The sequence below is a fragment of the Cupriavidus sp. 01L45 genome (genome assembly GCF_056399885.1).
The window spans coordinates 55352-142660 of record NZ_JBFTSG010000013.1 but is presented as its reverse complement, the minus strand read 5'-3'; the positions used below and the strand labels follow the sequence as shown (position 1 = coordinate 142660).

Below are 87309 nucleotides of genomic sequence, written 5' to 3'. Positions count from 1 at the left end.
CCTTCTTTGCCTACTTTCTTGGCAAGACAAGAAAGTAGGTCGCCGCCCCGCAGGGGTGGTGAAACCGCCTTTGACTTTGAGCCTTTGACTTTAAGCCTTTGACGTTGAAGTTAAGCCCTTGAAGCCAAGCAACAGAATCTCCCCACCCCACAAACAAGAAAAGCCCACGTTTTCACGTGGGCCTCCATTCTATGCCACCTGCCGGCCGTGCAGCGGCCAGCAGAGCACTCCCAGCACTCAGGAAACCTGCTGAATACCAGCCAGCAGCCAGCCACCGCTACCCGTCACCGGCTTCGCCAGGTTCCAGACTTCAGCGAAAGGCTGTGCCGGATCGCCGGCCTTTTCACGGATCATGCCGGAGAAGCGCACGCTGGCCAGATGCTGGGCCGGGCTGTCCTCGATGCCGAGCAGCTCGGCTTCCAGCGTGACCACGTCGGTCTTGTTGACCTCGGCGCCCCGCTCGGACAAGTCCATCTTGATCTCGGCAAACATTTCCGGCGTGGTGAACTCACGGATGTCCTCGAGATTGCCGGCATCCCAGGCAGCCTGCAGGCGCACGTAGTAAACCTTGGCGTTACGCAGGAAGGCTTCAGTGTCGAAGTCGGCCGGCACGCCCCAAGGTTGGGCCACGGCTGCAGCAGCGGCGGCACCGGCCATCACCGGCGCGGCGGACTGCAGCGGCGAGGCGGCGCCAGATCCGGACATCACGGGATTCGGTGCGCCGGCAGGCACTTGCTGGCGCAGCACCGGCTCGTTGCTTCCGCCCATGCCACCCGGGCCGTTACCAGCACCCGCTCCGGCATAGGCCGGTTGCTGCGGACGGCTCGCGCCGCCGCGGAACTTGCGGATCAGCCAGATCGCAACGAACGCCACCAGGGCGATCAGGATCAGGTTGGACAAGAAGCCCATGGCGGCACCGCCCAGGCCGAAGTGCGACAACAGCCAGCCAATGCCCAGGCCGGCGGCGATGCCGCCGAGCATGCCTCCCCAGTTGCGCTTGGGTGCGGCAGCGGCTGCCGCGCCAGCGCCAGCAGCGGCACCGGCCGGCGCGGCTTGCTGGGCCGGTTGCTGCTGCGCGGGCGTCTGGTTCGGCGATTGCTGTGCCGGCGCCTGCTGGCGTTGCGTCACGCTGGACGATTGCTTGCCAACGCTGCGAGACCCGCCAAGGCGTTTGGCGTTGGCGTCCAGCGCCACGCCGAGGGCAAGCGTGCCAATCAGCACACCCGCCATGAATCTTGCGCGAAATAGCGACATATCAGTGCTTCCCCTGTTAAGTTCGCTCATTTTTCCGTGAGCCTATATCAGTCTAGTACTTTCGCCCGACGTGGAGTGCTACCACTCCTGCCGTCAGGTTGAAGTATTCGACATTGTCCAGGCCCGCATGTTCCATAAGACGTACAAGTGAAACCTGGTCTGGATGCATTCTGATGGATTCCGCCAGATAGCGATAGCTATCGGAATCCTGTACCACGCGCTGCCCCAGCCACGGCAGGAACTTCAGCGAATAGAGATCGTAGGCCTTTTCCAGCGGCTTCCACACCTTGGAGAACTCCAGCACCATGACCTTGCCGCCCGGCTTGATCACGCGGCGCATCTCGGCCAGCGCCACGTCCTTGTGGGTCATGTTGCGCAACCCGAAGGATACGGTGACCACATCGAAGTAATTGTCGGGGAAGGGAATCCGCTCCGCGTCACACAGGCAGGTGGGGATGACGATGCCCTTGTTCAATAGGCGATCGCGGCCCACCCGCAGCATGGATTCGTTGATATCGGTCAGCCAGACCTCGCCGGCAGGTCCGGCCTGGCGCGCGAAGGCCTTGGCCAGGTCGCCGGTGCCGCCGGCGATGTCGAGCACCTTGAAACCGGGCCGCACGCCGGCCTGGGCGATGGTGAACATCTTCCACAGCCGGTGCATGCCGCCGGACATCAGGTCGTTCATGACATCGTACTTGTTGGCCACCGAATGGAAGACTTCGGCCACCTTGCCGGCCTTCTCTTCTTCCTTGACCTTCTCGAACCCGAAGTGGGTTTCGCTCATGACTCGCTCCAGAATTCAGTAATGGCCCGCGGGGCGCTCAGTGATGGCCGCAGGCATGGCCGCCGCCGGCCACCATCGGGGTGTCGCGGTCGACCCCGGCCGCTTCCAGGCGCTGCAGGTAGGCCTGCCAGATGGCATCCTGCTCTGCGCCGAGGCGGTAAAGCAGCTCCCAGGAATAGATGCCGGTATCGTGACCGTCGGAAAAACGGATCAGGATGGCGTAGTTGCCAACCGGCTCGACCGCGGCGATGGTGACATCGCGCTTGCCGGTCTGCAGCACTTCCTGACCCGGGCCGTGGCCCTGCACTTCGGCCGAGGGCGAGTTCACCCTCAGGTACTCGAAGGGCAGCCGGAAGCTGGCACCGTTGTCGAAGCCCACCTCCAGCACGCGCGACTGGGTGTGCACGGTGAGGGCGGTGGGGTGGGGAGTGTCTTTTTCGAGGCCTGCCATGATGGGTGGCGCGCGGCTTTCGGCGCGCCGCAAATCGCGGCCACACCCGCCTTCACGCTTCGTGTACGACCCGATAGCTTACCGCAGCCGCCTCGCCTTGCCCATCTTGCTCCGTCTTCCAGTGCGCGCCGTCCGCGGCAACGTAGCGCAGGCGGCGATCATGAAAGGCGGCTACCGTGCTGCGGTGGGCGATGCTGATGATCGCCGCGCCGGGCAGCGATTCCACCATCAGACGGTACATCGCGCTCTCGGTCTCCTCGTCGAGCGCGCTGGTGGCTTCGTCGAGGAAGAGGTAGTCGGGCTTTTGCAGCAGCGCCCGCGCGAAGGCGAGCCGCTGCTGTTCGCCCGGCGACAAACGCAGCGACCAGTTGTCGAACACATCAAGCTGCTCGGTCAGGGCGCCGAGCTGGGCCTGGCGCAGCACCTCCTGCAGAGCCTCGCGGCTGTGGGCGGTGCCGGCGTCGGGATAAGCCAGCGCATCGGCCAGCGACCCGATCGGCAGGTAGCTGCGTTGCGGCAGGAACAGCAAGCTGGCCGCGCGCGGCATGGCTACCGTGCCGCTGCCATATGGCCAGATGCCGGCCAGCGCGCGGAACAACACGCTCTTGCCGCAGCCGGAGGGACCGCTGACCAGCCAGCGCTCGCCGGCGCCGATCTCCAGCGAGAACGGCGCCACCAGCGGCCGCTGGTGGATTTCGCCGCCATTGCCCGTGCGCACCGGCAGCGCCAGCGCTAGGGTGTCGATGCGGATGCCGTCGGCATCCGCCTGGTCCACCTCGATATCGCGCACGCCGGTGTGTTCCTGGTCCTGCCGCTCGGCCACCCGGATGGCGTCGCGGAAATCGATCAGCCGGTTGGCCGCGGCCTTCCAGCCGACCAGCGTCGCGTAGTTATCGACGAACCAGGACAGGGCGCCCTGCACCTGGCCGAATGCCGAACTCACCTGCATCAACCCGCCGAGCGTCATCTTGCCGGCGAAGTAGCGCGGAGCGGCCACGATCAGCGGGAAGATGATGGCGAACTGGGCATAACCGGAATTGACGAAGGTCAGGCGCCGCGTATAACGCATCAACTGGTTCCAGTTGGCGCGAATGCGGTCGAAGCGCGAGCGCAGGCCGGCCTGTTCGGTCGGTTCCCCCCGGTACAGCGCCACGGGCTCGCTGTTCTCGCGCAGGCGCACCAGCGTGAAGCGGAAATCCGCCTCGTACCGCTCCTGCTGGTAGCTCAGCCCGATCAGCGGCCGGCCCACGAGGTGGGCGATCAGCGACCCGATCACCGCGTAGCCGATGGCGAACCACACCATATAGCCGGGAATGATGATCTCGTTGCCGCCGAGCATGAAGCTGATCGGCCCTGACACCGCCCACAGGATGCCAACGAAGGACAGCAGCGTTACCACCGAATTGAGCAGCCCGAGCGAGAGCGTCAGGGCACCATCGGTAAACGAGCGCAGGTCGTCGGCCAGCCGCTGGTCAGGGTTGTCAGTGGTATGGGTCTGCTCGATGCGGTAGTACGCCTGATGACTGAGCCAGTGGTCCATGAAGCGCCCCGTCATCCACGTACGCCAGCGCATTTGCAGCATCATGGTGTAGTACTGGCGCGAGATGGCCGCCACGATGAAGAAGCCGGCAATCCACGAAAAGCGGATCAGCAGCGCCTTGAAGGAGGCGTAGTCGTGCTGCTCCAGCGCGTTGTAGAACACGCGGGTCCAGTCATTGAGCAGCACATTGATATAGACGATGCCGAGATTGAGCGCGACGACGAAGGCCAGTAGCCCCAGCCCGGCCTTGCGGTCCTCGGATATCCAGTAAGGCTTGATCAGGTCCCAGGTCTCGCCCATCCGCAGGCGGCTCTGGACTTTGAGGGCACGGGCCGGCACGGCCGGGCCTGGAACGGTAACGGAAGTCGGTGTGGACATGGCACCTTTCGCGCGGGCGGGCCATGGCTGATCCACCGGCCCCGCTCTTGTGTGAATGAAGACAACGGGTGTTAGAAGACGGCGCTGCCCGGCTGGTTCCGGAAACTCCAAAAAACCGGCAGCAATCAGCGCCTCGGGTCAGCGTACTTCGTCCAGTTTCGCCAGGGCCGCACGCAATGCCGGCAGGCGCTGCGCAAGGCCGGCCAGGCGCGCGGCATCGGGCTCGCGCTGCGGGGCCGCCCAGACGGCTTCGGGGAAATGCGTGTCCCAGCGATAGCGTGGAATGATATGCCAGTGCAGGTGCGGCACCATATTACCGAAAGCGGCAAGGTTGACCTTGTCGGGCGACATGGTCTCGCGCACCGCGCGCTCCACGCGCGCCACCAGGCGCATCAGCCAGGCCTGGTCGTCCTCGGGCAGGTCGGTCTGCTCGGCCACGTGGCCGTTCCAGACCACCCGGCAAAAGCCTGGAAAGCGCTCGTGCTCGACCAGGATGACGCGGGCGCGCTCGCCGCGCCAGGCCAGTTCGCCGCCGTCGGTCTCGCACAGGGGGCAGTCGGGGATGAGATTCATGCGATCACTCCCGGAACGCCGGGGACATCAGTCCGCTGCCCTGGGTTGGGGGAGAGGGCGGGAGCCTGCACGGAGTGAGAGCCTGCGGGCCGGCGCCCGTCCGCCCTCTCCCCCGGCTGCTCTCCCGCAAGCGGGAGAGGGGCGCAAACCAGAGGCTTGCCGAAGCGCATCGTGCTCACCGCCCTCGCCCCTTCCATCACACCAGCACCCGCTCGATGCCGCCCGAATTGGCCTTGGCCACGTAGTCCGGCATCCAGTTCTCGCCCAGCAGGTGCCTGGCCATTTCCACCACGATGTAGTCCGCCGTTACCGTGGCGTCTTCGTTGTAGCGCGACAAACCCTGCAGGCAGGACGGGCAACTGGTCAGGATCTTGACGTCGCCGACGAAGCCGTCGGTGCGCAGCTTGTCCGCGCCCTTGGTCATTTCCTCTTCCTTGCGGAAGCGGATCTGGGTGGAAACGTCCGGACGCGACACCGCCAGGGTGCCAGACTCGCCGCAGCAACGTTCGTTCTTCTCGATCTTGCCGCCGCCCTCGTTGCCGCCCATCAGCTCGTTGACGAGCTTGGTCGGGTCCATGGTCTTGATCGGGGTGTGGCAGGGGTCGTGGTACATGTAGCGCGTACCGGTCACGCCCTCCAGCTTGACGCCCTTCTCCAGCAGGTATTCGTGGATGTCGATGATGCGGCAGCCCGGGAAGATCTTGTCGAATTCATACCCGGCAAGCTGGTCGTAGCAGGTGCCGCAGCTCACCACCACGGTCTTGATGTCGAGGTAATTCAGCGTGTTGGCGACCCGGTGGAACAGCACCCGGTTGTCGGTGACCATCTTCTCGGCCTTGTCGTACTGGCCGTTGCCGCGCTGCGGATAGCCGCAGCACAGGTAGCCCGGCGGCAACACGGTCTGCACGCCGACATGCCACAGCATGGCCTGCGTGGCGAGGCCGACCTGCGAGAACAGCCGCTCCGAGCCGCAACCCGGGAAGTAGAACACCGCCTCGGTCTCGGGCGAGGTCCGCTTCGGGTCGCGGATGATCGGCACGATCTCGTTGTCTTCGATATCCAGCAACGCACGCGCGGTCTTCTTGGGCAGGTTGCCCGGCATCTTCTTGTTGATGAAGTGGATCACCTGCTCTTGCACCGGCGCGCGGCCCACCGTGGCGGGCGGGTGCGCGGCCTGCTTCCTGGCGAACTTCTTGAGTATGTCGTTGCCCAGGCGCTGCGCCTTGAAGCCCCAGTCAATCATGACCTTGCGGGTCATGTTGATGGTCTGCGGATTGGTGGCGTTGAGGAAGAACATCGACGCGGCGGTGCCGGGATTGAACTTCTTCTGCCCCATCTTGCGCAGCAGGTTGCGCATGTTCATCGACACGTCGCCGAAGTCGATCTTGACCGGGCACGGCGTCACGCACTTGTGGCAGACCGTGCAGTGGTCGGCCACGTCGGAGAACTCGTCCCAGTGCTTGATCGAGATGCCGCGGCGGGTCTGCTCCTCGTACAGGAAGGCTTCCACCAGCAGCGAAGTCGCCAGGATCTTGTTGCGCGGGCTGTACAACAGGTTGGCGCGCGGCACGTGGGTGGCGCACACCGGCTTGCACTTGCCGCAGCGCAGGCAGTCCTTGACGCTGTCGGCGATGGCGCCGATATCGCTCTGCTGCATGATGATGGACTCATGTCCCATCAGCCCGAACGACGGCGTATAGGCATTGCGCAGGTCGGCGCCCGGCAACAGCTTGCCCTTGTTGAAGCGGCCCTGCGGGTCCACGCGCTGCTTGTACTCGCGGAACTCGCCGATCTCGTCTTCGGTCAGGAACTCCAGCTTGGTGATGCCGATGCCGTGCTCGCCGGAGATCACGCCGTCGAGCGAGCGCGCCAGCGCCATGATGCGGGCCACCGCGCGGTGGGCATCCTGCAGCATGTCGTAGTCGTCGGAATTGACCGGGATGTTGGTGTGCACGTTGCCGTCGCCGGCGTGCATGTGCAGCGCCACGAAAACCCGGCCGCGCAGCACCTGCTTGTGGATCTTCTGCGCTTCGTCGAGGATGGGCTTGAACTCGCCGCCGTTGAAGATATTGCGCAGCTCGGCGCGCACCTCGCTCTTCCAGGACACGCGGATGGTGCGGTCTTGCAGCAAGTGGAACACGGTGGCGTCCGGCTGCTGCGCCAGGTGTGCCTCGAAGGCCTGGGCGAGCAGGCCCAGCCCGTGGCCGATCAGCGCGGCGCGCGCGGTGGCCAGCGGCGTGTCGAGATGGTTCTGCAGATAGGTCCAGCGCGAGCGGATCTCGCGCAGCAGCTGCAAGGCGTGCTGCACGCGGTCTTCCAGCAGTTCGGCGCTGGGGATCTCGTTGGCGTCGTCGCTGCGGCCCAGCGGCAGGTTGCCGCGCGCGAAGAAAGCTTCCAGCGCGTCGGTCAGCTGGAGCTTGTTCTTGATCGACAGCTCGATATTGATGCGCTCGATGCCATCGGTGTACTCGCCCATGCGCGGCAGCGGGATCACCACGTCTTCATTGATCTTGAAGGCGTTGGTGTGCTTGGCGATGGCGGCGGTACGGGAGCGGTCCAGCCAGAATTTCTTGCGTGCCTCCGGGCTGACCGCGACGAAGCCTTCGCCGCTCTTGCCGTTGGCCATGCGGATGACTTCCGAGGTGGCGCGGGCCACCGCGTCCTGGTCGTCGCCGACGATATCGCCGATCAGCACCATCTTGGGGAAGGCGTTGCGCTTGCTCTTGGTGGCATAGCCCACCGCGCGCAGGTAGCGCTCGTCCAGATGCTCCAGGCCGGCCAGGATGGCGCCGCCGGGGGTGCGCGTCTCGGCGTCGAGGTAGTCCTTGATCTCGACGATGCTCGGAATGGCGTCGCGTGCCTGGCCGAAGAACTCCAGGCAGACCGTGCGCACATGCGCCGGCATGCGGTGCAGGATCCAGCGGGCGCTGGTGATGATGCCGTCGCAGCCTTCCTTCTGGATACCGGGCAGGCCGGCCAGGAACTTGTCGGTCACGTCCTTGCCCAGGCCTTCCTTGCGGAACTTGCGCCCTTCGATGACCAGCGTTTCCGTGCGCAACGGCTTCTCGCCGGGCGCACGGTTGCCATCCGACCATTTCAACTCGAATGTGGCGACCGGCACGTCATGGATCTTGCCCAGGTTGTGGTCCTGGCGCGTGACTTCCAGCCAGTTGCCTTCCGGGTCCACCATGCGCCACCAGGCCAGGTTGTCCAGCGCGGTGCCCCACAGCACGGCCTTCTTGCCGCCGGCGTTCATGGCCACGTTGCCGCCGATGCAGGAGGCGTCGATCGAGGTCGGGTCGACCGCGAACACCAGCCCCGCCTTGTCGGCGGCATCCGCCACGCGGCGCGTCACCACGCCGGCGCCGGAGAAGATGGTCGCGACCTTGTGCGATACGCCAGGCAGGTCGGTCTGCTCCACCGGCCCGAGCTGCTCGAGCTTTTCCGTATTGATGACCGCGCTCATCGGCGTCAGCGGCACGGCACCGCCGGTATAGCCGGTGCCGCCTCCGCGCGGGATGATGGTCAGGCCCAGCTCAAAACAGCCCTTGACCATGCCGGCGATCTCTTCTTCGGTGTCCGGCGTGAGGACCACGAAGGGATATTCCACCCGCCAGTCAGTCGCGTCGGTCACATGCGAGACGCGCGACAAGCCGTCGAACTTGATGTTGTCCTTCTGCGTGATGCGGCCCAGCACGCGCAGGGTGCGCTTGCGCAGGTCGTAGGCGTCGGCGAACTCCTGCTTGAAGTCCTCGATCGCCTGCTTGGCAAAGCTGACCAGCTGCTCGACGCGGTGGGAGCGGTCCTCGGCCGCCGGTTCGGCATGCTCGGCACGGTCGGCGGCGCGGCGCTTTTCCACCTCGGACAGCCGATGGTGCAGTGCGGTCACCAGCATCTGGCGGCGCTTGGGATTCTCCAGCAGGTCGTCCTGCAGGTAGGGATTGCGGCGCACCACCCAGATATCGCCCAGCACTTCGTACAGCATGCGGGCGGACCGGCCGGTGCGGCGCTCTGCGCGCAACTCGTGCAGGATGCGCCAGGCTTCTTCGCCTAGCAGCCGGATGACAATCTCGCGATCCGAGAATGACGTGTAGTTATAAGGGATCTCACGCAGGCGCGGGGGCGCATCCTGCGAGGCGAGTTTGGCATCGAGCACGAGTGGGGCGTTCATGGGGAGGGACCGCTTCCTGTAGCGCACGGGGACGGTGCGCCGGATCGTCTTTAAAGGGCAATTGTACTTCAAGGCCTGCTTTCGCCGCACCGCAACATGGCAGAACCTTGCTTGGGCAAGGGTTGCATCACATCGCCGGACCTGCCTGCAAGCCGCGCTAGAACAGGCTTTTGAGGCCGGCGGCGATGCCATGCCAGAAACTGTTGGGGATCCATAGCAGGGCCATGGTCATGGCAAGGTAGCGCAGAAATTTGCCAATCGCCATGTAAACCAGGCTTGGCCAGAACGGCAGCCGGAGCCAGCCCGCCAAAGTGCACAAAGGATCACCAATCCCGGGTAACCACGATGCGAGCAGGGTTGGCGGACCGAGCCTGCGCATCCAGCGGAAATAGCGCGCGTCCAGGGCCGGCTTGCGCGGCTTGCGCGGGTGCTTCCGGTGCTCGGCGTGCTCTTCCTCATGCTGGCGCTGCTGGCGCCGCTTGCGGTAGCGCACCAGCGCCAGCTTGGCCGCGTAGCCCAGCCACCAGTCAATGGCTCCGCCCGCGGTATTGCCCAGCGTCGCCACGACGATGGCGGGCCAGAACATATGCGGATTGAGCTTGATATAGCCGAACACCGCGGGCTCGGAGCCCAGGGGCAGCAAGGTGGCGGACACCAGGCTGACCAGGAAGATGGCCGGCAGCCCGACTTTGGGCAGGGCGGCGGTTTCGAACAACCAGTCGATGAAGCCTTCCATATAGAGAGAATTGGTGCCGGTGCAGGTTGGCGGTCGGGCGGCGGGCCATTCTAGCAGCGCGCCGCCAGCGTCCTGGCGGCGCGAGGTGCCGGCGGGGCAACCCGCATGGCACGCGCCGGCGATTTGTGATTAACTGTTAGAGCCTGCTGCGCCCAATCGTTCGCGGCCCGGCCGTCTTGGCCCTACCGGTTTCACCCGCAGCACATGCAGCACCTGCAGCAATTCGCAGTGCCCGCAGCACCGCAGTACCAACATCACGAAATAGCCGTCACCAGCAAACGGCAGTAACGCGTCGTGGCCAGTCCCGCGCATTTTCGGGATTCACGGATTGGTCATGCACGTGTCCACCCACATGGAGACAAGCATGGCGATTCCTATCCGCCTGACCGTCAACGGCCGCGCCGTGGATGCCCAGGTAGAACCCAACACCCTTCTCGTCCAGTTCCTGCGCGAACAACTCCGCCTCACCGGCACCCATGTCGGCTGCGACACCGCCCAGTGCGGGTCTTGCACCGTCCATATGGACGGCCGCGCGGTCAAGTCGTGCAATATGCTGGCGCTACAGGCGGATGGTGCGAGGATCACCACCATTGAAGGTCTGGCCCCCGAAGGCCAGCTCCATCCCATGCAGGAGGCCTTTCGCAATTGCCACGGGCTGCAATGCGGCTTCTGCACGCCCGGCATGGTCATGAGCGCCACCGCGCTGGTCCAGGCCGAGCCGAATGCCGACGCCGCCGCCATCCGCGAGCAGCTCGAGGGCAACCTGTGCCGCTGTACCGGCTACCACAACATCGTGCGCGCGGTGCAGGAAGGCCAGGCCGCGATGCATGGCGTCAGCGCCGAATAAGGGGACCGCCATGAACGCACCTGACGACCAGCACCTGATCGGCGCCTCGGTCAAGCGCAAGGAAGACTACCGCTTCCTCACCGGCAACGGCCAGTACACCGACGACATCGTGCTGCCGCAGCAAAGCTACGGCTACTTCCTGCGCTCGCCGCACGCCCACGCGCGCATCGCTTCCATCGACAAGACCGAGGCACTGGCCTCGCCCGGCGTGATCGCCATCTTCACCGGTGACGACGTCGCCGCCGACAAGGTCGGCGGCCTGCCTTGCGGCTGGCTGATCCACAGCATCGACGGCAGCCCGATGAAGGAGCCGCCGCACCCGGTGCTGGCGCAGGGCAAGGCACGCCACGTGGGCGACCAGGTCGCGCTGGTGGTAGCCGAGACGCTGCAGCAGGCCAAGGACGCCGCCGAGAGGATCGACGTGGCATACGAGGAACTGCCCGCCGTGGTGAACACCGCGCAGGCAGCCTCGGCCAGCACGCTGGTGCACGACGACGTGCCGGAGAACACCAGCTATGTCTGGGGCCACGGCGACCGCGCCGCCACCGACGCCGCCTTTGCCAAGGCCGCCCACGTGACCACGCTCGAGATCGTCAACAACCGCCTGATCCCCAACGCGATCGAGCCGCGCGCCGTCAATGCCAGCTACACCCGGCAGGACGACAGCTACACCGTCTACGTCTCGAACCAGAACCCGCACGTGGAGCGCCTGCTGATGGGCGCCTTCGTGCTGGGCCTGCCGGAATCTCGGCTGCGCATCATTGCGCCGGACGTGGGTGGCGGCTTCGGCTCCAAGATCTTCCTGTACGCGGAGGACGTGGCGCTGACCTGGGCCTCGAAGAAGGTCAAGCGCCCGATCAAGTGGACCGCCGAGCGCTCCGAATCCTTCCTGACCGATGCCCACGGGCGCGACCACGTCACCAAGGCCGAGCTGGCGCTCGATGCCGATGGCAGGTTCCTGGCAATGCGGGTGCACACCACCGCCAACATGGGTGCCTACCTGTCGACCTTCGCCTCCAGCGTGCCGACCATCCTGTACGCCACGCTGCTGGCCGGGCAGTACACCACCCCGGCGATCTACGCCGAGGTGCGCGCGGTGTTCACCAACACCTCGCCGGTGGATGCCTACCGCGGCGCGGGCCGCCCGGAAGCCACTTATGTGGTGGAAAGGCTGGTGGAAACCGCGGCGCGCGAACTGAAGATGGACCCGGCCGAACTGCGCCGCAAGAACTTCATCCACGACTTCCCCTACGCCACCCCCGTCGGCCTGACCTACGACACCGGCGACTACGAGCCGTGCCTCGCGCGCGCGCAGGAACTGGCCGACGTCAAGGGCTTCCCCGCGCGGCGCGACGAAGCGAAGCAGCGCGGCAAGCTGCGTGGCCTGGGCTACTCGTGCTACATCGAGGCGTGCGGTCTGGCGCCGTCGAATATCGCCGGCGCCCTGGGCGCGCGCGCGGGCCTGTTCGAGGTTGGCGAGGTCCGCGTGCACCCCACCGGCACCGTGACCGTCTTCACCGGCTCGCACAGCCACGGCCAGGGACATGAGACCACCTTCGCGCAGATCGTGGCCGAGCGCCTCGGCATTGCGCTCGAAGCGGTGGAAATCGTGCATGGCGATACCGGCCGGGTGCCCTTCGGCATGGGCACCTATGGTTCGCGCTCGCTGTCGGTGGGCGGCTCGGCCATCATGAAGGCGCTCGAAAAGATCGAGGCCAAGGCCAAGAAGATCGCGGCCCACCTGCTGGAAGCCTCGGACGCGGACATCGAGTTCAAGAACGGCGTGTTCAGCGTGGCCGGCACTGACCGCAGCAAGACCTTCGGCGAGGTTGCGCTGACCGCCTACGTGCCGCACAACTATCCGCTCGACAAGCTCGAACCCGGCCTGAACGAAAACGCCTTCTACGACCCGACCAACTTCACTTACCCGTCCGGCGCCTACATCTGCGAAGTGGAGGTGGACCCCGATACGGGCGAAAGCAAGGTGATCAAGTTCACCGCGGTGGACGATTTCGGCAACATCATCAACCCGATGATCGTCGAAGGCCAGGTGCATGGCGGCATCGGCCAGGGCCTCGGCCAGGCCATGCTGGAGCAGTGCATCTACGACGACGACAGCGGCCAGTTGCTGACCGGCTCCTACATGGACTACGCCATGCCGCGCGCCGGCGACCTGCCCGACTTCACGGTGGAGACCGCCAAGGGCACACCCTGCACGCACAACCCGCTGGGCGTGAAGGGCTGCGGCGAGGCAGGGGCGATCGGCTCGCCGCCGGCATTCATCAATGCGCTGGTGGACGCGCTCTCGCCGCTGGGCGTGAGCGACATCCAGATGCCCGCCACACCGCACCGCGTATGGCAGGCGATTCGCCACGCGCAGACCGCCAACTGACATCGGAGGCACACCATGTACGCATTCAATTACGAACGCGCCGCCGATGCCACGTCGGCGGTGGCCAGGCTCAAGGCGGACAGCGACGCCAAGTTCCTCGGCGGCGGCCAGAGTCTGCTGGCCGCGATGAAGCTGCGGCTGGCAGCGCCGTCGGCGCTGATCGATGTGGCGCGCATCCCCGGCATGGCGGATATCCGTGTCGAGAACGACGAGCTGGTGATCGGCGCGGCGGCACGCCACGCCGACGTGGCGGCCAATGCCGACGTGCTCAAGCGCATCCCGGCGCTGGCCGCGCTCGCCAACGGCATCGGCGACCGGCAGGTACGCGCGATGGGCACGCTGGGCGGCTCGCTCGCCAACAACGATCCGGCCGCCTGCTACCCGGCGGCCGTACTCGGCCTCAACGCCACCGTGGTGACGGACCGCCGCAATATCGCCGCCGACAATTTTTTCAAGAGCCTCTACGAAACCGCGCTGGAAGCCGATGAACTGATTACCGCCGTACGCTTCCCCACGCCGGATAAGGCCGCCTACATCAAGTTTCGCAACCCGGCGTCGCGTTTCGCGCTGGTGGGTGTGATGGTGGCGCAGTTCGGCAAGGTCGTGCGGGTAGCGATAACGGGCGCGGCGGATAGCGTCTTCCGCAGCGCGCCGCTGGAACAGGCGCTGACGGCCAGCTTCACACCGGCGGCGGCACGCGCGGTGGTGGTCGATGCAGGCCAGCTGAATGCCGACCTGCATGCCTCGGCCGAGTACCGCGCGCACCTGATCCCGGTGCTGGCGGCACGAGCGGTGGAGCAAGCGCTCAAGGGATAGGGCCGAGCCATCCAGCCCGAACCCGCTTCCCCGGCCACCGGCTTGCCACCCTCTCCCGCTTGCGAGAGAGGGGCCGGGAAGAGGGAGGGCGCAAACAGGAAGGCGTCCATCCTGCGCCGACCCTCTGTGCACATAGCATCATCCGGCTATTTTCATGCTTCCCCAGTCCATCGATCAAACCGCCGCCCTGCTGGAGGCGCAGCAGTATTTCGCAGACCGCGAGACCGCCACCGTGCTCTACCTGGCGCTGCGCATGCAGCGGCCGCTTTTTCTGGAGGGCGAGCCCGGCGTGGGCAAGACCGCGCTGGCGCGGGCCATCGCCGACGCGCTCGGCACGCGCCTGCTGCGGCTGCAATGCTACGAGGGGCTCGATGCTTCCAGTGCGCTGTACGAATGGGACTACCCGCGCCAGATCATGGCGCTGCGCCTGGCGGAAGCCCGCGGCGAGCGGCCCGACGCGCAATCGCTTTACCACGACGATTTCCTCCTCAAGCGGCCCTTGCTGGAATCGCTGCTGCCCGATCCCGCCGCGCCGGGCATCCCGCGCGTGCTGCTGATCGACGAGATCGACCGCGCCGACGAGCCCTTCGAGGCCTTCCTGCTGGAGGTACTGTCGGAATACCAGGTGTCGATTCCCGAAATCGGCGTGGTGCGGGCCGAACAGCCACCGCTGATCATCGTCACCTCCAACCGCACGCGCGAGGTGCATGACGCGCTCAAGCGCCGCTGCCTGTACCAGTGGATGGGCTATCCGCAACGCGAGCGCGAACTGCAGATCGTGGCCGCGCGCGCCTCTGAAGCGGCTGCCGCGCTGCAGCACCAGGCCATCGATTTCATTCACCGGCTGCGCGGCATCGACCTGTTCAAGTCGCCTGGCATTGCCGAGGCGATCGACTGGTGCCGCGCCCTGGCCGCGCTCGGCGTCAGCGAGCTCGATCCGCAATCGGTGCGCGACACGCTGGGCGTGCTGCTCAAGTACCAGGACGACCTTGCCCGCGTGGACGGCCCGACCGTGGCGGAATTGCTGGCCAGCCGGGCGCCGGGAGGCTGAGGCATGCCCAGGCTGCATCCGGATGCCCCCCTTGCCGCCGCGCAACCCGCCGGCACGCTGCCCATGCTCGCGCGCAATGTCACGCACTTCGTGCGCCTGCTGCGCGATGCCGGCTTCGGGCTCTCGCCCGCGCAGGCCGTGGACGCGCTGCTGGCGCTGCAATACGTGGACATCGGCCGGCGCGACGAGGTGCGCGCGGCGATGGCGGCCCTGATGGTGAGCGGGCCCGACCAGCGCCCGCTGTTCGACGCCGCCTTCGACCTGTTCTGGCGCGACCCCGACTGGGAGGGCAAGCTGCGCGCCCTGCTGCTGCCGCGCGTCGACGCCGGCGCTCCGCCGCCCCCGCGCAACAACCGGCTGGCCGATGCGCTCGCCGCCCAGCGCCCGCCCGAATCCGGCCGGCGCTCCGAGGACAGCGCCGAACGCTTTACCGCCCCGCTCACCTTCTCGGCCCAGGAGCGCCTGGCCCAGCGCGATTTTGAAACCCTGAGCGCGGAAGAATGGCGTGCGCTGCAGCACATGATCCGCGCCCGCCACGCGCGCCTGGCCACCGAACGCACGCGCCGCCTGCGCGCCGCCGCCAGCGGGCCGCGCGCCGACCTGCGCGCGAGCGCTAGGCTGGCGGTGCGCCAGCAAGGCGAATGGCTACGCTGGAAATTCCGCCGCCATGCCGAGCGGCGCCCGCCGCTGGTGCTGCTGCTCGACATCTCCGGCTCGATGAGCCAGTACTCGCGCGCGGTGCTGTATTTCTGCCATGCGCTGATGCAATCGCGCGAGCGGCTGTCCGTATTCCTGTTCGGCACCCGGCTGACCAACATCACCCGCTCGCTGCGCGAGCGCGACCCCGACGAGGCGGTCGGCGCCATCACCGGACAGGTGCGCGACTGGGCCGGCGGCACCCGCATCGGCGCCGCGCTGGCCACCTTCAACCGCCAGTGGGCCCGCCGCACGCTGTCCGGCCGCGCCACCGTGCTGCTGGTCACCGACGGGCTGGACCACGAAGACATCGATTTGCTGGGCACGGAAATGACTCGCCTGCGCCGCTTCGCGCATCGCATCGTCTGGCTCAACCCACTGCTGCGCTATGCCGGCTTCGCGCCGCAGGCGCGTGGCGTACAAGCCATCCTGCCGCACGTGGATGCGCTGCGCTCGGCGCACAACCTGGACAGCCTGTTCGCGCTGGAATCGCTGCTGGCCGCGCGCGAACCGCTGGCCATGCCCGTTTTCCCTGCGGCGCCGATGCCCAGAGACATTAGAAACATGAAAGACACCAAGGAGACGCCCCCGCCATGGAAATGACACAGACGCGGCAACTGCCGGTAGTGCAGCAAAACGCCTGGGAAGCCCTGAACGACACGGGGCTGCTCAAGCAATGCATCCCCGGATGTGAGAGCATCGAGCCTGACGGCGACAACGCCTACCTGGTGGCGCTAACCGCCGCGGTGGGCCCGGTCAAGGCGCGCTTCAAGGGGCGCATGGCCTTGCAGGACATCCAGGCGCCCGACAGCTACACCATCCAGTTCGACGGCCAAGGTGGCGTCGCGGGCTTCGGCAAGGGCACCGCGCACGTCACGCTGGCCCCCGAGGGCGAGCAGACGGTGCTGACCTATACGGTCAACGCCCAGGTTGGCGGCAAACTCGCGCAGATCGGCTCGCGGCTGGTCGATGCCGCCGCGCGCAAGATGGCCGATACCTTCTTCGACCGCTTCACGGCGGCGCTGGGCGGGCCCGGCGAGCAAGGTGACGAAGCGGGCACGGGCGAGGATGTCGCCAAGGATGGAGCGGCGGCCGGCGATGGCAGCACGCCCGATGAACAAACCGGTGAAACGAAGCGGAAAAGATCATGGACAGCGTGGATCTCGAAGTCCTGAAAAGCAGCGTACGCTGGCTGGCCGAAGGCCACCGCACGCTATTGGTAACGGTAGTCAGAACCTGGGGCTCCTCGCCCCGGCCGGAAGGCGCCATGCTGGCCGTGCGCGACGACGGCCTGGTGGTGGGATCGGTCTCGGGCGGCTGCATCGAGGACGACATCATCGACCGGGTACGGCGCGAAGGCATTGCCAGCGGGCGCCCCGAAGCCGTCAAGTACGGCATCAGCGCCGAGGAAGCGCACCGCTTCGGCCTGCCTTGCGGCGGCACCATCGAACTGGTGACCGAGCCGCTCAGCGCCGACAGCCATCTGGACGAACTGCTGGAAGCCGTGGAACGCGGCAGGCTGGTGGCGCGCACGCTCGACATGGCAAGCGGCCGCGCCACGCTCGGCCCGGCGCAAGCCACGGACGGCCTGGCCTTCGACGGCAACACCCTGCTCACCATCCACGGGCCGCGCTACCGCATGCTGGTCATCGGCGCCGGGCAGTTATCGAAATACCTGTGCCAGATCGCCGTCGGCCTGGGCTTCCAGGTCACCGTGTGCGATCCGCGCGAGGAATACACCGAGACCTGGGACATCCCCGGCGTCACTATGGTGCGCACCATGCCGGATGACACCGTGACCGAGATGCAGCTCGACGAGCGCAGCGCGGTGATCGCCGTCACGCACGATCCCAAGCTCGACGACCTGGCCCTGATGGAAGCGCTGCGCACGCGCGCCTTCTACGTTGGCGCGCTCGGTTCGCGCCGCAACAACCAGGCGCGCCGCGAACGGCTCAAGGAATTCGACCTCGACGACATGCAGCTGGCGCGGCTGCACGGGCCGGTGGGCATCTACATCGGCAGCCGCACGCCACCGGAGATCGCGATCTCGATCCTGGCCGAAGTCGTGGCCGCCAAGAACCACGTCTCGCTGCCCGACATCCTGCAGGTGGAAGGCGCCAAGGCCGCCCGCGAAATGGCGGCCAGCGAAGGCAGCACCTGCAGCCCCGCCCCGTGACCGGCGCGCTGAACGGCCCCGCCAATGGCCCCCTCAACGGCGCCATCAACGCCGCCGAGCTGCCCACCGGCATCCTGCTGGCCGCCGGCTACGGGCGCCGCTTCGATGCCGCCGGGCAGCGCAACAAGCTGCTCGCCACGCTGCCCGACGGGCACACGGTGGCCGGCCGCAGCGCGCGGACCCTCGCCGGCGTCCTGCCCGGCGCGCTCGCCGTGATCCGCCCGGGCAACGCCGCGCTGGCGGCCGAATTGCGGCGGGCAGGCTGCCGCGTGCTGGAGACCGCCGCCGCGGAGGCCGGCATGGGGGCCGCGCTGGCCGCAGCGGTGGCCGCCACGCCGGACGCCCGTGGCTGGGTGGTGGCGCTGGCCGACATGCCGTGGCTGCCGGCCGAACTGGTCCGCGCGGTGGCATTGACGATCACCACGCGCAACGCCATCGCCGCGCCCTGGCGGGGCGGGCAGCGCGGGCATCCGGTCGGATTTGGCGCCGCCTGGCGGGAAGCGCTCCTCAAGCTTGACGGGGATGAAGGGGCGCGGGAATTGTTGAAAACGCAGCCGGTGATGCGAATCCTCACCGATGACGAAGGGGCGTTCAGGGATGTGGATACGCCGGGGGACTTGGCGTAGCGGTTTGCCTGGCGGAACGTATTGCGTCTTTGAAGTCACGCCGTGGCAGTCTCCCCCTACCCGCCATCCGTCTCCGCCAGCGTCCTCAGATACTCCTCCCTCCACCAATGCACATCCTGCCCGCGGATGCGCTCCAACAGCTTCTGGTGCCGCGACTGGCGCTCGGCCAGCGGCATATGCAACGCCTGCTGGATCGCCTGCGCCGTGGCATTGATATCGTAGGGATTGACGAGCAAGGCCTCCCGAAGCTGCTCGGCAGCCCCGGCGAACCGCGATAGGACCAGCACCCCCGGATCATCCGGATCCTGCGCCGCCACGAACTCCTTGGCCACCAGGTTCATTCCGTCCCGCAACGGCGTGACCAGTGCCACGCGGCAAGCGCGGTACAACCCCGGCAGCCGACGCCGCGCGGTCGTGCGATGGATATAGCGCACCGGCATCCAGTCCAGCTCCCCGTACTCCCCATTGATCGCCCCCGACAACCCTTCCAGTTCGCGCCGCAGATCCGCATAGGCATCCACCGTCTCCCGCGACGGCGCGGCGATCTGGATCAGCGTGGCGCTGCGGCGGTTCTCCGGATACTGCGCCATCAGCGCCCGCACCGCCTTGAGCCGCTGCGGCAGCCCCTTGGAGTAATCGAGACGATCGACGCCCAGTAACAGCCGGCGGCTCGCGTACTGGCCCCGCATCATCTCGTAGGTCTCGCGCGATTCATCACATTTCCCAAGCTCGGCGAATTCGTCGACGTCGATGCCGATCGGGAACGCCTGCGCGCGCACGGTGCGGTGGAAAGCCCGGAAGCGGTACTCGCCCATCGGCTCGGCCTGCGCCTCCCTTTGCACATAGCGCGAGAAATGCTCCAGATCGAGCTGGCTCTGGAAGCCGACCAGGTCATAGGCGAACAGCGCCCGCATCAGCCACTCGTGTTGCGGGATCGCAGCCAGGATCAGCGGCGGGGGCAAGGGGATATGCAGGAAGAACCCCATGCGCTGCCCGCAGCCCATGGCGCGCAGTTCGGAGGCGAGCGGGATCAGGTGGTAGTCGTGGATCCAGATCACATCGTCCGGACGCAGCAGTGGCGCCAGCTTGCGCGCAAACAGCTGGTTCACGCGGCGATAGATGTTGAGATAGCCGGAATCGAAATCCGCCAGGTCGATGCGGTAGTGGAACACCGGCCACAGCACGCCGTTGCTGTAGCCCTGGTAGTACGCGTCGTGGTCCTCGCGGCACAGGTCAACGGTTGCCAGCGTGACATTGCCGGCCTGCTGGATATGCAGCTCCCCCTCGCCGGGCGTGCCACCCTGGGCGGCATCCACGATCCTGCCGCTCCAGCCGAACCAGACCCCGCCGGTGGCCTTGAGCGCCTCGCCCAACGCCACCGCGAGACCGCCCGCGGCAACGTTGCGCGGATCTGCGATGCGGTTGGATACCACGACTAGTCTGCCCATATGTTCCTTTGCCAGAACCCTGCCCCGCGCGCTGGAAATCGCGTGCTCAAATCACCGAATCCCATGGCGCGGACAGGCGCACGGCGCCGTTGATCAGGCCCACCATCGAGTAGGTCTGCGGAAAATTGCCCCACATCTCGCCGGTCACCGGATGGGTGTCCTCGGACAGCAAGCCAAGCGGGTTGCGCGCCGCCAGCATGGCCTCGAAAATCTCGCGTGCTTCCTCGCGGCGCCCCACGCGCGCCAGCGCGTCGATACGCCAGAAGGTGCAGATATTGAAGGCGGTCTCGGGCTTGCCGAAATCGTCTGGCGCCTCGTAGCGACGCATGTACGGCCCGTCGCACAGCGACGCTTCCAGGGCCTTGAGCGTCGACATGAAGCGCTCGTCCCGCGGGGCGATAATGCCCACCTCGGCCATCAGCAGCACGCTGGCATCGAGCTCGCGCCCGCCGAAGCTCTCGGCGAATGCCTGGCGTTCCTCGCTCCAGGACTCGCTCACGATGCGCTCCTTCATGCCGTCGGCATGCTGGCGCCAGTAAGCCGCGCGGTCGGGCAGTTGCAGCGCATCGCCGATCTTGGCAAGACGGTCGCACGCGGCCCAGCTCATCAGCGCAGAGGAGGTATGCACCCGCGCCCGCGTGCGCAGCTCCCACATGCCCGCATCGGGCGTGCCGAACACGCGTACCGCCTGTTCGCCCACGGTCTCCAGCACTTGATACTCGGCCACCCCGCCGCGGTGCAGCAGGCGATGGTCGTGGAAGGCCTGGGCCGCGCCCAGCACCACGTTGCCGTAGACGTCGTGCTGGAAGTGCTCCTGCGCCTGGTTGCCCACGCGCACCGGGCCCATGCCGCGGTAGCCCGACAAGTGATCGAGCACGCTCTCCGGCAATTCGAGTTCCAGCCCGATGCCGTACAGCGGCTGGATATGGCCGTTCCTGGACTGCATCACCACGTTGGACAACCAGCGCAGGTAGTCCTCCATGGTGCCGACCTCGGACAAGCTGTTGAGCGCGCGGATCACGAAGAAGGCATCGCGCAGCCAGCAGAACCGGTAGTCCCAGTTGCGCCCGCTGCCCGGCGCCTCGGGAATGCTGGTGGTCATGGCCGCGACGATGGCGCCGGTCTCTTCATAGAGCGACAGCTTGAGCGTGATGGCGGCACGGATCACCGCGTCCTGCCATTCGCGCGGCACCGCGAGGCGGCGGCTCCACATCTTCCAGTAGGCCGTGGTTTCCTGCTCGAAGTCGCGCGCGACTTCCTCCACGCCGCCTTGCAGGGTTTCATCGGGTCCGAGGATGAAGTTGAGATCGCGGGTCAGCAGGAAAGGTGTCCGCGACAGCACATAGGTCAGCGGCGCATCGGTGGTCATGCGCAGCGTCGTGCCATCGCCGACATAGCGCACATGGCTGCTGCCACGCGTGATCTCGGGCTTGATGCGTCCCCAGTCGAAGCGCGGCGCCACTGTCACCCGCACGCGCGGCGCGCCGCTGATGGGACGAATGCGCCGGATCAGCGTGGTGGGGCGAAAGTAGCGGCCCAGCCGGAAGAGTCGCGGCGCGAAATCGGTGATCTCCAGGCAGTTGCCATGCTGGTCGGTCAGCCGCGTGCGCAGCACGGCCGTATTGGGCTCGTACCATTGCGCCGACTCGTGGAAGTCCTCGATCTCGATGGCAAAGTGGCCCGCGTTCGGGCCAGGATCAAGCAAGGCGTTGAAGACCGGGTCGCCATCGAAGCGCGGCAGGCAGCACCAGACGATGCGCCCGCGGCCGTCGACCAGCGCGGAGATCGCGCAGTTGCCGATCATGCCCAGCGACAGCGAGGGATCGGCATAGCGGCCTGCCCCCTCGGCGCTCCCCTGGGTACCCTCGGTAGATTGGTTGCTCACAGCGAATCCCCCTCAAGACGTCGTTGTGGTTGCGGCTCCCGCCGCCAGCGTGCCATCCGCGGAGGCCATGACTTCCAGCGCCCTGGCGGAGCGATGCAGCCAGCAGCGCAGCGCGGCCGGACCGGTCACGCTGACGGTGGCGGCGCTGGGCCGCTGTCCTACCAGCAAGGCGACACCGCCCAGGCGCCGCACCACGGAAAAGCCAGCCTCATCGGTAATGTCGTCGCCGGCAAACAGCGGCGTGCGCCGCGCAAACGGCGGCCCGCGCATAAAGGTATCGATGGCGCCGCCCTTGTCGATGCCGGCCGGCTTGAGTTCCACCACCATCTTGCCGTGCAAGACTTCGATGCCGGGCACGCCACTGGCGACCTGCGCCGCGAAGTTGCGTACCAGCCCTTCGAGATGGGGGACGGCGCGGTAGTGCACCGCGACCGCGACCGACTTGCGCTCCAGCTGCAAGCCGGGATACGCGTTGACCAGGGCTTCGAGAGGTGGCAGCAACAGGGGCACGCCGGGGTCCGGCTGGCGCAGCCGGCGGCCGACCGCGTCGCGCAATTCCGCGCCGTGCACGCCTGCCGCGGGCAGTTGCAGGGGCTGCAGGAAATGATCCAGCTCGGCGATCGGCCGGCCCGAAACCAGCGCCACGGCACCGCCCAGATGCCGATGCAGGGCGCGCAGCGTCCCCACCAGTTCCGGTTCGACCCGCACGAGGTCCGGACGTGGCGCGAGGTCGGCCAGCGTACCGTCGAAATCCAGGAACAGCGCCGTGTTTGGTTCGATAAGAGGTAGGTTGGGCATCGCGTTACACCGTAGCACGAGTGTTCCCGCACCGTCCACCGGACAACGTCCTACACGGTGCGCCGCTGCACGCACCGCGCCGCAATGGCGCCCGCACCGCCGCGGTGCGCCGTTTCGCAGCGGCCTTGCAGGTGCGCCGGCCTGCCCTTGGCGGCCACCGGATCCGGGGTGCCGGCATCGCCGCACCGCGCCATCCTTTATCATTAGCGGTTTCCGCCAATCCCCGCCCCGGCTGTCCACGATGACCCGCAAACCCGATTACCTGAGAAAGATCCTGACCGCCAAGGTGTATGACGTGGCCCAGGAGACCGATCTCACCTACGCAAACCTGCTCTCCGCGCGCACCGGCAACAAGGTGTGGTTCAAGCGCGAGGACACCCAGCCGGTGTTCTCGTTCAAGCTGCGCGGCGCGTACAACAAGATGGCCTCGCTGTCGCCGGAGGAACTCAAGCGCGGCGTGATCGCCGCCTCCGCCGGCAATCATGCGCAAGGCGTGGCGCTGTCGGCGGCGCGGCTCAAATGCAAGGCGCTGATCGCGATGCCGGTCACGACCCCGCAGGTAAAGATCGACGCGGTGCGCGAGCGCGGCGGCGAGTGGGTGGAAATCGTGCTGCACGGCGACTCGTACAGCGATGCCTACAACCACGCGGCAGAGCTGGAGAAGAAGCACAAGCTGACCTTCATCCACCCTTTCGACGATCCCGAAGTCATCGCCGGCCAGGGCACCATCGCCATGGAAATCCTGCGCCAGCACCCGGGCCCGCTGCATGCGGTGTTCGTGGCGATCGGCGGCGGCGGCCTGATCTCCGGCATCGCGTCCTACATCAAGGCCGTGCGCCCGGAGATCAAGGTGATCGGCGTGCAGACCGTGGATTCGGACGCGATGAAGCGCTCGGTGGATGCGGGCAAGCGTGTGGAACTCAAGGAAGTGGGCCTGTTCTCGGACGGCACCGCCGTCAAGCTGGTCGGCAAGGAAACCTTCCGCATCACGCGCGAACTGGTCGACGAGATCATCCTGGTGGACACCGACGCCATCTGCGCGGGGCTCAAGGACGTGTTCCAGGATACGCGCAGCATCCTGGAGCCCGCGGGCGCGATGGCCATCGCCGGCCTGAAGCTGTATGCCGAGCGAGAGAAACTCAAGGGCCAGCACCTGGTGGCCATTGCGTGCGGCGCCAACATGAACTTCGACCGCCTGCGCTTCGTCGCGGAGCGCGCCGAGGTGGGCGAGGCGCGCGAGGCGGTGTTCGCGGTCAGCATCCCCGAGGAACGCGGCAGCTTCAAGCGCTTCTGCGAGCAGGTCGGCACGCGCAATGTGACCGAGTTCAACTACCGCATCGCCGACAACAGCATGGCCCACATCTTCGTCGGCGTGCAGATCGCGAGCCGCGCGGAGAACGAGAAGATCGCCGCCGGTTTCCGCCGCCACGGCTTCGATACGCTCGACCTGTCCAACAACGAGCTGGCCAAGCAGCATATCCGCTACATGGTGGGCGGACGCTCGCCGCTGGCGCATGACGAACTGCTGTACCGCTTCGAGTTCCCGGAGCGTCCGGGCGCGCTGATGCGCTTCCTGTCGAGCATGAGCCCGAACTGGAATATCAGCCTGTTCCACTACCGCAACCAGGGCGGCGACACCTCCAATATCCTGGTTGGCATCCAGGTGCCCAGGAACGAGAAACGCGCCTTCCGCGCCTTCCTCGCCACGCTGGGCTATGTACACTGGGAAGAGACCGAGAACCCGGTATACAAGCTGTTCCTGTCCTGATCAATCCCGTGGTCCCCGCGCATCCCTGCCGACAGGCATGCGCGGAGCCACACGCGAGGCAACCATGAGCCTTCCCGAACAATCGCCGCTAGGCAAACCCTCGGCCTACAAGACCGAGTACGACCCCACCCTGCTGTTCCCCATCCCGCGCCAGCCCAAGCGCACCGAGATCGGGCTGGCCGAGGGCCGCGCGCTGCCGTTCTTCGGCGTGGACATCTGGAACGCGTACGAGCTCTCGTGGCTGAACATGAAGGGCAAGCCGCAGGTGGCGCTGGCCAGCTTCATCATTCCCGCCGACACGCCCAATATCGTCGAATCCAAGTCGTTCAAGCTCTACCTGAATTCGTTCAACCAGAGCAAGATCGCCTCGCCCGAAGCGCTGCAGCAACTGCTGCACCACGACCTGTCCGAAGCCACCGGCGGCACGGTGCAGGTTCGCCTGGTGACCGAAGCCGAGTTGGGCACCCAGAAGATGGGTGAGCTGGATGGCCTGCTGCTGGACCGGCTCGACATCGAGACCGATATCTACGAACCGGCGCCGCACCTGCTGCACGCGAGCCAGGACGAATCGCCGGTGGAAGAAACGCTGGTCTCGCACCTGCTCAAGTCCAACTGCCTGGTGACCGGCCAGCCGGACTGGGGCAGCGTGCAGATCCGCTACGTGGGCGCGCCGATCAACCAGGAAGCGCTGCTCAAGTACCTGATCTCGTTCCGCAACCACAACGAGTTCCACGAGCAATGCGTGGAGCGGATCTTCACCGACGTGCTGCGCCAGTGCAAGCCCGTGAAGCTGGCGGTCTATGCCCGCTACACGCGGCGCGGCGGGCTGGATATCAATCCGTTCCGCACCAACTTCAACACGCCGTGGCCGGACAACCGGCGCAATGCACGGCAGTGATGCCGCAAGCCGTGCAGCAAAGGAGAAAGCCCGGCACATGCGCCGGGCTTTCAGACTGCTGACAAAGTCGGGGCAACTGAGCAAGCCCCGGCGGTTCAGAACTCCGCGTGCAGGCGCACGCCGTAGAACTTCGCCGGGCCGCGGTCGCGGTTATAGCCGGGATTGCGGATGTACTGGAAGTCCGGGCTGATGCTCAGGTATTTGACCGGCTGGAAGCTGTAGAACAGTTCCACGATCTGCTCTGGCCCGTACCTGAGCGCACCGTCGCCCAGGAATGCGCCCAGACCGCCCGCGGCCAGATAGGCCTGGTGGTGCGAGCCCAGCATGTTCACCGACATGGCCAGGCCCACCACATCGCGCGGCCGTCCCCACGCATTGCCGTTAAGCACGCCGCCGGCGGCTACCTGGCGGCCGATTTCGGTGAAGGCATAGGTCTCTGTCTTGTCGTCGGACATATTGGCGCGCGCGAACACGCCGAGCGAATCGTTCACGCGCTGCATCACCGACAAGCCCACGCCAAGTTTGGCATGTTCCTCGCGCACATCGGCCAGGTCCGGCGTGGTGCCGGTGGCGGCGCCAAGCTGCAGCGCATCGCTGAACCTGCCCATGCGCGCCTTGTTGCGCCAGAACAGCAGGCGCGCCACGCCAGGCTTGCCCGCCAGGCTGTAGCGTTTCTCGAATTCGAGGATGTCGCCATAGTGCTCGAACATCCGTGTATCGAGCTCCAGCCCGTTGGACTCCAGCGGCTGCAGGAAACGGCCAAGCCGCACCGACCAGGCGTCGCCAATGTACTCGAGCGCCACGCCCCAGTTGTAGCCGCGCGCATCCGCCGGATAGTCGAAGGAGCCGTGCGTCAGGAACGACCAGTTCATGAACTGGGTGCGCGGGTCGGAACCGTACTCGTTCTGGTCGAAGACGTCGAGCACGCCGAAATTGCCGGCGGTCAGCACCACGCGGCGCTTGTCGACGCTGCCGGCCAATTGGTTGAAGTCGGCATCCAGCTGCTCGCTGCCGCCGCCCAGGCCCCAGGTCTGCCGGATAAAAGCGCGCGCCCGGTAGAACACCGGGCTGGTGCTCGACACCTTGGCCAGTTCGGCATTCGACAAGCCGCCCAGTCCGTGCAACTCCGAGAACGGCACCCCCTGCGTCACTTCCGGGTTGAAATGGAACTCCGCGCCGCGCCACAGGCGCACGCCGAGATCGAGCGTGCTGCTGAAGGAATAGCTCTTGGCACGCTCCGTGGCGAGGCTGTTGGTGCCCGAGTAAGCCGCGCCGAAGGACGGCTTGCGCTGCCAGATATAAGTGGCCTGGCCGTGGAAGGCGAAGTTCTCCGGGGCATCCGCCTGCACAGGCACGTCGCCGCTTGCCGCGCCCTGCTCCTGCGCCAGCGCCGGTATCGACGCCATGCCGCCCAGGCCTGCCAGCGACAGGGCAGCCGCAGCCAGGCGAGAGGCAAAAGACAGGCGTGGCCGCGCCGGGGCGGCTGGGAAGCGACGAAGCAACATGAAAAATCCGGAGAAACAGCGGCGGGCGGGTGAAGGATAAGTGCCCCGCCGACTGGCGCACGAAGCATAGCCAAGCCTATATGACATGTCTACCTTGCATTGCTGCAACGCAATATATCCACTCCCGAAGTTGCCGTCTGTCGACTTTGTAACCGCCCTTGAATTAATTAATTAGAAAATTAATATTGTCTGCATAGCCCGGAGCCAGCCATGCCCCCTGCCGCAGACAATCCGCCCGCCAGCCGCCGTCCCGGCCGCCCCGCCGCCGCCAAAGCGGGGAACGCCGGCCAGCGCGAGCAGTTGCTCGATGCCGCCACCGAACTGTTCGCGCAACGCGGCGTGGCCGCCACGGCGATCAAGACCATCGCCACCCATGCCGGCGTCACGCCGGCGCTGGTGCACTACTACTTCCGCGACCGCGACCAGTTGCTCGATGCGGTGGTCGACGAGCGCCTGCAGCCCCTGGTCGAACAAGTGTTCCTGCCCGCCGTGGCCGACAGCGCCGACCCCGCCGCCATGCTGGTGGGCATCGCCGGCCGGCTGATCCGCACCGCAGCCGCTACCCCATGGTTCCCGGGCCTGTGGATCCGCGAGATCGTCGGTGCCGACGGACAACTGCACCAGCGCGTGCTGCAGAAGATCGCGATGCAGCGCGCCGGGCTGGTGATCGCCCCGCTGGCCGCCGCGCGCGCGCGCGGCGAGATCAACCCCGGACTGGAGCCTGCGCTGCTGATGGTGTCGCTGATCGGCCTGACGCTTCTGCCGCTGGCCACCACCCATATCTGGCGCCGCCTGCCCGGTGCCGAAGCCATCGACAGCGAGGCACTGGTGCGCCACGTCAGCGCGCTCCTGGCGCATGGCCTGGCCGTGTCGCCGCAGGCGCAGATCGCGCCGCCGCCCTCTGCCTGAATCCAGCCCGCCAGCCACGGAGCCCGTATGCCACGCCACCATTCCCAAGATCCTTCCGCCTCCGCCACGCGCCGGGCCGCGCGCTCGTGGCGGGCAGCCGCGCCGGCTGCGGTCATCGGCGCCGCGTTGCTGAGTGCCTGCAGCGAAAAGGCGCCGCCTTCATGGCAAGGCTATGTGGAAGGCGAATTCGTCAGCGTGGCCTCGCCCTTCGCCGGGCGCCTGGACCGGCTCTCGGTCCAGCGCGGCCAGCAGGTCGCCAGCGGCGCGCCGTTGTTCGCGCTGGAAGCCGAGGACGAACGCGCGGCGCGCCAGCAGGCCGAGGAGCAGATGCGCGCGGCAGAGTCGCAGCTGGCCGACCTGCAAACCGGCAAGCGCGTGCCCGAAGTGGACGTGAGCCGCGCGCAGCTCGCGCAGGCTCAGGCCGCCGCGGCACGCAGCGCCGCGCAGCGCAAGCGCGACGAGGCGCAGTACGCCATCGGCGGGATCGCGCTGGCGCAACTGGAAGACAGCCGCGCCACCGCCGCGACCGATGCCGCCCGCGTGCGCGAACTGCAGCGCGATATCGACGTGGCCCTGCTGCCGGGACGTACCGCCCAGCAGGCCGCGCAGCAAGCCCAGGTGGCCGCCGCGCGCGCCGCGCTAGCGCAGGCCGAGTGGAAGCTGTCGCGCAAGACCGTGGGCGCGACGCAGGCCGGGCTGGTCTACGACACGCCCTTCCGCCTGGGCGACTGGGTGCCCGCCGGCAGCCCGGTGGTGCGGCTGCTGCCGCCGGGCAACGTGAAGGTGCGCTTCTACGTGCCGGAGACGGTGGTCGGCGCCCTCAAGCAGGGCGAGACGGTGCGCGTGCGCTGCGATGGCTGCGCCGCGCCCGTCGCGGCCACCATCAGCTACATCGCCAACCAGGCCGAATACACGCCGCCGGTGATCTACAGCAACGAAACACGCCGCAAGCTGGTGTTCCTGGTGGAAGCACGTCCCGCGCCGGCCGATGCGCCGAAGCTCCATCCGGGCCAGCCGGTCGAGGTGGCAAGGCCATGAGCGCGCCCCTTGCCGACACCGCACCGCGCAACGGCCAGCCCGGTGAAACAACCGGCCTGGCCATTGACGTGCACGACATCAACAAGCACTACGGCGACAAGCACGTGGTCAACAACCTCAGCCTGCAGGTGGCGCGCGGCGAGATCTTCGGCTTCCTCGGCCCCAACGGCAGCGGCAAGACCACCTCGATCCGCATGATGTGCGGGCTGCTGACGCCGGACTCCGGCTCCGGCACCTGCCTGGGGTACGACATCCTGCGCGAGACCGCCGAGATCAAGCGGCGCGTGGGCTATATGACGCAGAAGTTCTCCTACTGGGACGATCTCTCCATCCGCGAGAACCTGGATTTCGTGGCGCGCGTGTACGGCATGCCAGGGCGCCGCGAGGTCGTGGACCGGGCACTCGAAGACCTCGGCCTCGCCAGCCGCGCGCAGCAACTGGCCGGCTCGCTTTCGGGCGGCTGGAAGCAGCGCCTGGCGCTGGCCGCCTGCCTGTTGCACGAGCCCGAACTGCTGCTGCTCGACGAACCCACCGCCGGGGTCGACCCCAAGGCGCGCCGCGATTTCTGGGCGCAACTGCACCAGCTCGCAGCCCGCGGCATCTCGGTCCTCGTCAGCACGCATTACATGGACGAGGCCGAGCGCTGCCACAAGCTGGCCTACATCGCCTACGGCAAACTGCTGGCGYAGGGCACGGCCAATGAAGTGGTCGCCAGCCAGAAGCTGGTCACCTGGAGCGTGCTGGGCGAACAGCTCTCCGCGCTGTCGGAACAGTTGCAGGGCGCGCCCGGCGTGGAGCAAACCGTGGTGTTCGGCAGCGCGCTGCATGTCACCGGGCACGACGCGCCGGCGCTTGAAGCCACGCTGCGCCGCATCGCCGGCCCGCAGCACCGGATCGAGCCGATCGAAACCAGCCTGGAAGATGTCTTCATCCACATGATGAGCCAGGCCGAGGACAACATGCGCGTCGCCGGCCAGGGCAGCCGCAAGGAGGCCAGGACATGAAGCGCGGCAATGCAAGCAACGTGCGCGCCGGCAACGGCGACCGCTTCTCGTTCTCCCTGGACCGCTGGTGGAGCATCGTGCTCAAGGAGTTCCTGCAACTGCGCCGCGACCGCGTGACCTTCGGCATGATCGTCGGGCTGCCGATCATCCAGCTGATGTTGTTCGGCTTCGCCATCAACAGCGATCCGCGCCACATGGCCACCGCGGTGATCGCCGCGGACCAGAGCGAGTTCACCCGCACCTTCGTCGCCGCCATGCAGACGTCCACCTACTTCGACGTGGTGCGCACCCTGCCCGACGAAGCCGCCGGGCGCGAGGCGCTGATGAAGGGCGAGGTGCAGTTCGTGCTCAGCATCCCGGCCGATTTCACCAGCCGGCTGCTGCGCGGCGAGCGTCCCTCGTTGCTGGTCGAGGCGGACGCCACCGATCCTTCCGCCACCGGCATGGCCATCTCCGCGCTGTCGCAGCTGCCGCTCTCGGTGGCGGACAGGGACCTGCAGGGCGCGCTGGCGCACCTGGCAGGCGGCAAGCCGCCCTTCGACGTGCAGGTGCAGCGGCTCTACAACCCGGAAGGCCTCACGCAGTACAACATCATCCCCGGCCTGATGGGGGTGATCCTGACCATGACGATGGTCATGATGACGGGCCTGGCGATGACCCGCGAGCGCGAGCGCGGCACCATGGAGAACCTGCTGGCCACGCCGGTCAGGCCGCTCGAGGTGATCACCGGCAAGATCATCCCCTACATCTTCATCGGCCTGATCCAGTCCACCATCATCCTGCTGGCCGCGCGCTGGGTATTTGGCGTGCCCTTCGTCGGCTCGGTGGTAGCGGTCTACCTGTCGGCGCTGCTCTTTATCGCCGCCAACCTGACGGTGGGCATCACCCTCTCCTCGCTGGCGCAGAACCAGTTGCAGGCGGTCCAGCTGACCTTCTTCTACTTCCTGCCGAACATCCTGCTGTCGGGCTTCATGTTCCCCTTCCAGGGCATGCCGCGCTGGGCGCAGGTCATCGGCAACGTATTGCCGATGACCTACTTCAACCGCCTGGTCCGCGGCATCCTGCTCAAGGGCAACGGCTGGACCGAGCTATGGCCGAACGTGTGGCCGATGGCGCTGTTCACGCTAGTCGTCATGACCATTGCGGTGCGTTTCTATCGCCGCACGCTCGATTGAGGGAGCCTGCCATGCAAGCCTCGCCACAACGCCGGATCACCTCGCACCGCACGGCCCTCGCCATGCTGGCGGCGGCCGCACTGACGGCCTGCGCGGTCGGCCCCGATTTCACCGTGCCGGCCGCGCCCGCGGTGCCGGCTTACACCGCCGGCACGCAACCGGAGCGCACCAGCGCCGCCGACGTGCCGCACGGCCAGGCGCAGGTGCTGGAGAGTGGCGGCGACGTGCCGGCGCAATGGTGGGCGCTGTTCCGCAGCCCGGCGCTGGACCGCACGATCCGCGCGGCGCTGGACGCCAGCCCGACGCTGGCGCAGGCACAGGCCCGCATCGAGCAGGCGCGCCAGGAGCTGGCGGCCACCACCGGCGCGCGCTTGCTGCCGCGCGTGGACGCCAGGCTGAACACTACCCGCGAGCAGGTCAATTTCAACTCGCTGGGCATTACCGCCTTTCCCAGTCCGGGGCCGTTCACGCTGTATGGCGCCAGCGTGGAAATCTCCTACACGCTCGACCTGTTCGGCGGCCAGCGGCGCGAGCTGGAGGGCTTGCGCGCGGCGGTGGACTACCAGCGTTTCGAACTGGAAGCCGCGCGCCTGACGCTGGCCGGCAACGTGGCCACCGCCGCGATCCGCGAGGCCGGCTTGCGCGCGCAGATCGCCGACACCGAGGCCATCGTGCGGGCCCAGCAGCGCCAGCTCGATATTGCGGGGCAGCGCCTGCGCGCCGGCGGCGTGGCGGAGGTCGACGTGCAGCGCCAGCGCAACGAACTGGCGCAGAGCCAGGCCCTGCTGCCAGGCCTCGCGCAACAACTCGCGGCCACRCGCCACCAGCTTGCGGTGTACCTGGGACAGGCGCCGGCCAGTGCCGACCTGCCCGAATTCCGCCTGGCCGATCTCACGCTGCCCGCCACGCTGCCGCTCAGCCTGCCCTCCACGATGGCGCAACGGCGCCCCGACATCCGCGCGGCCGAAGCGCTGCTGCACCAGGCATCGGCCAACATCGGCGTGGCCACGGCGCAACTCTATCCGCAGCTGACGCTATCCGGCAACGCCGGTTCGCAGTCCCTGTCCGTGCGCGACCTGTTCGGCAGCCTCAACGTGTGGTCGCTGGCCGCGGGGCTGGTGCAGCCGGTGTTCCGCGGCGGCGAGCTGGTGGCGCGCAAGCGCGCCGCCGAGGCCGCCTACGAGCAATCGCTGGCGGCCTACCAGCAAACGGTGCTGACGGGCCTGCGCGAAGTGGCCGATGCACTGCGCGCGCTGGAAGCGGATGCGAACACGCTGCAAGCACGCGCCGACAGCGCCAGGCAGGCGGCCGATACGCTTGCCGTGGTGTCGGGCCAGTATCGTCTTGGCGGAGTCAGCCAGCTTGCCGTGCTCGATGCCGAACGGCAATACCGGCAGGCTGCGCTCGCCCTGGCGCAGGCCACCGCAAGCCGTTTCACCGATTCCGCGGCGCTGCTGCAGGCACTGGGCGGCGGCTGGTGGCAACCGCAGGAGTCAGCCGCGCGATAGTCGACGCCCGGTGGCGCCCGCGAGAAGGAGCGTGGCAGATCGCTTCGCGCCGGGTTGGCGGATCGTGCCCGCAACCACGCCATATCGCGGCGAAGCCGCTCAGCGTCCCAGGAACCCGCGCAACCGCCGCACGCCTTCGTCCAGCCGCGCCGGATCGCAGGCATAGCACCAGCGCACAAACCCCTCCCCCTCCTCGCCGAACGCACTCCCCGGCGCCAGTCCCAGCCGAGCCTCGCGCACCAGCTGTTTGCACAACGCAAGACTGTCACCCGCGCCCGCAAGCCGGAAGAACACATACATCGCCCCTTCCGGCGCATGCACATCCACGCCCGGCACGGCCGCCAGCGCACCCACCAGGTGATCGCGCGCCGCGCGCAGCCGCCCGACCAGTTCGCGGGTGAAAGCCTCGCCCTCGCGCACCGCCACGATGCCGGCTTCCTGCACGAAGGAAGGCGCGCACGACGTGTTGTACTCGACCAGCTTGCCGAGATCGTCGGTCAGCGCCGCCGGCAGCACCATCCAGCCCAGGCGCCAGCCGGTCATCAGCCACGCCTTGGAGAAGGAGTTCACGCAGATCACCCGCTCGTCGCGGCTGGCGATATCCAGGAAGGACGGCGCGACGGCRCCATCGCCGGTACCGTAGTACAGCCGCTCATAGACTTCATCCGCAATGATCCAGATGCCGTGGCGGCGGCAATGCGCCAGCACCGCTTGCTGGTCCGCGCGCGACATCACCCAGCCGGTGGGATTGTTGGGCGAGTTGATCATCAACAGGCGCGTTTCGGGCGTCAGCGCGGCCAGCAGCTTGTCGAGGTCCAGGGTCCAGCCATGCGCGCCGTAATCGAGCGAGACGGTTTCCACCTCGGCGCCGAGAATCTTGGGAATCTCCACCAGGTTGGGCCAGAGCGGCGTGACCGCAACGGCGCGGTCGCCGGGCCCGGCCACCAGTTGTGCCGCCAGCATCAGCGCGTTGACACCCGCGCTGGTGACCACCACGTTATCGGGCGCCGTCGCACCATGCAGCGCACTGACGTACTCGGCCAGCGCGCCGCGCAGCGGGGCGATGCCGAGATTGTGCGTGTAGAAGGTGGCGCCCCCGGCCAGCGCATGGCTAGCGGCATCGCGGATAAAGGCGGGCGTGATCTGGTCGGATTCGCCGAACCAGAAGGGCAGCACATCGGGCAGGCCGATGCCTGCGTTAGCCACCTCGCGGATGCGCGAAGCGCGCAGGTCATGGACGGTGGCGCGGGCTGCGGCCGGGGCGGGCACAAAGCCGGTCGGGCTGACGGACATCTGGACTCCTGGTGGTGTGGGGGTCATGCCGGTCCGGATGCCGTGAGAGTCGGCCCGAGCGGCAGGTGAGAAAGCGTACCGCAAAGGCACCCTTGCGGGTCAATGCCGCGACTGACCACGCCTGCATCCGACGCCACCGCGCCGATCACCGGACATTTGCGTCATATCGAAGGTTCGCCCGACCTGACCGTGCGCCATGGCATCCTTGCCAGGGGCTGAGCACGGCGCTGGCGTGGCATGCGATGCGCGGCATCGCAGCACCGGAGCGGACCGGGAGCCGCCCTCTAGCGGCCCGGATCGTCCTGCTGCTGCCAGCCGGGTTTCATGCGCAGGCCGAAGCTGCTGCGCGGCTGCACGTCGCGCTCGGGGCGCAGTGCGTATTGGTCGTGATTGACTGACGGCGCGTTGGCGGCTTGCTGGGCGGCCTGCGATGTCGGCGTGCGGCCGGCGCGCGTGCCGGCCTTGGCCGGCGCGCGCACGCCGCTTGCGTCCGACGCGGCGGCGGGTGCCGCCAGCAGGGCCGGACTGGCCAGGCCGAGCCATAACGCCGCCAGGATGGGAGAAAGAGTCTTTTCGATCACGCTGTCACACGGCGGCGACGCATGGTCTGCCCGGCCGCCCCGACTCATGGGCGAACGGCAGGACCGGCGGCGGCCACCAGTTGCTGAATCCGTCATTGTCTCAGCTACCGGGGCCGCCGGGTGAAAACCGCCCGCGGCCTCGCTTTCCGGCAGGCCGGCGAGAGCCGGCCTGGCCATCTTGCGCCACCGGACGCCTCAGGCCGCCGCCTTGCCGGCCGGCTTGCCACGCGCCAGCACCGGCGCCAGCGCCGCGCCGGTATGGCTGGCCCGCACCCGCACCAGCCCCTCCGGGTCGGTAGCCGCGACGATGCCGCCGCCAGCCACCCCGCCTTCGGGACCCAGGTCGAGGATCCAGTCGGCTTCCGCGATCACATCGAGGTCGTGCTCGATCACCACCACGCTGTGGCCACCGTCCGCCAGCCGGTGCAGCACGCGGATCAGCTTGGCCACGTCGGCCATATGCAGTCCGACAGTCGGCTCGTCCAGCACGTACAGGGTGTGCGGCGCCTGCTGCCCGCGCCGCGTGATGTCGTCGCGCACCTTGGACAGCTCGGTCACCAGCTTGATGCGCTGCGCCTCCCCGCCGGACAGCGTGGGCGACGGCTGGCCCAGCGTCAGGTAGCCCAGGCCCACATCCTTCATCAGCTGCAGCGGGTGCGCGATATTGGACATGGCGGAGAAGAACGCCACCGCCTCGTCGATCTCCATCGTCAGCACGTCGCCGATGTTCTTGCCGCGCCAGGTGACCGCCAGCGTTTCCGGGTTGAAGCGCTGGCCGTGGCAGACGTCGCAATGCACCTTCACATCGGGCAGGAAGCTCATGCCGATGGTGCGCACGCCCTGGCCTTCGCAGGCCGGGCAGCGGCCGTCGCCGGTGTTGAAGGAAAAGCGCGAGGCGGAATAGCCGCGCGCCTTGGCTTCCAGCGTCTGCGCGAACAGCTTGCGGATGGTGTCCCACACGCCGATGTACGTGGCCGGGCAAGAGCGCGGCGTCTTGCCGATCGGGGTCTGGTCGACTTCCAGCACGCGGTCGATGCTCTCAAAGCCGGTGATGCTGTCGCAGCCCTGCCAGTCGTGCGTGACCTCCAGCTTGCGGCGCGGCTCGGGGCGTGCCGTGGCCTGCGAGCGCGCGGGCGCCTCGCTGCCGGCCGCCTTGCGCGCGCGCCGCGTGGCCGGCGACGACATGACCGAACGGCCCACCGCGTCGAGCAAGTTGGCCATCAGCACATCGCGCGCCAGCGTGGACTTGCCCGAACCGCTGACGCCGGTGATGGCCACCAGCCTCCCCAGCGGGATGCTGGCGGTGACGTTGCGCAGGTTGTGCAGCTTGGCGCCATGCACGGTCAGCCAGCGCCCGGGCACGGCCTCGCTGCCCTTGCCCTCCGGCTTCACCGCGCGGCGCGGCTGCAGCGGATGCAGGATCGGCCGTGCCAGGAACTGGCCGGTSRKCGATTCCGGKSYGGCCGMCAGCGCSGCCACGCCGCCCTCCGCCACCAGCCKGCCGCCGCGCTTGCCGGCGCCGGGGCCGATGTCGATGATGTGGTCGGCGCGGCGGATGGTGTCCTCGTCATGCTCCACCACCACCAGCGTATTGCCCTTCTCGCCGAGCTTGCGCAGCGCGTCGAGCAGGATCTGGTTGTCGCGCGGATGCAGGCCGATGGTGGGCTCGTCGAGCACGTAGCAGACACCCTGCAGGTTGCTGCCGAGCTGGGCCGCAAGCCGGATGCGCTGCGCCTCGCCGCCGGAGAGGCTGGGCGCGGCGCGGTCCAGGCTGAGGTAGCCCAGGCCGACTTCTTCCAGGAACTGCAGGCGGCTGCGGATCTCGCTCACCACGTCGCGCGCGATCTCGCCTTCGCGGCCTGCGAGGCGCAGGCCCTGCACCCAGCGGTGCGTATCGGAGACCGTCCACTGCGCCACTTCCACGATGGGGTGCGCGTCGAACGTCACCGCGCGCGCCACCGGGTTCAGCCGCGTGCCGCCGCAATCCGCGCACGGCGTATCGGCCACGTCATCGGGCTCTTGCTGCTCGGAAGGCAGCGTCTGCTCGCGCCCGCGATTGTCGTCGGCCATCACGGTATCGTCGTAGACCGCGCGCTGCTCCCGCGTGAGGGTCAGGCCCGTGCCGACGCAGCTGGTGCACCAGCCGTGCTTGCTGTTGTAGGAGAACAGGCGCGGGTCCAGTTCGGGATAGCTGGTGCTGCACACCGGGCAGGCGCGCTTGGTCGAGAACACGGTGGTGCTGCCGACGCGGGCGGTGCCGCCATTGCCCATCGCGTGCTGCAGGCCATCGAGCGGTGCCAGCAGGTGCATCACGCCCTTGCCGGCTTCCAGCGCCTGGCCCAGCATCGCGCGCAGCGCGGCTTCGTTGTCCGCGGACACGATGATGTCGCCGACCGGCAGCTCGATGGTGTGCTCGCGGAAACGGTCCAGGCGCGGCCACGGGTCCACCGGCAGGAATTCGCCGTCGACACGCAGGTGCGTATTGCCGCGCGCCTTGGCCCATTTGGCCAGGTCGGTATAGACACCCTTGCGGTTGACCACCAGCGGCGCCAGCAGGCCAACGTGCTGGCCCTTGTAGTCGCGCAGCAGCTGCGCGGCGATGGACTCGGGGCTTTGCGAGGTGACCGGCGTGCCGTCGTGGATGCAATGCTGGATGCCCAGCTTCACATACATCAGCCGCAGGAAGTGCCAGACCTCGGAGGTGGTCGCCACCGTGCTCTTGCGGCCGCCGCGCGACAGGCGCTGCTCGATGGCCACCGTGGGCGGGATGCCGTACACCGCATCCACCTCCGGCCGCCCGGCGGGCTGCACGATGGAGCGCGCATAGGCATTGAGCGATTCAAGGTAGCGGCGCTGCCCTTCATGGAACAGGATGTCGAACGCGAGCGTGGACTTGCCCGAGCCGGACACCCCCGTGATGACGTTGAACTTGCCGTGCGGGATATCGACGTTGAGCGCCTTCAGGTTGTGCTCATGCGCGTTGACGATGCGCACCACGTCCTCGCCCTCGATGGCGCGGCGCGCGCGCGCCGCGCGCAAGGCAGCCTGCAACGGCACGCCGGCATCTTCGGCCACGAAGGCATGGCCCACGGCGCGGTCGTACTGCAGCAGCGCCTTGCCGGTATGCGAGTCCGCGCAGCGCTTGACATCTTCCGGCGTGCCCACGCACAGCACTTCGCCGCCGGCGTCGCCGCCCTCGGGACCGAGGTCGATGATCCAGTCGGCGGCGCGCACCACGTCGAGGTTGTGCTCGATCACGATCAGCGAATGCCCACCGTCCAGCAGCTTGCCGAAGGCGCGCATCAGCTTGGCGATATCGTCGAAGTGCAGCCCGGTGGTGGGCTCGTCGAACATGAACAGCTTGCACTCGTACGGCATCGGCTTGACGCGCGTATTGCTTGCCTGCGCGGTCTCGGCCAGGTAGCCGGCCAGCTTCAGGCGCTGGGCCTCGCCGCCCGACAGCGTGGGCACCGGCTGGCCCAGCTTGACGTACTCCAGGCCCACGTCGACGATCGGCTGCAGCACACGCAGCACCGCCGCATCGCCGGCGAAATACGCCACGGCTTCGCTCACGGTCAGCTCAAGCACATCGGCCACGCTGAGCGCGCGCGGCGCTTCGCCCGGCAGTGCGCGCTCGATCTTCACTTCAAGGATTTCAGCGCGGTAACGCCGGCCATCGCAGTCCGGGCAGCGCAGGTAGACGTCGGAGAGGAACTGCATCTCGACGTGCTCGAAGCCCGAGCCGCCGCAGGTGGGGCAGCGCCCGTCGCCGGAGTTGAAGCTGAACATGCCCGCGGTATAGCTGCGCTGCAGCGCCATCGGCGCCTTGGCGAACAGCTTGCGGATCTCGTCGAAGGCGCCGACATAGCTGGCCGGGTTGGAGCGCGCGGTCTTGCCGATGGGCGACTGGTCGACGAACACCACATCGGCCACCTGTTCCGCGCCGGTCAGGCCGCGGAAGGCGCCGGGGGCATCCGTGGACTTGCCGAACTGGCGCGCCATGGCGGGATAGAGCACGTCCTGCAGCAGCGTGGACTTGCCCGAACCGGACACGCCGGTCACGCACACCAGCCGCTGCAGCGGAATCTCCACGGTCACGTCGCGCAGGTTGTGCTCGCTCGCGCCTTCCAGCACGATGCGCGGCGTGGCGGCATCCACCGCGCGCGGTTCCCAGCGGGAGAGATCGGTCACCTGGCGGTGCCCGGCAAGGTACTCGCCGGTAAGCGTGCCCGAACCGCGGATAGCGGCCGGCGTGCCGTCGAAGATGATGTTGCCCCCGCGCTCGCCCGGGCCGGGGCCCATGTCGATCAGGCGGTCGGCAGCGAGCATCACCGAAGGATCATGCTCCACCACCACCAGCGTATTGCCGGCATCGCGCAGGCGATGCATGGCCTCGACGATGCGGTTCAGGTCGCGCGGGTGCAGGCCGATGCTCGGCTCGTCGAGCACGAACAGCGTCTTGACCAGCGAAGTGCCCAGCGCGGTGGTGAGGTTGATGCGCTGCACCTCGCCGCCAGACAGCGTGCGGCTCTGGCGGTCCAGCGTGAGGTAGCCCAGGCCCACGTCGCACAGGTATTTCAGGCGCGTGCGCACCTCGGCCAGCAGCAGCTTGAGCGCGTCGTCGAGCATCAGGCTCGGCAGCGTGAGTTCGTCGAAGAATCTGCGGATGCGCTCGATCGGCATCAGCATCAGGTCATGCACGGTCAGGCCGGGCAGCGCTTCGAGCTGCGTGCGGTCCCAGTCCACGCCGCGCGGCAGGAAGCGTTTTTCCGGCGCGCACACGGCGTCGGCGCCCGGCTTGCTGCCCAGGCGCCACAGCAGCGCCTCCGTCTTGAGCCGCGCGCCGCCGCAAGTCTCRCACGGCGTATAGCTGCGGTACTTGGACAGCAGCACGCGGATATGCATCTTGTACGCCTTCGACTCCAGGTAGTCGAAGAAGCGCTTGACGCCATACCAGTGCGTATTCCACTTGCCGTTCCAGTCCGGCGAGCCGTCGATGACCCAGGCCCGCTCGGCCGGGGTCAGGCCGGACCAGGCCACGTCGCGCGGGATGCCCGCCTTGGCGGCGTAGCGCATCAAGTCGTCCTGGCACTCCTTCCAGGCCGGCGTCTGCATCGGCTTGATGGCGCCGCCGCGCAGCGTCTTGCGCTCGTCCGGAATCACCAGCCCGAGATCCACGCCGATCACGCGGCCGAAGCCGCGGCAGGTCTCGCAGGCGCCGTAGGCGGAGTTGAAGGAGAACAAGGCCGGCTGTGGATCGGCATAGCGGATATCGCTCTCCGGGCTATGCAGGCCGGTGGAAAAGCGCCATACCTGGGGCTCCGCGCCCTCATTGGCAGCGTCGGGCACATAGACGTTGACCCGGCCGCTGCCGCGCTTGAGCGAGGCCTCGATGGCTTCCAGCGCCCGTACCTTCTCGGTATTGCCGAGGCGGAAACGGTCGGCCACCACGTCGAGCACCTTGCGCGGCCCGGTGGGCGACGCCACCACGCGCTGCGCCTGCACCCGCGTATAGCCGCTGACGGACAGCCACTGCTCGATCTCGGCGTCCGTAGTGGTTTCCGGCAGTTCCACCGGGAAGGTCACGACCAGACGGGGATCGCCGTCCGGCGCCTGCGCGGCGCGTGCCCGCAGCTCGGCGTAGATGGTCTCCGGCGAGTCGTGCCGCACCGGCTGCGCGGTCTGGCGGTCGAACAGCTCGGCGGCGCGCGCGTACAGCAGCTTCAGGTGATCGTTGAGCTCCGTCATGGTGCCGACCGTGGAGCGCGAGCTGCGCACCGGGTTGGTCTGGTCGATGGCGATGGCCGGTGGCACGCCGTCGACCCGGTCCACCTGCGGCCGGTCCATCCGGTCCAGGAACTGGCGCGCGTAGGCGCTGAAGGTCTCGACGTAGCGCCGCTGCCCTTCGGCGTAGAGCGTATCGAACACCAGGCTCGACTTGCCCGAGCCCGACGGCCCGGTCACCACGGTCATTTCGCCGGTGCGCAGGTCGAGGTCGAGATTCTTGAGATTGTGCTGACGGGCTCCGCGGATACGGATGACACCGGATGACATGGGTTGCGTCCTTTTGATGCGGGTGGCTGGCGGAATGCTTGCGAGCGGGGTGCGACGTGCGGGCGGCGGAGGGCCGGGCGCGGGTGCCGGACGGACAATCCCGTTGCGCCCGCCTGGCGCTGCGCCGGGTACTGCCCACAGCACCGCGCACCTCAAAGGCGCGGCATTGGTTCGGTCAGGCCGCTATCGTATCCCGAAGGGCGGCGGCGTGCCGCGCGGCAACGTGTGGCCCTGACATCTCCTGACAGCACGGTGTCAGGAGGAAATGGGGACACATGACGCAAACAGAAGTCCCGAAGCGGCCGGCGAGGACGCCACGGGGCGCAACCAGCGCGCGGCCGCGGTCTTCGGCGTTCAACCGGCGATGGATGATGCCGCCGGTCGTGGACGGCGGGCATCGCTGTTCCGCTGCGCCAGGCGGTTGCGGCGAAATGCCTCAGTGCGATGCAGGAATCCGGTAGCCATCGCTGAGCGTCTTCAGGAACGCGATGACATCGCGGATCTCGGCCTCCGACAGGGCGGGCTTGCTGCCCGGCGCCCCGCCGAACGGCGGTTCCATATTGACGTTTTCGCGGTATCGGGCGGGCAGGTCGTCGAACTTGTCGATGCTGCCGTCGGCCTTGCGCGGGTACCACTTGCCTGGCCGGCTGTCCCGTTCCACATAGAAGCGCAGCACGTCTTCGAGCGAATGGAAAGCACCGTTGTGGAAGAAGGTCTTGCGCTGCGCCACGTTGCGCAGCCCCGGGGTGCGGAACAGGCCGCAGTACTCGGCCCGGTCCTTCAGGTCGGTGCGATCCGGCCCGCACAGTCCCAGGTCGAAGAAGGCAGGGTCGGCGTTGGCTGCCAGCTTGCGGTTGCGCGGCACGCCCAGCCCGATAAAGCCAAAGTCGCTGAAGGCCACGCCGCCGTGACCCGGCCGCTGGTGTTCCGCGCACCGGCTGGCGCCAACGGCGTGATCAGCGCCATCACGACCGAGCTGGTCTCCATCATGGAGACCAACGGCGGCGACCTCACCGCGGCCAAGGCACGACTGGCCGCACGCATCGGGGTGACGGCGGACAAGCTGCTCGCCGACCACAACAAGGAAACCGACAAGACCATCAAGGCGACCCTGCAGGCGGAGATCGACCAGACCATCGACCTGATCGCGGACTCGCTCGCCGGCGGCGGCGACATCGCCCAGGCGCTGCGCGACGGCGTCGCCAGGCGGGTCGCCCTAGACAACATCAAGACCGTGGTGGTGATCTATGCCGAGAACCGCGGCTTCGACAATCTCTACGGCCTGTTCCCGGGCGCCAACGGCATCCCCGGCGTGAACCCCGCTTCGACCGGCACCGTCGAGCCGCAGAAGGACTTCGACGGCTCCATTCTGCCGGTGCTGCCGCCGACCTGGGGCGGGCTCACCGCGGCAGGGCAAGCCGTCCAGCTGCCACAGGCCAGCACCGCCAACTGGGCAAACAAGCCGTTCCAGATCGACACCCCGCTTGCGTCTGGCGGCATCAACGGCAGCGGCGTGGAAATCTCGCAATCCGTCACCACGCGCGACCTGGTACACCGCTTCTACAACAACCAGATGCAGATCAACGGCGGCAAGAATGACAAGTACGCCGCGTTCTCGGACGCCGGCGGCCTGTCCATGGGCTACTACGATGGCAGCAAGATGGCCATGTGGCAGATCGCCAAGCAATACGTGCTCGCCGACAACTTCTACATGGGTGCCTTCGGCGGCTCGTTCCTGAACCACCAATACCTGATCTGTGCCTGCGCCCCGCAGTACCCGAACGCCGACGCCGCCAGCTCGCCCGCCAAGGGCTCGATCTCGGCGATCGATGTCGACGCCAAGGGCAACTTCACGCGCCTGACGCCCGGCACCGGCAATCCCGCCTCAGTCCTCGCCGGCAAGGCGGTGTACCTGAACGACAGCACGCTGACGCCCAAGGACGCCAGCGGCATGTTCTATGCCGTCAACACCATGCAGCCGGACTACCAGCCGAGCGGCAACAAGCCCGCCGCCACCGATACCACTGGCCTCTACGCCGACCCCGCCAAGGCGACCACGCTGCCGCCGCAGACCCAGACCACCATCGGCGACCTGCTGAGCGCGCACGGCATCAGCTGGGCATGGTATGCCGGCGCCTGGGCCAAGGCCACGCAGGACCCGACCGCCATCTACAACAACACGGTGCCCAACTTCCAGGCGCACCACCAGCCGTTCAACTACTACGCGAACTTCGATCCGGTCACCCAGGCCGCCAACCGCGGCGCGCACCTGAAGGACTTCGACAGCCAGTTCCTGCAGGACGCCGCGGCAGGCACCCTGCCGGCAGTCGCGTTCTACAAGCCGCAGGGCAACCTGAACCAGCACCCCGGCTACGCGAGCGTGACTGACGGCGACGCCCATATCGCCAGCGTGATCGCGCAATTGCAGAAGAGCCCGCAGTGGAAGAACATGCTGATCCTGGTCACCTACGACGAAAACGGCGGCTTCTACGACCACGCGCAAGTGCCCACCGGCGACCGCTGGGGCCCTGGCACGCGTATCCCGGCCATCCTGGTGTCGCCGTACGCGAAGAAAGGCTTCGTCGACCATACGCAATACGACACGGCCTCGGCCCTGCGCTTCATCACCCGCCGCTTCGTCCTGCCGACCCTGCCCGGCCTGCAGCAACGCGACACCGCGCTGCTTGCCAGCAAGGGCAAGGCGATGGGCGACCTGACCAACGCGCTGGACTTCACGGCCATGCCGCACTGATGGTGCCGAAAAAAACCTGAGGTGTTGGCCGAAGCCGACCGGATACGCCAAAGCCGTCTGGAATGACGACGGCTGTCGCCCCCTCTCCCACTCGTGGGAGAGGGAGCAAACCGGCCTTCGAAGCTGACCTTGAGGTTAAGCCGTTACCGCCATACCGCGCGGCGTACGGCCGATCAGCTCTCTTCCTTCGGCATCTGCGACACAATGAACTCGTGCTCAGCCGTGTTCAGCGTCGACACCCGCCACTCCACTGGCTGCCGGTGGTAGGTGAATGCCACGCGGTGGATGCGCATCAGCGGCGCGCCCGGCGCCACGCCGAGCAGGGCCTGCTCCCGCTCGGTAGCCAGCACCGAACGCAGGCGCTCCTCGGTCTGGATCACATTGACGCCGAAGGACTCCTGGTAGAAGTTGTACAGCGTAGTTGGCCGGCTACGTAACTGCGCCTCGGTCAGCCCGGCAAACAACCGCTCCGGCAGCACGATCTCGTCGATCATCATCGGCCGTTCGTCCAGCGACAGCACGTTGGTCAACTGGAACGCCCGCGCGCCTGCCTCCAGCCCCAGCAACGCGCACACGCTCTTGTCCGCCTTGATCTTGCGGAACGACTCCAGCTCCACGGTCGGATAGCCGCGATGGCCGTCCTGGTGGGCCACCTTGAAGAAGCGGAAGAAATGATCGTCGCGCCGGTGCGTGGCCACGAAGGTGCCTCGCCCCTGATGCCGGATCAGCAGGCTTTCCGCCACCAGTTCGTCGATGGCCTTGCGCAGCGTGCCGATCGACACGCCGAAGCGTTCGGTCAGCTTCTTCTCCGACGGGATCGCCTCGCCGGGCTTCCATTCGCCATCGGCCAGCGCCTGCAATACATGCCGTTTGACGTCCTTGTAGAGGACGCCGCCCGGCGGAGGGATATCTCGTAGGTTGCTCATGGCTTGGTGCTTTCTCTGGATGACTGGAATGTACCAGAGAATAACTCATACAACTCATACATATGACATAGTTGACATGAAGGAATTTGGAAACTATTCTTTGTTCCATCGGTTGCCGCTCACCGCTTGCTGCACCGTAACAAAAACCCCCAAAGGAGGAGCAATGATTCACGTAGTGCTGCACGATGCAAAAGACACGGTCGCCGTAGCGGTGGTCGAGGGGATCGAGGCCGGAACCGAGCTGAACGCCTGGATCATGGACGAGGACAAGATCATCACGGTGGTTGCCAAGCAGCCCATCCCGATCGGCCACAAGGTGGCGCTGCGCGACATGGAAGTGGGCCAGACCGTCTTCAAGTACGGCATCGACATCGGCAAGGTGGTCGCGCCCATCAAGGCCGGCGACCACGCCCACGTCCACAACATCAAGACCAAGCGCTGGTAAGCCGCGCCCCGCCCTCGCACCCCTACAACATACCGAGAGAACATCCATGTCCGTCATCGACAACCAGACCACCTTCCGGGGCTATCGCCGCGACAACGGCCGCGTCGGCGTGCGCAACCACGTCATCATCCTGCCGCTGGACGACCTCTCCAACGCCGCTGCCGAAGCCGTTGCCACCGCCATCAAGGGCACCATGGCGATTCCGCACCCGTACGGCCGCCTGCAGTTCGGTCCCGACCTCGACCTGCACTTCCGCACCCTGATCGGCGCCGGCAGCAACCCCAATGTGGCGGCCGTGGTGGTGATCGGCATCGAGGATGGCTGGACCAAAAAGGTGGTGGACGGCATCGCCAAGACCGGCAAGCCGGTGGTAGGCTTTGGCATCGAAGGCCATGGCGACCACGACACCATCATGCGCGCCTCCAAGGCCGCCAAGGAGTTCGTGCAGTACGCCACCGGCCTGCACCGCGTGGAATGTCCGATCAGCGACCTGTGGATCTCGACCAAGTGCGGCGAATCCGACACCACCTCCGGCTGCGGCGCCAACCCGACCGTGGGCAACGCCTTCGACAAGCTGCATCCGCTGGGCACCACGCTGGTATTCGGCGAGACCTCGGAACTCACCGGCGGCGAACATATCGTGGCCGCGCGCTGCGCCAACGACAAGGTGCGCCAGGACTTCATGAAGATGTTCAACCGCTACCAGGGCATGATCGACCGCTGGAAGACCACCGACCTGTCCGAATCGCAGCCGACCAAGGGCAATATCGCCGGCGGCCTGACCACGATCGAAGAAAAAGCGCTCGGCAATATCCAGAAGATCGGCAAGAAATGCACCGTCGACGGCGTGCTGGACAAGGCCGAAGAGCCGACCCACCCCGGCCTGTGGTTCATGGACTCGTCCTCGGCTGCCGCGGAAATGGTTACGCTGTGCGCCGCTTCCGGCTATGTCGTGCACTTCTTCCCGACCGGCCAGGGCAACGTCATCGGCAACCCGATCGTGCCGGTGATCAAGCTGTGCGCCAATCCGCGCACCGTGCGCCTGATGAGCGAGCATATGGACGTGGACTGCTCGGGCCTGCTGCAGCGCGAACAGACCCTGGACCAGACCGGCGACAAGCTGCTCGAATGCATGATGGCCACCATCAACGGCCGCTGGACCGCCGCGGAAGCGCTGGGCCACCGCGAGTTCGTGCTCACGCGCATCCACGAGTCCGCCTGATGAAACAGGTCTGCATCAGCGAGTTCATGGACGCCGATGCCGTGGCCGCGCTGGACGCTTGCGTGCGGCTGCGCTACGAACCGGCCTGGGTCGACCAGCGCGACGCCCTGCTTGGCGCGCTGGCGCAAACCGATGCGCTGATCGTGCGCAACCGCACCCGGGTCGATGCCGAACTGCTCGACGCAGCGCCCGCGCTGCGGGTGGTCGGCCGGCTTGGGGTGGGACTGGACAATATCGACGTCAAGTCCTGCGAGGCGCGCGGCATCCGCGTGATTCCGGCCACCGGGGCCAACGCGCGCTCGGTGGCCGAATACGTGGTCACGATGGCGCTGATGCTGTTGCGCGGCGCCTATCTGAGCCATGCCGGCATGGTGGCCGGAAAGTGGCCGCGCGCGCGCCTGTCGGAGGGGCATGAGGCACTAGGCAAGACGCTCGGCCTGATCGGCTTTGGCGATATCGGGCGGCTGACCGCGCGGCTTGCGCAGGCGCTGGGCATGCAGGTAGCAGCGCACGATCCGGCACTGCCTGACGATCATCCGGTGTGGCGCGAAACCGGCGTGACACCGATGACGCTGGAGGCACTGCTGGCCAGCGCGGATGCCGTGAGCCTGCATGTGCCGCTGGTGCCGGCTACGCGCCATCTCATCAACGCGGAGCGCCTGCGCGGCATGAAGCGCGGCGCGGTCCTCGTCAACACCGCGCGTGGCGGCGTGGTCGACGAGGCTGCGCTGGCGGCTGCGCTGCGCGAGGGATCGCTGGCGGGCGCGGCGCTCGATGTCTTCGAAGCGGAGCCGCTGGGGGCCGGCGGTATCCTGGCGGACGCGCCGAACCTGGTGCTGACGCCGCATATCGCCGGCGTCAGTTTCGAGGCCAACGCGCGCGTTTCCATGATGATTGCAGACGCAGTCAAAAACGCATTGGGAGTGCATGCATGACCGCCTACCGGGCAGAAGAACTGGAACGACTCGCCGCGAGTGCCCTGCGCAGCGCGGGCGCTAGTGCGGCGCAGGCAGGCCCCACCGCCCGCGCGCTGGTGCAGGCCGACCTCGCCGGGCTGCCGTCGCACGGCGTCTCGCGCGTGCCCATGTATGTGGCGCACCTGCGCCACCAGCGCGTGAACGGGAACGCCCAGCCCACGGTTGCGCGACAGACGCCGGGTACCACGCTGATCGACGCGCAATCCGGCTTCGCCTTTCCCGCCTGCGCGCAGGCGGTCTCGGCCGCCATCGACAGCGCGCGCGAATGCGGCATTGGCGCCGGCGTGGTGACCAACAGCCATCACTTCGGGGCAGCGGCGCTGCATCTGGACCCTGTGGCGCAAGCCGGCATGATCGGCATCGCCATGGGTAATTCGCCGGCGGCCATGCCGGCCTGGGGCGGCCGCACGCCGCTGTTCGGCACTAATCCGATCGCCGCCGTGTTTCCTCGCAAGGATGCCGACCCGCTGGTCATCGACCTGTCGCTCTCGGAAGTGGCGCGCGGCAAGATCATGGTCGCCGCCAGGCAAGGCAAGCCGATCCCGCCGGGATGGGCGCTCGATGCAGAAGGCAAGCCCACCACCGATGCGCAGGCCGCGCTGCACGGCTCGATGCTGCCCGCGGGCGGCGTCAAGGGCGCGATGCTCGCGTTGCTGGTGGAGACGCTGATCGTGTCGCTGGCCGGCGCCCACTTTGGCGCGGAAGCCGATTCCTTCTTCGAGGACGCCGGCAACCAGCCACGTATCGGCCAGCTGTTCCTGGCCTTCAATCCGCGCGGCTTCGCAGGCGATGCCGCGTACCACGCCCGCCTCGAGGCCCTGATCGCCGCCATGCTTTCGGACAGCGGCACCCGCCTGCCCGGCGCACGGCGCATCGACGCGCAAGCCAAGGCCCGGGAGCACGGTATCGAGATCCCCGAAGCACTGGAAAAGGAGTTGCGCACGCTAGCTCAAGCCTGACCGCACCGCATCCACGGCGCCCGCCAGAAGGCGCCGGTCCCACCAAAGGAGACACCATGCACTGCACCTTCCTCCGGCGCATCGCCGGCCCGTCGCTGCTGTTGCTCACGCTGCTCGCCGGACCGGCCGCAGCCAGCAGCACACCTGCAGCCTTCCCGGCCAAGCCGGTCCGCTATGTCGTTCCGTTTGCCGCCGGAGGTCTCACCGATATCTCGGCACGGCAGGTTGGCCAGTACCTGGCCGGGGAATGGAAGCAGCCGGTAGTGGTGGAGAACAAGCCCGGCGGCAATGCGAATATCGGCGCGGAGCAGGTGGCCCGCGCCAGCGCGGACGGCTACACCTGGCTGGCGGTGACGCTGGCGCATTCGTCCAACGTGACGCTGTTTCCCCGCCTACCATTCAATATGCAGAAGGACCTGGTGCCGGTGGCGCGCATCGCCTCGTCGCCGATGATGGTGGTAGTGCCGGCCAGCTCGCCGATCAAGTCGCTGAAGGATCTGGCTGAAGCGGCGCGCAAGGGGCGCCTGAGCGCTGGTTCCAGCGGCAACGGCACGCCGCCGCACCTGGCGCTTGCACTGTTCGAGCGGATCACCAAGACCACCATCACCCACGTGCCCTACAAGGGCGGCACGCCGTCCATGACCGACCTGATCGGCGGCCAGATCGACGTGGTGTTTTCCAACTTTCCGGAATCGCTGCAAAACGTCAAAGGCGGCAAGCTGCGCGCCCTGGCGGTGACGACGCGCGAGCGCCATCCGCTGATGCCGGATGTGCCGACGGTGGCCGAGGCCGGTTTCCCCGATCTCATCGTGGAGAACTGGACCGGCCTGATGATGCCCGCCGGCACGCCGCAGGCCGTGATCGACAAAGTCGGCAGCTCGGTGACCAGCATGCTGGAGGTGAAGAGCGTGCGCGAGCGCATCATCGCCGGCGGCTTCACGCCGGCACCGATGGCAAGCGCCGCGTTCGCCACCTACTTCAATGGCGAAGTGGCGCGCTGGGCCAAGCTGATCAAGGAACAGGACATCCACGCCGACTGAGAGAGGCGGCGCTGCCGCTTTGGCCCCTCGGTCGTCAAGGGGCTGCACGCTGATCGCGTGCGGCCTCCGGCTGCCTGCCGCCGCGAATCGCACCGCTTTGCCGGAAGTATCCCTTGATGACATCCGTAAATGCCAGGCGCGCATGCGTCGAGCGTTCGAGCAGACCGACGCGGCGCCGCACGTCGACGCCGTCGAGCGGTACCAGGCGCAACAGGCTGTCGCCCTCCCAGGTGACGTTGGCCAGTCGCGGCACGATCGATATGCCGAACCCCTGCCGCACCAGTTCGATGATCGCCTCGTTCGAATTCAGCTGCATGCTCTCGTTCACGGTCACGCCGCACTGGTCCAGCACCTCCTGCACCAGGTTGCCGGTCCAGGTGCCCGGCTCGAAGCGGATGAACGGCGCTTCGGCCAGCATCTCGCGGCCATCGTCGGGCAGGAAGAAGTGCGGATGGCGCGGCACGATCAGCACCATCGGCTCGGTATATAGCTCGGTCCACACCAGGTTGCGCGGCAGCGGGCGCGGCGAGCGCGTGACCACCGCGGCATCCAGTTCGCCGTGTTCCACCTTGAGCGCGAAATCGGCCGAGAGGCCGGCGAAGAGCCGCACGTCCAGGCGCGGATGCTCCTGCTTGATCGCCCACAAGGCATCGGCGAACGCGCCCATCAGCACCGACACCAGAGCACCGATCGCCACCGTTCCGGAGAGGCCATCCTCTTGTCCGGAAGCCAGCGATTCATATCGCTGCACCAGCGCCTCGAGTTCCGGCACCAGCGCGCGGCCGGCGGGATTGAGAATCGCCGCGCGCGCATTGCGGTCGAACAGCTGGCAGTTCAGGTCTTCCTCCAGCGCACGGATCTGTAATCCGACCGCGGCGGGCGTCAGGCCGATCTGCTTGCCCGCCGCCGCGAACGTCCCGCACCGGGCCACGGCCAGGAAGGTCTTGAGGGTGCGGATGGAAGACATTGCGGCTCCGGGATGGCGGTGCGGGGAAAGCGGCGGTGCAGAGAAAGAATTCCTTTATCTGGACAAGAGAATTACTAGCTTTTTGCTCGCCATGCAATCCGGAACAATACGAGCGGACAGCCCGCATCGACAAGCGCCTCAGACAACTCGGCGGCGCACCGAAACCCTCCCCCAATCGACCCCATGACTACTCTCAACGTTCGTGTATGGCGCGGCAATGAAGACGGCGAATTCGTCTCCTACCAGGTGCCGCGCAACGCCAGCCAGACGGTACTCGACGTGGTGACCTACATCCAGCGCCACCTCGAGCCGGACCTCGGCTACCGCTTCGCCTGCCGCGTCGGCATGTGCGGCTCATGCGCCATGACCGTCAACGGCAAGGCGCGCTGGAGCTGCCGCACGCACGTCGCCAAGGTCGTGCAGGGCGACTCGCTGGAAATTGCCCCGCTGTCGAACCTGCCTGTCATCAAGGACCTCGCCACCGACATGACGGCCTTCTTCGACAAGTGGGCAGCGGCCAAAGGACAGTTCAAGGGTGCCACCACGCGCCACGACGCATTCGCCAGCGTCGAGCCCGCCTCCCCCGCGCGCAAGGCCGCCGATGCCGGCATCGAGTGCATCGGCTGCGGCGTCTGCTACGCCTCTTGCGATGTGGTCGGCTGGCGCCCCGATTACCTCGGCCCCGCCGCGATGAACCGCGCGTGGACGCTGGTCAACGATGTGCGCGACGTGGTGGGCACCGAACGCCTGCGCGCCGTTGCCGGCGACGCCGGATGCCACAGCTGCCATACGCAGGGCTCCTGCACCGAGCGTTGCCCCAAGCAGCTGGCGCCGACGGCGGGCATCGCCGGACTCAAGCGCATTGTCGCCAAGGCCGCCATCAAGGGGGAGCTATGAACAAAGCGATTTCGGTCGGTACCCAGGCCAGGCTCTGGTACTGGCAGCGCCTGAGCGCCATGGTGCTGGCGCTGTGCGTGGTGGGACACCTCATCGTCATCATGGTCGCCGTGCGCGGCGGGCTCTCCGGCGCGGAAGTGCTGGCGCGCACGCGCGGCAACTGGGCCTTCGGCGCCTTCTACGCCTGCTTCGTGCTCGCCTGCACCGTGCACGTGCCGATCGGCCTGATGCGGATCGCCCAGGAATGGCTGGCATGGCGTTCGCGCGGCGTGGTGACGGCTGCATGGCTGTTTGCCGCAGTGCTGGGCCTGGCTGGGCTGCGCGCCGTCTACGCGGTGGTGATGCCATGAAGAGAAACGACATGCGCGCCCGCAACCATGCCGCCTACTGGGCCTTCCTGATCCACCGGCTTTCCGGCCTCGCGCTGGCGCTGTTCCTGCCGGTGCATTTCTGGGCGCTGGGCCATGCCATCCAGGGCGAAGCGGCGCTCGACGGCTTCCTGAAACTCACCGACAACCCGCTGTTCAAGACCGGTGAGTGGGGGCTGGTGATCCTGCTCTCGCTGCACATGATGGGCGGCGTGCGGCTCTTGCTGATCGAGTTCCGGCCGTGGACGGGCCTGCGCAAGGACTGGGTCGCGTTCAGTCTCGGTGCGGGCCTTTGCGCGGGCCTGGCATTCATGCTCTCGCTGTTTTCGTAGGCCAACAACCATGAGCGCCGCCGGCTGAAGCGTCGCCATGCCCACAACCCCAAAGGAGACCACCATGACGCTTTCCCCGAAGTCCACGATCCGCCGGCGCTGCCTTGCGCTCTGCCTCGGCGCCGCCGCAGTGGTTGCAGCCGGCAATGCGCGGGCGGATGCATGGCCGACCCGCCCGGTCACTATGGTCGTGCCGTTCGCCGCAGGCGGCAGCACCGATGTGCTCGGCCGCGTGATCGGCCAGAAGCTGAGCGAGATGTGGAAGCAGACCGTGGTGGTCGAGAACCGCCTGGGCGCGGGCGGTGCCGTCGGCGCGCAGGTCACGGCCAAGGCAGCGGCCGACGGCTATACGATGATGCTGGCCTCGGGCAGCATGTTCACGGTCAACCCGTTTATCTACCAGCGGCTGCCCTACAGCGCCAGGGACTTCACCTTCATCACCAACGTGGCCAGCGGCCCGATGCTGGTCGTCGTCAATCCCGGTGTGCCGGCCAGGAACCTGAAGGAACTGATCAGCCTGGCGAAGTCCCAGCCGGGCAAGCTCAACTTCGGCTCCGCCGGCACCGGCAGCCAGGTGCACATGGCGGGCGAGGCCTTCGCCGACGCCGCCGGGATCAACATCACGCATGTGCCCTACAAGGGCGAATCGCTTGCCTACAACGACCTGATGGCGGGGCAGCTCCAACTGATGGTCGGCAATATCGCCGCAGCCTCGCAGTTCGTGAAGGGCGGCAAGCTGCGCGCGCTCGCTGTCACCGGCAACGAGCGCTCGCCCATGCTGCCCGACGTGCCGACCGTGGCGGAAGCCGGCCTCACGGGCATGGAGAACGTGACGGGCTGGTTCGGCTTCGTGATGCCGGCGGGCACGCCACCCGAGATCGTCAGCAAGGTGCAGCAGGACACGGTCAAGGTGCTGGCGGATCCGGACACCCAGGCGCGTTTGCTCGCGCAGGGCATGAAGCCGGTCGGCAACACGCCCCAGCAACTGAGCACAGCCATCGCCACGGAATCGCAGCGATGGGAAAAGATCGTCAAGAACCGCAACCTGACGGCCAACTGAGCGCCAACTGAGCGCCCCGGCCCATCCAGGCCGGGGCCGAGCATCGAGGACAAGCATGAAGATAGATCTCACCCTCCTGGAAGACGCGGCCAGGGAACTGTATATCCGCGCGCTGAAGATACTGCCGCCCGACGTCAAGGACGGCATCGCGCAGCTGCAGGAACACGAAACCTCCGCCACGGCGCGCAGCGTGCTGGCCACCATGAGCAAGAACATCCGCATCGCGGAGGACACCGACAACCTGCTGTGCCAGGACACCGGCGTGCCGATCTACAACATGACGATCGGCACCGGCGTCGCCGTCGACGGACATGCCTTCAAGCAGGCCATCCGGCGCGGCTGCGAGCGCGCCACGCGCGAGCACCCGCTGCGTTCTTCCGTGGTGCATCCGCTGACCCGCAAGAACAACCACACTTCCTGCGGCATCGAGGTGCCGGTGATCCATATCGACTTCGACGACACGCCGGGGCGCATGACGCTGGAGATGGTGCCCAAGGGCAGCGGCTCGGAGAACAACTCCTTCCTCAAGATGGCGATTCCCGCCGAGGGCATGGATGCCATCAAGACCTTCGTCATCGACAGCGTGATCGCCGCGGGCGGCAAGACCTGCCCGCCGACCATCGTCGGCGTGGGCCTCGGCGGGACCTCGGACCTGTGCGTGGCGCTGGCCAAGCGGGCAGCCACGCGCGCGCTCGGCACGCAATGCGCCGATCCCGACGGCGCGGCGCTGGAAGCGGAACTGTCGCGGGCCGTGAACCAGCTCGGTGTCGGCCCGCAAGGCCTGGGCGGCGACGCGACCGCCTTCGCAGTGCATATCGAGCTTGCCTCGACGCATATCACGATGAACCCCATTGCCGTCAACATGCAGTGCCATTCCGCGCGGCGCGCATGCGCCACCTTCACCGCTGACGGCATCAGCTACGGATTCTGACCATGGCGCACTACGAACTCTCCACGCCCGTGACGGAGGCACAGATCCGTCAGCTGCGCGTCAACGACACCGTGACCTTGCAGCAAACCCTGTTCGGCATCCGCGACGCCACGCAGATCCATATGTTCGACCGCGGCCGCGCAACGCGTTTCGATCTCGGCGGCCATGCGGTCATCCATACCGCGCCCAATGTGCGCAAAGTGCCGGCCAGCGCGGAGCATCCCGCCGGCTACCAGCCGATCTGCATCGGCACCACCACCTCCGACCGCATGGAGCGCTTCACCCGCCCGCTGATGACGCAGAACGGCGTACGCATGATCGTCGGCAAGGGCGGCATGCGCGAAGGCTCGCAGGCGGCGTTCCAGGAACTGGGCGGCGTCTACCTGGCGATCATCGGCGGCACGGCGGCGCTGGAAACCACCTGGATCGAACAGATCGAGGACGTGGATCTCGACGACCTCAACCCCGAATCACTGTGGCGCTTCCGCATCCGCGATTTCGGCCCGCTGCTGGTGGCCATGGACAGCCACGGCAACAGTCTCTACACCGCCGTCAAACAAAACACCGCAGACCAGCGCGCTGCCGTGCTGGCCAGCCTGGGAGTGGCAAAACCATGAAGACCATCAAGCGACTGCAGACCGACGTGCTGATCCTCGGCTCCGGCGGCGCCGGGCTGTTCGCCGCGCTGCACGCGCACCAGCAAGCGCCGGAGTTGTCGATCACCGTGGCCGTGAAAGGCCTGCTGGGCAAATGCGGCTGCACCCGCATGGTCCAGGGCGGCTACAACGTGGCGCTGGCGCAGGGCGATTCGGTCGAGCGCCATTTCATGGACACCGTGGAAGGCAGCAAGTGGCTGTCAGACCAGGACCTGGCGTGGACGCTGGTCACCAAGGCGGTCGAACGCATCCACGAACTAGAGAACGAGCTGGGCTGCTTCTTCGACCGCAACCCCGATGGCACGGTCCACCAGAAGGCCTTCGCCGGGCAGACCTTCGACCGCACCGTGCACAAGGGCGACCTGACCGGCATCGAGATCATCAACCGGCTGGCCGAGCAGGTCTGGAGCCGCGGCATCAACCGGCTGGAAGAACACCGTGCCGTCGAGCTGATCAAGACGCCGGACGGCAAGTCGTTGTCCGGCGTGCTGATGATCGATATGCGCAACGGCGAATTCGTGTTCGTGCAGGCCAAGGCCGTGTTGCTGGCCACGGGCGGCGGGCCGACCATGTACAAGTTCCACACGCCCTCGGGAGACAAGAGCTGCGACGGCCTGGCGATGGCGCTGCGCGCCGGCCTGCCCCTGCGCGACATGGAGATGGTGCAGTTCCACCCCACCGGGCTGCTGGCGGGCAAGGACACGCGCATGACGGGCACCGTGCTGGAAGAAGGCCTGCGCGGCGCCGGCGGCTACCTGCTCAACGGCGACAAAGAGCGCTTCATGCACAACTACGATCCGCGCGGCGAACGCGCCACGCGCGACATCGTGTCGCGCGGGATCTATGCGGAGATGCGCGCGGGACGGACTTCGCCCAATGGCGGCGCGTATATCCAGATGAGCCATCTCGGTCCCGACAAGGTGCGCAAGCAGTTCAAGGGCATGGTCGAGCGCTGCGGGGACTGCGGCTTCGACCTTGCCGGCGATCTCGTCGAGGTGGTGCCAACCGCGCACTACATGATGGGCGGCGTGCAGTTCCGCCCCGACTGCAGCACCGAGCTGCACGGCCTGTTTGCCGCCGGCGAAGACACGGGCGGCGTGCATGGCGCGAACCGCCTGGGTGGCAACGGCGTCGCCAACTCGACCGTGTTCGGCGGCATCGCCGGCGACACCATGGCCGCCTGGACGCGGCGCAACAACACGCTGCGCGCGCCCGACGAAGCCGCGATCGCAGCCGCCATCGCCGCCATGGAAGCGCCATTCGGCAAGCCCGCCGGCAGCCTGGAACCGATCCGCGAGGCGCTGTTCGACTGCATGTGGGACCACGTCGGCATCATGCGCACGCGCGACGGCTTGCTGCGGGCTCGTCAACGCCTAGCGGAACTGGAACAGGCGCTGAAGGCAACCGGCGTCGCCGGCGGCCATCGCGCGTTCAACGTCACGTGGCACGACTGGATGAACCTCGGCAGCCTGATCGGCGTAAGCCAGGTCATCGTGGAAGCCGCTCTGTCCCGCGAGGATTCGCGCGGCGCGCATTTTCGCGAGGATTTCCCTGCGACCGGGGACCTGCCCGGGTCCAGCTTCACCGTGGTGCGCCAGCGCGACGGCATGCTGCAGCTGACCCGCTCTCCCGTGCAATTTACCCGCGTCGCTCCGGGGCAGACGATCCTGGAGGAGGCGGCCTGATGTAGTGCCTAGGTGGAGGAGACTCAATGAACAAGAAGAAGACACTGCGCGCGGCGGCGCTCGCCGCCATGCTGCTCTGCGTTGGCGGTCTTGCATCGGCCGAAAGCGCCCCTGCGCGGCCGATTACCGTTGTGGTGCCTTACAGCGCGGGCGGAGATGCGGACCTCTCGGCGCGCAACCTCTCCGCCGGGGTAAGGAACGTGACCGGCGAAACCCTGGTGGTCGTCAACAAGGCCGGGGCCGGCGGCGCCATCGGCTCGCAGTTCGTGCGCGACGCGAAGCCGAACGGACAGACGCTGCTGCTCGGCCGCGTCGGTGCGCAGGCGATCCTGCCGGCGCTGCAGCCCGACCTGGGCTACAAGTGGAATGACTTCACGCTGCTCGGGCTGCTGGAACTGAACCCGGTGGTCTGCGTGGTCAGGACGGCAGCCGCCTACAAGACGCTGGACGACCTGATCGCCGTCATCCGCAGCCAGCCCGGCAAGCTGAACTACAGCACCTCCGGCCCTGGCACGGTGCTGAACCTGACAACCCAGGCCTTGCTGCAATCGGCGCGGCTCGACAAACAGGCGGTGGTGCAGGTTGCCTACAAGGGCGGCGGCGAGGCTACCGCGGCGGTACTCTCCGGCGAAGTCGATTTCACCTGCAACAACCTGACCGCATTGATCGGAAATATCAAGGGCGGAAAACTGCGCGCGCTGGTGACCACCTCGCCGCAGCGCCTGCCGGAGCTGCCCGACGTACCGACCGCGAGCGAGACCGGCCATCCCCGGCTGGAAGCGCTCAATGGTTGGAGCGCGCTGTACGGCCCGCCGGGCATGGACCCCGCCCTGGTGGAAAAATGGGCTGCGGTGCTACCGAAAGTCGCGAGCGATCCGCAATGGAAAACCGGGGTCCTCACCATTGCCTCGATCCCCATGATCCTGTCGCCGTCCGAGACGCACAGGTTTGTCGAAGCCCAGGTGGCAATGTACGAACAATTGGGCAAGTCCCTCAACATTCAGCTCAAATAGGAATTCCCATGGCGAAGTCCCATCGCGGCGCCGATGCGCTGGCCAGCACGCTGGCCAAGGCCGGTGCCAGGCGCATATTCACCCTGTCGGGCAATCACATCATGCCGGTGTTCGACGCCTGCCTCGACGCGGAAATCGCGTTGATCCACGCGCGCCATGAAGCCGCCACCGTGCACATGGCCGATRCGTGGTCGCGCATCACGGGCGAAGTCGGCGTGGCAATGGCCACCGGCGGACCCGGCCACGCCAACGCGGTATCCGCGCTCTATACCGCGCAGATGTCGGAGTCGCCGCTGGTCCTGCTGTCTGGCCATGCGCCGAACAGCCAGCGCGGTTTTGGCGCCTTTCAGGAAATGCAGCAGGTCGAGATGGCCGCACCCGTCACCAAGGCGTCGTGGGCCTGCGCCAGCCCGGACACCGTTGCTGCCGATATCGCGCTGGCCATGCGCATCGCGGCATCCGGACGGCCCGGCCCGGTGCACCTCAGCCTGCCCACCGATGCGTTGGAAAATGCCGTGACGCATGCCGGCGTGCCGGCCTCGATCGCCACGCCGCAGGAAGCGCCCGCGCTCGATGCGCAGACGACCTCCGACGTACTGGCTTCACTGGCGGCGGCAAAGCGCCCGTTGATCCTCGCCGGTCCCGCGTGGCTCACGGCTCGCGGGCGCAGCCGCATGGCGGAACTGGAAGCGCGCACCGGCATTCCCGTCGTCGGCATGGAAAGCCCCCGTGGCAACAACGATCCGAGCCTCGGCGCCTTCGCGCAGATGCTGGCGCAGGCCGACTGCATATTGCTGCTGGGCAAGCGCCTCGACTTCACGCTGAAGTTCGGCCAGTCTCCCGCCTTCGCGGCCGGCTGCAACTTCCTGCAGATCGATGCGGACGATGCCGAGTTGGAGCGAAGCCGCCGTGCGGCCGGTGCCCGCTTGCTGCTCGCACGGCGCGCGGATATCGGCAGCGCCTTCGCGCAACTGATCGCCTGCGCGGCCGGGCGGGAGCAGCATCATGCATGGCTGGAGGATGTGAGGGCTGCAATCCGCCATCGTCCCGAATCATGGAAGACCGCATCGTCGACGCACGCGCTGCACCCGGTCCAGGTCTGCAGTCCCCTGCAGCCGATCCTGGACAGCCACCCGGAGGCGGTGCTGGTCTCCGACGGCGGCGAATTCGGGCAATGGGCGCAAGCCTGCCTGCAAGCGCCGCACCGCGTCATCAACGGTCCGGCGGGCGCCATCGGCAGCGCCCTGCCGATGGCGCTGGCGGCGCGGCTGGCCAAGCCGGACGCGCCGGTCATCGCCATGATGGGAGACGGCACCACGGGCTTTCATATCGCCGAGTTCGACACGGCGGTACGCTACGGGCTGCCCTTCGTCGCCGTGGTTGGCAATGACGCGCGCTGGAATGCGGAGTACCAAATCCAGCTCAACAGCTACGGCAAGGACAGGCTGGTGGGATGCGAACTGCTTCCCTCGCGATACGATCAAGTCTGCGCGGCGTTTGGCGGATATGGTGAATTCGTGCAAACGCCGGAGCAGCTGTTGCCAGCGGTGCAGCGCGCCATCGCGTCGGGCCTGCCGGCCTGCGTCAATGTGCAGATGGAAGGCGTGCCCGCGCCGGTGGTGGCACGCAAGTGAGAGACGCAGCGCGCCGGTGCCCTATCCAAGCGCGCTGCGATAAACCAGGCCGAGCCCCGCAGCGATCAGGATCGTCCATACCACGCGGATCACTTTCGCCGGCGCGATGCGCCGGTGCAGCCAGCCGCCCGCGAAGTAGCCGGCAATGGCGCACGGCATCAGCAGCGCCGCCAGCGTGAAGATGGCGGCATTGGCGTACAGCCCCGCTAGCGCAAACAGTATCAACCGCCCGAACGCCGTCAGCACGATCAGCGTGCTGGTGGTGGCCCGCAGCTGTGCGGCGTCGCGCAAGCGCCCTGCCAGGTAGATCGTGTAGAGCGGGCCGCCAGTGCCGAACATCGCGGTCAGCATGCCGCCCACTACGCCGAACGGCACCGACAGCCGCGTATCCAGCTCGCTGAAGCCGCGTTTGAACAGCAGGTTCCACGCGGAATACAGCAACACGAACAAGCCGAGCAACAGCAGCAGCGGACGCTCCGGCGCGAACATCAGCAGCGCCAGGCCTGCAACCATGCCAATCACGACGCTCGGCAGCAGCCGCCGCAACTCACCCACATGCACATGGCTGCGGCTGCGCACGCCCAGCAGGGTCCCCGCGACAAGATCGAAGAACAGGATCATCGGCACCGCGGTGCGCAGCGGGACGATCTGTGTGAGCAGCGGCATCGCCATGATGGAAGAGCCGAACCCCGTCAGCCCGAAGATCGTATAGGCCCACAGCACGATGGGCGCCAGGCAGGCGAGTTCGAGGGGCGTGAGTTGCGTCTGCGAAAGGACGGATTCGATCAGCAAAATGTGAGGGGGGCTTGAGCGATGCTGGGGCGGTCCCATCATAGTAGGCAACGTCGCTTCTAGTCAATTAACTCATATATATGATTTGTGGGATCAGGCGTCAGTCATGAGATGCCTGTCCCCGTAAGGTTGCACTTGGGTTTTCCCTCGGCCGATGCGTCCGAATCACCTAGGCAATGTCTACGATCTTTCCGTGTCACTAACTGGCGATTGCACCAATTCCATGATTCGACTATAGTCGAATCATGGAAACCAATAACGCGCTCGAAGCGCTCGCCGCACTTGCTCACGCCATCCGTCTGGCCGTGTTCCGCCTGCTCGTGCAGGCGGGGCCTGAAGGCCTGCCGGCGGGCCGCATTGCTGAATTGATGGAGATGCCAGCCTCGTCGCTGTCGTTCCACCTCAAGGAATTGCACCGGGCCGGCCTGCTGGCAAGCCGTCAGGAAGGCCGGTCGATCATCTACATGGCTCAATTCGAGACCATGAATGCCTTGCTTGGCTACCTCACCGAGAACTGCTGCGGCGGCACGCCGTGTTCGCCGGTACCTTCCTGTTCCGTTGCCACGGAGTCCTGACCATGAAGCGCTTTCACGTCCACGTCAGCGTGGCCGATCTGCCCGCAAGCATCCGCTACTACACCGCGCTGTTCGACGCGGAACCGACCATCGTCAGGGACGACTATGCGAAGTGGGCGCTGGAAGACCCTCGCGTGAACTTCGCCATCTCCAATCGCACCGGGATGCTCGGCATTGACCACCTGGGTATCCAGGTGGAGACGGACGCGGAACTCGCGGAGATGCAGACGCGGCTGGCCAATGCCGACCTGCCAATGCAATCGCAGGCCGCGACGAACTGCTGCTACGCGACCTCGGACAAGCATTGGTCTGTCGACCCGCAAGGCATTGCGTGGGAGTCCTTCCACACGCTCGGTAGTGCGCCGACGTATGGCGAATCGCGCAATCGCAGCGCTGAAGCCGCCGCCTGTTGCGCGCCGACCCAATTGAACACCGCTCCGAAGCAACCTGCAAAGACCGCCCGCTGCGCGCCGGAATCCGGCTGCTGCTGAGCTTTCGCTAACAACGCCTCCGCTACCGATCCTTGGACGAGGAGGCCCCTGCTCGCCCCGACGACCACTATGTCCGACAAGATCTTCAATGTCCTGGTGCTATGCACCGGCAACTCCGCCCGCAGCGTCATGGCCGAAGCGCTGTTCAATGTGCTCGGCAAAGGCCGCTTCCACGCCTACAGCGCAGGCAGCCATCCGTCGGGCACGGTGAATCCCTTTGCCATCGAGCGTTGCCTGTCGATCGGCTACGACATTTCGGGCCTGCGCAGCAAGAGCTGGGACGAGTTTGCCGTACCCGGTGCGCCCAAGATGGACTTCGTCATTACCGTCTGCGACCAGGCCGCCGGCGAGGTCTGCCCGGTCTGGCCTGGCACGCCCATCACGGCGCATTGGGGCTTCCTGGATCCCGCAGCCATTCAGGGCTCCGACGAAGAGAAGCGCAAGGTGTTCGACCAGGTGTTCCGCCAGATTCTGAATCGCGTGCGCCAGTTCGTGAACCTGCCATTGCACGTGCTGGACCGCAACGCCATCCAGAGGGGCATGCGCGCCATCGGCGAACAACTCGTGGAGTCAGGGGAATGAGCACGGCACAACGGACGGCCGGGGCAAGGCAACCCAGTGCCATCGGCTTCTTTGAGCGCTACCTGACCGTCTGGGTTGCGCTCTGTATCGTCGCCGGCATCCTGCTCGGCCAATGGTTGCCAGCGGTGTTCCATGCGATCGGCGCCATGCAAGTGGCGCAGGTGAACCTGCCGGTGGGCGCGCTGATCTGGATCATGATCGTTCCCATGCTGATCAAGATCGACTTCGGCGCGATGGGCCAGGTCGCGGGCCACTGGCGCGGTATCGGCGTGACGCTCTTCGTGAACTGGCTCGTGAAGCCATTCTCGATGGCATTGCTGGGGTGGATCTTCGTGCGCCACCTTTTCGCGGCATGGCTGCCGGCCGACCAGCTCGACAGCTACATAGCCGGCCTGATTCTGCTGGCCGCGGCGCCTTGTACCGCGATGGTTTTCGTCTGGTCGCAGCTCTGCAAGGGCGATCCGTATTTCACGCTGTCGCAGGTGGCGCTCAACGACGCGATCATGGTCGTGGCCTTCGCGCCTGTCGTCGGCCTGCTGCTGGGCCTTTCTTCGATCACCGTCCCGTGGGATACGCTCATCGCCTCGGTCGGGCTCTACATCGTCATTCCGGTGCTGATCGCGCAGGTCATCCGCAAGGCGCTGCTGGCCCGCGGCGAAGCCACATACAAGCGCGTTGTCAGCGCATTGGGCCCCTATTCGATCACAGCACTGCTCGCCACGCTCGTGCTGCTCTTCGGCTTCCAGGGCAATGCAATCGTCGAACAGCCCTTGATCATTCTGTTGCTGGCCGTGCCAATCCTGATCCAGGTACTGCTGAACTCCGGCCTGGCCTACCTGCTGAACCGCAAGCTCGGCGTAGCCCACTGCGTGGCTGGCCCATCGGCACTGATCGGCGCAAGCAACTTCTTCGAACTGGCCGTGGCTACCGCCATCGGCATCTTCGGCTTTCAATCCGGCGCGGCGCTCGCCACCGTCGTGGGCGTGCTGATCGAAGTGCCCGTGATGCTCTTCGTTGTGGGCGTGGTCAACCGCTCGCAGCGCTGGTACGAATCGCATTGAGGAACCAACATGTCCGTCACCATCTATCACAACCCTGCGTGCGGCACGTCGCGCAACACTCTGGCCATGATCCGCAATGCAGGCATCGAGCCGATCGTCATCGAATACCTGAACACGCCACCGGACCGGCAGACGTTGCAGGCGATGATCCGCGATGCTGGCCTTACCGTGCGCGAAGCCATCCGCGAGAAGGGCACGCCCTACGCCGAACTGGGTCTCTCCGATCCGGCGCTGACCGATGACCAGTTGCTCGATGCCATGCTGGCCCATCCTATCCTGATTAACCGGCCCTTCGTCGTCACGAAGCTTGGCGTGCGGCTGTGCCGGCCGTCGGAAGTCGTGATCGACATCTTGTCCTCGCCTCAGCAAGGCGCGTTCTCCAAGGAGGACGGTGAGGTCGTGATCGATGCACAAGGACGGAAGGTCCAATGAGCACGAACTTGCCCAACATCGTGTCCGCTGTACTCGGCACGCCTGACCTGCACAAGCTGGAGCCCGCACGCATCAGCACCCATCCGCCCCGGATCCTGCTGCTATACGGTTCGCTGCGCGAGACGTCGTACAGCCGCCTGCTCGTGCAGGAAGCCGAACGGATTCTGCAGCATTTTGGCGCGGAGACCCGCGTGTTCAACCCACATGGCCTGCCCATGGCCGACAGCGTGCCGGCGGACCATCCGAAGGTGGTCGAACTGCGCAAGCTCTCGGAGTGGTCGGAGGGTCAGGTGTGGTGCAGTCCCGAACGCCACGGCACGCTGACTGCCGTCTTCAAGAACCAGATTGACTGGCTGCCGCTGGAGATGGGCGGGATTCGGCCCACACAGGGGCGTACGCTGGCGGTGATGCAGGTCTGCGGCGGCTCGCAGTCGTTCAACGCCGTCAACGCGCTACGCGTGCTGGGGCGCTGGATGCGAATGGTGACGATCCCGAACCAGTCATCTGTCGCCAAGGCGTACCAGGAATTCGACGCCAACGGCCGCATGAAACCGTCCTCCTACTACGACCGCCTGGTCGATGTCATGGAGGAACTCTACAAGTTCACGCTGCTGGTTCGCGATCGCAGCGACTACCTGACGGACCGGTACAGCGAGCGCAAGGAAGCAGCGCCGGCTATTGCCGCCACGCTCGCGGCGGCAGCAATGAGTCATGAGAAGGACGCTCAGGTCAGCGATACCGATAGCGGCGAAGTCGAGTAATCAACGAACGGGATGGCCATGGAGCCAACAAGTAGTGTGGTCGCCAGGCTGGGCATTGCCCAGACACTGGCATGGGGTTCAACCTACCATCTGCCAGCCATGCTGGCCACGCCCATGGCCCGGGATCTCGGCGTATCACCGCCCCAGAAGATACGGATCCAAAAGAAAAAACCCCGCTTGTAGGCGGGGTTGATCTTTACAGGTTCTGATTACGCAAGGTTAAAACGGAATATCGTCGTCCATATCCTCAAACCCGTTCGACGGCGCCTGCTGCTGACGGCGCGCAGCGCCACCCTGCTGGCCACCGGCCGCCTGGCCACCACCGCTGCGTGCACCACCACCGTAGCCGCCACCGCCACCGCCCGACGATTCACGGCCACCGCCGTAACCGCCGCCGCCCATGTCGTCACCACCGCGGTCACCGCCGCCCATGCCCTGGCGCGAGCCCAGCATCTGCATCTGCTCGGCGACGATCTCGGTGCTGTACTTTTCCGCGCCGGATTGGTCGGTCCACTTGCGGGTGCGGATGCGGCCTTCGATATAGACCTGCGAGCCCTTGCGCAGGTATTGGCCAGCGATTTCGGCCAGCTTGCCGAAGAAGGCGATGCGGTGCCACTCGGTGGCTTCCTTCATTTCGCCGCTGGTCTTGTCCTTGTAGCGGTCGGTGGTCGCCAGGCGGATGTTGCTCACGGCGTCGCCGCTGGGCAGGTAGCGGGTTTCGGGGTCCGCGCCCAGGTTGCCGACGAGGATGACTTTGTTGATCGATGCCATGTGAATGTTCTCCCAGGGCCACGCCCTCTGCTGCAAGCGGCGTGGCAATGCCTTGACTGATGCGTAAACGAATAACGCGCCCCCGGCCAAGAAGTCGGACGCGCGGTCATGCTAGTGCCTATTTGCGGCAAAAAGCTTTACGAAGTGATGCGGCCGGCCCTTTCAGGCCGGCCGCCACGCTGGCCGCCCACTTCAGGCGGCGACGGCCGGGGAACTGCTCTTCCGGGCCGGCGGCGACTTCATGTTCCAGGCGATTATAAGCCAGAGCAGCAGTACCACGGCACAGCCGAGGAAGACCGCGCCGCGACCTTCGTGCTTGAGCAGCCAGCCACCGACCACACCGCCCAGGAACAGGCCCATCGCCTGCGTGGTGTTGTAAACGCCAAGCGCCGCCCCGCGCGCGGCGGCGGCATAGCGCGACACCAGCGAGGGCTGCATCGCCTCCAGCACGTTGAATGCCACGAAGAACAGCAGCAGCACACCTACGATTCCCCACAAACCGTGCACGGCGGCGAACATCAACTGCACCGCGGTCATCAATCCAACCGCGCCGAGCAGCACCGGGCGCACCTTGCCGTAGCGCTCGGCGGCCATCATTGGCCCGAGCATCAGCACGAACGAGACCAGCACCACCGGCAGGTAGACCTTCCAGTGCTGATCCAGCGGCATGCCGGCGTCGCTGAGCATGGCCGGCACGACCATGAACATGGCCACCTGGGACGCGTGCAAGGCCAGCACGCCGACATTCAGGCGGATCAGGTCCGCATTGAGCAGCACGGCGCGGAACGGCAGCCGCACGGGATGCGGCGGCGGCGGCGTGGGCACCAGGAACAGCGTCACCAGGATCGCGATCACGCCCAGCACCGACATCAGCGTGAAGATGCCCGGCATGCCGATGCTGTGCAGCAGCGGCGAGGCAATCACCAGCGACAGCGCGAAGGTCAGGCCGATGCTGCCTCCCACCATGGCCATGGCCTTGGTGCGGTGCTGCTCGCGGGTGAGATCTGCGATGCAGGCGGTAATGGCGGCGGAGATCGCGCCCATGCCCTGCAGCGAACGGCCGAGGATGATGCCGGTGAGCGTGTCCGAACCGGCCGCCACCAGGCCACCGGCGATGAACAGCAGCAGGCCCGCCACCATCACCGGCTTGCGCCCGACGCGGTCGGACAGCCAGCCCAGCGGAATGTGCAGGAAAGCTTGCATCAGGCCGTAGATGCCCATGGCCAGGCCCACACGCTGGGCGTCGTGTCCGTCGGGCAGGCCGCTGGCGTATTCGGCGAAGACGGGCAGGATCAGGAACAGGCCCAGCATGCGCAGCGCAAAGATGCTGGCCAGCGAAATGCTGGCCCGCAGTTCCATACGGGTCATGCGGTCGCGCCCGGCGGCGGGCTGAACCTTGGAATCGTCGGCCTTGGCCGCATCTTGGGAGGAGCTATGGATCGACGACATTGCGATCGTGGGGAGTTTCTCTGACGGATTGCCGGCTCGTGCACCGCGCACGTACCGCATCACCCCGATGCTGACGGGGCGGCGACAACTTCGATCCATGGCCGGAGCGGAAGTTGCGGCCCCGGAAATTGCGGCCCCTTCTGTCACCGTTGCGCCGGGCGCCCGGCAGGACGGAAGCATCCTTGCCTGACAACCCTCAGCAGCATGCCGGATGTGGGCATTGCAGGACACGTCTGATGGCCCATGCAACCCCCGGAAACCGAAGTTCGGTATATTAACAGGTTTGCTCCGCTGCGCTTTAGGGTCCGGATCGGACGCCGCAAGCCCCGGCGCAGGCTGGCAAAGCCCGGCCTGGGGCTGGCCTGAAGCCGGCTGCAGCCCTGCTGGCATGCTTTTTTCTTGAAATTCCGTGAGACCCGGCCTGTCGACCTGACCGGCGGCCCCGCCTGGCGAAGACAATCGGTATATGGAAGAAATTAGAATCCGTGGTGCCCGTACCCACAACCTGAAGAACATCAATCTCGATCTGCCGCGCAACAAGCTGATCGTGATTACCGGGCTGTCCGGATCGGGCAAGTCCTCCCTCGCTTTCGACACCCTGTACGCGGAGGGCCAGCGCCGCTATGTGGAGTCGCTGTCGGCCTACGCGCGCCAGTTCCTGCAACTGATGGAAAAGCCGGACGTCGACCTGATCGAAGGGCTTTCGCCGGCGATCGCCATCGAACAGAAGGCCACCAGCCACAACCCGCGCTCAACCGTGGGAACGGTCACCGAGATCCACGACTACCTGCGCCTGCTGTACGCCCGCGCCGGTACGCCTTACTGCCCCGATCACAATCTGCCCTTGCAGGCGCAAAGCGTGTCGCAGATGGTGGACGCCGCGCTGGCGCTGCCGGAAGACACCAAACTGATGATCCTTGCGCCGGTGGTGGCCAACCGCAAGGGCGAGCATTCCGACCTGTTCGACACCATGCAGGCGCAGGGCTTCGTGCGCTTTCGCGTGCGTTCGGGCGGCGGCACCACGCATGAGGCGCCGGCCGTGGTCTACGAGGTGGACGCGCTGCCCAAGCTGAAGAAGACCGAGAAACACTCCATCGAGGTGGTGGTGGACCGCGTCAAGGTGCGCCCCGACATCAAGCAGCGGCTGGCGGAATCGTTCGAGACCGCCCTGCGCCTGGCCGACGGCCGCGCCGTCGCGCTGGAGATCGATACCAGCCAGGAGCACGTGTTCAGCTCCAAGTTCGCCTGCCCGATCTGCTCGTACTCGCTCCAGGAACTCGAGCCGCGCCTGTTCTCGTTCAACAATCCGATGGGCGCCTGCCCGACCTGCGACGGCCTGGGCCAGATCACCTTTTTCGACCCCAAGCGGGTGGTGGCCTTCCCCAACCTGTCGCTGGCCTCGGGCGCCATCAAGGGCTGGGACCGCCGCAACCAGTTCTACTTCCAGATGCTGCAGAGCCTGGCGGCCTACTACGAGTTCGAACTCGATACGGCCTTCGAGGACCTGCYGGCCGAGGTGCAGGAAGTCGTGCTGCATGGCTCCGGCGAAGTGGAGATCCCGTTCACCTATATGAACGAGCGCGGCCGCACCACGGTGCGCGAGCATGCCTTCGAGGGCATCATCCCCAACCTGGAGCGGCGTTACCGCGAGACCGACTCGATCGCGGTGCGCGAGGAACTGGCCAAGTACCAGAACAACCAGGCCTGCCCCGCCTGCCATGGCACCCGCCTGCGCACCGAGGCGCGCCATGTCAAGCTGGGCGAAAACGACCAGGCGCGCGCCATCTACGAGATCAATGGCTGGCCGCTGCGCGACGCGCTCACGTATTTCCTTACGCTGGACATGCACGGCGCCAAGCGCGAGATTGCCGACAAGATCGTCAAGGAAATCAGCGCGCGCCTGAACTTCCTCAATAACGTGGGACTGGATTACCTGTCGCTGGRACGCAGCGCCGACACGCTGTCGGGCGGCGAGGCGCAGCGCATCCGGCTGGCTTCGCAGATCGGCTCGGGACTGACCGGCGTGATGTATGTGCTGGACGAACCATCGATCGGCCTGCACCAGCGCGACAACGACCGGCTGATCGGCACCCTCAAGCACCTGCGCGATATCGGCAACTCCGTGCTGGTGGTCGAGCACGATGAAGACATGATCCGCGCCTGCGACTACGTGGTCGACATCGGCCCGGGCGCGGGCGTGCATGGCGGCATGATCGTCGCCGAAGGCACGCCTCTGCAGATCGAGCAATCGGCCAACTCGCTCACCGGCCAGTACATGTCCGGCGCGCGCCGCATCGAGGTGCCCAAGGAGCGCGCCGCGCCCGATGAGGAAAAGCTGCTGCGCATCATCAATGCCACCGGCAACAACCTGCGCAATGTCAGCGCCGATATCCCGGTGGGCCTGCTCACCTGCGTGACCGGCGTCTCCGGCTCGGGCAAGTCGACGCTGATCAACGACACGCTCTACCACGCGGTGGCGCGCCACCTGTACGGCTCCACCGCCGAGCCCGCGGCGCACGACCGCATCGATGGGCTGGAGCACTTCGACAAGGTCATCAACGTCGACCAGAGCCCGATCGGCCGTACCCCGCGCTCAAACCCCGCCACCTACACCGGCCTGTTCACGCCGATCCGCGAGCTGTTCGCCGGCGTGCCGTCGGCCAAGGAGCGCGGCTACGATCCGGGCCGCTTCTCGTTCAACGTCAAGGGCGGCCGCTGCGAAGCCTGCCAGGGCGATGGCGTGATCAAGGTCGAGATGCACTTCCTCCCCGACGTGTACGTGCCTTGCGACGTCTGCCACGGCAAGCGCTACAACCGCGAAACGCTGGAGGTGCTCTACAAGGGCAAGAACATCCACGAAGTGCTCGACATGACGGTGGAGCAGGCGCACGAGTTCTTCCTGGCGGTGCCGGTGGTCCGGCGCAAGCTGAAAACGCTGCTCGATGTCGGCCTCGGCTACATCCGCCTGGGCCAGTCCGCGACCACGTTGTCGGGCGGCGAGGCGCAGCGCGTCAAGCTGTCGCTGGAACTGTCGAAGCGCGACACCGGCCGCACGCTCTACATCCTGGACGAGCCCACCACGGGCCTGCACTTCCACGATATCGAGCTGTTGCTCAAGGTCATCCACAAGCTGCGCGACCAGGGCAATACGGTGGTCATCATCGAGCACAACCTCGACGTGATCAAGACCGCCGACTGGCTGCTCGACATGGGCCCCGAAGGCGGCGCCGGCGGCGGCCAGGTGATCGCCAAGGGCACGCCGGAAGCCGTGGCCGCGAGCAAGGCCAGCTTTACCGGCAAGTACCTGGCGCCGCTGCTCGAGCGCCGCTGAGTGGGTGCCGTGCGCCTGGGTTCCCGCCTGATCCTTTGCGCCTGGCAATGCGCGCTGCTGCTCGGCGGCGCCATTGCCGCCAGCCCGGCCGCGGCGCAGGCGACCGTCACACCGATCGACCTGGCCGCGCCGCAGGCGCGCGCGCTCGAAGAGCCAGCCGCGCCAGCGGCATCCGCCCCTTCCACGCAAGCCGCCCGGCCAGCGGAGCCCGCCAGCGCGGCCCAAGCCGCAAGCAATACCGGCGGCGGGATGTTTGCCACCGTGTCCTTGACGACAGGCGGCGCGCTCCTGCTCGCGGCTATCGCAATCATGCTCCGGCACATGCGAAGCCGGCGCCGCAACGGCACGTCCCCGCCGGGCAAGTAGTCCCGCGCGGCACCTTGCATTCGACCCTGCCCGGCCTACCATAGACTGCGAAGGGCCATTCGAAGCCGATCTGACGACTGACGCAGGCCAACGCAGGAGCACGGCCATGGAGTTCATCGTAGTGCCGGTCACCAAGCCCGAGGCGACCAATTTCATCTTTGGACAGTCGCATTTCATCAAGACCGTGGACGATATCCACGAGGCGCTCGTCGGCGCGGTGCCGGGCATCCGCTTCGGCCTGGCGTTCTGCGAGGCCTCGGGCAAGCGCCTGGTGCGCTGGTCCGGCACCGACGATGCCATGATCGACCTGGCCTGCGAGAACGCGATGGCGATCGGCGCCGGCCACAGCTTCCTGCTGTTTCTTGGCGATGGCTTTTATCCCGTCAATGTGCTGACCGCGGTGCGCGCGGTGCCGGAAGTATGCAGGATCTACTGCGCCACGGCCAACCCGACCGAAGTGGTGGTGGCGCAGACCGCGCAGGGGCGCGCGGTGCTTGGCGTGGTCGATGGCGCTTCGCCGCTCGGGCTGGAAACCGAGCTCGACATTGCGTGGCGGCGGGACCTGCTTCGGGAGATCGGCTACAAACTGTAGCCGATCCTCCATGCGGGCCCTTCAGTGCGCCTGCGCGGACGGCATTGCGCGCGTCGGCGGTTCGCTGTCGTCTTCCTTCATGCGGCTGCGGTTAAGCACGCCTGCCTCTTCCAGCACCGGATAGGCAGTGGCGCAGAAGAGCGAATTCAGGCGCTTCAGGTCGCTGATCACATCAAGGTGAAGCGAGCTGGTCTCGATGCTCTCGGCGGTCTGCACGGCGATGCGCTGCAGATGGCTGCGGGCGAACTTGCGCTCCAGATCGCGGAAGGTGGCCTTCTCGGCCATCAGTTGCTGCGCGCTTTTCAGGTCACCGGAGAGGAACACCGACAGCCCCAGGCGCAGGTTGGCCACGACGCGCGCGTGCATCTGCGAGATCTCCTGCATGCCCGCTTCCGAGAACGCCAGGTTATGGGCGATCTTCTTGTCGCGCGCGTCCTGCAGGATACGTTCGATGATGTCCCCGGCGTGTTCGAGGTTGATGGTGAGCGAGATGATTTCAGTCCAGCGCCGGCCATCGCGCTCGTCCAGCGCTTCGAGGCTGATCTGGGTCAGGTAGAGCTTGATCGCGGTATAGAGATCGTCCACCTCGTCGTCGATGCGGCAGGTGGCGGTGGCCAGCTTGGCATCGTTGGTGCGCAGCACGCGCAGCATATTGTCCAGCATCTGCTCGATGCGGTCGCCGATGCGCAGCACTTCGCGCGCGGCATTGGACAGCGCCAGCGCGGGCGTGGGCAGCGCGGCCGGATCAAGGTGGCGCGGAGTGACCTGGCTGTCGCCGGTGTTGCGGCCCGGCAGCACCTTTTCGCACAGGCGTGCCAGCGGACCGGTGGCGCCCAGCAGCAGCACCGCCAGCGCCACGTTGAACAGCAGGTGGAAATTGACCACCAGCCGCTGCGGATCGGCATCGACCAGCGCCAGCAGGTGCTCGGCCTGCCCCAGCAAAGGCAGCGCGATCACGCAGCCGAGCAGCCGCGACAGCAGGTTCCCCAGGGTGACGCGCTTGCCGGGCTGGTTATTGCCGGAGGTGGTCAGCAGCGCGGAGATGCCGGAGCCCAGGTTGGCGCCCAGCACCAGCGCCATCGCCACATGCAGCGACACCACCCCGGCCGAGGCCAGCGCCCCGCAGAACAGCACTACTGCCAGGCTGGAATAGCACAGGATGGTGAGGAAGGCGCCGATCAGCATATCCAGCGTGGGATCGCCGGTGAGCGTACCGAACAGCACCTTGACTCCGGCGGCCTGCACCACGGGCCGGGTGGCGATGGAAATCAGCTCGAGTGCCAGCGTGATCAGCCCGAGGCCGATCAGTACGCGGCCCACGTGGCCGGGCTTGTTGCCCTTCCAGGACAAATGCAGGATCACGCCGACGAAAATCAGCAGCGGCGACAGCCACGAGAGGTCCAGCGAAAACACCTGCACCATGAGCGCGGTGCCGACGTTGGCGCCCAGCATGATGGCCAGCGCCGGGGCCACGGCGATCAGGCCCTGGCCCACGAAGGAACTGACGATGACCGCGGTTGCGTTGCTGCTCTGGACCAGCCCGGTCACGCCGAGGCCGGCGGCAAACGCCGTGAAGCGGTTGGAAATGCTGGAGGAGAGCACGTGGCGCAAGTTGGCGCCATACACGCGCAGGATGCCGACCTTGACAATGTTGGTGCCCCACACCAGCAGCGCCACGCCGGAAAGCAAATGAAGTAGTACGCCCATGGTCCGCCCTAATGTGACCGGTGCCTCCATCGCTTGCGGACGCAAATGCAGATAAGCAAATGCAGATCGCACGATTCCGCCCGGCCATCGTATCGTTGTCAATGGGGCATTATGCTCCCGCGTGCATGTGCGGGCAACGCCATGGACGTATGGCTTGGAAGGGCCGCAACACCGCGCCCCGCCTGGGATGGGCGGAGCGCTGATGATCCCTGGGCAGGCGTCAGTGTCCGTCGAAGCGGCAAACCGTGAACAGCGGCAGGCCGCTGTCGAGCAGGTGGCGCGAGCCTCCCAGCTCGGGCAGGTCGACGATGGCGGCGCCCTCCACCACCGTGGCGCCCAGGCGTTCCAGCAGCTTGCGGCCGGCCATCATGGTGCCGCCGGTGGCGATCAGGTCGTCCACCAGCAGCACGCGGTCACCGGGCTTGCAGGCATCGGCGTGGATTTCGACCGTGGCGCTGCCATATTCGAGCTCGTACTCCTCCGCCACGGTCTGGAAGGGGAGCTTGCCCTTCTTGCGGATGGGCACGAAGCCAAGGTTGAGTTCGTAGGCCAGGATGGCGCCGAGGATAAAGCCGCGTGCGTCGATGCCTGCCACCATGTCAAGCCGGGCGTCCATATAGCGGTGCACGAAGACATCGATCAGTACGCGCAGCGACTTGGGGTCCTGCAGCAGCGGCGTGATGTCGCGGAACATGACACCGGGCTGCGGCCAGTCCGGCACGGTACGGATGCGTTCGCGCAGGTAGTGGGTGACGTCGCCAAGGGCGGACGACTGGATGGTGGTATTGGGCATGGGGACTCGGTCGGACAGCCAGCCGCGGCGGCAGGCTGCATGCGGTAATGGGTTACTACCCGGGCTGCCGCAAACGGCAACACAATGGGCCCAAGGCTCAGGCGGGCCGCACGGGCATTCCGGTGCGGCACCCGGCCTGACAGCCGTAACCATACAGGAGACCGTGATGGCAAAAAAGATCTTGATGCTGGTCGGCGACTATGCCGAAGACTATGAAACCATGGTGCCGTTCCAGGCCTTGCAGATGGTGGGCCACACGGTCCACGCGGTGTGTCCGGACAAGGCCGCCGGCGCCAGCTGCCCCACCGCCATCCACGATTTCGAGGGCGACCAGACCTACAGCGAGAAGCGCGGGCACAACTTCACGCTGAACGCGAGCTTTGCCGATATCGATCCGGCAGCCTACGACGGGCTGGTCATCCCGGGCGGCCGTGCCCCCGAATACCTGCGCCTGAACGAACGGGTGCTGGAGATCGTGCGTCACTTCGCCAGCGCCAACAAGCCGATCGCCGCGGTGTGCCACGGCGCCCAACTGCTGGCCGCGGCCGGCGTGCTGGAAGGCCGGACCTGCTCGGCCTATCCGGCCTGCGCGCCCGAAGTACGCCTGGCCGGCGGCAAGTACGCCGACATCCCGGTCGACCAGGCACACACCGATGGCAACCTCGTGACCGCCCCGGCATGGCCAGCGCATCCGGCCTGGCTGGCGCAGTTCCTTGCGGTCCTGGGCACCCGGATCGTACATTAGAGACTTCCGAACGCGGCCCGCGAGCATACCCTCGCGGGCCGCCACGCACGGGAGTTGTTCTATGTGTGAAATCTTCATCCGGGCCAACCCGCAGTCGTACGAGGGCCAGTCGCGCTCCCTGCGGCTGCACGGGGTGGCCACCAGCATCCGGCTGGAAAGCCTGTTCTGGGAAGTGCTCGAAACGCTGGCGCGGCGCGACGGCATGAGCGTGGGCCAGCTCATCACCCGGCTGCACGACGAACTGACGGCGTACCGGGGCGAGGCGGCGAACTTCACGTCATTCCTGCGCGTGTGCTGCCTGCGCTACCTGCTGCTACAAGGCGAAGGCCGCATCCCCGCCGATCAGAGCGTGCCGGTCGGCTCGCTCGATGCACGGGCCGTGCTGGAAGGCCTGCCGCCATCCTGGGCGGAACCGGCGCGCCCCGCCAGCCGCGCGGCGGCATAAGGCCGCACTCCCTGCCGCGGCGTCAGAGTCAACCGGCAAGCATGCGCTGCTCGGCTGCCTCCAGCGCCTCGGGCTGCCCGCGCAGCACCACGATATCGCCCGGCTCCAGCACGGTTTCCGGCTGCGGATCGAACGCGCGGATGCCGCGCCGGCGCACCGCCGTCACCTCCACCCCGATGCGGTCCAGCCCTAGCGCGCCCAGCCGCCGCCCCACCGCCGTGGCCTCGGGGCCGAGCGAGACCGACTGCAGCCGCACCGACTCGCGCTCGACCATATCCTCCTCGTCGTCGCGTCCGTGGAAGTAGCCGCGCAGCAGGCTGTAGCGCGCATCACGCGCCTGTTGCACGCCGCGCACCACCCGCCGCATCGGCACACCCAGCAGCACCAGGGCGTGCGAGGCCAGCATCAGGCTGCCCTCGATGCTTTCCGGTACCACCTCGGTGGCGCCCGCCTTCTGCAGGATGTCGAGCTCCGAGTCGTCCATGGTACGCACGATGACGGGAAGCGCCGGTTCCAGCTCCTGCACGTGGTGCAGCACCTTGAGGGCGGAGGGCGTGTTGTTATAAGTGATGATCAAGGCAGCCGCCCGGTGCAGGCCCGCCGCGATCAGCGCCTCGCGCCGGCCCGCGTCGCCGTACACCACCGTGTCGCCCGCGGCGGCGGCCTCCCGCACCCGATCCGGGTCAAGGTCGAGCGCCACGTAGGTGATGCCCTCCCGCTCCAGCATATGCGCCAGGTTCTGGCCGCTGCGGCCGAAGCCGCAAATGATGGCGTGTTTTTCGGTCTGCAGGCTCTGCGCCGCGATGCGCGTCATATTGAGCGACTGCATCAGCCATTCGTTGGCGGCAAAGCGCAGCACGATGGCGTCGCTGTACTGGATCAGGAACGGCGCCGCCAGCATCGACAGCAGCATCGAGGCCAGGATGACCTGGATCAGCACCGGATCGACCAGGTTCAGGCCATCGATCTGGTTAAGCAGCACGAAACCGAACTCGCCAGCCTGCGCCAGCCCCAGGCCGGTGCGGATCGCTACCCCTTGGCGCGAGCCGAACAGGCGCGCCAGGCCGGCGATCAGCAGCAGCTTGAAGATGATCGGCACGATCAGCAACACCAGCACCAGCCACAGGTGATCGAGCACCACGTGAATATTGAGCAACATGCCGATGGTGACGAAGAACAGCCCCAGCAGCACATCGCGGAAGGGCTTGATGTCCTCCTCCACCTGATGGCGGTACGGCGTCTCGGAGATCAGCATGCCGGCGATGAAGGCCCCCAGCGCCATCGACAGGCCCAGCCGCTCGGTCAGCGCCGCCATGCCCAGCGTGACCAGCAGCAGGTTGAGCATGAACAGCTCCTGCGAGCGGCGCGCCGCCACCACATGGAACCAGCGGCTCATGACCCGCTTGCCGACAAAAAAGATCAGGCTCAGCGCCACCACGATCTTGACCGTGGCCAGGCCGAGCGCCATCGCCATGTCGCCGGGATCGCGCGACAGCGCCGGAATCACGATCAGCAGCGGCACCACCGCCAAGTCCTGGAACAGCAGGATGCTGATGATATTGCGCCCGTGCTCGCTTTCCAGCTCCAGCCGCTCCGACAGCATCTTGGAGACGATCGCGRTGGACGACATGGCCAGCGCGCCGCCCAGCGCCACCGAAGCCTGCCAGGACAGCGGAAACAGCCAGTTGAAGGCCCAGCTCGCCGGTATCACCACCAGCAGCGACAGCACCACCTGCGAGCCGCCCAGGCCGAATACCTGCCGTTTCATGGCTTTGAGCTTGCCCAGGCTGAACTCCAGCCCGATCGAGAACATCAAAAAGACCACGCCGAACTCGGCCAGGTATTTGGTCTGCGCGGTATCGCTGGCCAGCCCGAGCGCGTGCGGCCCGATCAGGATGCCGACCACCAGGTACCCCAGCATCGGCGGTAATTGCAGCATGCGAAAGGCGACCACGCCGAACACGGCGGCGGCCAGCAGCACAAGGGTCAGGTCCAGCGGAGAGTGCATCGGAAGGATCAGGGTACGCCACCACCGGGCCAGGACAACCCGGCTCGGGCGGCCCTGCCGGCGGATTGCGGCAAGCACGGCAGCCGCCCCGGCCGCCCGATCCCAGGAACAGCCCAAGCGCCATCGCATTCGTTGGTATACTTCGTCGCCATGATAGCTAATTTCAATGCGGATCGAGCACTTCGGCTCGCTCGCGAGACCCTCCAGATCGAAGCCGATGCCGTCGCCGCCCTCGCGGGCCGCCTGGACGGCGAATTTGCGCAGGCCGTGCAACTCACTCTGAATTGCAGCGGACGCGTCGTCGTGTCGGGCATCGGCAAGTCGGGACACATCGGCCGCAAGGTCGCGGCCACGCTGGCATCGACCGGCACGCCGGCCTTTTTCGTGCACCCGGCCGAGGCCAGCCATGGCGACCTGGGCATGGTCACGCGCGACGATGTGCTGATTGCCTTTTCCAATTCCGGAGAGACCGCCGAACTGCTGTCGATCGTGCCGATCGTCAAGCGCATCGGCGCCAAGCTGATCTCCGTGACCGGCAACCCCGCCTCCACGCTGGCCAAGCTGGCCGACGCCCACCTCAACGCCGGTGTGGAGAAAGAGGCTTGCCCGCTTAACCTGGCCCCCACCGCCAGCACCACCGCCGCGCTGGCGATGGGCGATGCGCTAGCGGTGGCGGTGCTGGACGCGCGCGGCTTCGGCGAGGAAGACTTTGCCCGCTCGCATCCGGGCGGCGCGCTCGGGCGCAAGCTGCTGACCCATGTGCGCGACGTCATGCGCAGCGGCAACGCAGTGCCCAAGGTACGCGAAAGCACGCCGCTGGCGCAGGCCCTGATGGAAATCACCCGCAAGGGCATGGCCATGACCGCGGTGGTGGATCCGGACGACCACCTGATCGGCGTCTTCACCGACGGCGACCTGCGCCGCCTGCTGGAAACGCCGCGCGACTGGAAGACCGTGCCCATCAGCGAGGTGATGCACCGCTCGCCGCATACGGTGGGGCCGGACCAGCTGGCGGTGGAAGCCGTGCAGGTCATGGAGGCGAACCGCATCAACCAGATGCTGGTGGTCGATGCCGACCAGCGCCTGGTCGGTGCCCTGCACATCCACGACCTGACCCGCGCCAAGGTCATCTGAGGGCACCCACAAACTATGCGGGATATCCTGTCCTCCCTGAGCCGGCTAGGAATGCGCGCCTTGCCGCTGCTGTTGATGGCGCTAGTGGCGGGCAGCACTTTCTGGCTGGTGCAGGTCAATTCCCCGAAAGAAGCCGCCACCGGGCCGGTGGGCAAGAAGCATGAGCCCGATTACTACATGGTCCGCTTCTCCGCCACCGAACTGGCCGAGGACGGCAACACCAAGATGCGGTTCACCGGCGACAAGATGATCCACTTCGAGGACGACCAGACCTACGAAGTGACGCGTCCGGCCATGCGCGCCTACGAAATCGACCGCCCGCCTGTCACGGGCCACTCCGATCGCGGCACGATGAACGCGGCAGGCTCGGTGATCGACCTGTTCGGCAATGCCTTTATCGTGCGTGCCCAAGGGCCGGACCCGGCCAAGGATCCGCAGATGACAGCCGCCTCGGAGTATTTCCAGGTGCTGATCAACGATGACATCGTGAAGACCGACAAAGCCGTCAAGCTGACCCGCGGCCCGTCGGTGATGACGGCAAACGGGCTGATCTTCAACAATGTCACCCGCGAAGTACAATTGCTGGGTAACGTACGCGGCACCATTATTACGGGGCCGCCGGCGAGTCCCGCGAAGTAGCCCAGATAACAAAGACCCGAGAGGCTGTTGCCAGATGAAGCGAAGCAGTGCTGGCCAGGCGAGCGGGCGCAAACGGTACCCAGGCGGGTGCCGCCCGCGCAGCCCCGCCCGCCTTGCCCGGAAACAGCCGCCAGGAAACGAAGCCGCCCGCGGGCCACAGCCGTCCGCGCCAACCGCCATCACGCCAACATGAATTCACTCCTGACGACATCGTCCTGTCGCCGCCGCAGCACGGCCGCTTTGCTGACGCTGGCAGCCGTCCTCGGCCTCACGCTGGCCGCGCCCGCCAGCGCGGAGAAAGCCGACCGCGAGAAACCGCTGGTACTGGAAGCCGACAACGCCAGCTATGACGACGTCAAGCAGGTTTATGTGCTGACTGGCAACGTGGTGCTGACCAAGGGCACCATGGTGTTGAAATCCGACGCGGCCGAAGTGCGCACCGATCCCGAGGGCTACCAGTACGCCGTGGCTACGTCCAAGGGCGGCAAGCAGGCTTATATCCGCCAGAAGCGCGACAACGTCGACGAATACATCGACGGCTGGGGCGACCGCATCGAGTATGACGGCAAGCAGGAACTGTCCAAGCTAATCGGCCGCGCACGCATGGCGCGGCTGGCCGGCGCCAAGCTGGTCGACGAGATCCGCGGCGCAGTGATCACCTACGACAGCCGCAACGAGTTCTACACCGCCAGCGGCGGTACGGAGAACGCGACGGCGGGCAGCCCGTCCGGTCGCGTGCGCGCCGTGTTGTCACCGCGCCAGGAGCAACCCGCCAGCGGCGCCGCCGGCGCCCCGCTGCCGCTCAAGCCTGCGCCCGCCCCCGTCAATCCCTGACGCCGCCGCGTCGCCCGATCCACGGATTCAGCCTTCATGACCGTTACCCAAACCGCACCCTCCCAGCCCGCCACCCTGAAGGACAGCAGCACGCTGGTCGTGCGCCACCTGAAAAAGCGCTACGGCTCGCGCACGGTGGTCAAGGATGTGTCCCTCGACGTAAAGAGCGGCGAGGTGGTCGGACTCCTGGGGCCCAACGGCGCGGGCAAGACCACCTCCTTCTACATGATCGTGGGACTGGTGGCACTGGACGAGGGCGACATCGTGCTCGACGACAAGCACATCAGCGGCCTGGCCATTCACGAACGGGCACGCATGGGCCTGTCCTACCTGCCGCAGGAAGCTTCGGTGTTCCGCAAGCTGAATGTGCAGGAGAACATCCGCGCGGTACTGGAATTGCAGATCCAGGACGGCAAGCCACTTGGCAAGGCCGAACTCGAGCGCCGGCTGGACACGCTGCTCGATGACCTCCAGATTGCCCACCTGCGCGACAATCCGGCGCTTTCGCTGTCAGGCGGCGAACGCCGCCGCGTGGAAATCGCCCGCGCCCTGGCCTCGGCGCCCCGCTTCATCCTGCTAGACGAGCCCTTCGCCGGCGTCGACCCGATCGCGGTGGGCGAGATCCAGCGCATCGTCAGCTTCCTCAAGGCGCGCAATATCGGCGTGCTGATCACCGACCACAACGTGCGCGAGACGCTGGGCATCTGCGATCACGCCTACATCATCAGCGAAGGCGCCGTGCTGGCCTCGGGCCGGCCTGAAGACATCATCGCCAACGAGTCGGTGCGCAAGGTCTACCTGGGCGAGAATTTCCGCATGTAACGCGGCGCGCCACAGCAAGCGGCAGCTGCGGCGACCTTGTGCCCAAGGTGGCTCCGGTGTCGCCTTTTACCCTGCAACGATCACGGCGTCATCAGCGATAGCAATTTCCGTTCCACCGGCACGGAAGTTGGGCATAAAATAGGTCGCATGAAACCGTCGCTACAGCTCCGCCTCTCGCAGCATCTCGCGCTCACGCCGCAACTCCAGCAGTCGATCCGGCTGCTGCAACTGTCCACGCTCGAACTGCAGCAGGAAGTGGAACAGGCGCTGACCGAGAACCCTTTGCTCGAACGCGAGAACGACTGGCTCGACAGCCCGTTGCGCGTTGCCGCCGACGGCTCGGTCAACATGCAGAGCGCTCCCGCGCCGGCGCCCGCCGACGGCCAGGGCACCAGCGAGAACCGCCCCGACGGCGCGCCCGAGGCCGAAGACAGCTATTCCGACAGCAACGAGGACTACGGCAACGACTGGAGCCTCGACGACTTCGCCCGCCGCCCGCAAGGCGACGACGACGAAAAGACCCCGATGCAGTTGCGCGACGCCGAACCCACGCTGCGCGAACATCTGATGGAACAGCTCGCGCCGCTGAAAATTTCGTTGCGCGACAAGGGGCTGGCCATCTTCCTGGTCGAGTCGCTGGACGACGACGGCTACCTGAGCGCCTCGCTCGAGGAAATCTGCAGCGAACTGYCGGATGAACTTGAATTCGAGGTCGACGAGATCCACGCCGTCCTTACCCTGCTGCAGAGCTTCGATCCGCCTGGTGTCGGCGCACGCAATGCGGCCGAATGCCTGGCGCTGCAATTGCGCCGCATCAAGCACCCGCAGCGCGACCTGGCGCTGACCATTGTCACCAATCACCTGGAACTGCTCGCGGTGCGCGACTACACGCGCCTGAAAAAAGCGCTGCAGGTGGACGAGCCGGAATTGAAGTCGGCGCATGAACTGATCCGCTCTCTGGCGCCTTATCCGGGCCATGCGTACAGCCGCCCCGAAGCCGACTTCGTCGTGCCCGATGTTTTTGTCCGTAAACTGAATGGCGGCTGGATCGCGCAGCTCAATCCGGATGTGATGCCGCGGCTACGTATCAACGACATGTACGCGCAGATATTGCGCGGTGCAAAAGGCGATGCGGGTGCTGCGGGACTGCAGCAAAAACTGCAGGAGGCACGCTGGTTGATCAAGAATATCCAGCAAAGGTTCGACACGATATTGCGCGTTGCACAAGCTATTGTCGAACGTCAAAAGAACTTCTTCACCCACGGTGAAATTGCGATGCGCCCCTTGGTTTTGCGGGAGATTGCCGATACACTGGGTTTACACGAGTCCACCATCTCTCGGGTGACTACCAATAAATACATGGCAACGCCGATGGGGACTTTCGAGCTGAAGTATTTCTTCGGCAGTCACGTATCCACAGAAACCGGCGGCGCGGCCTCGTCAACGGCAATTCGTGCGTTGATCAAGCAACTGATAGGAGCCGAAGACGCCAGGAATCCCTTGTCCGACAGCCGGATTGCCGAATTGCTCGGCGAGCAAGGCTTCGTAGTGGCACGACGCACCGTTGCCAAATACCGCGAGGCGCTCAAGATTCCGGCAGTTACTCTCCGCAAGACTTTGTAGCCGAGTTGCATCGCCTGCCTGGTGCAACTCTTTCAGAAGGAGAAACGCTATGAACTTCAAGATCAGTGGACACCACTTGGACATCACGCCCCCGCTGCGTGAGTACGTGGAAACGAAACTGGAGCGTATCGTCAGGCATTTTGATCAAGTCATTGGCGTAAGTGTGCTGCTCTCTGTCGACAATACAAAAGAAAAGGACCGGCGGCAGTACGCGGAAATCAATCTACATCTCAAGGGCAAGGACATCTTTGTCGAAGCGCATCATGAAGACCTGTATGCCGCTATCGACGCGCTCGTCGACAAGCTCGACCGGCAGGTGATTCGCCATAAGGATCGCGTGCAAAGCCACGACCGCGAAGCGGTCAAGTATCAGATGGCCGCATCGCAGATGCAGCAATGACCGTGCCTGGTGGCCCACAGACCGGGCCGCCGGTGTCACTCCCTTGAAACCGGAATCAAGCCGCGCCCATAGCGCGGCTTTTTCGTTCCTGGCGCTCATCCGGGACCACGCGGGGGATTCCGCAACGCATATGGACCGGTGTATGCTGTGCAATACATAGTTCTCAAGCTCAACGATTTTTCCGTGCACGCGGCACCGCTTCCGCGCATCGGGTATTGCAATGCACAAGGCGGGGGCGGGCCTGCTCTATAATGGCCAGACGCCCGACACCGGCAGGGGGACACCCGGTGAAACTTCGGACCTTGGTTTTTTCTTCTTTTTTGCCCGGCGCGATGCCTCCCGGCCCCGGGCCTGCTTACTAGAAAACCCTGCGCATTCCACATGAATCGTTTGGCTAAATTGCTGCCACCCGGCAACATCAACCTCGACGTCAGCGTCACCAGCAAGAAGCGCGTGTTCGAACAGGCCGGGCTCCTCTTCGAGAACAACCATGGCGTGGCGCGCGCTACCGTGACCGACAACCTGTTCGCCCGCGAATCGCTGGGGTCCACTGGTCTTGGCGCCGGGGTTGCCATTCCGCATGGCCGCATCAAGGGACTGAAGCAGCCACTTGYCGCCTTCATGCGCCTGGCCGAGCCGATCCCCTTCGAATCTCCCGACGGCAAGCCGGTAGCGCTGCTGATCTTCCTGCTGGTGCCCGAACAGGCCACCCAGCAACATCTGGAGATTCTCTCGGAGATCGCCCAGCTGCTGTCCGACCGCGAGATGCGCGAAGGACTGGCTACCCTGCCCACCCCCGATGACGTGCACCAGTTGCTGACGCAATGGCACCCCTGACCGGCCTCGGCGATCTTTACGCAGGCGAGCGGGGCAATTGTCCCCGCTGTCTGAAAGCTCGCTCCTGAAAGCACCCGCATGGAACTCACTGGCGTCACCTCGCAGTCGATCTTCGACGACAACGCAGCCGATATCAAACTCTCCTGGGTAGCCGGTCTGGAAGGCGCCGACCGGGCGTTCGATGTCGAGTTCGCACGTGAAGCCACTTCCGCGGCCGATCTCGTCGGCCACTTGAACCTGATCCACCCGAACCGGATCCAGGTCCTGGGCAAGCCCGAGATCACGTATTACCAGCGTCTCGACGACGAGATGCGCAAGCGCCAGATGGGTGAGCTGATCCTGCTGGAACCGCCCTTCCTGGTGATTGCCGACGGCATGGAGCCACCGCCCGACCTGGAACTGCGCTGCACGCGTTCCTCCACGCCCTTGTTCACTACGCCGGTGTCCTCGGCGGCGGTGATCGATCACCTGCGCCTCTACCTGTCGCGCATTTCCGCGCCACGCGTGACCATGCACGGCGTATTCCTCGACATCCTCGGCATGGGCGTGCTGGTGATGGGTGAATCCGGCCTGGGCAAGAGTGAGCTCGGCCTGGAGCTGATTTCACGCGGACATGGGCTGGTGGCGGACGATGCCGTGGATTTTGTCCGGCTCGGACCCGATTTCATTGAAGGCCGCTGCCCGCCCCTGCTGCAAAACCTGCTTGAAGTGCGCGGCCTGGGCCTGCTCGACATCAAGACGATCTTTGGCGAGACCGCGGTGCGCCGGAAGATGAAGCTGAAACTGGTGGTGCAGCTGGTGCGCCGCAACGACGGCGAATTCGAACGCCTGCCGCTGGATTCCCAGTATCTGGATGTGCTCGGCCTGCCCATCCACATGGTCAAGATCCAGGTGGCGGCCGGCCGAAATCTCGCCGTGCTGGTCGAGGCCGCCGTCCGCAACACCATCCTGCGCCTGCGCGGCATCGACACGCTGCGCGATTTCATGGACCGCCAGCGCGCCGCGATGCAAGCCGATGTGGCATCGCGGGGCCAGGGCCGGCTACTCTAGGCAGCCAGCGCCGTGCCTGGGCTGTTTCAATTGATTGCATTCGTCCGCGCTTCCGTCGTCAACGCGTTTGGGGCACAGGCCGTTTTGTGCAGTAATGGACATTGAGCCCAGCCCGAGTTGCCGCGCCGACATGGCCAGCAGCCATGAAGTTTTCCACAGCCAGGAGAGCAAGCATGAAGAGAATGATCGCGATGTGCGTGCTGGTAGCCCCGCTTTTCGCCAGCGGCGCCTTCGCCCAGAATGCACCGGCCGCAGCAACCGCAACGCCCGCGGCACCCGCAACGTCCGCAAAACCGGCAGCACCGGCGGCGCCCGCGGCGACAAACTCCCAACAGGACAAGATGAAGGCCTGCAATACGCAGGCCGCCGGCAAGAAGGGCGACGAGCGCAAGGCCTTCATGAGCGACTGCCTCTCCAACAAACCCGCCGCCGCTCCCGCCAAGAACAGCCAGCAGGAAAAGATGACGGCGTGCAACAAGGACGCTACCGGCAAGAAGGGCGACGAGCGCAAAGCCTTCATGAGCGAGTGCCTCTCCAAGTAAGCCCCCGCGTCACTTAGCATGCGGACATGCGAAAATGGCGAACCCTTCGGTTCGCCATTTTTGTTGGCGCCTCGCCGTCATGACGGCGTCATCACCTGATGTTATGCTTGTCGTGCTATGCGCATCATACTTATCACCGGAATCTCCGGCTCCGGCAAATCCGTTGCCTTGAACGTACTGGAAGACGCAGGTTACTACTGCGTTGACAACCTGCCGGCTCAGTTTATTCCGGCGCTGGCCCAGTATCTCGCAAGCCAGGGTTACACCCATCTTGGCGTCGCTACCGACATCCGCAGCCGCGAATCGCTGGACGAATTGCCCGGCACGCTGCGCAACCTCGCCTCCGAACACCAGGTCCGGGTGGTTTTCCTGACCGCCAATACGGATGCGCTGGTGCAGCGATACTCGGAAACGCGGCGGCGCCACCCGCTGTCGATGCGTATCGACAAGGCGACCCTCTCGGCCAATGCCGAACCTGCGGGCGTTGCAGACAATGCGCTCGATGCGCCATACAACGACACGTCCCTGATCGAAGCCATCGAGATGGAGCGCGAGCTGCTCAGCCCGCTGGCGGAGGCCGCGCACCGTATCGACACCAGCAACGTGCGCACCAATACGCTGCGCGCGTGGATCAAGGAATTCGTGCGCGGCGATGACCTGAAACTCACCTTGCTGTTCGAATCGTTTGGCTTCAAGCACGGCGTGCCCAGCGATGCCGACCTGGTGTTCGATGTCCGCTCGCTGCCCAACCCCTACTACGACCTGGCCCTGCGCCCGCTGACCGGACGCGACGAGCCCGTGATCGACTTCCTGCAGAGCCAGCCGATGGTGCTGGCCATGGCCGATGACATCCGCGCCTACGTGGAAAAGTGGCTGCCAAGTTTCATCGCGGACAATCGCAGCTACCTGACCGTCGCCATTGGCTGCACGGGCGGCCAGCACCGCTCCGTGTACATCGCTGAAAGACTTGCCAACTATTTTCGCGCCCATGGTAATGTGCTGGTGAGACACCGCGAGCTCGCACCCGGCGGCTGAAGGCCGCAGCTGCAGGTTTCGCGGCCAGGCTCGGCAATTCCCGCCCGAAACTCTGCTGGCTCAGCATGTCCTCACACGCCACGCCCGGCTCATCCGCTTCGACCACCGCTTCGTCCGGTACATCGTCGGTACCGCCTGCGCTGGATGGCCTGCCGCTGTTTCCGCTGCACACCGTACTCTTTCCGGATGGCCTGCTGCCGCTGCGCGTTTTTGAAGCACGCTATGTGGATATGGTGCGCGCTTGCATGCGCGATCACACACCTTTCGGCGTCTGCCTGATCGCCAGCGGCAACGAGGTCGCCCGCCCCAATGAACCCACCATGCCCGAGACCATCGGCTGCCTGGCGGATATCGTCGACTGCAATATGGAGCAGCTTGGCGTGCTGCTGATCAGTGCGCGCGGGCGCCAGCGCTTCCGGCTGATAGGCCACAGTGTGCGCGCCGATGGTTTGCTGGTGGGTCAGGCGGAATTGCTGCCGCCCGACATCATCGACTGCAAGCTTGAACTGCTGGGCGAATGCCTTGCTGTGCTGCGCCGTATCGTCGCCTCGCTCCACGCGGAGCATCCGGGCAAGCTTCCGTTTGCAGAGCCGTTCCTGTGGGATGACCCGAGCTGGGTGGCCAATCGGCTATGCGAGTTGCTGCCCGTGCCGCTCAAGGCCAAGCAGATGCTGATGGCGCTGCCGGACGCGGGGATGCGGATCGAGATCGTGCACAAGTACATGCGTCAACACCATATTCTCTGAGCCTCCCACGCGGCAAAGGGCTTTAGCTTTAGAACAATCCCCCCAGCGCCTGTGCTTCGAGCAGCTTGCGCACCGGTGCCGGTGTGCCCACCGCATCGAGATCGTCCAGCGAGAGCCAGCGTAGCGGAGTGCCATCGGCTGCGTCGTGGGCGCTCAGGCCGGTGACGTCCACGCGGATGGCGCGGATCAGCAGGCGGAAGTGGGTGAAGACGTGGGTGAGTTCGCCGACCATGCTGGCGGTGCCGGGCGTGCCGAAATCGCGGGCGCGTTCGCGGGCGGCGTCTTCGGCCAGTTCGGCATCGAAGGGCACGGTATCCACCGGCATTTCAGGCAGGCTCCAGAGGCCGCCCCAGATGCCGCTGTCGGGTCGCAACGCCAGCAGGACTTCACGGCCGCGCCGGACCAGCAGCATGACGGTGCTGCGCTCGGGAATGGCGGCACGCGGTTTCGGCGTGGGCAGCGCGGCGGTCAGGCCGTCCCGGCGCGCCACGCAGTCGCTGGCCAGCGGGCACGACGCCGCGGCAGCAAGGCAGGCCGGCTTGCCGCGCGAACAGACGGTGGCGCCGAGATCCATTACGCCCTGGGTATAGGACACCATGTCCTCGGCCTGTCCAGGCCCCTTCGGGGGCAACACCTCCTCCGCGATTTGCCACATGCGGTTCTCCACCGCCTTGACGCCCGGATGGCCGTGGATGCCGAAGAACCTAGCGAAGACGCGCTTGACATTGCCGTCCAGGATGGGGGATCGCACGCCAACACTGAAGGCGGCCACGGCCGCCGCGGTCGAGCGGCCGATGCCGGGCAGCGTCACCAGCACCTCGGGATCGGTAGGAAACACGCCGCCGTGCTCGCTCATCACGCTCTTGGCGCAGCGGTGCAGGTTGCGCGCGCGCGAGTAATAGCCAAGCCCTGCCCAGAGCGCCATCACCTCGTCCGCGCTAGCCTCCGCCAGAGCGGCAACGGTAGGCAGGCGGCCGACGAAACGCTGGAAATACTCGATCACCGCGCTGACCTGGGTCTGCTGCAGCATGATCTCCGACAACCAGATCCGGTAAGGGTCGCGGGTGTTCTGCCACGGCAAGTCATGGCGCCCGTGCAGGCGCTGCCAATCCACCACGCGCGTGGCGAAATCGGCGGGAACGGCGGGAACGGCGGGAACGGCGGCCAGGGAAAGATCGGTGGAAGAAACGGCGGGAGTAGCGGCTGGCTTGCGGGGCATCGGGAACGTGACGGAAAAGGCGGAAGCGCCGGAAGCGGCGGCGCGTCATGATACCGCCTTGCCGCCTCCGGCACCGCGCGCCAGCCGTGCTTCAGGCGGCGACGGCCCTGAGCTGGCCGTCTTCGGCGTCAGGCCGCAGGATCTGCCGGGAGAAGGATTCGATGCGTCCGCTGCGCTCGTCCAGCCCGTTCAGCACTTCCTCCAGCTGCGCGATGCGGCTTTCCAGCGTGTCGGTCGCCTCGTGGATGCGCTCGATCGAGTCGACCCGGCGACGCAGTTGCTTCTGATGCTCGCGTACCTGCGCCTCCAGCGGCGTCATCACTGACTTGAGCCAGATCTCGATATCGCGGTTGAGATCGCGGAAGGTTTCCAGCACGCGGCTTGCAACAGTGGAGAACGCGCTTTGCACCAGTTGCGGACGCGAGCGGGTCAGCATGCTCATGGCGCCGAAGTGCGTCTGGGCCAGTGCCAGCGTCTGCTGCAGTTCGCTCACGTAGCGCGCGGTGACAAACTGGATCGGCGCCGGCAACGTGAAGCCGTGCTCGGCATTGAAGCGGCGGTACATGCTGTCGGTGAGCTGGTGTAGCTGGACGATCTTCTGGTCAGCCTCGCTGACCAGTTCGCCTAGCCGGGCGAACAGCCCGTCCATGTCCTCGCGCATGCCGCGCGAGAAGAAGCGCTCCTTCATCTGCTCGCGGCGCTCGCGCATGGTGCGGCGCACGTCGCGCAGTTGCAGGCTCTTGATGATATCGGCGCTGTGACGTCCGAACACAAGACGCAGCGCCTGGAACTTGGCGATGCTCTGCTCGAACTCTTCCTTTTCGGACTGCACACGCATCAGCATGTGCTTGACCATCGCGTGGTTCTTGCCGCGCAGGCCGCGCAACTCGAACAACTGCTCGACGATGCTGCGGCGGCGGCTCTGCAGCAGTTGCTGCGCGCCACGCGTCATTTCCTCCACCGAGCGCTGTACCTGGTCGGCGACGATCTCACGCCGCTGTGGAATCAGTTGATCCGACAGAACATGTTCGAATTGCGGCAGGCCGCTGCGCGCCAGCAAGTCGTCATCGTGCGTGACCTTGGCCACCAGGCCCTTCTGCGCCGACACCGGATAGACGCGCGACTCGTCGATCCCCAGCACCTGGGCGCTGTTGGTGACCTGGCGCGTAATCTCGGCCGCGGTCTCGGCCGGCGACTTGAGCGGGTCCCACAGACCGTCGATCTTGTTCAGCACCGCCAGGCAGCCCTTGCGGTGGCCCGCGCTAACATGGCTGCGCCAGAGATCCAGGTCGCTCTTGGTCACGCCGG

General features: G+C 66.4%; 76 protein-coding genes and 2 pseudogenes (1 of these 78 running past the window's edge). 53 read left to right on the top strand and 25 right to left on the bottom strand.

The genetic code is table 11. The features are described from left to right. Positions 1-237: 237 nt before the first annotated feature. The 7 genes from AC1DT6_RS11570 to AC1DT6_RS11540 form a co-directional block, all read right to left on the bottom strand. Positions 238-1254, bottom strand: coding sequence for a Tim44 domain-containing protein (locus AC1DT6_RS11570; RefSeq protein ID WP_477114699.1), 1017 nt, complete (start codon positions 1252-1254; stop codon positions 238-240). Positions 1255-1306: 52 nt separating this feature from the next. Continuing rightward, complete coding sequence (gene ubiE / locus AC1DT6_RS11565) at positions 1307-2038, bottom strand: bifunctional demethylmenaquinone methyltransferase/2-methoxy-6-polyprenyl-1,4-benzoquinol methylase UbiE (protein WP_045240829.1); 732 nt, start codon at positions 2036-2038, stop codon at positions 1307-1309. 37 nt (positions 2039-2075) lie between these two features. Next, entirely contained in the window at positions 2076-2489 is a 414-nt protein-coding gene (locus AC1DT6_RS11560; RefSeq protein WP_276291551.1) for a gamma-butyrobetaine hydroxylase family protein, read from the bottom strand. 52 nt (positions 2490-2541) lie between these two features. Continuing rightward, on the bottom strand, positions 2542-4407 hold the full coding sequence (locus tag AC1DT6_RS11555) for an ABC transporter ATP-binding protein/permease (RefSeq protein ID WP_441636262.1): 1866 nt from the start codon (positions 4405-4407) through the stop codon (positions 2542-2544). 138 nt (positions 4408-4545) lie between these two features. Continuing rightward, positions 4546-4980 carry an HIT family protein gene (locus tag AC1DT6_RS11550; RefSeq protein WP_441636264.1) on the bottom strand — a complete coding sequence of 145 codons (435 nt, stop codon included), beginning with the start codon at positions 4978-4980 and terminating at the stop codon, positions 4546-4548. Between the two features lie 196 nt (positions 4981-5176). Further along, positions 5177-9151: a DUF3683 domain-containing protein gene (locus AC1DT6_RS11545; RefSeq protein ID WP_477114697.1), complete on the bottom strand. Its 3975-nt coding sequence runs from the start codon at positions 9149-9151 to the stop codon at positions 5177-5179. Positions 9152-9308: 157 nt separating this feature from the next. Then, a complete protein-coding gene (locus AC1DT6_RS11540; protein WP_441636267.1) occupies positions 9309-9887 on the bottom strand; it encodes a YqaA family protein in 579 nt (192 codons plus the stop codon). A gap of 364 nt (positions 9888-10251) precedes the next feature. Here AC1DT6_RS11540 and AC1DT6_RS11535 point away from each other — a divergent pair, with 364 nt between their 5' ends. The 8 genes from AC1DT6_RS11535 to AC1DT6_RS11500 all read left to right on the top strand — a co-directional run bounded on the left by AC1DT6_RS11535 (position 10252) and on the right by AC1DT6_RS11500 (position 18491). Continuing rightward, positions 10252-10734 (top strand): (2Fe-2S)-binding protein, encoded by a 483-nt coding sequence (locus AC1DT6_RS11535; RefSeq protein WP_441636269.1) that lies wholly within the window; start codon positions 10252-10254, stop codon positions 10732-10734. A gap of 10 nt (positions 10735-10744) precedes the next feature. Further along, positions 10745-13126: a xanthine dehydrogenase family protein molybdopterin-binding subunit gene (locus AC1DT6_RS11530; protein WP_441636271.1), complete on the top strand. Its 2382-nt coding sequence runs from the start codon at positions 10745-10747 to the stop codon at positions 13124-13126. A gap of 15 nt (positions 13127-13141) precedes the next feature. Beyond that, a complete protein-coding gene (locus tag AC1DT6_RS11525) occupies positions 13142-13942 on the top strand; it encodes an FAD binding domain-containing protein (protein WP_045240836.1) in 801 nt (266 codons plus the stop codon). A gap of 154 nt (positions 13943-14096) precedes the next feature. Next, entirely contained in the window at positions 14097-14993 is an 897-nt protein-coding gene (locus AC1DT6_RS11520; RefSeq protein ID WP_441636274.1) for an AAA family ATPase, read from the top strand. Positions 14994-14996: 3 nt separating this feature from the next. After that, the gene (locus AC1DT6_RS11515) at positions 14997-16292 is read left to right on the top strand and encodes a vWA domain-containing protein (RefSeq protein ID WP_477102603.1); all 1296 of its coding nucleotides are present in this window, start codon (positions 14997-14999) and stop codon (positions 16290-16292) included. Beyond that, a complete protein-coding gene (locus tag AC1DT6_RS11510) occupies positions 16283-16864 on the top strand; it encodes an SRPBCC family protein (protein WP_441637671.1) in 582 nt (193 codons plus the stop codon). The genes AC1DT6_RS11515 and AC1DT6_RS11510 overlap by 10 nt, the downstream gene beginning before the upstream one ends. Continuing rightward, positions 16837-17865 (top strand): XdhC family protein, encoded by a 1029-nt coding sequence (locus AC1DT6_RS11505; protein WP_441637669.1) that lies wholly within the window; start codon positions 16837-16839, stop codon positions 17863-17865. Before AC1DT6_RS11510 ends, AC1DT6_RS11505 begins: the two co-directional genes overlap by 28 nt. Before the next feature lie 44 nt (positions 17866-17909). Beyond that, complete coding sequence (locus AC1DT6_RS11500) at positions 17910-18491, top strand: nucleotidyltransferase family protein (protein WP_477114698.1); 582 nt, start codon at positions 17910-17912, stop codon at positions 18489-18491. 56 nt (positions 18492-18547) lie between these two features. On the opposite strand, the gene otsA is transcribed toward AC1DT6_RS11500, so the two are convergent. From otsA to otsB, 3 genes are read right to left on the bottom strand one after another with little or no spacing between them, the layout of a single operon-like run. Continuing rightward, positions 18548-19939: an alpha,alpha-trehalose-phosphate synthase (UDP-forming) gene (otsA, locus tag AC1DT6_RS11495; protein WP_276288714.1), complete on the bottom strand. Its 1392-nt coding sequence runs from the start codon at positions 19937-19939 to the stop codon at positions 18548-18550. Positions 19940-19985: 46 nt separating this feature from the next. After that, complete coding sequence (locus AC1DT6_RS11490; RefSeq protein ID WP_477114696.1) at positions 19986-21824, bottom strand: glycoside hydrolase family 15 protein; 1839 nt, start codon at positions 21822-21824, stop codon at positions 19986-19988. Positions 21825-21836: 12 nt separating this feature from the next. Beyond that, a complete protein-coding gene (gene otsB, locus AC1DT6_RS11485; protein ID WP_477114695.1) occupies positions 21837-22622 on the bottom strand; it encodes a trehalose-phosphatase in 786 nt (261 codons plus the stop codon). 241 nt (positions 22623-22863) lie between these two features. On the opposite strand from otsB, the gene ilvA reads away from it, so the two are divergent. After that, positions 22864-24390, top strand: coding sequence for a threonine ammonia-lyase, biosynthetic (ilvA, locus tag AC1DT6_RS11480; protein ID WP_441636242.1), 1527 nt, complete (start codon positions 22864-22866; stop codon positions 24388-24390). A 64-nt stretch (positions 24391-24454) separates the two neighbouring features. Then, positions 24455-25288 carry an NADPH-dependent 7-cyano-7-deazaguanine reductase QueF gene (queF, locus tag AC1DT6_RS11475; RefSeq protein ID WP_045240848.1) on the top strand — a complete coding sequence of 278 codons (834 nt, stop codon included), beginning with the start codon at positions 24455-24457 and terminating at the stop codon, positions 25286-25288. A 95-nt stretch (positions 25289-25383) separates the two neighbouring features. On the opposite strand, the gene AC1DT6_RS11470 is transcribed toward queF, so the two are convergent. Next, on the bottom strand, positions 25384-26793 hold the full coding sequence (locus tag AC1DT6_RS11470; RefSeq protein WP_441636244.1) for a carbohydrate porin: 1410 nt from the start codon (positions 26791-26793) through the stop codon (positions 25384-25386). A gap of 210 nt (positions 26794-27003) precedes the next feature. Here AC1DT6_RS11470 and AC1DT6_RS11465 point away from each other — a divergent pair, with 210 nt between their 5' ends. Genes AC1DT6_RS11465 through AC1DT6_RS11445 form a run of 5 tightly spaced genes read left to right on the top strand, consistent with a single transcriptional unit; the run spans position 27004 to position 32427 of the window. Further along, positions 27004-27702 carry a TetR/AcrR family transcriptional regulator gene (locus AC1DT6_RS11465; RefSeq protein WP_441636246.1) on the top strand — a complete coding sequence of 233 codons (699 nt, stop codon included), beginning with the start codon at positions 27004-27006 and terminating at the stop codon, positions 27700-27702. Positions 27703-27729: 27 nt separating this feature from the next. Next, complete coding sequence (locus AC1DT6_RS11460; RefSeq protein ID WP_441636248.1) at positions 27730-28740, top strand: HlyD family secretion protein; 1011 nt, start codon at positions 27730-27732, stop codon at positions 28738-28740. Further along, positions 28737-29744 (top strand): ABC transporter ATP-binding protein, encoded by a 1008-nt coding sequence (locus AC1DT6_RS11455; RefSeq protein ID WP_477114694.1) that lies wholly within the window; start codon positions 28737-28739, stop codon positions 29742-29744. The genes AC1DT6_RS11460 and AC1DT6_RS11455 overlap by 4 nt, the downstream gene beginning before the upstream one ends. Continuing rightward, positions 29741-30919 (top strand): ABC transporter permease, encoded by a 1179-nt coding sequence (locus tag AC1DT6_RS11450; RefSeq protein ID WP_441636252.1) that lies wholly within the window; start codon positions 29741-29743, stop codon positions 30917-30919. The genes AC1DT6_RS11455 and AC1DT6_RS11450 overlap by 4 nt, the downstream gene beginning before the upstream one ends. Before the next feature lie 11 nt (positions 30920-30930). After that, positions 30931-32427 (top strand): efflux transporter outer membrane subunit, encoded by a 1497-nt coding sequence (locus AC1DT6_RS11445; protein WP_477114693.1) that lies wholly within the window; start codon positions 30931-30933, stop codon positions 32425-32427. A gap of 99 nt (positions 32428-32526) precedes the next feature. Here the strand turns inward: AC1DT6_RS11445 and AC1DT6_RS11440 are convergent, their stop codons facing one another. The 4 genes and pseudogenes from AC1DT6_RS11440 to AC1DT6_RS11425 form a co-directional block, all read right to left on the bottom strand. Continuing rightward, entirely contained in the window at positions 32527-33720 is a 1194-nt protein-coding gene (locus AC1DT6_RS11440) for a pyridoxal phosphate-dependent aminotransferase (RefSeq protein WP_441636256.1), read from the bottom strand. A gap of 284 nt (positions 33721-34004) precedes the next feature. Further along, complete coding sequence (locus AC1DT6_RS11435) at positions 34005-34301, bottom strand: hypothetical protein (RefSeq protein ID WP_477102601.1); 297 nt, start codon at positions 34299-34301, stop codon at positions 34005-34007. Between the two features lie 195 nt (positions 34302-34496). Continuing rightward, positions 34497-40355 carry an excinuclease ABC subunit UvrA gene (uvrA, locus tag AC1DT6_RS11430; RefSeq protein ID WP_477114692.1) on the bottom strand — a complete coding sequence of 1953 codons (5859 nt, stop codon included), beginning with the start codon at positions 40353-40355 and terminating at the stop codon, positions 34497-34499. Positions 40356-40791: 436 nt separating this feature from the next. Beyond that, a pseudogene (locus AC1DT6_RS11425) lies at positions 40792-41253 on the bottom strand (cytochrome-c peroxidase); the annotation flags it as partial. 9 nt (positions 41254-41262) lie between these two features. Here AC1DT6_RS11425 and acpA point away from each other — a divergent pair. Continuing rightward, entirely contained in the window at positions 41263-43107 is a 1845-nt protein-coding gene (acpA, locus tag AC1DT6_RS11420) for an acid phosphatase (RefSeq protein WP_477114691.1), read from the top strand. A gap of 173 nt (positions 43108-43280) precedes the next feature. Here acpA and AC1DT6_RS11415 read toward each other — a convergent pair whose 3' ends face one another. Beyond that, positions 43281-44033, bottom strand: coding sequence for a GntR family transcriptional regulator (locus tag AC1DT6_RS11415; protein WP_276286526.1), 753 nt, complete (start codon positions 44031-44033; stop codon positions 43281-43283). A gap of 163 nt (positions 44034-44196) precedes the next feature. On the opposite strand from AC1DT6_RS11415, the gene AC1DT6_RS11410 reads away from it, so the two are divergent. The 5 genes from AC1DT6_RS11410 to AC1DT6_RS11390 are packed head-to-tail and all read left to right on the top strand — an operon-like array spanning position 44197 to position 48676. After that, positions 44197-44478, top strand: coding sequence for a UxaA family hydrolase (locus tag AC1DT6_RS11410; RefSeq protein ID WP_276286527.1), 282 nt, complete (start codon positions 44197-44199; stop codon positions 44476-44478). Positions 44479-44524: 46 nt separating this feature from the next. Continuing rightward, positions 44525-45700, top strand: coding sequence for a UxaA family hydrolase (locus AC1DT6_RS11405; RefSeq protein ID WP_428180698.1), 1176 nt, complete (start codon positions 44525-44527; stop codon positions 45698-45700). After that, positions 45700-46635: a hydroxyacid dehydrogenase gene (locus AC1DT6_RS11400; protein WP_477114690.1), complete on the top strand. Its 936-nt coding sequence runs from the start codon at positions 45700-45702 to the stop codon at positions 46633-46635. The genes AC1DT6_RS11405 and AC1DT6_RS11400 overlap by 1 nt, the downstream gene beginning before the upstream one ends. Further along, the gene (locus AC1DT6_RS11395; RefSeq protein WP_477114689.1) at positions 46632-47636 is read left to right on the top strand and encodes an Ldh family oxidoreductase; all 1005 of its coding nucleotides are present in this window, start codon (positions 46632-46634) and stop codon (positions 47634-47636) included. The genes AC1DT6_RS11400 and AC1DT6_RS11395 overlap by 4 nt, the downstream gene beginning before the upstream one ends. Before the next feature lie 56 nt (positions 47637-47692). Next, positions 47693-48676: a Bug family tripartite tricarboxylate transporter substrate binding protein gene (locus AC1DT6_RS11390; protein ID WP_441627077.1), complete on the top strand. Its 984-nt coding sequence runs from the start codon at positions 47693-47695 to the stop codon at positions 48674-48676. Positions 48677-48710: 34 nt separating this feature from the next. Here the strand turns inward: AC1DT6_RS11390 and AC1DT6_RS11385 are convergent, their stop codons facing one another. Then, positions 48711-49643 carry a LysR family transcriptional regulator gene (locus tag AC1DT6_RS11385; protein ID WP_441627075.1) on the bottom strand — a complete coding sequence of 311 codons (933 nt, stop codon included), beginning with the start codon at positions 49641-49643 and terminating at the stop codon, positions 48711-48713. A gap of 183 nt (positions 49644-49826) precedes the next feature. On the opposite strand from AC1DT6_RS11385, the gene AC1DT6_RS11380 reads away from it, so the two are divergent. The 9 genes from AC1DT6_RS11380 to AC1DT6_RS11340 all read left to right on the top strand — a co-directional run bounded on the left by AC1DT6_RS11380 (position 49827) and on the right by AC1DT6_RS11340 (position 58219). Continuing rightward, complete coding sequence (locus AC1DT6_RS11380; RefSeq protein WP_441627073.1) at positions 49827-50540, top strand: succinate dehydrogenase/fumarate reductase iron-sulfur subunit; 714 nt, start codon at positions 49827-49829, stop codon at positions 50538-50540. Further along, complete coding sequence (locus AC1DT6_RS11375; protein ID WP_441627071.1) at positions 50537-50890, top strand: succinate dehydrogenase; 354 nt, start codon at positions 50537-50539, stop codon at positions 50888-50890. Before AC1DT6_RS11380 ends, AC1DT6_RS11375 begins: the two co-directional genes overlap by 4 nt. After that, complete coding sequence (gene sdhC, locus AC1DT6_RS11370; RefSeq protein ID WP_156177325.1) at positions 50887-51240, top strand: succinate dehydrogenase, cytochrome b556 subunit; 354 nt, start codon at positions 50887-50889, stop codon at positions 51238-51240. The genes AC1DT6_RS11375 and sdhC overlap by 4 nt, the downstream gene beginning before the upstream one ends. A 64-nt stretch (positions 51241-51304) precedes the next feature. Beyond that, entirely contained in the window at positions 51305-52300 is a 996-nt protein-coding gene (locus AC1DT6_RS11365) for a Bug family tripartite tricarboxylate transporter substrate binding protein (protein ID WP_477114688.1), read from the top strand. A gap of 55 nt (positions 52301-52355) precedes the next feature. Continuing rightward, positions 52356-53231: a fumarate hydratase gene (locus AC1DT6_RS11360; protein WP_441627067.1), complete on the top strand. Its 876-nt coding sequence runs from the start codon at positions 52356-52358 to the stop codon at positions 53229-53231. 2 nt (positions 53232-53233) lie between these two features. Beyond that, a complete protein-coding gene (locus AC1DT6_RS11355) occupies positions 53234-53848 on the top strand; it encodes a fumarate hydratase C-terminal domain-containing protein (RefSeq protein WP_428180691.1) in 615 nt (204 codons plus the stop codon). Next, positions 53845-55572, top strand: a complete 1728-nt coding sequence (locus AC1DT6_RS11350; RefSeq protein ID WP_441627065.1) for an L-aspartate oxidase — start codon at positions 53845-53847, stop codon at positions 55570-55572. The genes AC1DT6_RS11355 and AC1DT6_RS11350 overlap by 4 nt, the downstream gene beginning before the upstream one ends. Positions 55573-55598: 26 nt before the next feature. Continuing rightward, positions 55599-56585, top strand: coding sequence for a Bug family tripartite tricarboxylate transporter substrate binding protein (locus AC1DT6_RS11345; protein ID WP_441627063.1), 987 nt, complete (start codon positions 55599-55601; stop codon positions 56583-56585). Positions 56586-56593: 8 nt separating this feature from the next. Then, positions 56594-58219 carry a thiamine pyrophosphate-binding protein gene (locus AC1DT6_RS11340; protein WP_477114687.1) on the top strand — a complete coding sequence of 542 codons (1626 nt, stop codon included), beginning with the start codon at positions 56594-56596 and terminating at the stop codon, positions 58217-58219. Between the two features lie 21 nt (positions 58220-58240). On the opposite strand, the gene AC1DT6_RS11335 is transcribed toward AC1DT6_RS11340, so the two are convergent. Further along, positions 58241-59011, bottom strand: coding sequence for a sulfite exporter TauE/SafE family protein (locus tag AC1DT6_RS11335; protein WP_441627059.1), 771 nt, complete (start codon positions 59009-59011; stop codon positions 58241-58243). A gap of 245 nt (positions 59012-59256) precedes the next feature. On the opposite strand from AC1DT6_RS11335, the gene AC1DT6_RS11330 reads away from it, so the two are divergent. The 7 genes and pseudogenes from AC1DT6_RS11330 to AC1DT6_RS11300 form a co-directional block, all read left to right on the top strand. Then, positions 59257-59586, top strand: a complete 330-nt coding sequence (locus tag AC1DT6_RS11330) for an ArsR/SmtB family transcription factor (protein WP_441627057.1) — start codon at positions 59257-59259, stop codon at positions 59584-59586. Positions 59587-59588: 2 nt separating this feature from the next. Beyond that, a complete protein-coding gene (locus tag AC1DT6_RS11325; RefSeq protein ID WP_441627055.1) occupies positions 59589-60077 on the top strand; it encodes an ArsI/CadI family heavy metal resistance metalloenzyme in 489 nt (162 codons plus the stop codon). A 69-nt stretch (positions 60078-60146) separates the two neighbouring features. Next, complete coding sequence (locus tag AC1DT6_RS11320; RefSeq protein ID WP_441627053.1) at positions 60147-60659, top strand: arsenate reductase ArsC; 513 nt, start codon at positions 60147-60149, stop codon at positions 60657-60659. After that, the gene (arsB, locus tag AC1DT6_RS11315) at positions 60656-61720 is read left to right on the top strand and encodes an ACR3 family arsenite efflux transporter (protein WP_477114686.1); all 1065 of its coding nucleotides are present in this window, start codon (positions 60656-60658) and stop codon (positions 61718-61720) included. Before AC1DT6_RS11320 ends, arsB begins: the two co-directional genes overlap by 4 nt. A gap of 9 nt (positions 61721-61729) precedes the next feature. Next, positions 61730-62152, top strand: coding sequence for an arsenate reductase (glutaredoxin) (arsC, locus tag AC1DT6_RS11310; protein ID WP_477114685.1), 423 nt, complete (start codon positions 61730-61732; stop codon positions 62150-62152). Then, the gene (gene arsH, locus AC1DT6_RS11305; RefSeq protein ID WP_441627047.1) at positions 62149-62913 is read left to right on the top strand and encodes an arsenical resistance protein ArsH; all 765 of its coding nucleotides are present in this window, start codon (positions 62149-62151) and stop codon (positions 62911-62913) included. The genes arsC and arsH overlap by 4 nt, the downstream gene beginning before the upstream one ends. Before the next feature lie 18 nt (positions 62914-62931). Beyond that, positions 62932-63057, top strand: a pseudogene (locus AC1DT6_RS11300) (MFS transporter); the annotation flags it as partial. Positions 63058-63132: 75 nt separating this feature from the next. On the opposite strand, the gene AC1DT6_RS11295 reads toward AC1DT6_RS11300, so the two are convergent. Together AC1DT6_RS11295 and AC1DT6_RS11290 are read right to left on the bottom strand one after the other, a co-directional pair. Continuing rightward, on the bottom strand, positions 63133-63684 hold the full coding sequence (locus AC1DT6_RS11295) for a single-stranded DNA-binding protein (RefSeq protein WP_441627045.1): 552 nt from the start codon (positions 63682-63684) through the stop codon (positions 63133-63135). A 192-nt stretch (positions 63685-63876) separates the two neighbouring features. Further along, positions 63877-65133, bottom strand: coding sequence for an MFS transporter (locus AC1DT6_RS11290; protein WP_477114684.1), 1257 nt, complete (start codon positions 65131-65133; stop codon positions 63877-63879). A 466-nt stretch (positions 65134-65599) separates the two neighbouring features. Between AC1DT6_RS11290 and uvrA (AC1DT6_RS11285) the strand changes: the two genes are divergently transcribed. The 3 genes from uvrA (AC1DT6_RS11285) to AC1DT6_RS11275 all read left to right on the top strand — a co-directional run bounded on the left by uvrA (AC1DT6_RS11285) (position 65600) and on the right by AC1DT6_RS11275 (position 69422). Next, a complete protein-coding gene (gene uvrA / locus AC1DT6_RS11285) occupies positions 65600-68464 on the top strand; it encodes an excinuclease ABC subunit UvrA (RefSeq protein WP_477114683.1) in 2865 nt (954 codons plus the stop codon). Positions 68465-68473: 9 nt separating this feature from the next. Next, complete coding sequence (locus tag AC1DT6_RS11280; RefSeq protein WP_441627039.1) at positions 68474-68830, top strand: hypothetical protein; 357 nt, start codon at positions 68474-68476, stop codon at positions 68828-68830. A 106-nt stretch (positions 68831-68936) separates the two neighbouring features. After that, complete coding sequence (locus tag AC1DT6_RS11275; protein WP_035868363.1) at positions 68937-69422, top strand: adenosine-specific kinase; 486 nt, start codon at positions 68937-68939, stop codon at positions 69420-69422. Between the two features lie 21 nt (positions 69423-69443). On the opposite strand, the gene AC1DT6_RS11270 is transcribed toward AC1DT6_RS11275, so the two are convergent. Both AC1DT6_RS11270 and AC1DT6_RS11265 read right to left on the bottom strand, forming a co-directional pair. After that, positions 69444-71129, bottom strand: a complete 1686-nt coding sequence (locus tag AC1DT6_RS11270; protein WP_441627037.1) for a Na/Pi cotransporter family protein — start codon at positions 71127-71129, stop codon at positions 69444-69446. A gap of 220 nt (positions 71130-71349) precedes the next feature. Continuing rightward, positions 71350-71922, bottom strand: a complete 573-nt coding sequence (locus AC1DT6_RS11265; protein WP_441627035.1) for an adenine phosphoribosyltransferase — start codon at positions 71920-71922, stop codon at positions 71350-71352. Between the two features lie 166 nt (positions 71923-72088). Between AC1DT6_RS11265 and AC1DT6_RS11260 the strand changes: the two genes are divergently transcribed. Both AC1DT6_RS11260 and AC1DT6_RS11255 read left to right on the top strand, forming a co-directional pair. After that, positions 72089-72667 carry a DJ-1/PfpI family protein gene (locus tag AC1DT6_RS11260; RefSeq protein ID WP_428180117.1) on the top strand — a complete coding sequence of 193 codons (579 nt, stop codon included), beginning with the start codon at positions 72089-72091 and terminating at the stop codon, positions 72665-72667. Positions 72668-72728: 61 nt separating this feature from the next. After that, the gene (locus tag AC1DT6_RS11255; RefSeq protein WP_035868349.1) at positions 72729-73112 is read left to right on the top strand and encodes a ribbon-helix-helix domain-containing protein; all 384 of its coding nucleotides are present in this window, start codon (positions 72729-72731) and stop codon (positions 73110-73112) included. 28 nt (positions 73113-73140) lie between these two features. Here the strand turns inward: AC1DT6_RS11255 and AC1DT6_RS11250 are convergent, their stop codons facing one another. Then, positions 73141-75120: a monovalent cation:proton antiporter family protein gene (locus AC1DT6_RS11250; protein ID WP_477114682.1), complete on the bottom strand. Its 1980-nt coding sequence runs from the start codon at positions 75118-75120 to the stop codon at positions 73141-73143. A gap of 150 nt (positions 75121-75270) precedes the next feature. On the opposite strand from AC1DT6_RS11250, the gene AC1DT6_RS11245 reads away from it, so the two are divergent. From AC1DT6_RS11245 to AC1DT6_RS11195, 11 genes are all read left to right on the top strand, one after another. Beyond that, positions 75271-76254, top strand: a complete 984-nt coding sequence (locus AC1DT6_RS11245) for a KpsF/GutQ family sugar-phosphate isomerase (RefSeq protein WP_035868380.1) — start codon at positions 75271-75273, stop codon at positions 76252-76254. A 15-nt stretch (positions 76255-76269) separates the two neighbouring features. Further along, entirely contained in the window at positions 76270-76893 is a 624-nt protein-coding gene (lptC, locus tag AC1DT6_RS11240) for an LPS export ABC transporter periplasmic protein LptC (protein WP_441627032.1), read from the top strand. Between the two features lie 189 nt (positions 76894-77082). Beyond that, the gene (gene lptA, locus AC1DT6_RS11235; protein WP_035868341.1) at positions 77083-77727 is read left to right on the top strand and encodes a lipopolysaccharide transport periplasmic protein LptA; all 645 of its coding nucleotides are present in this window, start codon (positions 77083-77085) and stop codon (positions 77725-77727) included. Positions 77728-77763: 36 nt separating this feature from the next. Next, on the top strand, positions 77764-78549 hold the full coding sequence (gene lptB / locus AC1DT6_RS11230) for an LPS export ABC transporter ATP-binding protein (RefSeq protein ID WP_045241335.1): 786 nt from the start codon (positions 77764-77766) through the stop codon (positions 78547-78549). Between the two features lie 147 nt (positions 78550-78696). Continuing rightward, positions 78697-80172, top strand: a complete 1476-nt coding sequence (locus tag AC1DT6_RS11225) for an RNA polymerase factor sigma-54 (RefSeq protein WP_477114681.1) — start codon at positions 78697-78699, stop codon at positions 80170-80172. Between the two features lie 49 nt (positions 80173-80221). Continuing rightward, the gene (hpf, locus tag AC1DT6_RS11220; protein WP_006159435.1) at positions 80222-80572 is read left to right on the top strand and encodes a ribosome hibernation-promoting factor, HPF/YfiA family; all 351 of its coding nucleotides are present in this window, start codon (positions 80222-80224) and stop codon (positions 80570-80572) included. A gap of 381 nt (positions 80573-80953) precedes the next feature. Next, entirely contained in the window at positions 80954-81409 is a 456-nt protein-coding gene (gene ptsN / locus AC1DT6_RS11215) for a PTS IIA-like nitrogen regulatory protein PtsN (RefSeq protein WP_477114680.1), read from the top strand. Between the two features lie 78 nt (positions 81410-81487). Further along, on the top strand, positions 81488-82459 hold the full coding sequence (hprK, locus tag AC1DT6_RS11210) for an HPr(Ser) kinase/phosphatase (protein ID WP_006159437.1): 972 nt from the start codon (positions 81488-81490) through the stop codon (positions 82457-82459). Between the two features lie 173 nt (positions 82460-82632). Further along, the gene (locus AC1DT6_RS11205; RefSeq protein ID WP_477114679.1) at positions 82633-83001 is read left to right on the top strand and encodes a PsiF family protein; all 369 of its coding nucleotides are present in this window, start codon (positions 82633-82635) and stop codon (positions 82999-83001) included. A 117-nt stretch (positions 83002-83118) separates the two neighbouring features. Next, positions 83119-84036 carry an RNase adapter RapZ gene (gene rapZ / locus AC1DT6_RS11200; protein WP_477102597.1) on the top strand — a complete coding sequence of 306 codons (918 nt, stop codon included), beginning with the start codon at positions 83119-83121 and terminating at the stop codon, positions 84034-84036. 65 nt (positions 84037-84101) lie between these two features. Continuing rightward, entirely contained in the window at positions 84102-84782 is a 681-nt protein-coding gene (locus tag AC1DT6_RS11195; protein WP_441627022.1) for an LON peptidase substrate-binding domain-containing protein, read from the top strand. A 28-nt stretch (positions 84783-84810) separates the two neighbouring features. Here AC1DT6_RS11195 and mutY read toward each other — a convergent pair whose 3' ends face one another. Together mutY and AC1DT6_RS11185 are read right to left on the bottom strand one after the other, a co-directional pair. Then, entirely contained in the window at positions 84811-86001 is a 1191-nt protein-coding gene (mutY, locus tag AC1DT6_RS11190; RefSeq protein ID WP_441627020.1) for an A/G-specific adenine glycosylase, read from the bottom strand. Between the two features lie 91 nt (positions 86002-86092). Next, a protein-coding gene (locus tag AC1DT6_RS11185; protein WP_441627018.1) for a dynamin family protein crosses the window boundary here: on the bottom strand, positions 86093-87309 show its 3' portion. 727 nt of this gene lie beyond the right edge of the window; 1217 of the gene's 1944 nt are visible here — the last part of the coding sequence; its start codon lies off the right edge, out of view; its stop codon occupies positions 86093-86095.

Excerpts from the sequence above, each read along its gene's own strand:
- AC1DT6_RS11470 (WP_441636244.1), bottom strand. The coding sequence starts at position 26,793 with ATGTTGCTTCGTCGCTTCCCAGCCGCCCCGGCGCGGCCACGCCTGTCT.
- otsA (WP_276288714.1), bottom strand. The coding sequence starts at position 19,939 with ATGGGCAGACTAGTCGTGGTATCCAACCGCATCGCAGATCCGCGCAAC.
- AC1DT6_RS11505 (WP_441637669.1), top strand. The coding sequence starts at position 16,837 with ATGGACAGCGTGGATCTCGAAGTCCTGAAAAGCAGCGTACGCTGGCTG.
- AC1DT6_RS11550 (WP_441636264.1), bottom strand. The coding sequence starts at position 4,980 with ATGAATCTCATCCCCGACTGCCCCCTGTGCGAGACCGACGGCGGCGAA.
- AC1DT6_RS11570 (WP_477114699.1), bottom strand. The coding sequence starts at position 1,254 with ATGTCGCTATTTCGCGCAAGATTCATGGCGGGTGTGCTGATTGGCACG.
- lptB (WP_045241335.1), top strand. The coding sequence starts at position 77,764 with ATGACCGTTACCCAAACCGCACCCTCCCAGCCCGCCACCCTGAAGGAC.
- AC1DT6_RS11380 (WP_441627073.1), top strand. The coding sequence starts at position 49,827 with ATGACTACTCTCAACGTTCGTGTATGGCGCGGCAATGAAGACGGCGAA.
- hpf (WP_006159435.1), top strand. The coding sequence starts at position 80,222 with ATGAACTTCAAGATCAGTGGACACCACTTGGACATCACGCCCCCGCTG.
- rapZ (WP_477102597.1), top strand. The coding sequence starts at position 83,119 with ATGCGCATCATACTTATCACCGGAATCTCCGGCTCCGGCAAATCCGTT.
- AC1DT6_RS11345 (WP_441627063.1), top strand. The coding sequence starts at position 55,599 with ATGAACAAGAAGAAGACACTGCGCGCGGCGGCGCTCGCCGCCATGCTG.
- AC1DT6_RS11460 (WP_441636248.1), top strand. The coding sequence starts at position 27,730 with ATGCCACGCCACCATTCCCAAGATCCTTCCGCCTCCGCCACGCGCCGG.
- lptC (WP_441627032.1), top strand. The coding sequence starts at position 76,270 with ATGCGGGATATCCTGTCCTCCCTGAGCCGGCTAGGAATGCGCGCCTTG.
- AC1DT6_RS11360 (WP_441627067.1), top strand. The coding sequence starts at position 52,356 with ATGAAGATAGATCTCACCCTCCTGGAAGACGCGGCCAGGGAACTGTAT.
- AC1DT6_RS11530 (WP_441636271.1), top strand. The coding sequence starts at position 10,745 with ATGAACGCACCTGACGACCAGCACCTGATCGGCGCCTCGGTCAAGCGC.
- hprK (WP_006159437.1), top strand. The coding sequence starts at position 81,488 with ATGGAACTCACTGGCGTCACCTCGCAGTCGATCTTCGACGACAACGCA.
- AC1DT6_RS11515 (WP_477102603.1), top strand. The coding sequence starts at position 14,997 with ATGCCCAGGCTGCATCCGGATGCCCCCCTTGCCGCCGCGCAACCCGCC.
- AC1DT6_RS11510 (WP_441637671.1), top strand. The coding sequence starts at position 16,283 with ATGGAAATGACACAGACGCGGCAACTGCCGGTAGTGCAGCAAAACGCC.
- AC1DT6_RS11385 (WP_441627075.1), bottom strand. The coding sequence starts at position 49,643 with ATGTCTTCCATCCGCACCCTCAAGACCTTCCTGGCCGTGGCCCGGTGC.
- queF (WP_045240848.1), top strand. The coding sequence starts at position 24,455 with ATGAGCCTTCCCGAACAATCGCCGCTAGGCAAACCCTCGGCCTACAAG.
- AC1DT6_RS11535 (WP_441636269.1), top strand. The coding sequence starts at position 10,252 with ATGGCGATTCCTATCCGCCTGACCGTCAACGGCCGCGCCGTGGATGCC.
- ilvA (WP_441636242.1), top strand. The coding sequence starts at position 22,864 with ATGACCCGCAAACCCGATTACCTGAGAAAGATCCTGACCGCCAAGGTG.
- otsB (WP_477114695.1), bottom strand. The coding sequence starts at position 22,622 with ATGCCCAACCTACCTCTTATCGAACCAAACACGGCGCTGTTCCTGGAT.
- AC1DT6_RS11390 (WP_441627077.1), top strand. The coding sequence starts at position 47,693 with ATGCACTGCACCTTCCTCCGGCGCATCGCCGGCCCGTCGCTGCTGTTG.
- arsC (WP_477114685.1), top strand. The coding sequence starts at position 61,730 with ATGTCCGTCACCATCTATCACAACCCTGCGTGCGGCACGTCGCGCAAC.
- AC1DT6_RS11395 (WP_477114689.1), top strand. The coding sequence starts at position 46,632 with ATGACCGCCTACCGGGCAGAAGAACTGGAACGACTCGCCGCGAGTGCC.
- AC1DT6_RS11415 (WP_276286526.1), bottom strand. The coding sequence starts at position 44,033 with ATGAGCAACCTACGAGATATCCCTCCGCCGGGCGGCGTCCTCTACAAG.
- AC1DT6_RS11555 (WP_441636262.1), bottom strand. The coding sequence starts at position 4,407 with ATGTCCACACCGACTTCCGTTACCGTTCCAGGCCCGGCCGTGCCGGCC.
- AC1DT6_RS11325 (WP_441627055.1), top strand. The coding sequence starts at position 59,589 with ATGAAGCGCTTTCACGTCCACGTCAGCGTGGCCGATCTGCCCGCAAGC.
- AC1DT6_RS11375 (WP_441627071.1), top strand. The coding sequence starts at position 50,537 with ATGAACAAAGCGATTTCGGTCGGTACCCAGGCCAGGCTCTGGTACTGG.
- arsB (WP_477114686.1), top strand. The coding sequence starts at position 60,656 with ATGAGCACGGCACAACGGACGGCCGGGGCAAGGCAACCCAGTGCCATC.
- AC1DT6_RS11350 (WP_441627065.1), top strand. The coding sequence starts at position 53,845 with ATGAAGACCATCAAGCGACTGCAGACCGACGTGCTGATCCTCGGCTCC.
- AC1DT6_RS11195 (WP_441627022.1), top strand. The coding sequence starts at position 84,102 with ATGTCCTCACACGCCACGCCCGGCTCATCCGCTTCGACCACCGCTTCG.
- AC1DT6_RS11260 (WP_428180117.1), top strand. The coding sequence starts at position 72,089 with ATGGCAAAAAAGATCTTGATGCTGGTCGGCGACTATGCCGAAGACTAT.
- AC1DT6_RS11545 (WP_477114697.1), bottom strand. The coding sequence starts at position 9,151 with ATGAACGCCCCACTCGTGCTCGATGCCAAACTCGCCTCGCAGGATGCG.
- sdhC (WP_156177325.1), top strand. The coding sequence starts at position 50,887 with ATGAAGAGAAACGACATGCGCGCCCGCAACCATGCCGCCTACTGGGCC.
- mutY (WP_441627020.1), bottom strand. The coding sequence starts at position 86,001 with ATGCCCCGCAAGCCAGCCGCTACTCCCGCCGTTTCTTCCACCGATCTT.
- AC1DT6_RS11320 (WP_441627053.1), top strand. The coding sequence starts at position 60,147 with ATGTCCGACAAGATCTTCAATGTCCTGGTGCTATGCACCGGCAACTCC.
- AC1DT6_RS11265 (WP_441627035.1), bottom strand. The coding sequence starts at position 71,922 with ATGCCCAATACCACCATCCAGTCGTCCGCCCTTGGCGACGTCACCCAC.
- arsH (WP_441627047.1), top strand. The coding sequence starts at position 62,149 with ATGAGCACGAACTTGCCCAACATCGTGTCCGCTGTACTCGGCACGCCT.
- AC1DT6_RS11520 (WP_441636274.1), top strand. The coding sequence starts at position 14,097 with ATGCTTCCCCAGTCCATCGATCAAACCGCCGCCCTGCTGGAGGCGCAG.
- AC1DT6_RS11525 (WP_045240836.1), top strand. The coding sequence starts at position 13,142 with ATGTACGCATTCAATTACGAACGCGCCGCCGATGCCACGTCGGCGGTG.
- AC1DT6_RS11245 (WP_035868380.1), top strand. The coding sequence starts at position 75,271 with ATGATAGCTAATTTCAATGCGGATCGAGCACTTCGGCTCGCTCGCGAG.
- AC1DT6_RS11290 (WP_477114684.1), bottom strand. The coding sequence starts at position 65,133 with ATGTCGTCGATCCATAGCTCCTCCCAAGATGCGGCCAAGGCCGACGAT.
- lptA (WP_035868341.1), top strand. The coding sequence starts at position 77,083 with ATGAATTCACTCCTGACGACATCGTCCTGTCGCCGCCGCAGCACGGCC.
- AC1DT6_RS11540 (WP_441636267.1), bottom strand. The coding sequence starts at position 9,887 with ATGGAAGGCTTCATCGACTGGTTGTTCGAAACCGCCGCCCTGCCCAAA.
- AC1DT6_RS11330 (WP_441627057.1), top strand. The coding sequence starts at position 59,257 with ATGGAAACCAATAACGCGCTCGAAGCGCTCGCCGCACTTGCTCACGCC.
- AC1DT6_RS11205 (WP_477114679.1), top strand. The coding sequence starts at position 82,633 with ATGAAGAGAATGATCGCGATGTGCGTGCTGGTAGCCCCGCTTTTCGCC.
- AC1DT6_RS11270 (WP_441627037.1), bottom strand. The coding sequence starts at position 71,129 with ATGGGCGTACTACTTCATTTGCTTTCCGGCGTGGCGCTGCTGGTGTGG.
- AC1DT6_RS11450 (WP_441636252.1), top strand. The coding sequence starts at position 29,741 with ATGAAGCGCGGCAATGCAAGCAACGTGCGCGCCGGCAACGGCGACCGC.
- AC1DT6_RS11365 (WP_477114688.1), top strand. The coding sequence starts at position 51,305 with ATGACGCTTTCCCCGAAGTCCACGATCCGCCGGCGCTGCCTTGCGCTC.
- ubiE (WP_045240829.1), bottom strand. The coding sequence starts at position 2,038 with ATGAGCGAAACCCACTTCGGGTTCGAGAAGGTCAAGGAAGAAGAGAAG.
- AC1DT6_RS11560 (WP_276291551.1), bottom strand. The coding sequence starts at position 2,489 with ATGGCAGGCCTCGAAAAAGACACTCCCCACCCCACCGCCCTCACCGTG.
- AC1DT6_RS11255 (WP_035868349.1), top strand. The coding sequence starts at position 72,729 with ATGTGTGAAATCTTCATCCGGGCCAACCCGCAGTCGTACGAGGGCCAG.
- AC1DT6_RS11410 (WP_276286527.1), top strand. The coding sequence starts at position 44,197 with ATGATTCACGTAGTGCTGCACGATGCAAAAGACACGGTCGCCGTAGCG.
- AC1DT6_RS11355 (WP_428180691.1), top strand. The coding sequence starts at position 53,234 with ATGGCGCACTACGAACTCTCCACGCCCGTGACGGAGGCACAGATCCGT.
- AC1DT6_RS11405 (WP_428180698.1), top strand. The coding sequence starts at position 44,525 with ATGTCCGTCATCGACAACCAGACCACCTTCCGGGGCTATCGCCGCGAC.
- AC1DT6_RS11465 (WP_441636246.1), top strand. The coding sequence starts at position 27,004 with ATGCCCCCTGCCGCAGACAATCCGCCCGCCAGCCGCCGTCCCGGCCGC.
- AC1DT6_RS11295 (WP_441627045.1), bottom strand. The coding sequence starts at position 63,684 with ATGGCATCGATCAACAAAGTCATCCTCGTCGGCAACCTGGGCGCGGAC.
- AC1DT6_RS11275 (WP_035868363.1), top strand. The coding sequence starts at position 68,937 with ATGGAGTTCATCGTAGTGCCGGTCACCAAGCCCGAGGCGACCAATTTC.
- AC1DT6_RS11400 (WP_477114690.1), top strand. The coding sequence starts at position 45,700 with ATGAAACAGGTCTGCATCAGCGAGTTCATGGACGCCGATGCCGTGGCC.